This window comes from Bradyrhizobium sp. WSM2254 (assembly GCF_000472645.1).
Taxonomy (GTDB): domain Bacteria; phylum Pseudomonadota; class Alphaproteobacteria; order Rhizobiales; family Xanthobacteraceae; genus Bradyrhizobium; species Bradyrhizobium niftali.
The window spans coordinates 111,121-226,463 of record NZ_AXAB01000009.1; the positions used below are offsets into that span (position 1 = coordinate 111,121).

Genomic DNA, 115,343 nt, shown 5'->3' on the forward strand with positions numbered 1-115,343 from the left:
AGATCGCGCATCTTGCCGGATTTCACGACGTCTCCTACTTCCATCGCGCGTTTCGCCGCCGCTTCGGACGGACACCGGACGATGTCAGGAAGCTGGCCGGCGACGTCGGCTAGACGCCGCCGCGGTGCTGCCGCGACGACTGCGCGAGCCGAGCCGGGGGGTCACCACTTCGCCCGCCCTCACGTCCCGAAATTCTTCTGGATCGCCTTGTCGAGCGTCTCGCCGCCGACGAAGCGCTGGCGCAGCTCGCGCTTGAGCAGCTTGCCGCTCGGGTTCTTGGGCAGCGCGTCGACGAAGATGACCCGCTTGGGCACCTTGAAATGCGCCATCTGGCCGGCGCAGTGCTTGATCACGGACTCCTCGTCGAGCTTCTCGCCGCTCTTGACCACGACGATCGCGGTGACCGCCTCGATCCAGCGCGGATCGGGCAGCCCGACGACGGCAACCTCCGACACCGCCGGGATGCGGTAGACCATCTCCTCGACCTCGCGGCTCGCGACATTCTCGCCGCCGGTCTTGATCATGTCCTTGACGCGGTCGACCACGGTGATGTGGCCCTCTTCGTCGACGGTAGCGAGATCGCCGGAGTGGAACCAGCCGCCGGAGAACGCCGCCGCGGTCTTGACGGGATCGTTGTAATAGCCGGACAGGAGGTGCGGCGAGCGGTGCACGATCTCGCCGACCTCGCCGACCCTAACGTCCTCCATCGCGGTATTGACCACGCGCGTCTCGACGTTCAGCACCGGCTTGCCGGCCGAGCCGGCCTTGCGCAGCTGGTCCTCGGGGCGCAGCACGGTTGCGAGCGGCGCGATCTCGGTCTGGCCGTAGAAGTTCCAGAATTTTACGGCGGGCAGACGGCGCTGAAGTTCGAGCAGGACTTCCACCGGCATGATCGAGGCACCGTAATAGCCCTTCTGCAGCGTCGACAGGTCGGTCTTGTCGAAATTGGGCGAGCGCAGCATCGCGATCCAGATCGTCGGCGGCGCGAAGAAGGACGTGATCCCGTGGGCCTGGATCAGGGCCAGGATGTTGTCGGCGGTCGGCTTGCCCGTGATCACGCCGGAGGCCCCGAGATAGACTTGCGGCCCCAGGAACACGTCGAGCTGGGCGCAGTGATAGAGCGGCAGCGCATGCAGGAACTTGTCGTCCAGGCTCATGCCGCCGTCGATGATGCAGCTGACATACTGCCACATCACCGCTTCATGGGTCAGCATCGCGCCCTTGGGCAGCGACTCCGTTCCGCTGGTGTAGACGATCTGCGCGAGGTCGCGGCTGTCGACCGACGCCTCCAGGAACGCGCCGTCGGCATGAAGCAGATCGTCGAAGGTGGTGAGGCCGGTCGGCGCGGTGGCGGGATCCTCGCCCGGCAGCCAGATCATCTTCTCGACCGCACAGTCCCTGGCCGAGGCGGCACGCGCGGGCTCGACGAAATCAGGTCCGGTCGCGAGCAGCTTTGCGCCAGAGCTCTTCAGGATGAAATTGATCTCGTCCGGATTGAGCATGAAGTTGATCGGCACCAAGACCGCGCCGATTCGGGCCACCGCGAAGCGGAGGGCGGCAAAGGCGTGCGAGTTGCGCGAGAGCACGGCGAGGCGATCCCCCTTCTTGACACCGAGACCGAGCAGGCCGCGGCCGAGCCGGTTGCAGATCGCGTCCATCTCGGCGAACGTCCAGCTCACGCTGCCGCAGCTCACTGCGAGCTTGTTCGGCTCACGCCCTGCCGAACGGCGCAGGAGATCGCCAATGGAATGCTCACGCGCTTTCGAGATGGTGGCTGCGATATCGCCGGACATTTCCATTCCCCAAGATTTGCAATTTGCGCGAAGCGTAGTCGGCGCTGTCGGCGCCGTCAAATTGGCTGCGCGCCGGCGTCATGACGCAAGAACCTGGCGGCGATCGTGATGTTCATCTCCGACGTGCACAGCCTGGGGGTGAAGCTCGCACCGGACCTTAGCCGCTCGTGGCCTTGCGCTGTTTTTCGCTTAGAGCTTGTGCCCCTTCTGCCGCAGCGCCTCGATCAGGCGCTGCTTCAGCTCGTCGGCCGCCTTCTGGCTGACGTCCTGGCCGATCTGCGTGCTCGCCTGCGCCAGCGCATCCGACTTCTCCAGAAACTTCCGTCCGGCCGGCTGGGCGTAGAACGCCTCGATCTGGCGCAGCTCATCGACGGTGAAGCTGGCGGCGTAGAGAGCCGCGATCTGATCGATCATCGAGGCGACGAACGGAGCGTAGATCTCGGAGCCACGCGCCGTCAGCGCATCATAGTCGCGCTCGATCTCAGGCCTGTCCTGCGCGACCACGGGCCTGAGTTTGAGCAGGAGCTGCGGCAGCAATACGCGGTATTGATCCGCGATCTTCAACGTGACCACCAACTTGCGCGCCGCACTCATCGCCTCCGGCGACGGTGCCTGTGCGGAGGCGCCGCAGACCAGGAACAGGAGAGCGCCGGCGATCGTCAACAAACGTCTGGACATGAACCTCTCCGTTGGATCTCTCCGTGAGATGGCAGGCTGGCGGCCACGATGCTTTCAACGGCTCGCAGGCGTGGCGGCCGTGGCCGGAGCACCTTCGACTGCGGGCTCGGGATCCTCGACCTCCGTCACCTTCACGAACAGGCTGGGCACGCGTTCGGCACGATCGAGCAGCCAGGCGGCTCCGATCATGATGACGATGCCGGCGACGGAGACGGCGAGCTGCTCCCAGACGCCCTTGGTGTATTGCGTCAGGATCCAGTGCGCGGAGAACGACAGGAACACCCCCAAGCAGAAGATCGGCAGCGAATGCTGGCCGCAGAGGATGACGGGGCGCAGCCAGGGCCTGTGCAGCAACCGCCATTTGCGCGAGATGAAATGGGTGACCCAGATCGCCAGCGCCAGGAAATGCGTAAAGCGCAGCATGTCGAGATCGGTCTTGTCGATCGGGTAGATCGCCTTGATCATCCATTTCGGGATCAGGGCCTCGAGCGCGGGCACGTGCCAGGTCATCACGATCAGGAGCGCGAAGACGAGCCAGGCCGCCGCGAGCGTCATCGTCGCCTTCGACCACACCCATTTCGCGATCGTCCCGATCTGGCCGATGCCGCACCAGGCCGCGAACACGAACATCAGCTGCCAGCAGAACGGGTTGAAGTACCATTTCGTGCCGGGCGGATAGGAGGCGATGTTCCAGTCGAACCAGCGCGACAGCACATAGAGCACCACGGACGCCGCAAGCGTCAGGTTCGGCCGCCGCACCAGGCACCAGACGATGAAGGGCGCGGCGAACACCAGCGCGATGTAGAGCGGCAGCACGTCGAGATTGACCGGCTTGTATTTCAGCAGGATCGCCTGCCCGATCAGCTCGTCTGGATGCGACAGGAAATTGAACACGTTGAACTCGTGCTCGTACATCGGATTGTCGAAGCGGCGCGCGGTGCGCGCGATCTGCGCCGTGAACAGCAGGAACAGCATGATGTGGGCGACGTACATCTCGGCGGCGCGCCGCCACAGCCGCTTGAGCGCGGCCAGAAACCAGCCGCCCGCGATGATCGGCCCGTAGATCCAGCCGACAAGGTAGCCGGAGATGAAGACGAAGAACTCGGCGGCATCGCTGAAGCCGTAATTGCGCAGCGTCAGCCAGGCCACGACGTCGTGCGGGATGTGGTCGAGGAAGATCATCCACAGCCCGATGCCGCGGAAGAGATCGAGCCGCAGGTCGCGCTCGACCGGCGCCAGGAGTGCCGACTGGTCTCGTGTGATCATGGCCCCGCCTCTTCCGGTGGGCGTCGCGCCATGGCGGCGCCGGCAAAATGGAATGCTAAAAAATCTGCATCAAAAGATCACCTGGCCCTGCGGCTAGCTGACTGCCAACGGTAGCCGACCCAGATGCCCGCGCAAGAGACTTCGTCATCATGGGCGACGGTGACCGCCCCGGGCCGCGCCGAAGCGGCGGCAGGCTCACAAAAACTTCGAAAACAACCCCATGCACCGTAGAAGCGGCAGACTAAGTCTTTGTTTTATCTAATAAATAAAAACGGCATATCGGGCCCGACAATCGCCGCCGACGGTACGATCGCACGCCAGGCCGATGGAACGGCAAGATCAGGTGAGCTCGTCGCCCCGGGCGAGCATCTCGTTCAGCATCGCCTCCGCCTTCTGCTTCAGCGGCAGCGCGCCGCTGTCGGATGCGATCGCGATCGCCGCGCGGAGGGCGGCAAGGATGGCGGCCCTGTTCTCTTCGCCCGCGGGCGGCGTCACCACGGCTTCGCCGCCGCGCCCCGTCATGGGCCTGTCGCACGAAAATGATCCGTTCCTTCCAGCCGTGCGCGCGAGTCGCCTGCTTGAGGCGACCGTCGCGCCCGTTGACAGGAGCGGCCGATGCCCGTGGGACTGCTGGAGGTCGAAGGCACCATCGAGGTCAGCCACTTCTGGCCGGAGGGACGGTCTGACGCCGACACCACCAAGGTCGTGGTGGCCGTCGCGCCCGATGCGATCCGCTTTCGCAAGAACGACACCTCGCCGTTCCGGTCGACCCACGTCTTCGACAACGCCAAGGTCAAGGGCCGAACCAACACGGCGCCGATCAAGAACGGCAAGCTGACCGTTCGCCTTCAGGGCATCGACGCGCCGGAGCTGCACTACCAGCCCTCACCGCTGTCGCCGGCCGAGAAGAAGGGCCTGACGGATGCCAAGCGGCAGGCCTATCACGAGGTCACGCACCCCTACCGGCAATTCCTCGGCGCGACGTCGAGCAAGGCGCTGCATGATTTCCTCAGCCGTGCCGGCGGACCGACGCTGGCCTGCCGGGTGTTCACCCATGTCGATGCGCCGAACGAGGTGTTCGACACCTATGGCCGGCTGGTCGGCGACATCGAGTTGACGGTCGCGAACCGGACGGTCGACATCAACCACTGGCTGGTCGAACAGGGCTTTGCCTATCCGACGTTCTACTCCTCGATGAACGACGACGAGATCAAGGCCTTCCTCGCCCTCGCCAAGACCGCGCGAACCAAGAAGCTGCTGGTCTGGAAGCATCTCGCCAGGACCATTCCCGCGTTCGACTTCGACCTGCGCGAGCCCAGGAAGAACGAGACCGACGTGCTCGCGACCGACAAGGGCCCGGTGATCATGCCAAAGCTCTACCGCCGCTATACCAACTGGTCGGCGCGCAAGAAGGCGAAGGTGACCAGCCAGAATTTCCAGAAGTTCCTGGGCGAAGGCTCCGGCGGCAAACCGGACACCTGCTACGTGATCGACGACTTCCTGACCAATGGCGTGCACTCGGCCACGCCGCGGAATTTTGCGGAGTTCGTCGAGGGCGGAAAGACGATCAAGTTTCAGCCGGAGGGGCTGGTGTTCGGGGAGGCACCGTCGAGCCTGGTCGGGGCGGACGGGAAGCCGATTACAGAGTTCTGAGGCGCAGGGGTCGCGGGGCAAGAATGACCCGCGCAAGGCGGGCCATTTCCTCATCGAGAGTGCTCAGATCCGTACCCGGTTGCTGGGTTACGCAACCACCGACCATGCTGGGGCGACGGCCTTTGGCACCGTCGCCCGCGAGAGCACGCGCCTCGTCAGCGCAGGCCGCCGGTGACGTGAAGCGTCTCGCCCGTGACGTAGGACGCCTCGTCCGAAGCGAAGAAGGCCACTGCGGCAGCGATCTCCTCAGCCTTGCCGATGCGGCCAAGCGGGGTGACGGATTCGATCCAGTTGCGCATGTCACCCTCGTGCAGGCCGGCCGACACGACGCCTTCGGTGGCGATCATGCCCGGATTGACGGCGTTCACGCGGATCTTGCGCGGCGCCAGCTCCTTCGCCAGCACGGCGGAGATCGCATCCACCGATGCCTTCGTCGCGGTGTAGACGGCGGTGTTCGCCGGCGCGATGGTCGATACGCCGGAGCTGATGTTGATGATGCTCCCACCCTTGGCGTTGAAGTGCTTCGACGCTTCACCCGAGACCAGGAGAAGGCCGAGCACGTTGAGGTCGAAATGCCTGTGGAAATGCTCGGGCGTGATGGCCTCGAGCGGCGCGAATTCGTAGACGCCCGCGTTGTTGACGAGGATGTCGATCGCACCGAACGCCTTCACGGTCTCTGCGACGACGCTTTTCACGTCCTTGGCATCGGTGAGATTACCGCGGACTGCGACGGCCTTGCCACCCTTGGCGACGATGGCGGCGACCACGCGGTCGGCGGCCTCTTTGCTGGCGCTGTAGTTCACAGCAACCGCCGCACCCTCGGCCGCGAGCCGGGCGGAGATTGCGGCACCGATGCCTTTGGATGCGCCGGTCACGAGCGCAACTTTTCCTTCGAGTCTCTTGGTCATCGCATGTCTCCATTGTTCGGCAGGATGCCGATATTCAATAGTTCAATACTAATGAACTATTGGACCAGTTCAAGGGACGTGCTATATTTTGGGCATGGCGCAGTTCGTTCACCCGGCGCGGGAGGAGATTACACTGGCCGGGGTGCTCGGCGCCCTCGCGGATCCCATGCGCCTGCGTATCGTCAAGAGTCTGGCCGCGCAGAAGGATTGCATGTCGTGCACCGAGGCGGCGCCTTGCCCCGATATGGCGAAGTCGACCCTGTCGAACCATTTTCGCATTCTGCGGGAGGCCGGCCTGGTCCGGACGTCAAAGCAAGGCGTCCAGCACCGCAACGTCCTGCGCGAGGAGGACGTCAACGCGCGGTTTCCGAAACTGCTCAAGATGATCCTGAGCTTTCCGGACTGAGGGCATTCGCGCTGAAGGCACAGCTGTAGCCGCCGTCCCTGCGCTGACCTGCTACGGCTGCAAGACGTGCTGCTCCGCGCGCGTGACCGAGCCTCCCAGCAGGCAACCGACGGGCCTACTGCCCGCGAAGCCGAGGCGCACCCGGATCTCGGACAACGCTCCCATCGCGCGACCCTGCATGATGGTGATCCGCTCGCTGTTGGGTTCGACCAGTTCGTTCTTGAGCAGTCCGAACGCAAGCGCCGCGGCGGCAATGCCGGTGGCAGCATCTTCCGGGTAGCCGGACGACTTCGGAAACTGCCGCGCCTCGAAACGTCGTTCGTCCTGATGGTCGATGGCGTAGGGGTAGAGTCCGGTGGACCCGATCCGTCCACAGCACGCCTCGATCTGCGCCGGGTCCGGCACCAGTTCGTTGAGCTCGCAGACGCCCTTGATCGGGATGAGCGTCTTCACGCGTGACGTGACGGCGTTCTGCACGGGCAGGTCAAGCAGATCGCGGCGCGACAGCTCGAGCGTCGACAGAACGTCCTCCTCTTCGGCATGCGAGAGATCAACGACCTTGCCGACGGGCTGGCTGATCTCGACGGACGGATCGCCCGAGTCCGCACGGTCGACATAACCCGTCACCGATCCACTGCGCGTCTCGATGCGGACCTGTTCGCCCGGCAAGCGCCCCTTGGTCGCGAGGACCCAAAGCGCGCCGATCGTCGCGTGACCGCACATCTCCATCTCGTGCCGCGGAACCCAGAACCGGAAGACGTAGTCAGACTCGAGCCCTGGTGACGGCAGAACGAAGCCCGACTCATGCCCAAATTGCTGAGCCACCGACTGCATCCCCGCAGCGAGAAGGTTCGATGCATCGATGACAATTGGACAGGGATTGCCGCCCCGCCCCATGTGGGTGAACACATTGACAAGCTCGACCTCGGTCATCGGATAGCTCACTTCAAGGAAAGCAGGACAGCGATGGTATAGCTGTCGCAGCGACATCCGAGAAAGCCGATTTTGTCGAGCAGCTCGGCACGATTAAGGGGCCCCCGTGCAGTCACCAAAGCAAAATGGCCTGCTCAACGCGGGCTTTAAGAAGCTCAGCTCTCCAAAATCGCGACCGCTCGCGTCCAACCTGCCGAGGCTCGTTCGATCTTCACGGGGAAGCATGACACCTTGAAGCCGGTTGACGGCAGCAGTTCGAGATTGTGCAGCTTCTCGAGATGGCAATAGCCGATATGGCGGCCGGCCTTGTGACCTTCCCAGATCAGGCTTGCGTCCCTCGTCTCGGCGTATTTTTTCGCGGTATGAACGAACGGCGCGTCCCAGCTCCAGCCGTCGATGCCGGTCAGGCGCACACCGCGCTCGAGCAGGTACATGGTTGCTTCATAGCCCATGCCGCAGCCCGACGTGACGTAGTCCTGCCGGCCATATTTGGCGCCGGCGCTGGTGTTGACCACGACGATCTCGAGCGGCTTCAGCTCATGGCCGATGCGCTTGAGCTCGGCCTCGACGTCCTTGGCCGTTGCGACATAGCCGTCCGGCAAGTGCCGGAAGTCGAGCTTCACGCCGGGCTGGAAGCACCATTCCAGCGGCACCTCGTCGATGGTCCAGGAACGCTCGCCGCGATTCATGGTCGGGTGAAAATGCCAGGGTGCGTCGAGATGCGTTCCGTTGTGGGTCGAGAGACTGACCTGTTCCACCGCCCAGCCCTGCCCGTCCGGCAGATCTTCGGCCTTCAACCCCTCGAAGAACTGCAGCATGCGCGGCAGGCCCTGCTGGTGGTTGACGTACTGAATCGTCGGATGATTGCCAGGCGGGTCGGCCGGCACGTCGTTCTGGAGGGGGACGGAAATGTCGATCAGCTTGCTCGTCATGGCGCTTCCTCGTTGATTGTTCTCGTTGGCGGCCGTCAGGCGCCCCTTCAGACTTCTTGCCGCTCGACGCGGTTCTTCAAAATGCCGATCTTCTCGACCTCGAGCTCGATCGTATCGCCATGCTCGAGAAACCATCCGAGCTCGAGGCCGCAGCCATTGCCGACAGTGCCGGAGCCGATGAATTCGCCGGGCATCAGCGTCTCGTCCTGGGTGACGTGGGCGATGATCTCCTCGAAGGAGAACAGCATGCCCTCGCTGACGCCTTGCGAGCGGGTCTCGCCGTTGACGCGCGCTTCCATCTTCAAACGATAGGGATCGCCGATCTCGTCCGGCGTCACGATCCAGGGTCCCATCACGTTGCCGCCGTCGAAGCTCTTGCCCTTGGCCGGGCCGAGTCGTCCTTCCATCTCGATGCGCTGTGCGTCGCGCGCGGAGAAATCGTTGAAGATGGTGTAGCCGAAGATGTGATCCTTCGCCTTCGCGGCGGAGATGTTCGCGCCCTTGTTCTTGGTGATGATCCCGAATTCGAGCTCGTAGTCCATGACCTTGCTGTAGCGCGGCCATTTCACCGTGGTGTTGGTGCCGCGGACGCTGAAGCGATTGGTGATGTAGAAGATCGGCTGTTTGCGATAGACCTCGGGCAGCTCGCCGAGCGGCTCGGCGTCGATTCGCGCCAATTCCGCCATGTCGCCCTTGGCGCGCGCGGCGAGCTTTCGCTGCCCGCGCGGCGCTTGCAGGATGTGTAGGGCAAACGACATGCCGTCGCGCATCTGCCGCGGCTCCGGCACCGGCGCGAGGATGTCGACGGCGCTGACCGCCGCCGACAGCGTGGCGTCCTGGCCCTGCTTGTCGAGCAGGGCCCGGGCCCGATCGAGCGCGCCGGGCCCGGCATCAATCAGCGCCAGCATCGAGCCGAAGGCCGGATCGGCCTGGCCGTCCCGCGCGGCGGCGGCGGCGAGGTCGAACAGCTGGCTGTCATTGGCGTGGACGGCGCCGATCTTCTCCTGACCGGCAGATCTGAATGTTGCGAGCTTCACCTTGGGCACCCCTTGCTATCGTTTCAAATATATGATCAGATAAAATATCGATAAACAAGCCTGAAAAATACAAATTAGGGAGAGCGCGGTGAGGCGAACGCAGATAGGGGCGATGTTGGCGGGTCTCGCGCTCGGAGTTGGGGTGTCTGTTGCCTTGACGGCGCCAGTGCTGGCGCAGGCCAAGATCCAGATCGGCTGCACCGCGACCTCCGACTGCGCATCGGCCATGGTCGCGGTTGACGAAGGCATCTTCAAGAAGCACGGGCTGGACGTCGAGATGACGCCGATCGCGATCAACTCCAACATCCCGGCGGCAATCCTGTCGAACTCGATTCAGGTCGGCGGCCCCACCTCCACCGTCTTCCTCCAGGCCGTCGACGGCGGCCTCGACCTCGTCGCGATCGCCGGCGCCTCGGTCATGAACACGACCTCGAACACCGCGATCGCCGCCTTCGTCCGCAACGGCCTCACCATCAAGGAGCCGAAGGATTTCGTCGGCAAGAAGGTCGGCGCGCCGGGCCTGAACGCCTTCCTCCACGTGCTGTTCGTGAAATGGCTGGTGGAGAAAGGCGTCGATCCCAAGAGCGTCAATTTCGTCGAAGTCACGTTCCCGACCATGGCCGACATCATCAAGTCCGGCGGCGTCGATGCCGTGCTCACGGCCGAGCCGTTCGTCACACGCATGACCAATGCGGGATTAGGCTCAGTCGGCGCGCGGTACGGCGCCGAGCTCGGCCGCACCGATCCGATCATCTTCTACGCCGCGTCGCGAGATTGGGCGGAGAAGAACGCTGCGACCGTGAAGAAATTCCGCGAGGCCATCGCGGAGGCCGCCCCAATCGTCAACAGCGATCGCGAGAAGGCCTCCGCCTCGATCGCCAAGTTCACCAAGCAGCCGCTCGAGCTCGTCAAGGCGACGCCGCCGAACCAGTCCGAGCCGAACCTCAAGCCGGAAAACCTCAGCTGGTGGATCGACGTGATGTCGTCGCAAAAGATGCTGCAATCGAAGCTCGTCACCGCGAAACTGGTGCTGAACTAAAGGACATTGGCGATGCCTGCTCCCGAACGCGCTCTCGACCGTGCTCCGGCTGAAGCCGGAACGTTGAGCGAGCGCGCCGCAACCCTCATCGAGCAGGACATCCTGGCCGGACATCTCGCACCGGGATCGCGGCTCGGCATCGTCGATCTCGTGCAGCGCTACGAGATCGGGGCGACGCCCCTGCGCGAAGGCCTGTCGCGGCTGATGTCACGCGGCCTGATCGTCGGCATCGGCCAGCGCGGCTTTCGCGTCGCAGAGGTCAGCCGCGAGGATCTCGCTGACATCACTTGCATGCGGACGGCGGTCGAGATCGAGGCCGTCAGGCTCGCCATTCTCCATGGCGATGTCGCCTGGGAGGCTGGCATCGTCAGCGCGCTGCATCAAATGCGCCGGCATATCGAGCGCACCGGCAATGAATTCCGCGAAGGCGCGGCCGATTTCGACCGGCTCCACAAGGGCTTTCACACCGCGCTGCTCGCCGCCTGCGGCTCACAGCGCATGCTGGCGGCCCATTCCGACCTCTACGACCAGGCCTATCGCTACCGCCGCGTGATGATGGGTGCGATCGACAGCGGCGAAGGGTTTATCCGGAGTCACCAGATGCTCGCCGACCATGTGCTTGCGCGTGACCTGGCCGCCGCGCAAAAAATGCTGGCGGCGCATCTGCACTCGACCATCGATTTCGTCTATCCGCAGGCGAGCGGGGAGCAATCATGAGTGTCGTTGCCATGCTCGACGAAGCACGCGCCGCGCGGCGGCAAAAAACGCTGATCGCGTTCAACGCCGCGACGCTGCGGCTCGGCGGCAAGACCATCATCGAGAATCTCGATCTGGAGGTGCGGCCGGGCGAATTCGTCTGCATCGTCGGCGCCTCAGGCTGTGGCAAGACCACGGCGCTGCGGCTCGCCGCGGGCCTCTATCGCCCCACAAGCGGCGCCGTCACCTTCAACGGCGAGCCGATCACCGAGCCGCGCCGCGAGGTCGCGATCGTGTTCCAGGATTATGGCAAGGCGCTGTTGCCGTGGCGGACCGCAGCCGGAAACATCTCGCTAGCGCTGGAAGCCTCTCGTGTGCCGGCGCGCGAGCGCGGCGCGCGCATCGAGGCGCTGCTGCGCAAGGTCGGCTTGCCCGGCCATGCCGACAAATATCCGAGCGAAATGTCGGGGGGCATGCAGCAGCGCCTGCAGATCGCGCGCTGTCTTGCGCAGGAGCCGACGACGCTGCTGATGGACGAGCCGTTCGGCGCGCTCGACGCGATGACGCGCCAGGGCTTGCAGGACGAGGTCCTGTCGCTGACGCACGCGAGCCAGACGACCGTGATCTTCGTGACCCACGATCTCGACGAGGCAATCTATCTCGGCGACCGCGTCGTCGGCCTGCTGCCGCATCCGGGCCGGATCGGGATCGAGCTCGATGTCGACCTGCCGCGTCCGCGCGACCAGCTCGCCACCCGCGAGCATCCGGAATTCCTGCGGCTGCGCCGGCAATTGTTCGACTTCATCAAGGCGACCGAACATTGAGCCTCGACCGCGCCAGGCCCTTGCTGTTGCCGCTGGCGCTCACGCTGGCGTTCGAGCTGTGGGCGCGCCTCACCCATCTGCAAAGCGACAGCCTGGCCCCGCCGAGCGCGATCCTCGCGGCGCTGGCCGCTGCGCTTGCCGACCTCTCAATTCCGATCGCGACCCGCGACACGCTGTTCGCCACCTTTGCGGGCCTCGCGATCGGCAGCGCCATCGGGCTTTCACTCGGCATCGCCTTCGGCATCTCGCGTCCCCTTGACCGGCTGATGGAGGTGACGGTCGAGGCGATCCGTCCGATTCCGTCGATCGCGCTGCTGCCGATTGCGCTGATCGCGCTCGGCTTCGGCTACCGGATGGAGATCGTGATCGTGGCGTTCGCCTGCGTCTGGCCGATGCTGATCCTGACGCGCAGCGCGGTGCGCAGCATCGAGCCGCGATTGATGGAGATGTCGCGGGCCCTGCGGCTGAGTGCGCCGCAGCGGATCGCGAAGATCGTGATCCCGGCCGCACTGCCGCGGATCTTCGTCGCCTTCCGCCTGTCGGCCGGCATTGCCCTGATCGTCGCCGTCACCGTCGAGATCGCGATCAATCCGATCGGGCTCGGCGCCGGCATCATGCTGGCGCAGCAGGCGCTGCGCGCCGACCTGATGCTCGCTTATCTGCTTTGGATCGGCGTGATCGGCTACGCACTGAACATCCTGTTGATTGCGGCCCAGCGCCGCCTGTTCGGCCGCGCCGCGCTCGCCGGAGACAATCCATGAACCGCGCTGCGATCCTCTGGCGCGTCGCAAGCATCCTCGTCGCGGCCGGCTTCATCGCGGCGTGGCAGCTCGCCGCCAATCTGCGGCTGGTCTCGCCGGTGTTCCTGCCCGGTCCGGACCGCGCCTGGGCCGCCCTGGTGCGAGGCTTTTCAAGCGGCGATCTCGCGGGCAAGCTGATCGGCACGCTCGAGCACATGGCCTATGGCTGGCTCGCCGCATCGATCGCCGGCATTGCGCTCGGCGCGCTGATCGGATCGTCGAAGATGATGCGCGCCTATGTCGCGCCGTCGCTGGAATTTTTGCGGCCCCTGCCGGTCTCGGCGATCATCCCGGTTGCGATCGCCATGCTCGGGCTGACGCGAGGCATGGCGCTGTTCGTGATCGCCTTCGGCGCGATCTGGCCGATCATGCTTGCGACCATTCACGGCTTTGCTGCGGTCGAGCCGCGGCTCTATGAGGTCGCCCGCTCGCTGCAGATGTCGCGCGCCGCAATCATCGGCAAGATCGCCCTGCCCTCGGCATTGCCTGACATCCTCGCCGGCATGCGCCTCAGCCTGACGGTTGCGCTGATTCTCTCCGTGGTCTGCGAAATCCTGGCCGGACTCGACGGCCTTGGTCAGTGGGTCCTGCTCTCGGCACGCGCGTTCCGATCCGCCGACCTCTTCGCCGGCGTCATCCTGCTCGGTGCGACCGGATATTTGACGTCGATTGCGATGTCGCTCGTCGAGCAGCGACTGCTCGCCTGGCAGACTGCGGCCCGGTAGCGGTGATCACATCGCCAGATACAAAAATGGCCCGCATCATGCGGGCCATTTTCGTATCGGAACCGGTGAAGTCCGAATTTGGTTGCGGGGATAGGATTTGAACCTATGACCTTCAGGTTATGAGCCTGACGAGCTACCGGGCTGCTCCACCCCGCGTTAAACACTTGCGCGCCTTCGTCAAAATGCCGGGGACGATGAGGTAAGGCCGACGCTGTTCGCGTGGCTTTTCTCTTCCGTCCCAAAGGCTTCCTTGGAAGGCAACCCCGGGGCAAAGCCCGTTGGGTGCGGGGGGTATGTACCAACCCGGGCTGCCTTTGGAAAGGGCTGCCGGGACGTTTTTTTCGACTTTATGACAGGTAGATGGACCGGATTCCGGCCGGTCTGGCGCGCTCTTGCCAGAAGTTCCGCAAAGGGCCAGCTTGCGGCAACAAAATCGAAGGGAAACGCCATGTCAGGGGAGAACGGCTTGGACCGATTCTCGGACCGCTTCCTGGACCGGTACTTGGACCGCTCCATGGACCACTCCTTGGATCGATCCCCGGCGAGCGCCGCGCAGCTGGCTCTGGAGGGTTCCTTCCACGCCATGGTCGCGCGGTCGCGGGCGGAGCCGGCCGTTGATCTGGCCGGGCGGCTCGACCGGCTGGCGCGGCTGCGCGCCGTCGTCGCCGAGAATGAAGAGCGCTTCCGGCAGGCGATCTCGGCCGATTTCGGCCACCGCTCGGCGGTCGAGACCACCATCGCCGAGACCATGATGGTCTACAGCGAGATCCGGCATGCCACAAAGCACCTGAAGAGCTGGATGGCACCGCAGCGCGTCGCCACCGCGCTGCAATTCCTGCCCGCGCGCAACCGGCTGATCCCGCAGCCGCTCGGCGTCGCCGGCATCATCGCGCCCTGGAATTATCCGCTCCAGCTCACGCTCGCGCCGACGATCGGCGCCATCGCCGCCGGCAACCTGGTCATCATCAAGCCGAGCGAGCTGGTCCCGCACTTCTCGACGCTGCTGAAGGAGACGGTCGCCGCAAGGTTCGACGCGACCGAGCTGCTTGTCACCGGCGTCGAGGACGAGATCGCCAAGGCCTTTCCGAGCCTGCCGTTCGATCATCTGGTGTTCACCGGCTCGACCCGGGTCGGGCGGCTGGTCGCGGAGGCCGCGGGGCGGAATCTCACGCCTGTCACGCTCGAGCTCGGCGGCAAGTCGCCGGCGATCATCGATCAATCCGCCGATCTCGAGGAGGCGGCCGAGCGCATCGCCTACGGCAAGCTGCTCAATGCCGGGCAGACCTGCATCGCGCCGGATTACGTGCTGGTGCCGGAGCACTCGTTGCAGGCCTTCGCCGAAAAGGTGCGCGCGCAGATGCGGCGCATGTTCGGCACCGATCCCGCCAACAAGGACTACACCTCCGTCATCTCCGACCGGCACTACGCGCGGCTCGAAGGTCTGGTCGCGGATGCCGCCCAGCGCGGCGCAAAGATCCTGCAACCGGCAAGGGCCGACGATCCCAACTGGAAGGCGCACCGCAAATTCCCGCCGACGCTGATCCTCGGTGCCGGCGAAGACATGGCGGTGATGCAGGAGGAGATCTTTGGCCCGGTGCTGCCCGTGCTGGGCTACCGCGAGCCGGCGGATGCCATCGCCTTCGTCAACCGCCGCGACCGGCCGCTCGCCCTCTACTGGTTCGGCAAGGACCGCGACGCGCGCGACGCGGTGCTGTCACGCACCGTCTCCGGCGGCGTCACCGTCAACGACTGCCTGTTCCACTTCGCGCAAATCAACCAGCCGATGGGCGGCGTCGGCGCATCCGGCAGCGGCGCCTATCACGGCGAATGGGGTTTCAAGATGTTCAGCAAGCTGAAGCCGGTGTTCTACCGCTCGAAATTCAACCGCCTCGCCGACCTCTACCCGCCCTATGGCGGCAAGATCGCGCGGCTGGAGAAGTTGATGCGGTTCATGTCGTAGGGGAAGTCGTTCCGGGGCGCGAAGCGAACCCGGAACCTCGAGATTCTCTGGTGCGCAAGTGCGCACCATAGTTCGATGCTCCGCATCGCCCGGAATAACAATAACGGGGGAAACAACATTGACTGAGACATTCGATTTCGTCGTCGTGGGCGCGGGCTCCGGCGGCTGCACCGTTGCGGGGCGGCTGTCGGAGGATGTGGCGACATCCGTGGCGCTGCTCGATGCGGGCGGACGGAACGACAGTTGGCGGATCACCACGCCATTCGGGCTCGCTTTGCCATACCGCGCGGCCAACTGGGCGTTCGATACTGTGCCGCAGAAGGGATTGAACGGCCGCATCGGCTATCAACCGCGCGGCAAGGGCCTCGGCGGTTCTTCGGCGATCAACGCGATGGTCTACATCCGCGGCAACAAATGGGACTACGACCACTGGGCCGCGCTCGGCAATTCCGGCTGGTCGTATGCGGACGTGCTGCCCTACTTCAAGCGCTCGGAGAACAACGCCGATTTCGACGGCGAATATCACGGCAAGGGCGGCCCGCTGCATGTCAACAAGCTACGCTCGGACAATCCGATCCATGACGTCTTCCATCAGGCCGCGCGCGAAGCGCAGTTCCGCATCCGCGAGGACTTCAATGCCGAGAACCACGAAGGACTCGGCAGCTATCAGGTGACGCAGCACGGTGGCGAGCGCTGGAGCGCGGCGCGCGCCTATGTGGATCCCCACATGGGCAAGCGGGCGAATCTGCGCGTCGAGACGCAGGCGCATGCCACGCGCATCTTGTTGGAAGGCAGGCGCGCAGTGGGCGTTGAGTACCGGCAGGGCAAGGAGCTGAAGCAGCTGCGCGCCCGCCGCGAGGTGATCCTCGCCGGCGGCGCCTTCCAGTCACCGCAATTGCTGATGCTGTCGGGTATCGGCGACGGCGATGCGCTTGCCGCGCGCGGCATCGGCGTCGTGCATCACCTGCCGGGCGTCGGGCGCAATCTGCAGGACCATCCGGATTTCGTGTTCGTCTACGCCTCCGACTATCCGCACTTCGTTCACGCGTCACTCGGTCGGCTGCCATCCCTGCTGCACGCGATCCAGCGGTACCGCCGCGAGCGACGCGGCCTGATGACCACCAATTTCGCCGAGTGTGGCGGCTTCCTGAAGACGCAGGCCCACCTCGACGTGCCCGACATTCAACTGCACTTCATCATCGCGATGCTCGACGACCACGGCCGCAAGAAGCATAAGGAAGCGGGCTTCTCATGCCATGTCTGCCTGCTCAGACCGAAGAGCCGCGGCAGCGTCTGGCTGAAGAGCGCCGATCCGCTTGCTGCCCCCATGATCGATCCGAACTTCTTGGGCGAGGCGGAGGATCTCGAGACGATGGTCGCGGGCTTCAAGACCACGCGACGGCTGATGGAGACGCCTGCGATGCGCGCGTTGCAGAAAAAGGACATGTTCACGTCCGATGTGAGAACGGACGACGACATTCGCGCCATCCTGCGCAATCGCGTCGACACCGTCTACCACCCCGTCGGCACCTGCAAGATGGGCACGGACGCGATGGCGGTGGTCGATCCGCAGTTGAAGGTCCACGGCGTCGAGGCCTTGCGCGTCGTCGATGCCTCGATCATGCCGACGCTGATCGGCGGCAATACCAACGCGCCGACGATCATGATCGGGGAGAAGGCGGCGGATATGATCCGGGGGGAGATGCGGGCGAGGTAGCGACGCTGCCGCGTCATTCTCCGCCGTCGTCCCCGCCTAGTGCGCAATTGCGCACGGGGGGCGGGGACCCATAACCACAGGGAGGAGTTTGGGAGCGAGATAGTATCTCCGAGTCTTCGTCAAATTCCTCCCTGGGGTTATGGGTCCCGGGCTCGCGCTACGCGCGCCGCGGGACGACGGCGGTGATCAATTCAACAAGAACCCGCCATCCACGGTCACCACGCTCCCCGTCATGTAGCGCGAGGCCTTCGAGGCCAGCAGCAGGATTGCGCCGTCGAGATCGGACTCGGCGCCGACGCGGCGCTGGGGGATGCGTTTTGCCAAACGCTCGCCCGCCGGGGTCGACCAGAAGGCGTGGTTCATTTCCGTGTCGATATAGCCGGGCGCCAGCGCGTTGATGCGGATGTTCTGCCCCGCGAGCTCCAGCGCCATCGCTTTCGTCGCCTGGATGATGCCGGCCTTGGAGATCGCGTAGGGCGACACCGCCTTCAAGACGCCGGTGCCGAGCACGGAGGCGATGTTGACGATGTTGCCGTCCTGCTTGCGCGCGATCATGCGCCGCGCGACTTCGGTCGCGAGGAAATAGGCGCCCTTGAGATTGGCGCCGATCACGGCGTCCCAATCGGATTCGGTCTGCTCGGTCGCGAGCTTCTCGATCGCGATGCCGGCATTGTTGATCAGCACTGTGATCGGACCGAGTGCGGCTTCCGTGGCATCCACGGCCTTGGCGATCGATGACATGTCGGTGACGTCGAGCGCGACGGCGGCGGCGCGGCCGCCGTTGCCGCGGATCTCCTGTTCCAGATTCTTCAACTTGTCGGTCTGCCGTGCCGCGAGCGCGACGGCCGCGCCATGCGCCGCCAGCACCCGGGCAAACTGCCGCCCCAGCCCCTGGCTCGCGCCGGTGACGAGGATGGTTTCTTTACTGACGTCGAATAGGCCTGACATGACGGTGTCCTTGGGCGTAACCCCTGAGCTTCTGGAGCAAAAGTACAGACGATTTTAGCGATCGGAAACCGGAATGATTGGTTCGGCGTTCATTCGTTCCACCGAAGCAGGGCCTTGCTCATGAACAGTTTCGATCTCGCCGTCTATGCGGCGCTCGCCATCGCCATCGGCTTCGGATTCAGGACTGGCCTGCTGCGCAGCGCCATGACCATCCTCGCCTATCTGCTCGCCGCACCCATCGCGGTCGCACTGATGCCGCTGATCGTACCGCAGGTCGCGAGCAATCCGAACGCGCCGCTGCTGCAAAACTGGATCTGGTTCTTCGGCATCTTCGTGGTTGTCGGCATGCTGCTTGGGTATATCGGCCGCCTGGCGCTGAACGACACGATACGCGAAGCCGGGATCGGCGACCGCCTCGGCGGCGCCGCGCTCGGCGCCGTCAGGGTCGGCCTCGTCGCCACCACGCTGGTGCTGGTGTTCGACCAGATCGTGCCGGCCAACCGCCAGCCGCCCTTCCTCGCCGGCTCGCATCTGCGGCCGCTGTTCTCGGCGGTCGGGCAGATGGGCTTCAAGATACTGCCGCCGGAGGCCGCCGCTGCGATCGACCGCCTCAAGCAGGAGCGGCGGATCTAGAGCGCGATGAAATCGCGCTCCAGCTCATTTGTTTGAGCATGATCTCCGCGCAGACGCGTTCCGCGTTTGTCGCGAGGGAAACCGCTACATACTTTTCGCTAACGTGCCCTTCGGGTCCGGATCATGCCTGCGCATTTGCATCGCCGCGCCGCGCGCCATGCATTTTGGTGCGAGCCCGTCCCTTACCAGCGGCACCACGATTGGCTAGAGTGCCGCCCGTCCAAAACCTGCCTGACATTACGGGAGTGAAACTGTGGATCTTGGGATCAAAGGTCGCCGCGCCATCGTCTGCGCATCCAGCAAGGGCCTCGGCCGCGCCTGCGCCGTCTCGCTGGCGGAAGCCGGCGTTGACGTCACGCTGACCGCGCGCGGCGCCGAAGCCCTGAAGAAGACGGCCGACGACATCCGCAAAGCCTATCCGGGTGTGAAGGTCACCGAGATCGTCGGCGACATCACGACGCCGGCGGGCCGCGAGGCGGTGCTGAAGGCCTGCCCCGAGCCCGACATCCTGATCAACAATGCCGGCGGCCCGCCGCCCGGCGATTTCCGCAACTGGACCCGCGACGACTGGATCAAGGCGATCGACGCCAACATGCTGACCCCGATCGAGCTGATCAAGGCGACCGTCGACGGCATGATGGCGCGCAAGTTCGGCCGCATCGTCAACATCACCTCGGCCGCGGTGAAGGCACCGATCGACATCCTCGGCCTCTCCAACGGCGCACGCGCCGGCCTCACCGGCTTCATCGCCGGCCTGTCGCGCAAGACCGTGATCAACAACGTCACCATCAACGGCCTGCTGCCGGGCCCGTTCGAGACCGATCGCCTGACCGGCACCGCCAAGGCCGAGGCCGACAAGCGCGGCACAACGCCCGAGCAGATCCTGACCGAGCGCGCCAAGCTCAACCCCGCCGGCCGCTTCGGCCAGCCCGACGAGTTCGGCTATGCCTGCGCGTTTCTCTGCGGCGCCAAGGCCGGCTTCATCACCGGGCAGAACATCCTGCTCGACGGCGGCGCGTTCCCGGGCACGCTTTGAGGGCGGTCTGGTACGAACAGACGGGGCCGGCCGTCGAGGTCCTCACCTATGGTGAGATGCCGGCGCCGGTCGCGGGCCCGGGCGAAGTTCGCATTCGCCTGGAAGCCTCCGGCGTGAACCCGGCCGATGTCGGCCGGCGCGGCGGCGGCTATCGCGCGATGGAATACGAGCGCGTCATTCCGAACAGCGACGGCGCGGGTTTCGTCGACCAGGTCGGCGATGACGTGACGCGCTTTAAGCTCGGCGACCGCGTCTGGCTGTTCAACGGCCAGCGCAACGGCCGCGCGTTCGGCACGGCGGCGGAATATATCGTGCTGGCCGAGCAGTTGGTGACGCCGCTTCCGGATAACCTCTCTTTCGCGGAGGGCGCAACGCTCGGCATCCCCGCGATGACTGCATGGTGCGGCCTGTTTGCGGACGGGCCGATCGTCGGCAAGACCGTGCTCGTCACCGGCGGTGCCGGCGCGGTCGGCCACTATGCCGTGCAGCTCGCCAAATGGGGCGGCGCGCAGGTGATCGCGACCGTCAGCTCGGCGATGAAGGCCGAGCAGGCGCGGCGTGCGGGCGCCGATCTCGTGGTCAATTACAGGGACGAAGACGTCGTTGCCAAGGCGATGGCCTTCACCGGCGGACGTGGTGTCGATCGCGTGGTGGACGTCGATTTCGGTGGCAACATCGCCACCACCTTGAAGTTGATGGCGCTGAATTCGACCATTGCGGTCTATGCCACCAACGGCAACCGCACGCCGGTCGTGCCGATGCGCGAATTGATGGAAAAATGCATCGCGCTGCGCGCGCTGGTGCTGTTTGCGTTGCCGCCAGCGATGCTTGCGGCGGCGCAAGCGGACATCACAAAATGGCTGGCGGCGGGGCCGCGGCTCCACACTATCGCGGCGCAGTTTGCGTTATCCGACACGGCGCAGGCGCATCTCGCCGTCGAGAAGGGCGACAAGCTTGGTACCGTGATCGTCGACTGCGCACGGTGAGAGCTGAGTTGGTCCGTTGAAGCTTCCACAGCGTCATGGCCGGGCTCGTCCCGGCCATCCACGTCTTGCTCACAGCACTAAGAACGTGGATGCCCGAGACAAGCCCGGGCATGACGACCTCGTGTAGATCTTCAGCTCTAGGATACGGGCGTGGTCCGCTCGTCGGTCCAGTCGATGCCCAGCTCGTCCATGCCGTCGGCCAACAGATCGCCCAGCATCGGCTCGCCCAGTAGATATTGCACAGCTTCGCGCCGGGGCGCCTTGTATTCGGCGCGGGCCTCGGCGGCGCGGGCGCGCAGGTCGTCCCACTCGTCGACGGAGCCGTCGCCGCGGCCGAGCCACATCAGCGTCACGAGGTCGAGCTGCTCGTCCTCGTTCAGCGCCCCGATGAAGCCGATCAACTCGCTTGCGACCGGATCGGACGTCGTGTCCTCCAGCACGTCGATCTCGTCATCGTCGGAGGGGTTCGAGCCCGAGTCCGGATCGGATGCAGCTTCCTTGACGTCGAATTCGCGGGCCTTCTCGATGATGAAAGCGACTTTCTCGGCGGAAATTGCAAGCTCTGGCATCGTCTTTCCCTCCGGCTTGTCCTGTGTTCCAGCGATAACGCGGCGCGCCATCAGATGATCCATTGCGCTTCATGGCGGAAACCCGCATGTTTCCGCGCCAAAGCGTCCTCTCTCGTCATTCCGGGGCGCGACGTAGTCGCGGACCCGGAATCTCACGCAACGATCTCGAGATTCCAGGTTCGATGCTTGCGCATCGCCCCGGAATGACAGCGAGGCGCAAAGCAAGAACATGGGGACACGCCGGATGTCGTGGAAGGTGGGCAAGGTCAGGATTACGAAGCTCGTCGAGATGGAGACAGTCGGCTCGACCCGCTTCATCCTGCCGGCCGCGTCCAACGATGAAATCCGGAAGCTGCCCTGGCTGATCCCGCATTTCGCCACCGACGAGGGCCGGCTGAAAATGTCGATCCACGCGCTGGTGGTGGAGACGCCGACGCGCCGCATCGTGGTCGACACCGGTCTCGGCAACGACAAGCAGGGCCGCGGCGTCCCGGTCTGGAATAACCGCAGCACGCCGTTTCTGGAGACCATGACGGCAGCGGGATTTGCCCCTGACAGCATCGACACCGTGCTGTGCACGCATCTTCATGTCGACCATGTCGGCTGGAATACGAAACTGGTCGACGGCAAATGGGTGCCGACGTTCCCGAAGGCGCGCTATGTGTTCGGCAGGACCGAATATGAGTATTGGCGCGACCATTCGACCGAGCAGGACAAGGTCGCGGTGTTCGTCGATTCCGTGAAACCGGTCGTCGATGCGGGCCAGGCCGAGCTGATCCCGAGCGACCAACGGCTTTGCGAGGAGATCAGCGTGATCCCGACCCCCGGCCACAGCCCCGGTCACATGAGCGTCCTGATCGAGTCCGGCGGTGAACAGGGGCTGCTCACCGGCGACGTCGCCCATCATCCCTGCCAGATGGCGCATCTCGACTGGTGCTCGGTCGTCGATACCGATCCCGCCCAATCGGCGGCGACCCGGCACAAGGTGTTCTCGCGCTTTGCCGACACCCCGACGCTGGTGATCGGCGGGCATTACTCGGCCGGACACATCAGGCGGGACGGGGACGCGTTCAGGTTTGTGGCGCTGGGATGAGACGCAATCGTAGGGTGGGTTAGCCGAAGGCGTAACCCACCACGGTCTATCCCCTCGGACACAGAAGAGGTGGTTACGCCCGGACTGCGCTTCGCGCAGCCGCGTGCTAACCCACCCTACGAGCGAGGGGCTGCAATGCGCCCCGTTTTGAGCGGTTGAATTTCCCGCCGCCCTGTTCCATGAAGCTGTTTAACCGATCGGTCCATCTCCAGGGAGAAACGAGAATGAAGCTTGTTCGTTATGGCGAAAAGGGTGCGGAAAAACCCGGCCTGATCGACAAATCCGGCCAGTTGCGCGACCTGTCGGCGCATGTGAAGGACCTGACCGGCGAGGCCTATTCGCCGGAAAGCCTGAAGAAGCTCGCCGCCCTCGACCCCGCCGCGCTGCCCGCCGTCTCCGGCAAGCCGCGGTTCGGCGCGCCGGTCACCGGCATCTCGAAATTCGTCGCCATCGGCCTCAACTACAGCGACCACGCCAAGGAAACGGGAGCAGCGATTCCGACCGAGCCGATCATCTTCATGAAGGCGAACACCTCGCTGTCCGGCCCGAACGACGCGGTCGAGAAGCCGCGCGGCTCGACCAAGCTCGACTGGGAGGTCGAGATCGCCGCGATCATCGGCACCCGCGCCAAGTACGTCTCGGAAGCCGATGCGCTGAACTACGTGGCCGGCTATTGCGTCTGCAACGACGTCTCCGAGCGCAACTTCCAGACCGAGCGCCTGGGACAGTGGACCAAGGGCAAGTCGCACGACACGTTTGGCCCGGTCGGCCCGTGGCTCGCCACCAGGGACGAGATCAAGGACGTGCAGAACCTGTCGATGTGGCTCGACGTCAACGGTCAGCGTCGCCAGACCGGCTCGACCACGACCATGATATTCTCCATGGCCAAGTGCATCTCCTACGTCTCGCAGTTCATGACGCTGCTGCCCGGCGACATCATCACCACGGGCACCCCGCCCGGCGTCGGCCTCGGCATGAAGCCGCCGACCTTCCTCAATGTCGGCGACGTCGTGACGCTCGGCATCGAGGGCCTCGGCGAGCAGCGGCAGGAGATTATTGCGGCGTAAGCCTCCGCCCTCATCCTGAGGAGCGCGCAACGCGCGCGTCTCGAAGGATGCGCCACAAGCACCGTCGCCCGGCGTTCGCGCCGGGTGACGAGAGACCTTCTCTCGTTGTCCATCCTTTCGAGACGCGCGCCAGGGGGCGCGCTCCTCAGGATGAGGACCGTGTGTCTGGATAGAGGTTATTTCCGATGAAACTCTCCTTCTCCGCCGCATCGCCCTTCGCCCGCAAGGTGCGCATCGCCGCGATCGAGCTTGGGCTGATCGACAAGATCGAGCTGACGCCCGCAACCGTCGCGCCGGGCACGGCCAACGAGGACTATTCGCGCATCACGCCGCTGAAGAAGCTGCCGGTGCTGATCACCAATGACGGCGACGTGATCCTGGATTCCTACGTCATCGTCGAATATCTCAACGAATTGGCCGGTGGCAGCCTGATCCCGGATTACGGCCCGCGGCGCTGGAAGGCCAAGACCAATCACTCCCTGATCAACGGCATGCTCGATTCCATGCTGCTGTGCCGCTACGAGAGAATGGTGCGGCCGCAGGGCCTGCAATGGCAGGCGTGGTCGGACGACCACTGGAACCGGGCCTGGACCGGCATGGCGCGCTTCGAGGACATGCCCGATGTCCTGAACGGTCCGTTCGACATCTCGCAGATCGGCCTCGTCTGCGTGCTCGGCTATGCCGATTTCCGCTTTGCCGATTGCGGCTGGCGCAAGGCCTATCCGAAGCTCGACGCCTTCCATCAGAAGATGCTGGAGCGGCCGTCGGTGAAGATCTCGGTGCCGCCAGCGGCGTAGTATCGCGACTGCGGGGAGAAGGACGATGCGCGACCGCTTCCCCCACCTCGGCATTCTCGGCGCGAGCCTCGTGCTCGCGTTGACCGTCTCAGCCACTTCCGTGCAGGCCGACGGCATGGCGCCTGGACGACAAAACCTCGCCTGCGGATCGCCATCGTCGATCGACGACGGCTGGTCCACTGCGTCACCCGACAGTGTCGGCATGGACGGCACGCAGCTCTGCGGCATCGCCGCGAGGCTCGAGCAGCGGGCGACCAAGGTCCATTCGGTCGTCGTCGCACGCCACGGCAGGCTCGTCTTCGAGCAGTATTTTCCGGGCTACGATCAACCCTGGGGACAGCCGGACGGCCAGCACGAGTTCACCGCGACGACGAAGCACGACATGCGTTCGGCTTCGAAGAGCGTCGTTTCGCTGCTCGTCGGCATCGCGATCGATCGCAAGTTGATCGCAGGGGTCGACGAGCCCGTGCTCAAATTCTTCCCGGACCATCAGACGGTGAAGCAGGCGGGCTGGGACGCCATCACGCTGCGCCATCTGCTGACGATGTCCTCGGGGATGAAATGGGACGAGGCGCGGGCCTGGACCGATCCGAACAACGACGAGCCGCATCTCACCTTTGAAGCCGATCCGATCGGCTATGTGCTCGCAAAGCCGGTCGCCGCGCCGCCGGATGCGCTGTGGGCCTACAATGGCGGCGGGACTGAGCTGCTCGGCAACATCCTCGAACGCGTCTCGGGCAAGCCGCTGGAGGCATTTGCGCGCGAGGTGCTGTTCCAGCCGCTCGGGATCACCGATGTCGAGTGGAAGGCCTACAAGAACGGCAAGATCGCGGCGGCCGCGGGCCTGCGCTTGCGACCGCGCGATGCGGCGAAGATCGGCCAGCTCGTGCTCAATCGCGGCCAGTGGAACGGCCAGCAAATCGTCTCGGCCGACTGGATCGCACAATCGATCACACCGCGGTTCCAGGCGATCGGCTATTTCGGCGGCACGCTGTTCTACGGCTATCAATGGTGGATGGGCCGCTCGCTTGCCGGCGGCAAGGAAATCAAATGGGTTGCCGCCTTCGGCTGGGGCGGCCAGCGCATCTTCATCGTGCCCGAGCTTGATCTCGTCATGATGACGACCGCCGCGCAATACGGCCAGCCTAAGGAAGGCTTGGCCGCGATCGACATCCTTTCCAATATCGTCATTCCATCCGTGCGCGACGCGCACTGATCACGAGGGAAGCGAGCATGAGCCTGAAATTTTCAGTCGGCGATCTCAACATCCATCGCGTCATCGAACAGGAAACCTCGTTCGTCCCGGCGCTCGAGATGCTGCCGGGACTGACACCCGAGGTGCTGGCCGAGAACCGGGCATGGATGCGGCAGGCCAAGGCGCTGGATGAGCAGGATGTGCTGCTGCTGTGCTTCCAGTCCTACGTGGTGAAGACGCCGCACCACACCATCCTGATCGACAGCTGCATCGGCAACGACAAGCCGCGGCCGCAGCGGCCGAAATGGAACATGAAGACCGACGACACCTATCTGCGCGCGCTGGGCGCCGCCGGATTCTCGCCTAACGACATCGACTTCGTGATGTGCACGCATCTCCACGTCGATCACGTCGGCTGGAACACGCGGCTCGAGAACGGCCGCTGGGTGCCGACCTTCCCCAAGGCGCGCTACGTCTTCGCCAAGCAGGAGTTCGACCATTGGTCGGCTCAGAACGCGAAGACGGAGATCCCGCCCTTCGTGGACAGTGTGCTGCCGGTGGTCGAGGCGAACCGCCACGAGCTCGTCGGCAACGACCACCAGATCGGCGATCACGTCCGCATCCTGCCGACGCCCGGTCACACGCCGGGGCATGTTGCGTTTACGATGGGCCGCGGCAAGGACGATGCCGTATTTTCCGGCGATCTCATGCATTCGCCGCTGCAGACGCTTTATCCGGAGCTGTCGATCAAGTTCGACGTCGACCCGGCCAAGGCCGCAACGACGCGCCGCAGCTTCCTGGAGCGTTATTGCGACACCGACACGCTGTGCTGCACGGCGCATTTCCCCTCCCCGTCGGTCGGGAAGATCAGGCGCAAGGGCAACGCGTTCGTTTGCGCGGCGGTTTAACACGTCCTGTATTTTCACGTCATGCCCGGGCTTGTCCCGGGCATCCACGTTCTTACAATCAACGACAACGAAGAACGTGGATGGCCGGGCATAGGCGAGCGGAAGCGACGCCGTCCTTCGGACGGCTATGCCCGGCCATGACGAGGAAACATCATGGCCGATCTCCCCGACGTCCCCCTGCCCGCCGGCATCCGCTCGCGCTATGTCGACGGCATCAACGGCTTGCGCATGCATGTGCTGGAGGCCGGCTTCGAGACCAAGGGCCGCCCCTGCATCCTGCTGCTGCACGGCTTTCCGGAGCTTGCCTTCTCCTGGCGCAAGGTGATGCCGGCGCTGGCTGCCGCCGGCTATCACGTGATCGCGCCGGACCAGCGCGGCTATGGCCGCACCACCGGATGGACCGCGGATTACGACGGCGACCTCGCGCCATTCCGTCTGTTCAACCTGGTGCGCGACGCGCTGGGTCTGGTGTCGGCGTTCGGCTACAGGCAGGTCGATCTGGTCGGGCATGATTTCGGCAGCCCGGTCGCATCCTGGTGCGCGCTGATCCGGCCCGACATATTCCGCTCGGTCACGATGATGAGCGCGCCGTTCGGCGGACCACCGCCGCTGCCGTTTGGCACGGTCGATGCGCCGGCGCAGGTTTTGGCCGAAGATCCCGTGCATCGCGAACTCGCGGCCCTGCCGCGTCCGCGAATCCACTATCAATGGTACTATTCGACGCGCACCGCCAACGCCGACATGCATCACGCACAACAGGGCGTGCATGATTTCCTGCGCGCTTATTACCATCACAAGAGCGCGGACTGGACCGACAACAAGCCCTATCCGCTCAAATCGTGGTCGGCAGGTGAGCTGGCAAAGCTGCCAACCTATTATGTGATGGATCTGAACGAGACCATGGCCGAGACGGTCGCCAAGGAGATGCCTTCGCCGGCAGCGATCGCCGCCAATCAATGGCTGCCGGACAACGACCTCGCCTATTACAGCTCCGAATATGGCCGCACCGGTTTCCAGGGCGGGCTGCAATGGTATCGCTGCGGCACCTCGGCCGCTTTCAACAACGAGTTGCAGCTGTTTGCGGGCCGCAGCATCGACGTTCCCTCCTGCTTCATCTCGGGCAAACAGGATTGGGGCACCTATCAGCGCCCCGGCGTGTTCGAGGCGATGCAGAAGAGCGCGTGCACCAAGATGCTCGGCTGTCATCTCGTCGATGGCGCCGGCCATTGGGTGCAGCAGGAGCAGCCGACCGAGGTGAGCCGCTTGCTGCTCGACTTCCTTGCCAAGACTTACTGAATAAGGCCCGCGCCGGTTGATTTGACCCGGGAACCACGGCGGCCTATATAGTTTAGAATAATTCTAAACTAGTGGGACAGGGCCGTCGTGAAGAATTTTGCCGATCTGACCGAGCGCGAGGTGCTTGCGGTCGCGATCTCCTCCGAGGAGGAGGACAGCCGCATCTACATGACCTTCGCCGAGGATCTGAGGGAGCGTTACCCGGACTCGGCCAAGATCTTCGAGCAGATGGCCGAGGAAGAGCGCGGACATCGTCACATGCTGCTGGAAACGTACGAGCAGCGTTTCGGTCCGCACCTGCCTCCCATCCGCCGCGAGGACGTTAAAGGCTTCCTGCGCCGCCGCCCGGTCTGGCTCACCAAGAACCTGTCGCTCGACACCATCCGCAGGGAAGTCGAGACCATGGAATTGCAGGCCGAGCGCTTTTACGTGAAGGCCGCCGAACAGGCGCAGGATGTCGGCGTGCGCCGTTTGCTCGGCGATCTCGCCGAAGCCGAGAAAGGCCACGAAGAGATGGCCGCAAAGCTGGCGGACCAGATCCTCAGCCCCGATGTGCGCGCCGAGGAAGATCGCACCAACCGCCGCATGTTCGTGCTGCAATATGTGCAGCCGGGCCTGGCCGGCCTGATGGACGGATCGGTCTCGACGCTGGCGCCGCTGTTTGCCGCCGCGTTTGCCACCCACCAGAACTGGCAGACGTTTCTGGTGGGCCTCGCCGCCTCGATCGGGGCCGGCATCAGCATGGGATTTGCGGAAGCGCTGTCCGACGACGGCTCGCTCACGGGGCGCGGCTCGCCGTGGCTGCGCGGTCTCACCTGCGGCCTGATGACGACGCTCGGCGGGCTTGGCCATACCGCGCCCTATCTGGTGCCCGACAGCTGGGCCAATGCATTCTGGATCGCAACGGCGATCGCCGGAATCGTCGTGTTCTTCGAGCTATGGGCGATCGCCTTCATCCGCTCGCGCTACATGGACACGCCGTTCCTCCAGGCCGTGTTCCAGATCGTGCTCGGCGGCGCGATCGTGCTGGCGGTAGGGATATTGATCGGAGCGGCGTAACTTCGGTCTTCATCATCGCCAATCCTCCGCTGTCGTCCCGGCCTAGTGCGCAATTGCGCACGGGGGGCCGGGACCCATAACCACAGGGAGAAATTTGGCGAAGATCCTCAGTTACTTCGTGCGACTGCAACTCGCACCGCGCACTCTCGATAGATCACGCGGTATGGGTCCCGGCCTTCGCCGGGACGACGACGGAATGTGTGGCGTGGCTGTCGCGCCCATTTATCCTCCTTCTCGCTCGGACCTGCCCACATATCAATCGCGATCAAACAGCGGTTGCAGCGTTCGGCCAAACTGCGCATCATCCTCCAACAACCAGAGCGGGAGACGCGCCGTGGCCAAATCCGAATGGAGTTTCAAGAGCGCGGTCGAGCTGTCGGCGGCACTGACCGCGAAGAAGGTCTCCGCGGTCGAGCTCACGCGGGACGCGATCGACCGCATCGAACGACACGACGGCAAGATCAACGCGGTCTGCGTGCGCGATTTCGATCGCGCGCTCGGTGCGGCGCGCGAGGCGGACGCCGCATTGGCGCGCGGCGAGCGCAAGCCGCTGCTCGGCCTGCCCCTGACGATCAAGGAATCCTTCAACATCGCCGGCCTGCCGACGACCTGGGGCTTCGTTCCGCAGAAGGATTTCAAGCCTGTCGAAGACGCGCTACCGGTGGTACGCATCAAGCAGGCCGGCGGCGTGATCCTCGGCAAGACCAATGTCCCGGTAGGCCTCGGCGACTGGCAGAGCTACAACGACATCTACGGCACCACGAACAACCCCTATGATCTCGGCCGCACGCCAGGTGGATCGTCCGGAGGATCTTCGGCAGCCCTCGCCGCGGGCTATTGCGCGCTCGCCACCGGCTCCGACATCGGCGGCTCCCTGCGCGTGCCGGCATTTCATTGCGGCATCTTCGCTCACAAGCCGACCATCAATCTCTGCGCAGCGCGCGGCGAGACTCCGCCGCCGTTTCCGGCCATTCCGCGCGAAGGCGACCTAGCCGTCATCGGTCCGATGGCGCGCACGGCAGCGGATCTTTCCTTGCTGCTCGACGTCATGGCCGGACCGGATCCGCTCGATGCCGGCGTCGCCTACAAACTCGATTTGCCTGTTGCGCGGCATCAGTCGCTGCGCGATTTTCGCGTCCTGGTGATCGAGAGCCATCCGCTGCTGCCGGCTGACCGGGACGTGCGCGGCGCGACCGACAAGCTCGCCACCGACCTCACGAAGGCCGGCGTGACGGTCGCGCGCGAGAGCTCGCTGCTTCCGGACTTCGCGGAGACGTCGCGGCTTTACATGCGCATGCTGCTGAGCTTCCTCGGCGCGTTCTTCCTGCCCGACGAGCTGGCGGATGCGCAAGCTCGAGCGAGCCAACTGTCACCGGAGGACCGGAGCCTCGGCGCGGAGCGACTGCGCGGCATTACTGCAAGCCACCGCGCCTGGGTGCTCGACGCCGGCGCCCGCGCCGTCCTGCGCGCGCGATGGCGCGCGCTGTTCAAGACCTTCGACGCGGTGATCTGCCCGATCATGCCGACGCCGGCCTTTCCGCATGATCATTCGCCGGAGCAGCACCTGCGAAGAATCGACATCGACGGCACGGACCATCCTTATTCCGACCAGCTCGCATGGCCGGGCATTGCGACGCTCCCGGGCCTGCCGGCGACGGCCGTTCCGCTCGGTCTGTCGAAGGACGGCCTGCCGGTCGGCGTCCAGATCGTCGGCCCCTTCCTCGAGGATCGCACGCCCTTGAAGCTCGCCGAACTGATCGAGCGCGAATTCGGCGGCTTCACACCGCCGCCATTGTTCGATGATTAGTCCTGTCGTCAACGACCACAGCGAAGAGGACGTCATGAGCCAGGACATGGAAGAGCTCACCGCGCTCAACCGCGACTACGTCACCTCTGTTCAGAACTGCGACGTCAAGCGGTTCGACCAGATCCTGGCGCCGGAGTTCTATTGCTCCAATCCCGACAAGACATTGGTCGACCGCGCCGCTTTCCTGGAGCAGACGGCACGGCCCATCGCGATCCGGAACCTCAGGGAGCACGACGTCATCATCCGCATCATGGGCGACTTCGCCATCATCCACGCCGCGACAAGCTACACCACGGGAGACGGCCAGCAGGCGACGGGCCGCTACACCGATTGCTGGTCGAAGAAGAACGGCAGATGGCTCGCGGTGTCGGCGCACGTGTCGCGGTGAGGCGGGCACACCGCCCACACACTCACCGCTGTCATGCCCCGCGAAGGCGGGGCATCCAGTACGCCGCGGCGATAGTTGGTACACACAATCCCCGCCGCGGCGTACTGGATCGCCCGCCTTCGCGGGCGATGACACCGTCATTGTGGCTCAACTATCAAACACGATCACGCTTCGCAGCGTCTTGCCCGCCTTCATGTTGGCAAAGCCCTCGTTGATTTCCGACAGCTTCAGCTTGGCCGAGATCCAGTCCTCCAGGTGCAGCCGGCCACGCAGGTAGAAATCGACCAGGCGCGGCATGTCGACGCGGAAATGGTTCGAGCCCATGGACGATCCCTGGATCTTGCGTTCGCGCAGGAAGTCGAAGCCGTGCAGCTCGATCTTCTGGCCGAACGGGATCATGCCGACGATGGTGGCGGTGCCGCCGGAGGCGAGCATTCCAAACGCCTGCTCCGCGGTTTCCTTGCGGCCGAGCACCTCGAAGGAATGATGCACGCCGCCATTGGTGAGATCGCGGACCTGCTTGACGACGTCGCCGTCGGCGGGGTTGATGATGTCGGTCGCGCCCAGCTTGGTCGCGAGCTGGAGCTTGGCCGGGTTGGTGTCGATGGCGATGATGCGGCCGGCGCCCGCGATCTGCGCGCCGTTGATCGCGGCCATGCCGACGCCGCCGCAGCCGATCACCGCCACGGTCTCGCCGGCCGTCACCTTCGCCGTGTTCACCACCGCGCCATAGCCGGTGATGACGCCGCAGCCGATCAGCGCGGCGAGATCGAGCGGCATCTCCTTCCGGATTTTGACGATCGCGTTCTCGTGCACCAGCATCTGCTCGGCGAAGGACGAGAGATTGAGGAACTGATGCAGCTTCTCGGAGCGCGACCATTGCATGCGGTCGGAGACGCCTGGCAGCAGCTTCACCGTCGTATCGGTGCAGAGCACGGTACGGCCGGTGGTGCAATTGTCGCAGGTGCCGCAGAACACCGACAGGCAGGTGACGACGTGGTCGCCCGGCTTCACGTAGGTGACGTCGGAGCCGACCTGCTCGACCACGCCGGCGGATTCATGCCCGAGCACCGCGGGCAGCGGATGCGGATAGAGGCCTTCCATGAAGTGCAGGTCGGAATGGCAAAGGCCGGCGACCGATGTGCGGATCAAAACCTCACGCGGGCCCGGCTTCGGCAGGCTGACATCCTCGATGACCAGCGGCTTGTTGACTTCATAGAGGACGGCGGCCTTCATCGAGCACTCCCTGTCGCTTTTTTGTTTTGAACGCGGGCGCAGCCTACGCTGCCAGAACCAGTTCGCCAACCTCGCTCATCCCGGCCGCGCGATCGCCGAGCAGCAGCGCGGCGATCTTCGCTTGCGCGGCATTTTCCGTCAGCCGGAACGAATCGCACGGCGCCACGCGGTGATCGATCACCAGACGCGACAGCAGCAGCCGGCGCGCATCGCCTCGCATGGCGTGGATGCGATGCGCTTCCCACGCGAGCGCGACGGCGCTTGCGACATGATAGAGCAGGCTTGTGGCGCGGCGCGCATCAGCTTCGTTCTCTGACTTTCCCGCGACCTCGCGCGCGAAACCGACCGCGCGATCGGTGAGTGTACGCAAACGGTCGCGCCAGGCCTGCGGCACAGACGCGCTGTCATCGAGCCGGGCATGCAGGTCGGCGGCAAGCGCAGCTTCGGCGCCGTGACGGCCGACCGCACGCCTCAGCGCATCGATCGCAACGATATTGCCGGTGCCTTCCCAGACCGAGCCGAGATGGGCGTCGCGCAGCAGCCGGGCGGTGGCGAATTCCTCGATATAGCCGATGCCGCCACGCATCTCGAGCGCATCACCGCAGACTTTTCGTGCATCGCGCGTGGCACGGAATTTCAGCGTGGGCGTCAGGATACGCAGCAGCGCCGCCGCATCCTGGCTGCCGGCTTCGGCGCGGTCGAGCGCGTCGGCGGTGAGGAAGCTCATCGACAGCGCCTGCTCGACCGGCAGCATGATCTTCAGCATCTGCCGCCGGCCGAGCGGCAGGTCGATGATGCGGCTGCCGAACACCACGCGGTTCTTCGCCACCGTCATGGCGTCGTGATAGGCGCGGCGCATCAGCGCGGTGGATTTGACGCCGTTGGAGAGCCGCGACGAATTCACCATCTCGGCCATCTGCACGAAACCGCGGTCGAGCTTGCCGACGGCGTAGGCGATCGCGCCTTCGAGCTTGATCTCCCCTGACGCCATCGAGCGCGTGCCGAGCTTGTCCTTCAGACGCACGATCCGGCAGTGGTTCTGCGAGCCGTCGTCGAGGAAGCGCGGCATCAGGAACAGGCCGACGCCGCGCGTGCCGGGACCGGCGCCTTCGGGACGCGCCAGCAACATCACCACCTTCGCATCCGCGTTCGAGCAGAACCATTTTTCGCCAGTGAGGCGCCAATGGTCGCCCTCCTGCACGGCGCGCGTGGTCAGCGTGCCGACGTCGGAGCCGCCCTCCTTCTCGGTCATGAACTGGCCTCCTTGCGTCAGCTTGCTCATGTCGGTCTGGGTGAGACCATCGAGATATTTTGCCTTCAGCGCCTCGCTGCCGAAATTCGCCAGGAGTTTTGCGCAGCCGTCGGTGACATTGATCGGGCAGCCCATGCCGAATTCGGTCTGGTTGAACAGGAAGGTGAAGGCGTGCTTTGCCACGACCGGATATTTGTCCGGCCAGCCCATGATGCCCTTGCGGATCGACAGCGCGTGGATGCCGAACTCGCCGAAGGCAGCCTTCTCCAGTTCGCGGTAGGCCGGGTGGTATTCGATCCACTGCACGTCGCGGCCGAACTTGTCGCGCTGGTGCAGCACCGGCGTGTGCCGGTCGGCGAGGCGCGCACATTCGTCGAAATGGCCGCCGGCGAGCTCGCCGAGGCGATCGAGATGCGGCTCGATGTGACGGAACAGCGTCTCCGGCAGATGGATGCGCAGCAAATCCGTCAGCGCCGGATCGGCACGGTAGAAATTCATGCCTGTGGTATCGGGAGCCAGCAGGCCGGATGGTGCGGCCGCGGCATCTTTCGGCTGCGCTGTGACCGGCTTGTGCATGATTGTCCTCTTCGTTTCCGCCCGCCGGCATTTCTTAGCGCTTGCCGCTTGGGATGATGTCGATCATGCTCCAGCCAGGAAGCCGGATAAAGCCGCAAATTGTCAGGGAGGCATGATCGCGGTGAAGGAGCAATTCGCTCTGCGGAATTGTGATCGGCCGGGCCTGCACCCCGGCTGGTTGCCCGCACGACGGATGCATAGATCAGCGGCTTCCCGTCTCCGAGAGATCACGCCATGGAACACCCGAAATACAAGATCGCGCTCATCGTCGGCGCCGGCGAGGGCCTGAGCGCCTCGCTGGCGCGCCTGCTGTCCACACAAGGCATTCGCGTGGCGCTTGCCGCGCGGAAGATCGAGAAGCTGGGCGCGCTCTGCACCGAGACCGGTGCAAGAGCCTATGCCTGCAACGCGACGGAGCCGGATGAGGTCGAGCGCCTGTTCGGCCTCGTCGAGCGCGAGATCGGCACGCCCGATCTCGTCGTCTACAACGCCAGCGGCCGCACCCGGGGGCCGATCGTCGACCTCGTCCCGGTCGATGTCGCGCAGGCCATCGCGGTCAGCGCCTATGGTGGTTTCCTGGTGGCGCAGCAGGCGGCCAAGCGCATGCTGCCGAACAGGCACGGTGCGATCCTGTTCACCGGCGCCTCGGCCAGCGTCAAGGGCTATGCGCAGTCCGCTTCCTTCGCGATGGGCAAGTTCGCGCTGCGCGGCCTCGCCCAGAGCATGGCGCGCGAACTCTCGCCGCAAGGCATCCATGTCGCGCATTTCGTGATCGACGGCGGCATCAGGAGCGCGGCGCGGACGGAAGCAGCCGACAATCCGGATTCAATGCTCGATCCCGACGCGATTGCAGAAAGCTACTGGAACGTGTTGCAGCAGCCGCGCAGCGCCTGGAGCTGGGAGCTGGAGTTGCGGCCGTGGGTTGAGAAGTTTTGAAGAAGCTGCCGTAGGGTGGGCAAAGGCGCGTTGGCGCCGTGCCCACCAGCAATGACGATAAAACAAATGGTGGGCACGCTTCGCTTTGCCCACCCTACAAGGGCGGGAATCATGACCACGGACACCACCGTCGACACCGGCACCAGTGAACTCCTCTGCGTCATCCGCGACCGCGTCGCGGTCATCACGTTGAACCGGCCGGAGGCGCGCAATTCGCTGTCGGACACGCTGACGCCGGCGCTGCGCACGATGATCCGCACCTGCGCCGAAGATCCCAACGTCGGCGCGCTGCTGATCACCGGCGCGGGCGAAGCCTTTTGCGCCGGCGGCAACATCAAGGGCATGGGCGCGCATCGCGACCCGAAAAAGCTCGAGATGTCCTTTGACGACAAAGTCACCGATCTCCAGGAGCGGCAGCGCCTGCTCACCGGCGCGCTGGTGTCGGTGCGCAAGTCCACGATCGCCGCGCTGGCGGGGCCGGCGGTCGGCGCGGGGCTTGCCATCGCCATGGCCTGCGACATCCGCATCGCCGCGCAATCCGCCTTCGTCGCCACCGGCTATGCCCGCATCGCGCTGAGTGGCGATTACGGCATCGCCTGGCTGTTGACGCGGCTGGTCGGCACTGCGCGGGCGCGCGAACTGATGTTCACCGGCGACAGGGTCGACGCCGCGCGTTGTGAAGCCATCGGCCTCGTCAACCGCGTCGTGCCCGACGACCGACTGCAAGCCGAAGCCTTCGCGCTGGCCAAATCCCTCGCCGAAGGCCCGCGCCAGGCGCTGCGCTACATGAAGGACAATCTCGACGAAGCCATCCAGTTCGATTTCGAGACCGCCCGCGATCACGAGGCCGAACGGCTGATCCGCCTCACCACGACCGCCGATCACAAGGAGGCGGTGCAGGCCTTCATCGAGAAGCGCAAGGCGGTGTTCACGGGGAAGTAGGGCGTCGCGGCGGTTCCACACACTCGGTGTCGTCCTGGCGAAAGCCAGGACCCATACCGCGTGATCCCTCCATAGGCCTCAATCGCCGTACCGAATGACGTGTCTTCGTCAAACCACTCCCTGTGGCAATGGGTCCTGGCTTTCGCCAGGACGACGTCGGGGAGACACGGTGTCTACGTAGGAGCCGACCGCGCGAAATCCACGAACGCCCGCAGCGCTGCCGGCAATTGGCGGCGGCTTGGGTAGTACAGGAAGAAGCCGGGATAGGCCGGGCACCAGTCGGCGAGCACGCGGACCAGCTTGCGTTTTGCCAATAGTGCTTCTACCTGCGCCTCGAACACATAGGCGAGGCCGGCACCATCGAGCGCGGCATCGACCATCAGATCCTGGTCGTTCATCGTCAGCGGTCCGGTGACGTCGATGGTGAGCTCGATGCCGCCGCGCTCGAACTCCCAGTGGTAGAGCGCGCCTGAGGTGAAGCGGTAGCGAATGCAAGGCAGGCCTTTCAGGTCGCGCGGCGTGGCTGGCTGCTTGTGCGCCTTGAAGAAGGCGGGTGAGCCGACCACGGCAAAACGATGGCGCGGGCCGATCGGCACTGCGATCATGTCGGCGGCAATGGTCTCGCCGAAACGCACGCCGGCGTCGAAGCCGGCCGCGACCATGTCGATCAGGGCATCGTTGATGACGATCTCGACGCTGACGTCAGGGAATGATTTCAGGAAGCGCGTCACGATCGGCAGCAGCACGAGCTGTGCCGACTGGCGCGCGGCGGTGAAGCGCAGCGCGCCGGCGGGCTTGCCGCGAAAATTATTGAGATCCTCGAGCGCGTCGTCGATGTCGCGGAAGGCCGGCGTGATGCGGGCGAACAGCCGCTCGCCGGCCTCGGTGAGCGCGACGCTGCGGGTGGTGCGGTTGACAAGGCGCAAGCCCAGCCGCTCCTCGATACTGCGCAGGGCGTGGGACAGCGCCGACGGCGTAACGCCAAGCTCGGTCGCCGCCGCGCGAAAGCTGCGGTGGCGGGCGATGGCGAGGAAGGTCGCAAGGTCGGACGGGTCGATCCGCATTGATGAATTTTATTCAGTAGCTTGCAAAATTCATAGCGGATTATCTCAGCTATGGCGAGCCGCTACACCTTGCCCATCGGCTTCGGCCATCGCCGGGCCAGAATGGAAAGGGCAACATCATGCGTGTCTGGTTCATCACAGGAGCGTCCCGCGGATTTGGCGCGTTGATCGCCGAAGCAGCCTTGAAGACCGGCGATGCCGTCGTCGCGACCGCGCGCGATCCTTCCACGGTCACCGCCCGCCTCGGCAGTCACGAGCGGTTGTTGGCGACGCGGCTCGACGTCACCAGCGAGGCCGAGGCGCATGAAGCGGCAGGCCAGGCGGTGAAGCGCTTCGGCCGCATCGACATCCTCGTCAACAATGCCGGCTATGGCCTCTTGGGCGCGATCGAGGAAGCCAGCGACGCGGAAACACAAAAGCTGTTCGGCACGAATGTGTTCGGCCTGCTCAGCGTCACCCGCGCGGTGCTGCCGCATATGCGCCGCCAGCGGTCGGGCCATATCATCAACATCTCGTCGGTCGGCGGTTACACCGGCTATCCCGGCTGGGGCGTCTATGGCGCGACCAAGTTTGCGGTCGAGGGCTTGAGCGAAGCGCTGGCCGGCGAAGTCGCACCGCTCGGCATCAAGGTGACCGTGGTCGAGCCCGGCTTCTTCCGCACCGACTTCCTCGACGACAGCTCGCTGTCGCGCACCGCAAAATTGATCGACGACTATCACGAGAGCGTCGGCAAGACACGCGCGCACGCGGCCGACGTCAATGGCGGCCAGCGCGGCGACCCGCGCAAGCTGGCGCAGGCCTTCCTCAAGCTGGTGGACGCCAAGAACCCGCCGCTGCGGCTGCCGCTCGGCAGCGACACGATGGAGCGAATCGAGGCGAAGAACGCGTTCGTTGCGAGGGAGCTGGCAGCTTGGCGGTCGGTCGCGACCTCCACCGACTTCGCCAACGACGGCGCTTGAGTGAGAGCAAAAAAATGCCCGGCTCAGGTCGACCCGAGCCGGGCTTGCAGTCGTGTCAGGCCGAGGCTGAGGGGCTGTCGGCCTGACGGGAAAGGGCGGCGAGACGCCAGCTCGCGCAGGGAATGTCCTTCGGTGCGACCGCGATCTCCTTGTCGAAGCGCACCAGCTTCCAGTCATCGGGATGATTGACGAAGGCGAAGCCGGATTTGCGGGCGAGCGAGATCATGGTCTCGTTGGAACGCAGCGTGTCGCCGAACATGTGCTCGGCGCCAAGCGCGGCCGCGCGGCATTCGAGATTCTTCATCAGCGCGGTGGCGATGCCGTGGCCCTGCCAGCGGTCGTCCACCGACAGGCCGAACTCGAGCGTCGAGGTCTCGGCATGGAAAGCGTAGCGCGCTTCGGCGACGATGGTCTCGAAGCCGTCGACCATCTTGGTCGCGACCACGGTAAAGCGTTCGCGCGCGCCGACATCGAGGAATTCGTTCAGCAGGCCCTTCGGCAATTCGCTGAGCGCGCCGAAGAAGCGGTTGTAGCGGGAGCGGGTCGAGAGCGAGCGGAAATAGTGCTGAAGCTCCTCGGTGTCGCGCGGCTCGACGAAGCGAACGTTGATCGCCTCGCCCTGCCGGGTGCGTAGCGCGTCCGAATATTGCTTCAGATCTTCCAGGCGAAGAGTGCTCATGACACGAGCCCTGCGGAAAGAGGGACCGCCGGCGCCCCTGTGATCAGGCGGCGCCGGCCTGGCGGCCAATCAGGCCCGCCAGAAGGGTTTGTCGGCCTCATAGGCAATGTCGGACCAGGACAGGCCGACGTCGTGCAGGTCGCGGGCCGTCCAGTTGGTCAGCTCGCGGCGGGTCCGGTACCGCTCATGCCAGACATGGAGCGTCTCGCCGATCTGCTGGATCAGGCCTGGCGCATGATGATTTGTCATCGAATTCTGGGTTAAGGTAGACATTTTCAGCTCCTGGAGCTAAGTTGACGGCTAATATCTGCGCTCCAGTGCGTTGCGACAAACGACAATTTGTACCTCTTCGCATGAAATAACGTCATGTATCCCGCTGCCAGATGACTGCCAGATTGCCCTCCCTGAACGGATTGCGGGCCTTTGAGGCCGCCGCGCGCCATCTCAGCTTCACGCTGGCGGCGAGCGAGCTGAACGTGACGCAGACCGCGATCAGCCATCAGATCCGGCGATTGGAGGAGGAGCTCGGCATCCGCCTGTTCATCCGGCAGAACCGCGCGCTGGCGCTGACGCCGGAGGCGCGCGACTACCTGCCGGGCGTCCGCGCCGCCTTCAACGACCTCCGCCTCGCCACCGACCGCCTGCTGCGCAGGGACGACGACAAGGTGCTGACCCTCTCGACGCTGGCCTCGCTTGCCGCAAAATGGCTGCTGCCGCGGCTGACCGACTTCCAGGAGCAGCATCCCGGCATCGACGTCCGCATCACCACGTCGACCAGCCTCGTCGACTTCCAGCGCGACGATGTCGATGCCGCAATCCGCTATGGCCGCGGCCAGTGGCCGGGCCTGCGTGCCGACTGGCTGATGGCGGACGAGCTGTTTCCGGTGTGCAGCCCGTCGCTGCTGCGCGGCGACAAGCCGCTACAGCGTCCGGAGGATCTGCGAAATCGTCCGCTGCTGCACACCTCCAACGCCAACAGCGACGACTGGCGGCTGTGGCTGACGGCGGCAGGCCTGCCGGCCGATATCGCCAAGCAGCCCGGCATCACCTTCGACATGATCTTCATGACCATCCAGGCCGCGATCGACGGAATCGGCGTGGCGATGGGGCGGACGTCCTATGTGCAGGACGACATCGCCAAAGGTCGCCTCGTCGTCCCTTTCAAGATCGCGCTGCCGGCCGATGCGGGCTTCTATCTCGTCGCGCCGGAGGGTCGCCGCGAGGCGCCAAAGCTCGCCGCGTTCCGTCAGTGGATCGTTGCTGCGACGCAAAATAAAGCCTGAAAAATCATCAGCTTTCTCTCTGAAAACCGATTGACCCGCCGCGCCCTGCGCGGCAAGGGGTAGGACAGATTGTCGCAGCAACACAATCTGTCGCCTGCCGAGAAGTGAGTTCCGGTCCGGCCACATTTGAAGGGGAGCAACGTCATGGCTGGACCAGCAACCAATCCGCCCGAGATCAAGTCGCGCATCGGTGCGATCCTGCGCGCCACCTCAGGCAATTTCCTCGAACAGTTCGACTTCTTCCTGTTCGGCTTCTATGCCGCCGCCATCGGCAAAGCGTTCTTCCCCTCCACCAACGAGACGGCCTCGCTGCTCAACACGTTCGGCGTGTTCTGGCTCGGCGCCTTGATGCGGCCCGTCGGCGCGATCGTGCTAGGGGCGTACATCGACCGCATCGGCCGCCGCCAGGGCCTGATCGTCACGCTCGGCATCATGGCCATCGGCACTGTCGTGATCGCGTTCTGCCCGAGCTACGCGACCATCGGCATCGCAGCGCCCGTCATCGTGCTGATCGGCCGCCTGCTGCAAGGCTTCTCCGCCGGCGTCGAGCTCGGCGGCGTGTCGGTCTACCTCGCCGAGATCTCGACGCCCGGCAACCGCGGCTTCTACACCTCGTTCCAGTCGTCGAGCCAGCAGGTCGCGATCTTCGTGGCCTCGATCCTCGGCTATCTCCTCTCCGAGGTGATGCCGGCCGACACGGTGGCCGCCTGGGGCTGGCGCATTCCCTTCTTCGTCGGCTGCCTGATCATTCCCCTGATCTTCTTCCTGCGGCGCACGCTCGAGGAAACGCCGGCCTTCCTCGCCATGAAGAAGCATCCGACCGCGAGCGAGGTGTTCGCCTCGGCCCTCGCCAACTGGCGCATCGTCATCCTCGGCATGATGATCGCGATCCTGACCACGACGACGTTCTACTTCGTCACCGTGTACACGCCGACCTTCGGCAAGACCGTGCTGAAGCTGTCGACTCAGGACGCGCTGCTCGTGACGCTGCTGGTCGCCGTGACCAACTTCTTCTGGAATCCGGTCGGCGGCGCGCTGTCCGACCGCATTGGCCGCAAGCCGGTACTGATCACCATCGCGTGCCTCGCGCTCGTCACCGCCTACCCCGCGCTGCACTGGCTGGTGGCGGCGCCGACCTTCGGCAAGCTGCTCGCGGTCGAGATGATGTTCTCGTTCTATTTCGGCGTCTACAGCGGCACCATGCTCGGCGCCCTCGTCGAGATCGTGCCGGCGCATGTCCGCACCACCTGCTTCTCGCTCGCCTTCGCGCTGGCGGCCGCGCTGTTCGGCACCTTCACGCCGTTCGCCTCGACCTGGCTGATCGAGCGCACCGGCGACAAGGCCTCGCCCGGCTTCTGGCTGATGTTGGCCGCCCTGCTCGGCATCATCGCGGCCTCGACGGTGTATCGCAGCGGCGGCAAGGCGGTGCCGACATATGATGCGGTGGCGGAGCCGGTTGCGGGGCATTGACGGTCATTCCGGGGCGCCTCGAAGAGGCGAGCCCGGAATCCATTTCTCCCAGCATTCCAGACGCACGATGGATTCCGGGTTCAGCCCTGCGGGCTGCCCCGGAATGACAGTGGGGGGCTACAGCTCCACCACCACGTAATCGCTCTCGACCTTCACCGTGACCGTCTCGGCGACATACGGCCCCTTCACGACGCTCGCGCCCGGCTCGACATGGGCCGAATAGGCCTTCACGCGGAAGCGGCGGGGGTCGCAGTAGGACTGGCCGGTGCGGATGTCGAACTCCCAGCCGTGCCAGGGACAGCGGATGATCTCGCCAAGCTTGGTGTATTCGATCTCGCCGGGATCGCTCGATTGCGCGAGCCCGATCAGCGGGCCCTCGCACAGCGCCGCGCCCTGATGCGGGCAGCGGTTCATCAGGCCGAAATATTCGCCCTTGATGTTGAAGACCGCGATCGGCCGTCCCTCGATCTCCAGGAATTTTCGCGTGCCGGGTGGCAACTCATCGACCGGCGCGATCACGTGACGCGCCATCAATTGATTCCGTAGAGCTTCCTGGCATTGCCCAGGTAAAACGCCTCGCGGTTGGTATCGCTGACGCCCGCCGGCAAGATGCGCGACGGCTCGTCGTAGTCCCAGTGCGGATAATCGGTCGCGAACAGCAGGCGATCCCAGCCGATCCACTTGATGACGTCGAACAGATCCTCGCGCCGCTCCGGATCTTCCATCGGCTGCGTGGTCCACCACACCTGCTCGCGGATATATTCCGACGGCGGACGCTTCACATGCGGCACTTCGCTCCTGAGCCGCCGCCAGGCCTTGTCCAGTCGCCACGCAAGCGATGGCGCCCACCCGAAGCCGGCCTCGATCATCACCATCTTCAGCTTCGGGAAGCGCTCGAACACGCCTTCAAGCACGAGGCTGGCCAGCGCCGATTGCTGGCACTGCGAATGCCCGACCATTTCCTCGATGTAATAGGAAGGCCAGCCCGACGGCGTGATCGGGTTACCGCCGAAGCCGAAGGCGTGGACGCCGACGGGAAGGCCGGCCTCTTCCGCGGCCTGATAGATCGGCCAATAGCGGCGCTGGCCGAGCGGCTCGACGTTGCGGCTGAGCAGCAGCACCTGAACGAAATTCTTGTCCCCGGCGCGCTCGCGGATTTCGGCGGCGGCCGACAGCCCGTCCTCATTGGCGACGACGATGGACGCTTTCAGCCGCTTGTCCTTGCTGGTCCATTTGTCGATCTGCCAGTCGTTGATCGCCGAGCACAAAGCGGCCGAGAGCTCGTGATTGCGGATGCCCTGCCCCGTGTTGAGCGGATTGAGCACGCCCAGCTGCACGTTGTTGGGGTCGAGCAGCTGCTTCTGCATGAAGGAGAGCGAGGAGCCCTGCGGCCCGCCTTCCGGCGGATAGGCGTCGCGGCGCGAGGCGTTGGGCTGGGCCTTGGGATAGGGCGGGCCTTCCATCATGCCCTGATAGGCGTGCACACCGTAGACTTCGAGATGATGCTGCCAGCGTTTGGCGAGATAGGGATAGAGCTCGGTACGGGTCGCGCGGGCCGGATGGATGTCACAATCCGCGATCGCGGTCTTGGTCGTCAGGGGGGAAGCGGCTTCGGTGCTCTCGCGGAATTGAATATTCATCGCCTTGCCTCCTTTGGCAGCGGCTAAGTCAGGCGGGGATAGGTCGCATGCGGATTGTCGATCATGATCTTGCGCACGAGATCGGGGGTGAGGCCCTGGGGGAGCGCGTCCTGGCCGTCGAACTGCCAGTGTGGATAGTCCGTGGAGAATAGGACCAATTCGTCTGACTGCATATGATCAAACAGGCGAATTAATGTCTCGGGTTCCGGCGGCGCATCAAATGGCTGTAACGAGAAGCGGATGTTGCTGCGCACAAGTTCCAGCGGCGCGCGATCGACCCAGGGCGTCTCCATCCGCACCCCGCGCCAGAATTTGTGAAGCCGCCAGAGAAAGGGGGAGATCCAGGAAACGCCGGACTCCAGCATCACCATTTTCAGCCGCGGATATTTGGCGAACACGCCCTCGACGATCACGCTGGTGAGCTGGGTCTGGAACGCCTGGGCCTGACCGACATAATCCTCGATGTGGTAGGAACCCCAGCCCACCGCGGTCGGCGGATTGTGATAGGCGGAACCGGCATGGATGCCGACCGCGAGGTCCAGCCGTTCCGCGGCCTCGTAGATCGGCCACAGCGCGCGCTTGCCGAGCGGCGTGTCGCCCATGACCAGCATCAAGACCTGCACGAAGCGCCGGTCCTGCGCGCAGCGTTCGATCTCGGCGACGGCCTTCTCGACGCTTTGCGTGGGGATCACGATCGAGCCGCGCAGGCGCTTGTCACGATCGAGCCATTCCTTCACCAGCCAGTCGTTCAGCGCGCGGCAGAACGCAGCCTGCATGTCCTCGGAAAACACCATCTGCACGCCGTACAGCGGATTGCAGATGGCATGCTTGAGCTGAAAGGGATCGAGCACGTGGCACTGCATGTCTTCCAGGCTCGCGCCCGGCTTGCCGCGCTCGGGACGCCAATCGGGACGTGCCACGATCGGCGAGTTCTGCGGGTAGGATTGCGAAACGAGATCGACCATGCCGCGCGTCGTCACCTGATCGCGCCAATAATCGTTCAGGTACGGCAGCAGGCTGGTCAGATGCGGCACGGCCGGATGCACGTCGCAATCCACCCCGCCGGCGATCAGGGACGCCATCACGTCTCCTTCACGTTTCCTCGTCACGTCTTCTCGCGAGCGGCCAGGCCGCTCCGCCTTGTGTGCGCCATTCAAGCAGGCCTGACCGTCGCCCGCAACTCGGCCAGGGCAGCCAGCTTATGCTAGGAAGGCTGAGCTCGGTTGCGAGGGAATGAGAGGTTAAAGGGATGAAAGAGCTCGTCGGCATTGCGGAACAGGTCGCGGCCCAATTGATCGCGCGCAAACAGACCATCGCGGTGGCGGAATCCTCGACCGGCGGCCTGATCGCGGCCAGCCTGCTCGCGGTGCCCGGTGCGTCCGCCTATTTCCTCGGTGGCGCCGTGGTCTACACCCGCGATGCCAGGCGCGTGCTGATGGATATTTCGGACGAAGGAATGAAGGGTTTTCGCTCCTCGTCGGAGCCCTACGCGAAGCTCCTCGCCGAACAGATGCGCAGCCGCTTCAATTGCGACTGGGGCCTGTCCGAAACCGGCGCCGCCGGCCCCACCGGCAACCGCTACGGCGACGCCGCCGGCCATAGCTGCATGGCGGTCGCAGGCCCCGCGGCAGAGGTGATGACGCTGGAGACGGGCAGCAGCGACCGGTTTGCGAACATGCAGGTATTTGCGGCGACGGCGCTGAGATTGCTGCTGAGGAAGCTATCGGAATAGCCGCATCGTCGTTTGCGGACGACAGAGCGGCGGCGCCTCACATTCGATGTCGTCCTGGCGAAAGCCAGGACCCATAACCCCGAATGGCAATGTTGCGGTCGGCGGGGCCACAGCTTCTTCCAACAACATTCGATGGTGGTAATGGGTCCTGGCTTTCGCCAGGACGACGTTGGGCACGGTGCCTACCTGCCCAAATGCCGCATGAAGATCCGCACCACATATCCCTGAAACCGCGGGGCTTCGTCGTAGAGGTCTGACGCGATCCGCTCGATGGTCTCGCGCAGCGACAGGAACTGCGCCTGCCGCGCGCTGCTTTCGGTGCCCTGCATGCCCGCGAGCTCGTCCATGGCGGCGTCGCTGATCTGACACTGCACGACCTCGCCGTCGTTCAGCATGGTGAAGCGAAAGGCCAGCCGTTCGAGATCATGACCAATGATTTTGTCGCGCGTCAGCGGCATCCAATTGTCCCGTTCGCGCCCCCGAACGGGACAATGCTGAAAATCTGGCGCGTTGTCACCATCCGCGCCAGGGGACATGGCAGTCATACGGAGCCTATCAACCAGCGCGGCACTATGAGACGGCGACTCGCCACCTTCAGTAGGCGAACGCCGTGCCGGTCGGCTTATCGAGTGCCGCGGCCAGCGATCGGTACTCCTCGCAATCGGTCCCGCAGATGGATGCGATCCGGCCGAGGTGATAGAGCGCTTGCTCGCGGTTGCCCCGCTCGAGCTGCCACAGTCCATAATACTGCCACGTCAGCACGTGGTTCGGATCGGCCTTCAATGCGCGCTCGTACCAGACCTGCGACTGCTCGTAGTCACCGAGCTTGCGGTAGGAGTAGCCGATGAGGTTGGCGACGTTCGGATGGTCGTCATGTCCAAGCGATTTCAGTTGCGCGATCGCGGCCGCATAGTCGTTGCGCTCGTAGATCGTGTCATAGGCCACGCGGTAGCCGGCCGCGAATGCGGGATCGCCGATGCTCGACTGGTTGTTTGGCTTTTTGTTCTTCTGCGTGGCCTTCGTTCCCGAGCGCTTCGGATAGGTCGGTTGGGCCGTGCTCGGCGCTGAATAGGTGCTCGCAAAAGGATCCATGCCGCCACCTCCGCCACCTCCGCCACCGCCACCGCCACCGCCGCCTCCTGCAGCATATGCCGGGGACGCCAGCACTGCCGCAAACGTTCCCAGTGCAACGAACCTGATCATCGTTTCGATCATTTCTGTCTCCTGTCTCCATCCAAGCGGCCCCGGACGAATTGATAACCCTGCGTTGGCTTCGATATTCCGTGACGCAGTGCTCACGGAGACGTCAGCGTTCGTACGACAGTTCTGTTGTCCTTTACTGGAATGCCACCTCGGCAAAACTGCGAAGCTTTCGCGAGTGCAGGCGCTCCGATTCCTGCTGCTTGAGCCGCTCCAGCGCCTTCAGGCCGATCTCGAGATGCTGGCCGACGCGGCGGCGGTAAAATTCGCTGGCCATGCCCGCGAGCTTGATCTCGCCGTGCAGCGGCTTGTCGGAGACGCAGAGCAGCGTGCCGTAGGGGACACGGAAGCGGTAACCATTGGCGGCGATCGCGGCCGATTCCATGTCGAGTGCGACTGCGCGCGATTGCGACAGGCGGCGGATCACCTCAGGCCCGGAGATCTCCCAGTTGCGGTTGTCGACGCTCGCGACCGTCCCGGTGCGCATCAGGCGCTTCAGCTCGAAGCCTTCGAGGCCCGTGACGTCCTCGACCGCCTCCTCGAGCGCGACCTGCATCTCGGCGAGCGCCGGGATCGGCACCCAGAGCGGCAGCTCGCGGTCGAGCACATGGTCCTCGCGCACGTAACCATGGGCGAGCACGTAGTCGCCCAGCCGCTGCGTGTTGCGCAGGCCTGCGCAATGGCCGAGCATCAGCCAGGCGTGCGGGCGCAGCACCGCGACGTGGTCCGTGACGTTGCGCGCATTGGACGGGCCCGTGCCGATGTTGATTAGGGTGATGCCGCGATAGCCGGGCTCGACCAGATGGAAGGCCGGCATCTGCGGCGTGCGTGTCGGCGCGTCCCCGCTCGTCGCGCCGCCGCTCCGCGTGATCACATTGCCGGGCGCGACGAAGGCTTCAAGGCCGGCCTCGCCGGACTGAAGCCGCTGCTGGCAGAGCTGCGCGAAGGCATCGACGTAGAACTGGTAGTTGGTGAAGATCACGAAGTTCTGGAAGTGCTCGGGATCGGTGCCGGTGTAGTGATAGAGCCGCCGCAGCGAGTAATCGACGCGGGCAGCCCGAAACAGGGACAGCGGCTCGGGCACCCCTGGCTGAAGCTCGAATGTGCCGTCGGCGATCGAATCGTCCATGGTGGCGAGATCGGGCACATCGAACGCGTCCCGCAGCGATCGCGCCACAAGGGAATTCTCGCCGGTGGTGATGGCGGCCTCGATGTTGATGTCGCGGCGATAGGCGAAGTGAATCGGGATCGGCTCCGCCGACTCGCCGATCTCCACGGGCACGCCGTGGTTCTGGATCAACAGCCCGATCTGTTCGGTCAGATAGGCCCGGAAGAGATCCGGCCGCGTTACGCTGGTCTCGTGCACGCCGGGGCCGGCGACGAAGCCGTAGGAGAGACGCGAATCCAACCGCGCATGCGTCGCTGTGGTGAGGCGGACAAAGGGATAGTAGGCCCGCGCCCGCGTCGTGATCGCTTCGCCGTTGACATAGGCCTCGAACCGGTCGCGCAGGAACTTCGTGTTGAGTTCGTAGATCTCTTCGAGCCGGGCGACGGCCGCGGACGCGTCGGAGAAGGATTCGGTGGCGATGGAGGGCGGAGTCTGCATTGTTCGAAGGCCGGGTTCGTGGGGCTTGAGTCGAACTATAGCAAGAACGAGGATGCGTAGGGTGGGCAAAGCGAAGCGTGCCCACCATCCTGGCCACCGTACAAAAAATGGTGGGCACGGCTTTGCGCCTTTGCCCACCCTACGGGATCGAGTCGATGGCCCGAGATCCCGGATGCGCGCTGAGCGCGCTCCGGGATGACGCGCTTTCGCGCGTCACTTCTCCCGGAACGCCCGCATGAACTGGTCGTGCAGCGGCTTCATCAAATAGGACAGCATGGTGCGGTCGCCGGTCTGGACGAAGGCTTCCACGGGCATGCCGGGGATGATCCTGGAGTCGCCGAGGCGGGCGATCTCTTCCGCCGGCAGCGAGACGCGGATGGTGTAGTAGCTCTGGCCGGTGCGCTGGTCGGTGGTGACGTCGGGCGAGACGCGGCTGACGACGCCGTTGAGCTCGGGCGTGGTGCGCTGGTTGAAGGCCGACAGGCGCAGCAGCGTCTTCTGGCCGATCTGGAGCTTGTCGATATCGACCGGATTGACCTTGGCCTCGACCTGGAGATCGTCGGCCTGCGGCACGATCAGCATCAGCGCGTCGCCGGCGGTGACGACGCCGCCGACGGTATGCACGGTCGATTGCAGCACCATGCCATCCTGCGGCGCGCGGATATCGACGCGGCGCAGCTGGTCTTCGGCTGCGACCTTGCGCTCGATCATCTCGCCGATCTTGTCGTTGGTCTCGCGCAGATCCTTGGAGACCTCGCTCACCATGTCCTTGTCGACCTGGATGATCTGGAGCTCGGTCTCGGTGATCTTGCCCTTGGCCTGCGCCCGCGAGGCGATGTACTGCGCGCGCTCGCCGTTGAGCCGGGCACTGTCGCGCTCGAGCGTGGTCAGGCGCGAGATCTGCACCAGGTGCTTCTCATAGAGATCGCGGACACCGGTGAGTTCCTGCTGCACCAGCGAGATTTCCTTGTCCTTGGCCCGCTCCTGCGCCGAGAGACCCTCGATCTCCTCGTTGAGCTGCTGGATGCGCTCGCGAAGCTGCGCCTTCTGGCCGGCACGGCCGTTGACGCGGACGTCGAACAGCTTGGTTTCGGCAGAGAGCAGCGTCTTGACGTCGGGGTCGTTGCCGCGATCGAGCAATGATTGCGGGAATTCAATCCTGTCGACACCGCGCTGCTCGGCCTGGAGCCGTGCCGCGCGCGCCAGCGCGGCGTCGAGATTCTTGGTGACGATGGCGAGGTTCGCCTTGGTGACGGTGTCGTCGAGCCGCACCACGATGTCGCCGGCCTTGACCACGTCGCCGTCGCGGGCGCGCAGCTCGCCGACCACGCCGCCGGTCGGATGCTGCACCTTCTTGACGTTGGATTCGACCACGATCTGGCCCGGCGCGATCAGCGCGCCCGAGATCTGCACCGTGGACGCCCAGCCGCCGAGGCCGACGGCCAGGACCAGCACGATCCCGAGCCCGAGCATCAAGTGAAACCTGATGGAGTCCCGCACGGTCCTCTTGGCCGTGGGCTTGCCGCCACCGATCGCCATCGTGCTCATGACTTTGTGCTCATGACTTGGCCACTCCGCCCTCACTGACGACCTTGATCGGTGCCGGCGGCGTCACGCGCGGCTGGAGCACCTGGGCGAGCACCTGCTCCTTCGGACCGAAGGCCTGCATGCGGCCGTCGCGCAGCACCAGGATCTGGTCGACCGCCTCGACGCCGATCGGCCGATGCGCCACCACGACGACGATGGCGCCACGCTCGCGGGCGGCGCGAATGGCGCGGGTCAGCGCCTCGTCGCCTTCGGTGTCGAGATTTGAGTTGGGCTCGTCGAGCACGATCAGGAACGGATTGCCGTAGAGCGCGCGCGCCAGCGCCACGCGCTGCGCCTGGCCTGCGGAGAGCGCGGCGCCCTGCTCGCCGACCTGCGTGTTGTAGCCCTCGCGCATCTTGATGATCATCTCGTGCACGCCGGCCTCCTTGGCCGCGGCGATGATGCCGTCGGAGGCGGCCTCGGGGTCGAAGCGGCTGATGTTCTGCGCGATGGTGCCGCCGAACAGTTCGACGTCCTGCGGCAGATAGCCGATGTGGCGGCCGAGCATGTCGGAGGACCATTGGTCGAGCGCGGCGCCGTCGAGCCGCACCTTGCCGCGCACCGGCTGCCAGACGCCGACCAGCGCACGGATCAGCGAGGATTTGCCGGAGCCGCTCGGCCCGATCACGCCGAGACCGTTGCCGGCGGCGAGCGCGAAGGTGATGTCCTGCACGATGAGGCGCTGGTCGCCCGGCGGCACCATGGCGACGCCCTCGACCGAGAGCCGGCTGGTGGGCGCCTGCAACTGGGTCGGCATCGTCTGCGCCGGCATCTGCTCCAGCAGGCGGGTCAAGCGCTGCCAGCTCTGGCGCGCCGCGACGAAGGATTTCCAATGCGCGATGGCGAGATCGACCGGCGCCAGCGCGCGGGCCGACAGGATCGAGCCGGCGATGATGATGCCGGCAGTCGCCTCCTGGTGGATGACGAGATAGGCGCCGACCGCGAGCACGGCGGATTGCAGCATCATGCGCAGCACCTTGGCGATCGCGCCGAGGCCACCGGCCACGTCGCTCGCACGCTGATTGCCGGCGAGATATTTTTCGTTGGCCTCGCTCCAGCGCTGGTTCATCCGGCTGGTCATGCCCATCGACACCATCACTTCGGCATTGCGACGGCTGGAGGCGGCGAGATCGTTGCGCTGGGCCGCAAGCCCCATCGCCTCCTTCGCCGGCTGGCGGGACATGAACTCGGTGACCACCGTCAGCCCGACCAGGATGATGGCGCCGACCAGGGCGGTCACGCCGATCATGACGTGGAAGGCGAAGCAGATGGCGAGATAGAGCGGCAGCCAGGGCAGGTCGAAGAACGCGCTCGGTCCCATGCCGCCGAGGAAGGAGCGGACATTGTCGAGGTCGCGCAGCGGCTGGAGGCCCTCGTTGCGGTTGCCGACCAGCAGCGGCAGGCGCACGACGGTGTCGAACACGCGCTTGTTCAGGGCTTCGTCGAGCGAGGTGCCGATCCGCCCCAGGATCCGGTTGCGGATCATGTCGAGCACGCCCTGCGCCATGTAGAGGAAGCTGGCGATGACGATCAGGCCGACCAGCGTCGGAATGCTGCGGCTCGGCAGCACCCGGTCGTAGACCTCCAGCATGAAGATCGACCCGGTCAGATAGAGCAGGTTGATCATGCAGCTCATCAGGCCGACGCCGACGAACGCCGTGCGACAAGCGCGCAGCGCGTCAGCGAGCTCCGAACGGCGAACGCCAGGGACGGCTGCCATCAGTCTGATCTCTTTCGGGTAAGGGGCAAGGCCCCTGATTTCAAAGGCAATTTCAGGAGTAATTGACCCGGATTAACATCGCGTTTTCGTCCCTTGTCCAACGCGGCTGAATCAACCCGATCCCCTGTGGGGGCACATCACCCCCTGATGGCCCGGCGCGCAAGTCCGGAATTTCACAGGCTTGCGGCTTTTTCTTGCAGACATGTCACCTCTCCCCGGGCGGGGAGAGGTCGAAAGTTGGGTCAACTGAACTCGGGGCGCCGCTAGAACCGGCCGCCGCCGCGCACCAGCCGCACCACGAGCAGCAGAATGATCGCGCCGATGGCGGAATAGACGATCTCCGAAACGAGCCCGGTGCCGATGCGAATGCCGAGCTTCGGGAACAGGAAGCTGGCCACAAACGCGCCGGCGATGCCGATCACGATGTCGCCGATGATGCCGAAACCGGCGCCTCGCACCACCTTGCCGGCCAGCCAGCCGGCGACCAGGCCGACGAACAGGATGACGAGCAGGCCTTCGTTAGAAATGTACATAAGTGAGGTCCCTCTCCGTGAACGGGGCCATGGAACCGGAACCGGGATGAATGGGGTCTGAATGGTGGTCGCCCGCCCACGCGCAGGCAAAAGTCGAAAGCAACCCTACTTCAGATCGACGGTGAGCGGCTCCGCCAGCACGCACCTTGCCGCCCGGCCCGGTCCCACCTCCACATTCGCAGGCAGCTGCTCCAGGCAGCGCGGCTGGGCGGCCACGCAACGGGGGGCGAAGGAGCAATTGTGGGGCTTCTCGGCCAGCGACGGCGGGGTGCCGGGGATGGTTTCGAGGCGGGCGCCGCGCTTGGCGCCGTGGATGGTGGAGGCAAGCAGGCCCTTGGCGTAGGGGTGCACCGGGGTGCGGACGATGTCGCGGAGCGTCCCCTGCTCCACGATCTGGCCGGCATACATCACCGCGACGCGGTCGCAGATCTCGATGGCGACGCCGATGTCGTGGGTGACGAAAATGACGGACATGCCGAACTCGCGCTGCAGCTCGCGCAGCAACAGCAGGATCTGGATCTGCACGGTGGCATCGAGCGCGGTGGTCGGCTCGTCCGCGAGCAATATCTTGGGACGACAGGCGAGGGCCAGCGCGATCATCGCGCGCTGGCGCATGCCGCCGGACATCTCGTGCGGATAGGCGTCCAGCCGGCGCCTGGCCGAGGGAATGCGCACGACCTCGAGCATTTCGAGCGCGCGTGCCCTGCCCTCCGCATGAGACTTGCCTTCGTGACGCACGACGCTTTCGGCGATCTGCGCGCCGATGGTGTAGACCGGATCGAGCGCGAGCGCGGGCTCCTGAAAGATCATCGACACGGTCTGGCCGCGGAACGACGAAAGCTCCTCGTCGTTCATGGCGAGAACGTCGCGCCCCAGAACATTGACGCGGCCGGAGATCTGCGTGCGCTTCTTCGGCAACAGCCGCATCAGCGCGCGCAAGGTCACGCTCTTGCCCGAGCCGGACTCGCCGAGCAGGCCCAGCACCTCGCCGTCTCCCAGCGAGAGGCTGAGATCGTTCACGGCATAGACCGTGCGCTCACCGGTGAAGCGGATGTTGAGGCCTGAGATCTCGACGAGCTTTGTCATGACGGCAGTTTCGGCAATCGATCGTGATAGTCGGTGACGCGCTGGAACGCCGCGCCGATGGTGAGCAGGGTCGCTTCATCGAAGGAACGGCCGATCAGCTGCATGCCAACAGGCAGGCCGCTCTTGGTGAAGCCGGACGGCACGGTCAGCGACGGCAGGCCGAGGAAATTCACCGGACGGGTGAACAGCGTCAGCCGCTGCAACAGCGCCGGCGCGTTCGGCCCGCCGCCGACGTCGCTCTCCTCGATCGTCGGCGCCGGCACGGGCGAGGCGGGCGCGATCACCGCATCGACGCCGGCGGTTGCGGCATTGTGCGCGGCGAGCGCCGGGCCACGCCAGCGCATCGCCTCGAGATAGGTGATGGCGGGCACGGCAAGCCCGTTCTGAAGCCGCATCAGCACCTGAGGGCCATAATCCTGCGGGCGCTCGATCATCCAGCGCTTGTGGAAGGCGGCGGCTTCCGCCGCGAGCACGAGCTGGCTTGCCGCTTGCAATTGCCGCTGATCGGGCAGCTCGACCTTGACGATGTCGGCGCCCTCGCGCTTGAGCACCGCGATGGTCTCATCCAGCACCCGCGCGACCTCGCTGTCGAGATCGTCGACGTAGAAGGACGCGGGGACGCCGATCTTGAGGCCCTTCAGCGAGCCTTTGGTCGCGGCGACATAGTCAGACAGCGGCTCGTGGCTCGCGGTCGAATCCTCGGGATCGGGACCGGCCATCAGCGCCAGCAGCAGCGCACAGTCCTCGGCGGTGCGGGCGAGCGGGCCGACCGTGTCGAGCGATTGCGACAGCGGCATCGCGCCGGCGCGGCTGACGCGGCTCCAGGTGGTCTTCAACCCCGTGACGCCGCAGAAATGCGCGGGCATGCGGATCGAGCCACCGGTGTCGGAGCCCAGCGCCGCATAGGTCAGGCGCGCGGCGACCGCCGAACCGGAGCCCGAGGACGAGCCGCCGGTGATATGCGCGACATTCCAGGGATTGCGCACCGGACCGTAATGGGCATTGTGGCCGGTCGGTCCATAGGCGAATTCGGCGAGGTGCAGCGTGCCGAGGCGGACCTGGCCGGCATCCTTCAGCCGCTGCAGGGCGGTGGAGGTCGTCGTCGCGACGAAATCGCGGCGGATCAGCGAGCCGCAAGTCGAGACCTTGCCGGCGTCGTAATACATGTCCTTGTGCGCGAGCGGCACGCCATGCAGCGGACCGCGCACTTCGCCCTTGGCCAACTCGGCATCGGCCGCCTCGGCCGCTTTCAGCGCCGCCTCCGATTCGATCGACATGAAGGCGTTGAGATGCGGCTGCCACTGCGCGATGCGGTGCAGCAGCGCGCGCGTCACCTCATGGGAGGACACCTGCTTCATCGCGATCGCACGCGCGACCTCGGTGAGCGTCATCAATGCAGGTTCGGTGCTCATTTCGACACCTTCTGCGACTGCGCCAGCACGTAAGAAGCCGGCTCGAGGTCGAACGGCAGCGTGCCGGCGATGGCGGCGAAGCCTTCGAAGGCGGGTCCGATGGAGTTGGAGATGCGCGTTGCGATCTCGTCATCCACGGCAACGCCGGCGATCTGCGCCATGGGCCTGATCTCTTTTGGTGTCGGTCTTGTCATGCGATTTCCTCTGCGGACGCGCGGCTATGGCCTGAACCCGGAATGGCCATGTAGCACGCAGCCTCGTGGCCCATTGTATCGACCGCCGTGAGCTTTGGTGCGGCATTTGCGCAGAGCGGCTCCGCAAACGCGCAGCGCGTGTGGAAGCGGCAGCCCGAGGGCGGATCGATCGGATTGGGCGGATCGCCGGTGATCGGCGGTTTTTCCGTACGCCTGTCAGGATCTGAGGACGGCATCGCCGCAAGAAGCGCGCGCGTATAGGGATGCGCAGGGCTATCCCAGACCTGGTCGACCGGGCCGAGCTCGACGACCTCGCCGAGATACATCACCAGCACGCGATCGCTGATATAGCGGACGACGTTGAGATCGTGGCTGATGAAGAGATAGGTCAGGCCGAACTCGCGCTTGAGATCAGCAAGGAGGTTGAGCACCTGCGCCTCGACGGATTTGTCGAGCGCGGAGACCGCTTCGTCCAAAATCACCAGCCGCGGCGACAGCGCCAGCGCCCGCGCGATGTTGACGCGCTGGCGCTGGCCGCCGGAAATCTCGTGCGGGTAGCGGTTGGCGAAGTTTTCCGGGCGCAGGCCGACCTTGCCGAGCAGCTCGCGCGCCAGCGCCCTCGCCGTGCCATCGGCCATGCCGTGGACCTTCGGGCCGAAGGCGATGGATTCCTCGATCGTCAGGCGCGGATTGAGCGAGGCATAGGAATCCTGGAACACCATCTGCATGCCGCGGCGCAGCTCGCGCAGCGACAACGCCCGGCCGACGGTCATGCCGTCATAGACGATGTCGCCGTCATCGCGCGGCATCAGATGCATCAGGAGGCGCGCGGTGGTCGACTTGCCGCAGCCGGACTCGCCGACGATGCCGACGGTCTCGCCCTTGGCGACGGAGAAGGAGACGTTGTCCACCGCACGCACGGTGCGTTTCGCAGCGAACAATCCGCCGCGGACGGGGAAGTGCTTGGTCAGGCCGTTGACCTGGAGCAGCGGCTGCGCGACGCCGCCGCGGTCCTCGACCGGATCCAGCATTTGAACGGATGTGTTGCTCTCGCTCATGGCCTAATTCCTGATGTCCATGGCGCTGCGCAGGCCGTCCGAGAGCAGGTTGAAGCAGATCGAGACCGCGAAGATCATTGCGCCGGGAAGCGCGGCGACCCAGGGATTGACGTAGATCGCGGTACGCAAGGTGTTCAGCATCAGGCCCCATTCCGGCTCCGGCGGCTTGGTGCCGAGGCCGAGGAAGGAGAGACCGGCGGCCAAAATCATCGAGACCGAGATCAGGCTGGTGGCATAGACGAAGATGGCGCCCAGCACGTTGCCGAGGATATGCACGCGCATGATGGTGAAGGCTCCGGCACCCGAGGCGCGCGCGGCCTCGACGAAATCCATGTTGCGGACGCCGGTGGTGACGCTCTCGGCGACGCGGGTGATCTGCGGCACGAACACGATGGTCAGCGCCACGATGGAGTTGAGGATGCCGGCGCCGAGCGCGCCGGAGATGGCGATGGCGAGCAGCACCGACGGAAAGGCGTAGAACACGTCCACGGTGCGCATGATGGCGGTGTTGAGCTTGCCGCCGACATAGCCGGCGACGAGGCCAAGCGAGGTGCCGATGCAGAAGGCAAGGATGACGGGCAGGATGCCGATGACCAGCGACAGCCGCCCGCCATAGATGAGCCGCGCCAGCATGTCGCGGCCGAGCTCGTCGGTGCCGAGCGGGTAGCCTGTTGTGCCGATGTGGCGCAGGCGCCGGATCATCGAGCCCTTGTAAGGGTCTTCCAGACCCAGCCACGGCGCGAGGATCGCTGACAGGAAGATCAGCAGCAGCACCAGCGCGCAGGCCATGCTGACCTTGTCGCGCATGATGCGGCGGCCGACGGTCGCCCAATAGCCGCGCGCCTTGGTCGCGGGCGCGGCCTGGAGCGCAGCATCGGCGGTCGCAGACAACGGAAGCTCGCTCATCGGCTAGCCCCGCTTGATGCGCGGGTCGATCGCGGCTTGCGCGATGTCGACCAGCAGATTGAGGAAGACGAAGAACAGCGCCAGGATCAGGATCGTGCCCTGGAGCAGCGGCAGGTCGCGCTGGAAGATCGCCGAATTGAGCAGGAAGCCCGAGCCCGGCCAGGAGAACACGGTCTCGATCAGGATCGAGCCGCCGAGCATGTAGCCGAGCTGAAGCCCCATCACCGCGAGCGCGGTGGGCGCGGCATTCTTGATGACGTGGCGAAACACGCCGGTCTCGTGCAGGCCTTTTGCGCGCAACGCCTCGACAAAGTCCTGGCTGAGGATGTCGCCGGTGAGCGCGCGCACGGTGCGGGTGACGATGCCCATCGGGATCACCGAGGTCGTGATCGCCGGCAGCACCAGGTATTTCAGATGCGCCCAGTCCCAGGCCCAGGAGTTGGAGCCGTTCGGCCCGGCGCCGACCGCGGGCAGCCAGTTCAGCTGCACCGAGAAGATGATGACCAGCACCATGCCGAGCCAGTAATGCGGCACCGAGACGCCGGCGATGGCGAAGGAGGTCGCAACCTTGTCGATCCAGGTCTCGCGGAAATAGCCGGCGATCAGACCGAGCAGGATGCCCATCGTAAAGCCGATGATGGCGGCCGCAATCGCGAGCGTGACGGTGTTGCTGACCGCGCGCATGACCTCGGCGAGCACCGGACGCCCCGTCGCGATGGAATTGCCGAGATCGCCATGAAGGGCACGAAGCAGCCAAAGCCCGAACTGCACCGGCAGCGGCCGGTCGAAGCCGTAGGCGGCGCGGAGCTGCGCCGCGAGCTCCTGCGAGGCGTCGGCCGGCAGCACGGCAACCAGCGGATCGCCCGGCGTGATGTGCACGAGCAGAAAGCACACCAGCGCCACGCTGATGACGATCGGGATGACATAGACGATGCGTCTGGCGATATAGGCGAGCACGTTTGGTTCTTTCTTCCTTCTCCCCTTGTGGGAGAAGGTGGCGCGAAGCGCCGGATGAGGGGTATCTATCCGCGGTTACAGCATTATCGAATGAGAGAGAGGGTCACTCGCGGAGAGAGACCCCTCACCCGGCTTCGCTTCGCGAAGCCACCCTCTCCCACAAGGGGAGAGGGTGCAGCGTGCGTGTGGCGCGAACTATTGCATCGACACCAACGAGAAGTCGATGAACCAGCTCTTCGGCTGCACGACGCCGGTCACCTTCGGGCTCATGGCGCGCGGGCCGACGTCGTGGGCGACGTAGAGGAAGGCCGCGTCGTCGACGGAGGCTGCGTGCAGCTCGGCGAGCGCGGCATCACGCGCGGAGGGGTCGAAGGTCTGGCGCGCCTTCTTCACCAGCTCGTCGAACTTTGGATTGTTGATGAAACCCCAATTGTTCGAGACCGGCGGCGCCATACCCGATTGCAGGAAGCGCACCAGCGCGAAGAACGGGTCCATCGCCGCATAGGTGACGTTGGTCGCGTTCGAGCCGTTCGCGCTCGGATCCTTCACGCCGCGGCGCCAGTTGGTGAACAGCGTGTTCCACTCGATGACGTCGAGCTTCACGTCGAAATAGCATTCGGCAAGCGCCTGCTGGAGATACTCGTTCATCGGCAGCGGCTGCATCTGGCCCGAGCCCGACGCCGAGGTCTGGATCTTCACCTCGAGCTTCTTGTTCGGGCCGAAGCCGGCCTCCTGCATCAGCTTTTGCGCTGCCGGCTTGTCATACTTGATCTGGAAGGTCGGACTGCCGCGCCAGGGATGGCCGGGCTCGAACGTGCCGCTCGCCGGCACCATGAGCCCTGCGAGCAGGCCGTCCTTGAGGCCTTCACGGTCGACGCAGAGGTTTGCCGCCTTGCGCACGCGGATGTCGTTCCAGGGCGAGCCCTCGACGCGCGAGAACTGCCAGGGCCAGACGTGCGGCTGCTCGTTGGCGTAGAGCTTGAAGCCGCGCTGCTTGAGCTCGGGCAACGCGTCCGGCGCCGGCGCCTCGACCCAATCGACCTGCCCCGAGAGTAGCGCCGCGGTGCGTGCATTCGCCTCCGGCATCGGCAAAAGCACCATCTTGTCGACCTTGGGCACGCGATCCTTGTTCCAGTAGCTCGCGTTCTTCACCAGCTCGAGCCGCTCGCGCGGGGTGAAGCTCGCCATCTTCCACGGGCCGGTGCCCGCGGCGTCCTTGGCGAACGCGGTCCAGGCGGCCTGCGACTTCGCCTTGGCGTCGGCGCCTTCGGCCTTGTCATAGAAATGCTGCCACTTCGCCGGGCTGGCCATGAACAGGTTGGTGAGGTTGATCGGCAGGAAGCTGTCGGGCTCCTTGGTGGTGAGCTCGACCGTCATGTCGTCGATCTTCTTGGCGGAGGCCAGCGTCGGCATGCGCGAGGCCGTGACGCCGACCTGGCTGGCGTCGAACTGCGGCGCATCCTGCTTCAGCACCTTCTCGACGTTCCACACCACGGCATCGGCGTTGAACGGCGAGCCGTCATGGAAGGTCACGCCGGGACGCAGCTTGAAGGTCCACTTGGTCTTGTCGGCATCGTCGACCTTCCACTCGGTCGCAAGGCCCGGGATTACCACGCTCGCCTTGTCAGCCGAGGACAGGTCCCAGCCGGTCAGCGCGTCGTACATAGTGAGGCCGGTGAAGCGATTGCCTTCAAAACCCTGATCGGGCTGGCCCAATGTGCGCGGAATATCGGCAGCGGTCATGCCGATGCGCAGCACGGTGTCGGCACTGGCCGCGCGCGGCCAAGCGGCCGCACTCGTCAGGGCCAGCGCCGCGATCAGCGCCGCGCGGGTCTTGTTTTTCTTGATCAGCATCGTCTCAGTCCTCTTCCGGCTTTCAATGACTAATTTTGATGCAAACGTATGCAATGGCTATGCCAATGGGGAAACTTTTTCTGCAAATTGCCCCTGCGACGACAAGTCTTTGTGATCACGTGTCGGCAAAGGCACCGTCCTGCCTATTCTGGCATCAAGATTGCAAGTTTGGCCTTGAAATCTCCTGGGAGCTTTGGGCCATGCGTATCCGACTATCGACCTGCCTCGCCGTGCTTGCGCTGGCGGCTTCCGCAATCTCCGCACGCGCCGAAACGGTGGTGCGCTACGGCATCTCGATGGCGGATATTCCGCTGACGACGGGCCAGCCCGATCGCGGCGCCGGCGCCTATCAGTTTACGGCCTACACGATCTACGATCCGCTCGTCGCCTGGGAGATGGACGTCGCCGATCGTCCCGGCAAGCTGGTGCCGGGGCTCGCGACCGAATGGAAGGTGGACGATGCCGACAAGACCAAATGGCGCTTCACGCTTCGCAAGGGCGTGAAGTTTCACGACGGCAGCGAGTTCAACGCCGATGCCGTGATCTGGAATCTCGACAAGGTGCTCAACGACAAGGCGCCGCAATTCGACAAGCGGCAGAGCGCGCAGGTAAAGACGCGGCTTCCTTCGGTCGCAAGCTACGCCAAGATCGACGATTCCACGGTGGAGATCACGACCAAGACGATCGATTCCTTCTTTCCCTATCAGATGCTGTGGTTCCTGGTCTCGAGCCCGGCGCAATATGAAAAGCTGGGCAAGGACTGGGACAAGTTCGCCAGCCAGCCTTCCGGCACCGGCCCGTTCAAGCTGACCAAGCTGGTGCCGCGCGAGCTTGCGGAGCTCACGAAGAACCCGGACTACTGGAACACGAAGCGGATTCCCAAGGTCGACAAGCTAGTGCTGGTGCCGATGCCGGAAGCGCTGACGCGCACCAACGCGCTGCTCGCCGGACAAGTTGACCTGATCGAGACGCCGGCGCCGGACGCCGTGCCGCAGCTCAAGGCGGCCGGCATGAAGCTCGTCGACAACGTCACGCCGCATGTCTGGAATTATCATCTGAGCGTGCTGCCGGGCTCGCCCTGGACCGACATCCGCCTGCGCAAGGCGCTGAACCTTGCGATCGATCGCGAGGCGGTGGTCGGCCTGATGAACGGCCTGGCCAAACCCGCCAAGGGCCAGGTCGATCCGTCGAGCCCGTGGTTCGGCAAGCCGAGCTTCGAGCTGAAATACGATCCTGCGGCGGCGAAGAAGCTGGTCGAGGAAGCCGGCTACTCCAAGGCCAAGCCGCTCAAGGCCACCTTCATCATCGCGCAGGGCGGCACCGGCCAGATGCTGTCGCTGCCGATGAACGAATTTTTGCAGCAGAGCTTCAAGGAAATCGGCATCGACATCGACTTCAAGGTGGTCGAGCTGGAGACACTATATACGCATTGGCGCAAGGGCGCGGCCGACGAGATGAACGCCGGCATCACCGCCAACAACATCGCCTATGTCACGTCAGACCCGCTCTACGCCATCGTCCGCTTCTTCCATTCCGGCCAGATCGCGCCGGTCGGCGTCAACTGGGGCGGCTACAAGAACCCGAAGGTCGACGCCTTGATCGACGAGGCCAAGCAGACCTTCGACAGCGCCAGGCAGGACGAACTCTTGGCCCAGGCACACGCGCTGATCGTCGACGACGCCACGCTGGTGTGGGTGGTCCATGACACCAACCCGCATGCGCTGTCGCCGAAGGTGAAGCAGTTCGTCCAGGCGCAGCACTGGTTCCAGGACCTGACGACGATTGGGGTGGAGTGAGGGCTACGTAGGCCGCTCCAGCTAACATTGTCGTCCCGGCCCAGGCCGGGACCCATTACCGCAGGATTGAATTTAGCGAAGATTGCCAACTCCGATCTCGCGCAATCGCTTCCGCCTCGAAGTATGGGTCCCGGCCTACGCCGGGACGACACCTTTGGTGAGGCGCCGCACTCGCGCAAAACCCTCCGCCGTCGACCTGGCGAAAGCCAGGACCCATAACCGCAGGACTAGGTTCGGCGACGACAGCCAACTCCGATCTCGCGCAATCACTTCCGCCTCGGAGTGTGGGTCCCGGCCTGCGCCGGGACGACACCTTTGGTGAGGCGCCGCACTCGCAAGCCCCTCCACCGTCGTCCTGGCGAAAGCCAGGACCCATAACCACCGAATTTCGTTTGGCGAAAGCTTGTGGTTGGCAATTCGCCGCCGCAACTCCTCCCTGGGGTTATGGATCCCGGATCGGCGCGCGCTTGAGGCGCGCTTGTCCGGGACGACAGCGTGCCCGCTACTTCGTCAGCAGCGCATATGCCCCGTTCCAGCCTTCCGCCGGCGGATTGACCTGGAATTCCTTGATCCGCGCCTCGTACAGTTTGAACAGCTTCTCCAGCGTGTCGGCGTCCTCGCTGCGACGGCCGCGCTCGATGGCGTCCAGCGCCCCCTGCCAGTCGCGGTTGCGGTAGCAGCCGAGCATCTCGATGGTAACGTTGCGCAGGCGCTGGAAGGGGCCCGAATGCATCACGTCCTCGCGGCCGGCGATGGCGTAGATCACCTCCGGCTCGGTCTTGCCCTTGACCATGATGAAGTCGAGCTCGAGGATCGCGAACTTGTCCTTGGCGGCGAGCGCGGTCCTGGAGCCGACGATGATGGGAAAGCCGTACTCCTTCGACTGTCCTTCGAGCCGCGAGGCCAGGTTCACGCTGTCGCCGAGCACCGAATAGTTCTTCTTCAGGTCGGAGCCCATGTTGCCGACCACGCCGATGCCGGTGTTGAGGCCGATGCCAACATTGAGCGGGATATAGACGTGGCCGCCGTCAGCGGCCTCCTGCTCGCGGTCCTTGTTGACCGCGTCGATCCGCTCGAGCATCTGGATCGCCGCTTCGCAGGCGTTGACCTCGTGCTCGGCATCGTCGAGCGGCGCGTTCCAGAACGCCATGATGGCGTCGCCCATGTACTTGTCGATATAGCCTTTCTGATCGATGATCACGTCGGTCAGCGGCGTCAGGAAGCGGTTCATCAGCGTGATCAGGCCTTGCGGATCTTGCTTGTAGCTCTCCGAGATCGTGGTGAAGCCGCGCACGTCGGAGAACATGATCGTCATCTCGCGCTCCTCGCCGCCGAGCACGAGCTTTTCCGGCGACTGCGCCAGCTGCTCGACCAGAACCGGCGACATGTACTGCGCGAACATGCCGCGGATCTGCACGCGCTGGCGCTGCTCGTGCACGAAGCTGGCGAAGATCAGCGTCAGATAGATCGCGGTGGTCGACAGCAGCGGGTAGGTGAAGTCGATGAGGTAGCGGTACTGCGCGTAGAAGAACCAGGACACACCGACGAGGATGGCAGCAAACATCGCGCCCGCGAGCACCAGGCGCACGGGGCCGAGATTCGGCGTGAAGGTAATGACGAGAAGGCCGATGACGAGCGCGGCGAGCAGCTCGACGCCGAGCGCGTAGTTCGGCTGGGAGATCACCGCGCCGCCGAGCACGCTCTCCAGCACCTGGGCATGGATCTCGACACCCGGCATGGTCGAGGATACCGGCGTGGTCTTGATGTCGTTCAGACCGACCGCGGAGGTGCCGACCAGCACCAGCTTGCCGGCAATCTTGCTGGGCGGCACGGTGTTGTCGAGCACGTCGGCGGCTGAGACGTAGATCGAGGAATCCTGGCGCGCATAATGCACCCAGAGCTGGCCGTTCTTGTCGGTCGGAATCTCGACACCCTTGAGGCGAACCGCCCGCACACCGGATTTGTCAGTCCGGACCAGCAGCGTCGGCGTGTTCGTCACCACTCGCAAAATCTCGAGGCTGAGCGAGGGCATGACCATGCCCTGCGCACGCATGATCAACGGCACGCGGCGGATCAGGCCGTCGCGCTCGGTCTTGATCGAGAACAGGCCGCGGCCGGCGGCGACCTTCTCGATGACGGGCACGTTGCGCAGCAGGCCCGGAAACTCAAACAGGAAGCGTTCGGCGCCCTCTTCGCCGACTGTCGCGATGCCGGTGAAGGGCAGCGACTTGTCGATCTCGGACGAGATCGCGCGCTGCCCGGTCTCGCCCAGCACCACCCGCGAGCGCTTGATCGCTTCGGAGAGGACCTGGTCGTTGGTCGGCAGCTCGCGCAACTTGGCACGGGTGGCATCGTCCAGATAGCGCATCTGGCTCGCGACCAGATCGGGGTTGAGCCGGTCGGCTTCGGAGAACACCATGTCGAAGCCGATCGTCACCGCGCCGTTGCTGGTGAGGTTCTGGATCAGGTCCGCGATCCGCGTGCGCGGCCACGGCCACTGGCCGAGCTTGGCGAGGCTCTTGTCGTCGATGTCGACGATGGTGACCGGTCGCGAGGTCTTGTGGCGCGGATCGATCAGCTGGAACATGTCGAAGGTGCGCAGCCGCAATTCCTGGATCGGCGGCGGGTCCCAGAGCCGAGCACCGGCGAAGACGACCAGCAGCGCCAGACACATCAGCCGCGCAAAGCCGAACTTCCGCGCAAACCACCGCCGGAGGATTTTGAGACGCTTCATATCGCCTGAATTTCCCGCAGCTCACCTTCGTCCGATATTCGGGCGACAATACGCAATCAGCTACGTCTTTGATACCGGAATCGGCCGCGAACGAGGCGCCGTGGCCGAACCGGGGGAACGACCGTCAGGCATGGTTCGCGACGATGAAATCGCTGGCGTGCAGGCTGCCTGCCACGAGATTCTTCAGGCGGATCGACTGGTGATCGTCGAGCGTGACCAGCGTGTCGGCGCCCTGTTGCGTGATGCCGAGGTCGCCGAAGGACTGGATGTTGGCAAACTTCTGCAGGTCGATCTTGTCCTGGCCCAGCTCGAAATCGATGATGGTGCTCTGAACCGGGAGCGTCGAATTCGTGAAGGCGAACTGGTCCTGCCCGTCGGTCCCGACGAGGGTGGGTCCCGTGGGCGGATCGACGATCAGCGTGCCGCCGTGGCCGTCGCTGGCGAATTGGAAGCTGTCGATGCTGTAGCTCCCGGCAAACTTGATGGTTGCGGTGTCGGTCCCGTCGGACAGCGTCAGCGTTCCGCCCAGATGGTCGGCGTTTTCGGTGTAGGTCACCCCGGTCAGGCTCGAGAAGCCGATATCCTTGAGATCGATGAGATCCGAATTGGCGGTGGTGCCGTCACCCGCAAAGCCGTTGATGACGCCGGTGAAATCGGCGGCGTGTTCGATCGCGAAGGTGCCGGTGGTTCCGGTCCCGTTGGCGAAGGTCACGCTCTGTGCGGAAGCCTCGCTGAGGTTCAGCACCGCGCCGGTCTCGATCGTCATGGGCGCGTCGGCGAGCGGATCATAAACGGTGGTGCCGCCATGACCGTCGCTCTGAAGGTGCCAATTCAGGTCCCTGCCGAGGAACGACAGGGTGACGGTGGTCGCGCCGTTGTAGAAATCGACGGTCGTGACGTTGGTGTCCGAATTGTACTGGGCCTGCGCCGACATCGAGGACGTCCAGGCGAGGTCCTTCATGTCGATCTCGTTGCCGGACGACAGCGGAGCCCCGGCCGGAGAGCCCGAGATAAGCCCGTGGAAATCCTTGGCATGGTCGAGGACCAGGGTGCCCAGGCCGTTGTCGTAGTAGACGACGATCCCCGACACGGAGCCCTCGATCTCAACGACGGCCTTGTTGGAAATCTCGATCGCTCCGGTGCCGCTGACATTGCCCTTGATGTCGATCGTCGAAATGCCGTTTTCGGAGAACGGGCCGGCCTCGATCAGACCATCGTCAACGAGGTTGCCCGTCACCGTGAACACGGTGCCGGGCTCGGTCAGCAGCGTCACGTCGGAGGCGACGGTGAGGTCGTGGATCGTGACGTTGGCCGTGCTGTCGACGGTGCAGGGTTCGGCTCCGGCGAGCAGCTTCACGTCGTAGCTGGCCGCCGGTACGCCCAGGCTCCAGTTCGACGCCGTGTTCCAGTCGCCGCCGGCAGGATTGGTCCATTCATCGACCGGGGCGATCTCGACGATGGTGCCGCCGGCGTCGTCGCTGCTGGTGATGAAATGCGCGTCGCTGTAGTTGCCGATCAGCTTGAGCGAGATGCTGTGGCCGTGGGTGTCGCTCACGACGAGATTGCCGGTCGCGGAGCTGTAGACGGCCGTGGTCCCGCTGTCCCAGGTGATTGTCGAGAGGTCGATCTTCTCGTTGGCAGCAAAGCCGGCGATCGAACCGCCGAAGGTCGCCGTGTCGATCTCGAGCTCGGCACCGGCCCCCGCGAAGGTGACGGTCTGCGACACCACGTTCTTGATCTCGAGCGTCGCATTGGCGTCGATCGTGACCGAGCCTGCGCCGGACAGCGAGCCGAATAGCGTCAGCGTTCCGGTGTGGACCTCGATGAGGTGGCCGTTGACGATGGTGCCCGTGATCGACGCCGCGCCCCAGCTGTCGATGTCGCCGGAATTGCTGATGCCCGTTCCGTTCACCGAAATCGAGGCGCCATTGAGCAGATCGATTTCGCCGGCGTTGACGATCGAGGACACGTTGCCGAAGACGCTGCTGCCGGCGACAGTCCAGATGCCGCCCGCATTGTTGTTGAAGGTCCCGCTCGCCACCGAGATATTGCCGTTGATGTGGCCGGTATTGTTGATGGTGATGGCGCCGCCGGTCTCGAAGATGGCATAGGTCGACGAGGTCACGCTGGAGGCGACCGCAGGCCCGATGGTGCCGGAATTGTCGATCGTCGCCGAGCCGGTCGTGTTTTCCTGGACGTAGATCGCCGCAAAGCCGGTCGCGCCCACGACCGAGCCGGTGTTGGTGATGTGCGTCGAACCGGTCGCGGCCGGATCGCCCGGCGCGACGCCGTTCTGATTGACGCTGATGCCGACGCTGCTGGTGCCCGTGATATGGCCGTTATTGACAATGGTGATGGAACCTGCGCCCGCGGCAAAGGCGGACAGGCCGACGGCGCCGGTGGCGGAGCCATTGTTGGTGACAGTGACGTCGCCGCCGCCGTGATCGAAAGTGCCGATCGCGGTGCCCGCCGCGGTGATCGATGAGCCCGCGCCGGTCGTGACAGTGACCTTGCCGACGCCCCAGGTGAACGCCTCGATGCCGTAGCCGGCATCCGCGGTGATGATCGCATCGCTCGTGACAGTGACGTCGCCCGTGACGGCGCTCGAGAAGAAGCCGTTGCCGCCCGGCTTGTAGCCGGCGATGATCGCGCCCGGCGTAGTGGTATCGCCATTCAGCGCGGAGCCGGAATGGATGACGCCGTGCGCCACGACGGAGATCGTGCTGTGCGCGCCGCTCGCGATCGCCGCTGCGTAGTTGACCGCCACGATACCGGAGCCGCCCGAGATGACGCTATCGCCGCTCGCGAGGGTGACGCTGATGTCGCCCTTGTCGATGCTGTAGGCGAGAATGCCGTAGCTGGTCGTGCTCTTCACCGAGGCATTGGCACCGAGCGTGACGGTGACGTTGCCGGTACCGCCGTTCAGCGCCTGGGCGCGGATACCGATCTCGGCGCCGTTGACGGCGGTGCCGGCGCCGTCGTTCACCGTGACGTCGCCATTGCCGTAATTGTAGGCGTGGATGCCGTAGCCGCCCGCAGCCGTGACATTGCCGTAGTTGTTGACGACGACGTTGCCATAGACGTTGGCGTTGGCTGCAGAGCCGATCCCCGCGCCGAGGTAGCCGGCCTCGAGGCCCGCCGGAGCGTTGTCGGCCTGATTGAGGCTCGCACCAGAATTGACCGTGCCGTAATTGGCGACGGTGATCGAGCTGTGTTCCGAGGCCAGGATCGCGTCGGCGCGATTGATTGCGACGATGCCGGAGCTTCCCGACGTGACGACGCTGCCGGCCTCCGTCGTGACTGTCGTGCTGCCCGAGCCGTAGCTGCGCGAGCGGATGCCATAGATCGAGCTGCCCGTGACATTGCCGCCGGCATCGATCGTGACGTCGCCATCGCCCTTGGTCTGGACATCGATCCCATATGCGCCGCCCGCCGCGCCACCGAGCTGCTTGATGCTGATGTTGCCGTCGTTGCCGGCGTTGAGATTTTCGACAAGCAGGCCGACCGACCCCGCACCGGTCCCGGTCGCCTTGCCGGTGAGGTTGTTCACCGTGATGTCGCCGTCGCCGGTTGGGCCGTCGCGCAGCGTGATGCCGTTGCCGGCAAGGCCGGTAATGTTGCCGGTCGCCGTCAGCGAGATATCGCCTGCGCCATTCTGCGTGACGACAATGCCCTTGGCGGCACCGGTCAATGCACCGGTGGGCGTGAGAATGATGTCGGCGGGCGCGGCGAGCGTGCCGCCCGACGCGGTGAAGTCGAGCGCATCGCCGCTCGATGTCGTGATGTCAGCTGCGCCTGTGACCGTGAATGTGCCAGCCTTCGTCGACTGGCCGGCGATGGTGCCGGTAAAGCTCTGCCCGACGACCTTGTCGAGCAGGAGCATATCGATGCCGCCAGCGAACGTGATGGTTTGCGCCGTCGCCCCCGCGAGCTCGAGCGTCGCGCCGTTGTCGATGATCAACGAGCCGGTGCCGCTGAGGCCGCCGGAGAGGTTCAACGTTCCGGCCTGGACCTCGATGGCGCCGGTGTTGGTGACCGCGGCCGAGATCGTGTTGAGGCCGGAGACCCCGTAGAGATTGCCAGAATTGCTCAGGCTGCCGCCATTGATCGAAACGTCGGACAGATAGAGTTTTGACGCACCGTCGATCGAAATCGTTCCGTCGGCGTTGGCCACCGTGGCGGTGATCAGCTTCAGCGCGCCGCCGTTCACCACCTCGATCAGATTGTGATTGGTGATCGCGTGAAGGACGCTGGGATCGATCGTCAGCGTGCCGCCGGTGACTGTGATCGTGCCGGTATTGGTGATATCGGCGTTGTTGATCGCGCTCGTGCCGGTCGATTCCAGCGTGCCCGCGATCGTCAACGTGCCGCCGTCGATGACTGCACCGACGAGATCCAGCGTCGAGCCGGACGCTACCGAAACCGCGCCGGTGTCGTTGGTCACCGTCATCGAGATCAGCTTCAGCGTGCCGCCATTGATCGCGGCCAGCGTGCCGGTGTTGGTGACGGCCTCATGGTCGATGTCGAGTTCGGCGCCATTGGCCTGAAGCGTGCCGGCGTTGGCGATGGTGGCCGTGGTGATAGTGGTAAGCGTCAGCAGGCCGCCAACCGCTTCGATCAGGCTGTTGTTGGTGATGGCAGCATCGGTGATCGTGGTCGCCCCGGACGAATCCAGCGTGCCGGAAACGGAGAGTGCGCCGCCGGTCAGGGTCGCCCCCGCCAATGTCAGCTTCTTGCTGGCATCGACCTTGACGGTGCCGCCATTGCCGATCGTGGCTGCCGCAATGGTGGCATCGTCGAGCGTCAGCGTGATGCCGTTTTCGACCGTGACCGTGCCCTTGTTCAGGGTTGCGTTGCCGTCGATCCTGCTGTTGCCGGTGACGTCGATCGTGCCGCCCTGCGCACCACTGAAATTGTTGATGGTGCCGCCCGATATCTCGGTGCCGGACAGTGTCAGCGTCTGGCCATCGTCGATCTTGATGACGTGGCTGGTGTTGGTGAGGACGTCGTTGAGCAGCGTCGCAGCGCCGGCGATCTCGAGCGTCCCGTTGTTGGTGATCGCACCCTTGGACGCCGCGGACGTGCCCTGGATCCTGGCGCCGTCCTTGAGCTTGACGGTGTTGTCGAGCTCGATGCTGGAATTGTCGGTGATATCAGTCCCGGACACAGTGACGCCATCCAGCGTCAGCGCGGCATCCGCGGTGACCGCAGTGACGCTGAGCGTGGCGCCGCCGTCGATCCTGCTGGCGCCGGTGACGTCGATGGTGCCGCCGCCCTTGATGGCGCCGCCGCTGAGCGTGACGTCGTCCAGGGTCAACGCGGCATTGGCATCGACGATAACGTTGCCGCTCGAATTATCGACCGTCGAGCCCTGGTCGATGGCCAGCGCCCCGTTCGCCAGCACCTCGATGGTGCCGGCATTGGTGACGCTCTCGTTGCTCAGCGCATTGCCGCTGCCGCTGATCTTGAAGGCCGCGTTGTTGTTCAGGATGCCGTCGCTCAGGACGGCGTTGCCGGTCAGGTCGATTTCACCGTTGCCGGTGATCACGCCTGTGCCGCGGATGCCGGCATTGAGGACGGGGCCACCCTCATCGTCACCGCCGTCGTTGCCGATAACCGGCCCAGCTCCGCTGATCGTCGCGCCGTTGACGGTCAGCTTGCCGCTGGCATCGACGGTGATGTGGCCGGCGTTGGTGACGCTGGAGCCCTGGTCGACGGTCAGCCAGCCATTCGCCAGCACCTTGATCGTGCCGGTGGAGGTGTTGGAGACGCTCTCGTGGGCGAACTCGGCCGTGCCCTTGACGTTGACCGTGCCGGAATTGTTCAGCGCGCCGTTTTCGATCAGGCTGGTGCCGTCGAGCTCCAGCGTGCCCAGAATCGTGACAGTGCCGCCGTCGACCGTTGCGGTATCGACGACCAGCGTCGTGCCGGCATCGGCCTTCAGCGTGCCGCCGGCATTGTGGATCGTGGCGAGCGACTTCAGCGTGCCGCCGGACAGCTCGATCGTGCCGGAATTGGTGATCTTGGTGCCGCTGGCGAAATCGCCGCCGCCCGCGAGCGTCAGATAGCCGGCATTGGTGAGCACGCTCGTGCCCAAAATCTCGGCCTTGCCGCCGACCGACATCGTTCCGGTCGCGGCGGTCGTGAGGATCGAATCGGCGCCCATGTTGAGCGCGCCTGCGATCGTCAGCGAGCTCTGGACGATCACCTTCGGCGGCGGCCCGCCGAAATCGTTCATCGTCACCGACTTGGCGTAGGCCGCGCTGTCGATCGTCACCGGATAGGACGGCGTCAGGCCGTGCAGCTGATCGGTGATGACGATGACGTCGTCATTGATGGTCGGGACGGTGCCGGTTTCCCAGTTCGCCGCGTCCTTCCAGAAGCCGCCGGAGGGCGCACCGGCGTGGTCGGTCGCGATCCACACCACCGCGGGCGCGTCGGTGCCCGTGATCGTGACGGTGATGGTCTTCTGCGAGGTGGCGCCTTGCGAATCCGTGAGCGTCACGGTGTAGGTCAGCGTCAGCACCTCGCCGTCCGGGATGAAGTCGGCGAGGTAGACGGGAAGGTCGGCCAGCGACCAGTTGATGGTGCCGGTGCCGTCCCCGGTGCTGTCGGCGCCGGCGGCGATCGCGACCGACATCGCGCTCTGGAACGCCGCGAGCGGACCCGGCGGAACGGTGCTGCCATCCGGCAGGGTCGCGCTGGTCAACGCCACCGACACCGTATGCTTGTCGGTGAGATCGACGTCGGTGAAGTCCAGCGTGCCCGACGTCGGCACATCGCTGCTGAGCGGACCACCCGGCACGCTGGTGCCGCCTTCGAAGGTGATGACCGGAACGCTGGTCGAGATCACCGGCTTGTCGTTGGTGCCCGTGATCGTGATGGTGATCGGGATGAACGCGGACTCGGGGTTCACCGCGAAATTGGTGTCGACGCGGACCATGTAGGTCAGCGTCAGCGTTTCTCCGGCCGCGAGGAAGTCGAAGACGTGGTCGGGGATCGTGTAGGTCCAGACCGCCGAGCCGTTGTTGTTGTTGCCGCCGTCGGCGGCGACGTTGATCTGGATCAGCGTCGCGGCGATGTCCTGCTTCTGAAGCGCGGTGAGCGAACCGGTGACGTCCTGCTGGCCGGCGCTCTTGTAGACATAGTTCGGCGCATCGGCGAGGCTCACCTGCACCGTCGGCCGGTCGCCGAGGTTCTGGTCGACGAAAGTGATTCGGCCGGAGATCGTATCGGGCGCTGTGCCGCCGGTGGTGTCCGCGCGCTCGGTCAGCGCGAACGCCATCTTCACGTTGCCGCCGGAATCGAGGCTTCGCGCCAGCGGCTGGCCGGGAATACGGGTGGCGGACGGCGGGGTATTACCGGGTGCCTCAGGTCCCTGCGGATTGAGATTCGTGAAGGTCGCGATCACGACGGGACCCGATCCCGACTTGAACACCAGATCCTGGGTGGTTTGCGTGATCGTGTCGGTGAAGTTCGAGGTCAGCTTGGTGTTGGTGTTGGTGTCGGTGAACTTCAGCGTGAACACGTCCGTGATCAGCTTCTGCACGTCCGGCGACATCAGCGCATTGGTGATCGAGACGTTGCCGCCGCTGATCTGAATCATCTGGCCGGCCTGGTTGACTGTCGCGATCGGCAGCAGCGTGACCTTGTCGAACAGGATGTAGGAACCCGTCGTGCCGTTCGGCTCCACCAGCACCTGGAAGCTCGCCTGCGGCTGCGGATCGCCGCCGCCGGCGGGAACGACGAAGTTGATCTGGGTCAGCACCGCCGTGCCGCGGATGCCCATGGTGGCGACCGGCGTGTCGATCTTCATGTCGCCGTGCTTGGCGGTCTCGCCGGCGACGAAGGTGATGGTGCCGGCGACCAGGCTGAGCAGCGAGGAGTTGTTCGACCCGTTGGGGTCGTAGACCATCTCGTTCAGCACCATCCGCGCATTGGAGGACAGGCCGAACACGGTGCCGTCGATGAAGGTGATACCGAGCGTCGAATCGGCGCCGGTCGAGACGACGTCGCCCTTCTCGACATTGTCGCCGTTGTTCAGGATGACCGAGACGCCGTTGCGGACCGCGGTCGCGCTGCCGGAGAGTTTGGTGACGTGGCCGATGACCTGGGCCGCGGCCGCGCCGGGTGCGGCCTGCGCATATTGCACATGGCCCGTGAGCGCGTTGACGATGTCGCCGGTGAGGTGGGCGCCATCGGGCGAGGCAATCGCGGCGCGCTTGTCGCCCCTGAAATAATCGTGAACGACGAACTCGTGTCCCTCATGGGACAGCACGAGGTCGAGACCGGCGCGCTTGAACTCGCCGTTGAAGATCAGGTTCGGGTCGGGAACCACGAACGCGCCGTCGGGCACGTGACCGTGCGCCTTCGCGATGAAGGGCTTGGCGGTAAAGGAATCGCCATGGACATCGCCGGGCAAGTGGGAACCCAGGCCGTCCAAGATGATCGCGGCGTCAAATTTGCCAGCGTAATTCAACCGGGCACCGTAAAAGAGTTAAAATTTAAGTAAGTATCATCCGCCTAAGCTTGCATAGCATTACTAAATCATTAGCGAAACCATCTATTGCTTGTGTGATTTCGCGTCACTTGCCGATCGGAGCCACCGAAGAGCAGTGTCTCCAGAGAGAGGTCGAAGTATTCATTGCAGTATACTGAAGTTGAATTCGGCCGATTTTCTGGCATTTCCAGTCATCCAAAGTAAACCGCCGTATAGATCAAGCGGCAGATACTCATGTCATCTTTTCTTCGTGAGACCCCGCGGCATCCTGCGGGAAATACGGAACTAAATCTGTGACCCAACTAACAGAACCCGTGAAATAGCGGGCCGTTAGCCATAGGCGACAGAATCAGCATGCCCACAACTTCTGCCTGCAAATGGTGCGGTTTCGCGGCAAACGGACTTCCTCTTATCCCCCGATTCGTAAAATTTTACGCAATTTGGGCAGACCCGTTTCAGCCTGTCCCATGGTTTTGGGGCCCCTGCCGGCCGCGTTAAGCAGAACAGAACCGCCCGTCTCGCACTATCTCCGTGAAAGCAACAAAGCCCGGCACGACTAGGTCGAGGGGGACCTGTCGAAGCCGGAAGGGGATGTCAGATGGAGACCGCTGCTCGCTCGCGCGCCTGGCGCGCAATCCTTGTCATGTGCGGATTGGTCCTGTTCGGATCGGTCGCAGAGCTTCGCGCCGGCACGCTGCTGTCGCCGGGTGCCGGCGTCCTCGTGCGCAAATCCGCCGAACCGTTCGGCGTATTCGCCTTCGCCATCTCGTCCGGCAGCCTCCAGCAGAAATGGTCCGCGCTGAAGTCCAGGCTCGACGACGACATGGTGCAGCTCGCGCTGTGCGACGGCGACCGGGACAATTGCGCATCGCCTGCGGCTCTCAAGCTGCTCGCCATCGTCGACCAGGCTCGCGCCCGCGACGGCCGCGCCCGGCTGGGCGAGACCAATCGCGCCATCAACCTCTCGATCCGGGCCGCCAATGACGGCGTCGACGACGTCTGGAGCTCGCCGCTTGCGACCTTCCAGCGCGGCGCCGGCGACTGCGAAGACTACGCCATCGCCAAGCTGGCCGCGCTGCGGCTCGCCGGCGTTGCCACCGAGGACCTCCGCATCGTCGTGGTGCGCGACACCCGCGCCGGCGAGGAGCATGCGGTTGCCGCGGCAAAGCTCGACGGCCGCTGGCTGATGCTCGACAACCGCCGCATGGCGATGGTCGAGGACGACGACGCGCGCACCTACCAGCCGCTGTTCGTGCTCTACCAGTCGGCCGTGATGAAATATGTCGACGAGCCGGTGCGGCTGTCGATGGCTCCTGCCGAGGCGCATTGATTTTCTTGCAGCCCGATAGACCTCTCCCACAAACCCATTCCACCGCGCGATCCGTGACGCTAGCATGCCTCCGGCAATGCGGGGGACGACCGGAATGCGGTTCATCGGACTGATTGTGCTTGCGCTGCTGACGCTCGCGGCACCCGCGTTCGCGCAATCCGGCCCATCCGACCGCTCCATCGCCGACAGACTGCCGCTGTTCGCCAAGAACAACTGCCAGCAGATTCGCGATCCCGGCAATCAATTGTTCTGCGGTGACGCCGGGCTGGCCGCCGCCGCCGAGAAGCTCGGCGCGGCGATCGAGGCGCGGCTCGCCCGCCTGCCCGATCGCCTGCCGGCGATCGAGGAAAACGCCATCTGGATCCGTCAGCGCAATCTCGGCTGCGGCATCGTCGGCGAGATCCGGGTCCGCGCTGACGATGTCGACCGGGTCATCGCGTGCCTTCTCAAGGTGACCGAGGAGCGGGCCGCGATCCTGCGCGATCCGGATTTCGACTGTCTCGCGGCCAACACAGCGGCGGGCGCGCTGATCTGCGCCGACCCGTCGCTGGCGCTGGCTGAGACCGAGTTGAACAGCCAGGTGCTCGGCCTGATCGGCAAACTGGACCCGACCGCGGCCCGCTTTGCCTTCGCCGAATACGGCCGATGGACGCGAGAGCGCGACCGCAGATGCAATCTCGTCGGCAAGGAGAACGTGCCGCTGCAAGAGCTCGAATCCGAGGAAAGCTGTCTTGCCGACTACCTGACGCACAAGACCGACGACATCCGCGCCGCCAAGGGTGATCCGAAGAAGGTGTTCGGCCGGCAGGTCGCGGCCCGGTCGCCCGACACCGACGCCGTCGACTTCTGCGCCGCGCGGATTCACGCGGCCAATTCGTGCGGCAATTTCCTGCGCATCAACCGCGTCTACGCCGTCGACAGCCAGGTGACCGACCAGGAGGCGCAGGTCACGGGCGAGATCGAAATGGTCGTGCTGGCGCCCTTCACCACATGCAGCAAGGTCGCCTCCGCCTGCACCGGCACCTGCTGGGACGCCAGGACGGGTCGTCCGCAGCCGGGAGCCGCCGGCAACAAGGAACGCTCCGCGGACGCCTTCAACGTCACGCGCCGCCTGAGGATCCAGCGCACCTTCGCCTTCGTGAAAGCCGCCGACGGCTGGCGCTGCCGAGAAGACGAACTGGCACCGGTGAATTCGGGCACCGCGGGCGGGGGATCGTAGCTATTCTTCCCTTCTCCCCCTGCGGGAGAAGGTGGCGCGAAGCGCCGGATGAGGGGTTCTCACCACGCGTCAGACTGTTCGTGAGGATAGAGACCCCTCACCCGGCTTCGCTCACGCGAAGCCACCCTCTCCCGCAAGGGGAGAGGGTGCACCGTCATCACCGCGGGATATCAAAACATCAGATTGTCCTTCACCAGCACCCAGCGGCCGTTCTTCACCTGCTGCACCTGGGTGACGGTGGTGGCGAGATGGTTGGTCTTCGAGAACACGGTCGGCGGCGAATTGAAGATATCCTGAAACTTGTCACCGGACTCCAGCGCGTCGAGCATCTTCTGGCCAGTGAGATCCTTGCCAGCCTTGTTGGCATAATGCGCGAACGTCATCACCGCATTGTAGCCGATGATCGCCTGGGTGTTGGCGTCGGCGTTGAACATCTTCTTGTAATTGACGAGCCAGTCCTTCACCTTTCCCTTCGCGGTGTCTTCGTAGGGAATTTCGAAGTTCGAAGCGGCATACAAGCCTTCCACCACTTCCTTGCCGAGCGCCGGCACTTCGAGCACGTTAACGGGCGTGGCACCGAGGAAGGTGACCTCCCAGCCGAGCTTCTTGGCCTCGGTCATGGTGCCGATGGGCTCACGGAGGACCGCACCGAGCACGACGAGGTCGCAGCCGTCGGACTTCATCTTGGCGACTTGCGCCGAGAAGTCGGAGGCGCCGCGCTTGTAGCTCGTGATCGAGGCCGGCTGCACCTTCATGACGGCGAGCTGCTGGTTAAAACCATCGAGCACGTTTTTTCCGTACTCGTCGTCCTGATGCATGATGCACGGCTTCTTGAAATTCTTTGCCTCAATCATGTATTTGAGCGCTGCGCGTGTGCTCTCGACATAGGGCAGGAGGTTGTTGAACTTCAGCCGCTCCTGCGGCTTGGCCGGATCGAACTTGAAGGTGAACTCGGCCGCGGTCAGCGGGAAGAGCTGAAGCACGCCGGCGTCGAGCAGGATATCCTGCGCAGCGAGCACGGTCGGCGATCCCATTGGTCCCACCATCGCGAAAATCTTGTCGCGCTCGATCAGCTTTTGCGAAGCCAGCACAGCTTTCTTCGGATCGTAGCCGCTATCCTCGACGACCAGCTTGATCTTGCGGCCCTGGACACCGCCCGCCGCGTTGATCTCCTCGGTCGCCATCTTCATGCCGTTGGAGACCGGTACGCCCCAGCCCTTGATCGGGCCCGACAGGTCCTGATGCGTGCCGATGACGATCTCGGATGCCGAGATGCCTTCATTGGTGACCTTCGTTTGAGCGGCGGCCGGCAGACAGGTCAGCGCAAGGGCGCTCACCGCCAGGCCCAGCGCCTTCAGCGATTTCGACATTGCAGTCTCCTCCTTCAGTGGCCCGTGTTGAGCGAAGGATCGGGCCTCTCAAGCCTTCGCCGTTTTCTCCAATCCATCTCTCTTGAGCATGATCCTCCGGATCATGCTCAAGCCACCGCACGCTCGCGATACATCGCCTCGATCTCGGCGGCGTAGCGCTTGTTCACGAAGCCGCGCTTCAGCTTCATGGTCGGCGTCAGCTCCTCGTCCTCGGGCGTCAGCTGGCGCTCGATCAAATAGAACCTCTTGATGCTCTCGACGCGGGCGAAATTGCCGTTGACCTGCTCGATCTCGCGCCAGATCAGGTCCTGGATCTCCGTCGCCCGGCACAGGCTCGCATAATTGGTGAAGGGGATGTCGTGGTCCTGGGCGAACTTCTCGACATTCTCCTGGTCGATCATCACGAGGCAGGTCAGATACGGCCGCTTGTCGCCGATCACCACGGCGTCCGAGATGTAGGGCGAGAATTTGAGCTGGTTCTCGATCTCGGACGGCGTGATGTTCTTGCCGCCGGACGTGATGATGATGTCCTTCATCCGGTCGGTGATGCGGACGAAGCCTTCATTGTCGATGGTGCCGACGTCGCCGGTGTGCAACCAGCCGCGTTGATCGATGGTCTCGGCGGTCTTCTCCGGCTGGTTCAGGTAGCCTATGAACAGAAAGTCGCCCCTGATCAGGATCTCGCCGTCGGGTGACAACGCGACCTCACCCCAGGGCACGGCCGTGCCGACCGAGCCGAGCTTGATCCGTTCCGCCGGCATCATGGTGGCGACCCCGCAATTCTCGGTCTGGCCGTAGAGCTCGTGCATGTCGATGCCGAGCGCGAGATACCAGCGGATCAGTTCCGGCGCGATCGGCGCCGCGCCGGTGAAGGCGATGCGGCAGCGGTCGAGCCCGATCATGCGGCGGATGTTGCGGAATGCGATGCGATAGGCGAGATGATTTGCAATGCGCAGCGACAGCGGCGGCGTCCTGCCCTCGATCCGGCAATCGACCATGCGGTAGCCGACCCCGATCGCACGGCGATAGACCCATTGCTGGAGCGGCGTCGCATCCTTCAGCGCGATGGTGACGGCGGAATAGAATTTTTCCCAGATGCGCGGCACCGCGAGGAAGATGGTCGGCTGCACCTCGCGCAGATTGTCCGGCACCGTCTCCGGGCTTTCGGCAAAGTTCATCACCGAGCCGAGCGCGACCGAGATGTAATAGCCGCCGATGCGCTCGGCGACATGGCAGAGCGGCAGGAAGATCAACCGGTCTTCGTTCTCCCGCGCCGGGATGAAGTCGTTGGCATGCCGCATCTGGTGCGTGACGCTGCGGTTGGCGTGCATCGCGCCCTTGGGGGGACCGGTCGTGCCGGACGTATAGACAAGGACCGCGAGATCGCTCGGGCTGCGGCTGTCGATCATTTCCTGCCACAGTGCTTCGCGCCCGACCATATGGTTGCGCCCGAGCGCGCGAAACTCGTCGAGCGACATCACCATGTCGTCGGAGAAGCCGCTGAGGCCCTCCATGTCGAACACGACGATCCTCTGCAGGGACGGGCAGCGTGTGCGGCAGGTGAGGATCTTGTCGAGCTGCTCCTCGTCCTCGGCGAAGATCACCTTCGTGCCGGAATCGTTGACGAGATACTGGACCTGGGACGATGCATCGGTCGGATAGATTCCGGAGGAGACGCCGCCGGCGCACAAGATGCCCATGTCGGCATGGACCCATTCCGGCACGGCATTGGCGATGATGGAGGCGACGTCGCCGGGCATGAAACCGATCGCGCGAAGCGCGTAGGCGATCTCCTTCGAGATCTCCAGCCACTCGCGCCAGCTCGTCGGCTGCCAGATGCCGAACTTCTTCTCGCGGATCGCCGGCCTGTCGCCCCGCGTCTCCGCGGCGCGCAGGAAGCTTTTCGCGATCGTATCAGCGACCGTCAGCACCGCCGGTCGGGCCATCCGCCTCTCCTCCTTGTCGCTTCCCCTCCGCTGCCTACCTTGCGGGCGGTCTATATCTTGCGGACGGGCAACCCATCTAACGCCAAGTCTTGCCTTAGCGCCACGTCTTCTTCTTTTTCCAGCGCCGCTCGCCTCGCGCGCCCGCTTCCTTGGCGCCAAGGTAGAATTCCTGGATGTCCTGGGAATGCATCAAGCGGTCGCAGCTGTCGTTCATGACGATCCGGCCGATCTCCAGCACGTAGCCGTAATGCGCCGTCTCCAGCGCCACCTTGGCATTCTGCTCGACCAGCAGGATCGACATGCCCTGCTCCTCGTTGACCCGGCGGATGATCGTGAAAATCTCCTTCACCAGGATCGGCGACAGGCCGAGCGAGGGCTCGTCGAGCAGCAGCAGGGTCGGCCGGTTCATCAGCGCGCGGCCGATCGCGAGCATCTGCTGCTCGCCGCCGGAGAGCTGGCCGGCCGGCTGGTCGATGCGCTCCCTCAGCCGCGGGAAGTAGCCGTAGACGCGCTCCAGGTCCTCCGCGACGCCGCCACGGTCCTTGCGCGGATAGGCGCCCATCATCAGGTTCTCGCGCACGGACAGGAACGGGAACACCTCGCGCCCCTCCGGCACGTGGCTGAGGCCCAGCCGCACGATCCGGTCGGCCTCCATGCGCTGGATCGGCTTACCCATGAACTCGATCGTGCCCTTCTGCGGATCGAGAATGCCGGAGATCGTCTTCAGCACCGTGGTCTTGCCGGCGCCGTTGGCTCCGAGCAGCGTCACGATGCGGCCGCGCGGCACCTCCAGCGAAATGCCGCGGATCGCCATGATCGGTCCGTAATAGCTCTCGACGTTGGAGAGCTTCAGGATGATGTCCGGAGTCACCGCGGCATCCATCGCATCAGGCTCCCAGATACGCGGCGACGACGTCAGGGTGCTGCTGCACCTCGGCCGGCGAGCCCATCGCCAGCACCCGGCCATAGTTCAGCGCGATGACACGATCGGAGACGCGATTGACCAGCGACATGTCGTGCTCGACCATCAGCACGGTGACGCCGAGCTCGTTCTTCATGTCGCGGATCCAGAACGACATGTCGTCGGTCTCCTCGACATTGAGGCCCGAGGACGGTTCGTCGAGCAGGATCAGCTTCGGCTCCGAGCACAGCGCCCGCGCGAGTTCGATCACCTTGCGCACGCCGTAAGGAAGGCCCGAGATCAGTTTGTCGCGATAGGGTTCGAGGTCGAGGAACTCGATCACCTGCTCGACCCGGCGGCGATGCACCTTCTCGTTGGCGCGTACGCTGGGCAGGAACAGCAGCTCCTGCCAGAGCTGCGTGGTGGAATGGCGGTGGCGTCCGACCAGGAGGTTGGACAGCACGGTCGCATTCTCGAACAGCTCGATGTTCTGGAAGGTGCGGGCGATGCCGAGTCTTGCGATATCGTAAGGCGGCTGCTCGGTGATGTCCTGGTCCTCGAAGAAGATGCGGCCCGAGGTCGGCCGGTAGATCCGCGAGATCAGGTTGAAGATCGAGCTCTTGCCGGCGCCGTTCGGCCCGATGATCGAGAGGATCTCGCCCTTCTCCACCGCGAACGACACCGCATCGACGGCCTTGAGGCCTCCGAAATGCAGCGACAGGTTCTCGGCGCGAAAATAGCTCATCGGTTGCGCTCCGACTTCACGTAGATCTTCTGCCGCTTGAAGGTGGCGCGCTTGTAGAGCGGGAAGAGCTGGAAGAAGAGCTTGATCTTGAGCCAGCGGCCGTAGAGCCCGAGCGGCTCGAACAGCACGAACAGAACGATGATGATGCCGTAGATCGCGCCCTTCAGCCCGTTGAGCGAGGCGAAGGCCGCGACCTTCGACTGGATGTTACTCGCAGTCGCGGTGCCGGCGCCGAACGTCGCGGCAATGCCGGCGATGATGCCGGGCATGTCGTCCTTCAAATAGGTCAGGAACGGGTCGATCATCACGATGAAGATCGCGCCCAGCACGGCGCCGTGCAGGCTGAAGCTGCCGCCGATCAGGATCACGATGATGAACTCGATCGAGAGCTGGAGCGTGAACATCTCCGGCGAGATGAAGGAGAGCTTGTGCGCGAACAAGACGCCGGCAAAGCCGGTGATCGCCGCCGAGATCGCAAAGGACTTCACCTTGTAGAGCGCGACGTTGACGCCCATGCTGCGCGCCGCGGTCTCGCTGTCGCGGATCGCGACGAAGGCGCGGCCCGTCGGCGAGCGCAAGAGATTGAGCGTGCCGACGATGGTCAGCACCAGCACGGCGAGACACAGGAAATAGAAGGTAGGGCTGTCACGCGGCACCGCGACGCCGAGCAGCGACAGCGTCTTGACCCGCATGCCCTCGTTGCCGTTGGTGACGCTCTCCCAGCGCGCCAGGACCTCCTCGACGATCAGGGCAAAGGAGATGGTGGCGATGACGAGATAGATGCCCTGGAGCCGCAGCGCGGGAAAGCCGACCATCGCGCCGATGCAACCGGTCAGAAGACCTGCGGCGAGGAAGTAGACCGGGAACGGCACATTGTATTTCTGCAGATAGGCCGCCGTGTAGGCGCCGATCGCGAGGAACGCCGCGTGCCCGAGCGAGGCCTGGCCGGTGAACCCGGTCAGGATCAGCAGCGCCACGCCGACGGTTGCATAGATGCAGACGAAGACGAGCTGGCTCATCAGATAGCTGGAGAGCACGTAAGGCGCGATCAGCAGCAGCGCGAGCAGGATGCCGTAGGAGACGAAATAGCCCGAATGCGGGAACAGCTTGATGTCGTCTTCGTAGTCGGTCTTGAACAAGAAGCGCATGGCGTTCAGACCTTCTTGCGGACGTGAAGGCCGAACAGGCCTTCGGGCTTGAGTAAGAGCACGGCGAGCAACACGATGTAGGGCGCGGCGTCCTTCCAGCCCTCGGCCAGATAGAAGCCGGCCATGCTCTCGATCACGCCGATCAGGACACCGCCGACCACCGCTCCGGGGATCGAGCCGAAGCCGCCGAGGACAGCGGCGGGGAATGCCTTGAGGCCGAGCACGAGGCCGACATTGGAGTGGATGAAGGTGATCGGCGCCAGCAGCACGCCGGCGCAGGTCGCGACCGCCGCGCTGATCGCCCAGACGATCGACACCACGCGCTTGACCGGAATGCCCATGTAATAGGCCGCCAGCATGTTCTCGGAACTGGCGCGCATCGCGGTGCCGAGCGTGGTCTTGTTGAAGAACAGCCAGAGCAGCGTGCACAGGATCATCGTCGCCGCGATCACCGAGAGCTTGTCATAGGCAAGCACCAGCGAGCCGATCCGGAGCACGCCCTGGCTGAACGGCGTCTCGATCTTCAGATCGTCGGTGCCCCAGATCATGCCGGCGATCGAGCGCAGGAAGTAGCCGAGCCCGATGGTCGCCATGATGATGGAGAATTGCGGATAGCCGAGGATCGGTCGCACCACCACGCGTTCGGCCAGCATGCCGAACAGCGCCATCGCGGCCACCGCACCGGCGAAGCCGATCCAGTAGTTCAGGCCCATCATGCCGATGAAGGTGAAGGCGAAGAAGCCGCCCAGCATCATCAGATCGCCCTGGGCGAAATTGACGACCTCGGTCGCCTTGTAGACCAGCACGAAGCCGAGCGCGATCAGGCCGTAGACGCAGCCGAGCGCAACACCGCTGACCAGCTGCTGAACGAAATCCAGCATCGCCGCGCTTCCTTCTAACGCAACCGGCGGTTCTTCGATCGCCTCGTCGCATCTTGTGTCCAGTCGCTACGCAGTCGTTTCGCTGCGTTAGCGCCATTTGTCCCGGCGCCAATTCAGCCTGAACCGCCAAGCGCTGTCAACAAACGGTGACTTGCCTTTAGTCCAAGACGGATGACGGAATTTGCGGCAATGCGATTCACCGTGCCGAAACATCTTCAGGTCATGGTCGCGGGCGATGCAAAACCGGATGGTATGGCCGTCATGAAGCCGGACAGCTCGGCGCTCGAAGTCCGAGGGTTAACGAAGCGTTTTGACCGTCTGGCGGTCGATGGCCTCGACCTCACAATTCACGCCGGTGAATTCTACGCCCTGGTCGGCCCCAACGGCGCCGGCAAGACCACCACGTTGCGCATGGTTGCGGGCCTCTTGCGGCCCGACGCCGGCGCGGTCTCGATCTTCGGCATCGATGCGCTCCAAAATCCGGTCGCCGCCAAGCAGGTGATGGCGTGGGTCTCCGACGAGCCCATGATCTACGACAAGCTGACGCCGCTGGAGTACCTCGAATTCGTCGCCGGGCTCTGGGGCATCGCGCCATCCGTCTCGGAACCGGTCGCCGAGGGGCTGCTCAGCTCGCTCGGGCTCGAGGCACACCGGCACGAACGCTGCGAGGGCTTTTCCAAGGGCATGCGCCAGAAGGTGGCGCTGGCCGGCGCGCTGGTGCACGATCCCCGCCTCATCATCCTCGACGAGCCGCTGACGGGGCTGGATGCCGTCTCCGCCCGCCACGTGAAGGGCCTCCTGAGCGAGCGCGTCCGCGCCGGCTGCACCGTGATCATGACCACGCATATTCTCGAGGTTGCCGAGCGCATGGCCGACCGCATCGGCGTGATCGCCTCGGGCCGCCTGGTCGCCGAAGGCACGCTCACCGAGCTGCGCCAGCAGAACGGCCATGCCGACACCAGCCTGGAAGATCTCTTCATCGCACTGGTGACGCTCCAGGAAGCCGCATGAGCTCGGCGACTGCGCTGTCCTGGTTTGCCCGCCACGAGCTCCGACTCGCCTGGCGCGAATGGCTCGCCGTGATGACCGGCGGCCGGCGCAAGCGGACGCGCGCCGCCGTCATCGGCCTGGTTCTGTTCGCAGCGCTCCTGCACGTGCCGGCCTGGGCCGTGATCGGCCACCTCGCCGACCTGCAACTGCCGCTCGACAAATCCTCGCTGATCGTGATCACGGCGACGATCTTTCTGGCCTGGACCTTGATGCTGTCGCAGGCGATCGAATCGGTGACGCGGGTGTTTTATGCCCGCGCCGATCTCGATCTGATCATGTCCTCGCCGGCGACGCTGGCCAACCTGTTCTCGGTGCGCATCGCCGCAATCGCGCTCGCCGTCACGGTGCTGGCGCTGTTGTTCTCGACACCCTTCATCGACGTGCTGGTGATCGGCGGCGGACTGCGCTGGCTTGCGGCGTTCGGCGTCGTCGTCGCGATGGGCCTGTCGGCCGCGGCGATCGCGATTGCCGTCACCATCCTGCTGTTCCGCCTGATCGGCCCGGCGCGGACGCGCTTCGTGGCGCAGATCCTCGCCGCCATCATCGGCGCCGGCTTCGTGATCGCGCTCCAGGTCGCAGCGATCATGTCCTATGGCACGCTGTCGCGCATCACCATCCTGACCTCCGGCAGCTTCGCCGAGCACGCCCCCGACCTCGACAGTATCTGGTGGTGGCCGGCGCGGGCAGTGATGGGTGACAGCGAGGCACTGCTGCTGCTTCTCGCGCTTGGGCTGGTGCTGCTGGGCAGCGTCATGGCGATCTTCTCGGGCCGCTTTGCCGACACCGCGATCGACGCCGCGGCTTACGGCACATCCGGCCGTCGACGCGCGAAACAGCGGCCGTTCCGCGGCGGCTCGCGGCGGCAGGCGCTGCGCCGCAAGGAATTTTCGCTGCTCTGGCGCGATCCCTGGCTGATCTCGCAGACCCTGATGCAGCTGCTCTATCTGGTGCCGCCGGCGCTGCTGCTTTGGCGCAGCTTCGCCGACAGCTCTGCCGCACTGACGCTGATCACGCCCGTGATCGTGATGGCGGCGGGACAACTCGCCGGCGGGCTGGCCTGGCTGACGATCTCGGGCGAGGACGCCCCCGACCTGGTCGCGACCGCGCCGCTGACGCCGTCCAGCGTCATCCGCGCCAAGATCGAGGTGGTGCTGATCGCGATCGCGGTCATCTTCTGCCCGCTGGTCGCGGCGCTGGCATTTGCCTCGCCGATCCAGGCTGCGGTCAGTGCCGTTGCGATCATCATCGGCGCGGCCTCCGCGACCGCGATCCAGCTCTGGTTCCGGGTGCAGGCCCGGCGCAGCCAATTCCGCCGCCGCCAGACCTCCTCGCGGCTTGCGACCTTCGCCGAAGCCTTCTCCTCGATCGGCTGGGCCGCGACCGCCGCGCTGCTGCTCGCCATGCCCCTTGCCGGCCTCGTCAGCGGCCTGATCACCGCGAGCCTCGTCGCCATCACCTGGAAATTCAGCCCGCGGCGGGAGTGAGGGTGCGACACTGACGCGCTGTTGATCGCAGCCCATTGGCCCCGCGCTGCATTGCACGCTAGACTTTCCCCTGAAGTCATCGGGGACGGATATGTGGCGACTTGTTTCGGCGGCTCTGGCGCTGTTCGGCGCGTTCCTCTCGCCTGCCCTCGCCCAGCAGCAGCCCCAGCGTAGCGAGTGCCTGGCGATGGCCAACACCGCGCCGCGGGTCATGCCGGTCGCCTTCCGGCAGGCGACCGCCGCCGCGGAGGTCGAGATCACCTATGCCGGCCATTCCACCTACACCATCGACACGCCCGGCGGCTTGCGCATCGCGACCGACTATAGCGGCGCCTATCAGGTCGGCCGGCTGCCCGATGTGGCCACCATGAACCGGGCCCACAGCACCCATTACACGCTCTTCCCCGACAAGCGCATTCCCCATGTGCTGCATGGCTGGAGCGAGGACGGCAAGCCGGCCATCGTCTCTGAGCGCATCGGCGACGCCTTCATCCGCAACGTCACCACCGACATCCGCCGCTATTTCGGCGACGATGCCGGCACCGACATGATCCGCGACGGCAATTCGATCTTCATCTTCGAGGTCGCCGGCCTCTGCATCGGCCATCTCGGTCACCTCCACCACAAGCTCGACGACAGCCATTTCGCCCAGATCGGGCGGCTCGACATCGTGATGGTGCCGATCGACGGCACCTACACCATGTCGCTGGACGGCATCTCCGAGATCACCAAACGGCTGCGCTCCTCCGTGGTGCTGCCGATGCACCGTTTCGCGACCCCGCTCGACGATTTCATGCGCCGGATTGGCCAGCAGTTCGAGATCGACCGGCGCCTCGAGCGCTCCTTCCGGATGTCGCGCGATGCGCTGCCGTCGAAGCCGACGGTGATCATCCTCGACGGCGTCTGAGGCGCAATTTTCTCCAAGCCGGCTGTCGCCCATTGGTGCTGATCTCCCCGTAACAGGAGATCGACATGACCGACTTTGCGCGATTGTTGCACGCGGATGGACCAAACCCCGAGCACGCCGCAGCGCTCCAGCTTTACGGCCGCTTCGTCGGGGACTGGGATGCCGAGATTACCGCCCGCGGCCCCGATGGAACGAAACACGTCGCCCCCGGCGAAATCCATTTCGGCTGGGTGCTCGAAGGACGGGCCGTCCAGGACGTCTGGATCATTCCCCGTCGCACCGGCAGCCCGGCCTTTCCGATCGCCGGCAACTGGTACGGCACGACGCTGCGGGTCTATGACCCCTCGATATCCGCGTGGCGGATCTCCTGGTTCGATCCCGGCCGCAGCGTGTTCCGCCAGCAGATCGGCCGCCCGCGTGGCGATGACATCGTGCAGGAAGGCACGACCGAGTCCGGCGACCTGACGCGCTGGAGTTTTACGAAGATCGCCGGGGATTCCTTCCACTGGCTCGGCGAGGTCAAGCCGACTGCGGCGTCTGACTGGCGGCTGGTGGTCGATGTGAGGGCGAAGCGGCGCAAGGGCTGACGACCGCGCCGTTGTGCTCGCGGTGAAGGGCGAGGTTGCGCGGCGCGCGCTGCTGGACGCAAGGACGAGATGCTAGGCTCCCGGCATAAAAACAAAACGGGAGCGAACGCCGATGGCTGCAAGTGGTCTACCCGCCAACACGAGCGGGCTATTCGTCGAGCCGCGCGAGGACTGGCTCGCGCTGCATCAGGAGGAGATCATCGATCCCTCGCGGCCGATCGTCGATCCCCATCACCACCTCTGGAATCGCGGGCACCGCTACCTGATCGAGGAGATGGCGGCCGACATCGCCTCCGGCCACAACATCATCGCCACCATCTATGTCGACTGCCGCTCGATGTATCGCGCGCACGGGCCCGAGGCGTTCCGGCCCGTCGGCGAAGTCGAGTTCGCCAACGGCGTCGCCGCGATGAGCGCAAGCGGTGCTTACGGCACGGCCGCGATCTGCGCCGGCATCGTCAGCCATGCGAACCTGCTGCTGGGCGACGCCGCCAGGCCGGTGCTGGAAGCCGAGATCGCGGCGGGCAACGGCCGTTTCCGCGGCATCCGGCATTCCTCCGCCTGGGACCAGGATCCTGTCGTCGCCGGCATGTATGCGAACCGGCCGAAGGGACTGCTGCAGGATCCGACCTTCCGCAAGGGCTTTGCCTGCCTGGCGCCGCTGAACCTCAGCTTCGATGCCTGGCTGTTCCATCCGCAGATCGGCGAGCTGACCGAGCTCGCGCGCGCCTTCCCCGACACCAGGATCGTGCTCGACCATTGCGGCGGCCCGGCCGGCGTCGGCCGCTTTGCCGGGCGGCGCGAGGAGGTGTTTGCGCAATGGCGCGCCTCGATCCGCGAGATCGCCAAATGCGAGAACGTGGTGGTGAAGCTCGGCGGCCTCGCGATGTGCCTGCTGGGCTACGATTTCCATCTGCGCGAGAGGCCGCCGTCATCCCAGGAGCTTGCCGCGGCCTGGCGGCCCTATATCGAGACCTGCATCGAGGCGTTCGGCGCAAGACGCGCGATGTTCGAGAGCAATTTCCCGCCGGACAAGGGCCAGTGCAGCTACCAGGTGATCTTCAACGCCTTCAAGCGCATCGCGTCGCCGCTGAGCGAGGCCGAGAAGACGGCGCTGTTCTCGCAGAGCGCGACCGATGTCTACCGGCTCGACTTGCCGTCATGACAAGATTTGCCGTCATGACGAGAAGAGGGGCCGGGATGTTGATCCCGCCCCCTCTTCGTCGTGGCCGCTGGGAAGCGTCCTTGAAACGTTGTTGTCCGGGCAGGCGCTAGCCGGCACCCATCAGCGAGGCGGGACGGCGCTCGCCGCTGGAGGCGAACATCTTCTTGAGCTTGTTGACCACGCGGATCAGGAAACCGATCATCACGGGACTGGTCTTGCGGCAGAACGCGATCTTCTTGACGTGGCCTTCGACATGCCATTTGGCATGCGCGCCGTCGCGGAAGAAGATGACGTCGCCGGGGCCGTAGCGCTTCGGCGGCATGCCGTCGCTTTCGAGCACGATCGATCCTTCCATGATCATGATCGTCTCGTCGATGTCGTAGTACCAGTTGAAGCGCCCTTCGGTGCAGGACCAAATGATGGTCGAGGCGGTACCGTCTGCGCTGGTGGACAGGATGTGCGAGCGCGACACCGGATTGCCCTCGATGATCCAGGACGGCTCGATCGGCCGCAGCTCGAGATCCACATTGCAACTGCCGATTTCAATCATTGCGCGCGTCATCTGTTTCCTCAGGGAATGAAATAGGTTTGGCCCCAAGTCGGGGCCCGGATTGTTTCCAATGATGTTCGCAACGCTAGTGATCGGCTTTTAATTCTTTCTTACGCAGGCCTCGACAATCAGCCGCAAGTTGCATGTGCGACGCCGCTAACGCCGCGATTCCCCTGCAAATTCGTGCACATGAACCCATCTTTTCCGGGGTGCGACAAAATGCGCGAAGTGACTGAAAGGAACCGTGCCGATGCCCCTCACGCCCGAGGTTCTGACAGCCAACAGCCAGGTCGTGGCCCGGCTCGGGGACCTTGATATCTCCTTCACGCCGGACGAGGAGCCCTGGTTTACCATCGACGGTATCGAAAGCCCCCGCCAGATCGGCAGTGACGGCTCCGGCGGCGCGTTCGTGCTGCTGCCGTCGCAGAATGTGCTCTACGCGTCATCGGAGGGCCGCGCAGGAATTATCGCTGCTACGTTCGAGGCCTTCATCCGGCTGGTCGTCGCCCGCCCCTACTGGCTCGACATCCTCAAATTCTCCGCGGGCGGCGACCTCGCGGAGATGCGGCGCGCGGCGGACGCGCTGGAGGCGACCCTCGACGACGAGGACGAGGTCAACAAGGCCCGCGAGCAAATCCGCAAGGCCCTCGTTCTGTCCGAGCCGGACGATCCGGTCGGTGCGCTCTACGAGGCGGTGGCTGCTTCCGATGCCATCGTGCGGGCCACCGACGGCAGCCCGTTCACGACGCTGTTCAACCGCTTCAGCATCGACAACAACCCGATGCTGCGCAACGCGGCGGCGTGAAAAGGCTTTGAGGGTACGTGCCCGGCCTTCATGGTTCTCGCGGCGATGCGAAGCATCGTCCGCTAGCGCGCCGTAAGGCGGCGCTCCTCACCATGAGGGTCTAGAACCTCGCCGCGAAACGAGACCTCATCCTGAGGAGCCCGCCGGCGGCGGGCGTCTCGAAGGATGGACCGCAAGACGCCTTACTTCGCCCACTCGCCCTTGCGGAACACCGGCACCTTGCTGCCGTCGGCGAGAATGCCGTCGATGTCGGTCTCGGCCGAGCCGATCATCCAGTCGATATGAATCAGGCTCTGGTTGCCGCCTTGCGCGGCGATCTGCTGCGGTGTGAGCTGGGCGCCGTTGACGAAGCATTTCGAGTAGCACTGGCCGAGCGCGATGTGCGAGGCCGCGTTCTCGTCGAACAGCGTGTTGTAGAACAACAGCCCGCTCTGCGAGATTGGCGAGGAATGCGGCACCAGCGCCACTTCGCCGAGACGGCGCGCGCCCTCGTCGGTGTCGAGCACCTTGTTCAGCACTTCCGCGCCACGCGAGGCTTTTGCGTCGACGATGCGGCCGTCCTCGAACCGCACGGCGATGTTGTCGATCAGCGTGCCCTGGTAGGATAGCGGCTTCGAGCTCACGACATGACCATAGACGCGGCGGCAATGCGGCGTGGTGAAGACCTCTTCGGTCGGGATGTTGGCGTTGCAGCTGATGCCGTTCTTGGACAGGGAGGCGCCGCCTTCCCATTCATGTCCATCGGCAAGCCCGATGGTGAGGTCGGTGCCCGGGCCTGAGTATTGTAGGGCGCGGAAACGCTGCCCGTTGAGCCAGTTGGTGCGCTCGCGCAGCACCGCATTGTGGCTCGCCCAATTGGCCATCGCGTCCTCGCGATCGACGCGGGAGGCAGCAAAGATCGCATCCGCGAGCTTGCCGATCGCGACGTCCTCGGGATCGCCAGGGAACACCTGCCTGGCCCAGGACGGGCTCGGATAGGCGATGATGTTCCAGTTGGTGTCGAAATTGACGATCTTTTCCAGTGCCGGCTGATAGGCCATCGAGTTGGCCTTGCTGGCGCGCGCCACCCTGGACGGATCTTCGCCCGACAGCAGCATCGGATTGTCGCCGACGATGGCGAGCCGCGCGGTGTTGTCTGAGAATGCCTTGGCCATGCCTTCATAGAGCCAGCCGGCGGCGCGATCGAAACTGTTATCGTGACCGTGGCGGTAACGCGCCAGCGTCATCTCCTCGTCCGACAGGATGGGCGTCACGATACCGGCGCCGGCCTTGTAGGCATGCACGGCGATCCGCCGCACCAGCGGCAGCGCAATCGCGGGCGCCGTCAGGAGCAGATCCTGTCCCGGCCGCAAGCCCAGGCCCACCTTCACCGCCACCTCGGCCAGCCGGTCGAGTTTCGCAGGATCGATGGGAGTGGAGGTGATGCGTTGATCGGTCATGCCGGGTCCTCTGCCGAAAGTCTCTCGCTCAATCTAAGTCTAGCATCGCTAGACACAAGTATACGAGCGTATTGGCGGCGACGAAAGATACGCAGTTTCACGCATCTTGGTTTTCAACGCGTTGCCGATTTCAGCACCCGGTCGACCATGGCGGGAGCAAGGCCGAGGTAATTTTTCGGTGAAGTGAGCGCATCGATCGTGGCGCGGTCGATCCTGGCAGAGACGCGCGAGTCGGACGAGAGCGCGTCCGCCAGCGTCAAACCTTTCTCGTTGGCGAGCCGGCAGGCGTCATAGACCACGTCATGCGCCTCCTGCCGCCCGATCTGCGGCGCGAGCCCCATCATGACCGCTTCGGCCACAATCAGGCCCCGGCTGATGGCGAGATTGTCGTTCATCTTCGCCTCGTCGACGATGAGACCCGCGAGCGCGAACTTCGCCTGGTGCAGCGCCCCGGCGGTCAGCACGAAACCTTCGGGGATCGCCATCCATTCGGCGTGCCAGGGGCCGGTGGCGCGCTCGAAATCCTGCACCATCGCATCCAGCATCAGGCCCGCATGCTGGCGTACCGCCTTGGACGCCGCCAGCATCAGTTCCGAGGAGATCGGGTTGCGCTTCTGCGGCATGGTCGAGGAGGCGCCGCGGCCCTTGACGAAGGGCTCGTAGACCTCGGCGAACTCGGTCGAGGCCATGATCATGATGTCGAGCGCGATCTTGCCGAGCGAGCCGGTGACGAGCGCGAGGAAGTTGACGGCCTCGGCAAAGCCGTCGCGCGCGACGTGCCAGGTCGAGGCGGGAACGCCGAGCTTCAGCTCGGTGCAGAGCGCCTCCTGCACCTCAAAGCCCTTGTCGCCGAGCGAGGCCAGCGTGCCGGCGGCGCCGGCGAACTGGCCGACCAGCACGCGCGGCTTCAATTGCGCCAGACGCTCGGCGTGACGGTCGAACATCGCGAGCCAGATCGCGGTCTTGTAGCCGAAGGTCACCGGCAGCGCCTGCTGGAGGTGAGTGCGCCCCGCCATCGGCGTGTCGCGATGGCGCTTCGAGAGACCGGCGAGGATCTTTCGCAGCTCCGCGATGTCGCGCTCGACGATCTCGAGGGCAGCACGTAATTGCAGCACCACGGCGGTGTCCATGATGTCCTGCGTGGTCGCGCCCCAATGCACGTAGCGGCCGGCATCGCCGCATTGCTTCACCATCTGGTGCACCAAGGGGAGGATCGGATAGCCGACGACGTCGGTCTCCTGCCGCAACAGGTCGAAATCGAGCGCGGCGACGTCGGTCCGCGCCGCGATCTGGTCGGCGGCGTCCTGCGGGATCACGCCGCATTTGGCCTCCGCCTTCGCCAGCGCCACCTCGACCTCGGCATAGCGCGCAACCAGCGCGACATCGGAAAACACCTCGCGCATCTCAGGCGTGCCGAAGGCGTCACGGAACAGCATGGAGTCGAGCACGGTGGTCGAGGCGTGAAAAGCGGGCATCGGCGTTTCTTCGTGGCTGTCGTTCTGTATGCGGGTAGCTTACGCACGTCGCCGTGTTCGGCAATGGACATTCGCAGTTCGTCACATGCTCAATGCCGTTACGGTGATCGCGCCGCCGCGCGTGCTCCGTCATCCCCGCGCAGCCGCGAAGCGGTTGCGCGAGGATGACGGAGGTCAATTGCGCCGATGGAGAAGCAGGGGTCCAGCCCGCGACAATCTGACCAGAGGCGCCACATTCTCTTTCAGGCTGTATTCCCATCCGAAAACCGCATGGCTGCCATCACGCGATTGTGGTGAACCGGGTTGACCGCTCGGCGGACTCACAGACTTCGAGTCGAAATGCATTTGATTTCATCATTGCCCGATGTTGTGAGGTCTGAGTTTTCGACGTGCAGTTTCTGTTCCGGGATCACCTTCTCGACACTGACCGGCGCGAGCTGAGCCGCGAGCAGGTTCCAATTTCCGTGGAACCGCAGGTTTTCGACCTCGTCGTCCATCTCATGGAAAACCGCGACCGGGTGGTCAGCAAGGACGAGCTGATCGACAAGATCTGGCACGGGCGCAGCGTCTCCGAATCCACCCTGACCAGCCGGATCAATGCGGCACGCAGGGCGGTCGGCGACAGCGGCGCGAGCCAGGCGCTGATCCGCACCATCGCGCGCAAGGGATTTCGCTTCGTCGGCGATGTCGAGACCAAGCTCGCAGCGACCACGCCGGAGCCCGGCCGGTGGATACAGGCGCCGCAGGCAGCACTCGCGCTGCCCGAGCGGCCCGCCATCGCCGTGCTGCCCTTCACCAACATGAGTGGTGACCGCGAGCAGGACTATTTCTCCGACGGCATCAGCGAGGACATCATCACCGCGCTGTCGAAGCTGCGCTGGTTCTTCGTCGTCGCGCGCAATTCCTCCTTCGTCTACAAGGGCCGCGCCGTGCACATCCACGAGGTCGCGCGCGAGCTCGGCGTGCGCTACGTGGTCGAAGGCAGCGTGCGGCGGAGCGGCGAGCGCGTGCGCATCTCGGCCCAGCTCAACGACGTCTCGACCGGCAGCCACCTCTGGGCCGAACGCTACGATCGCGAGCTTGCCGACATCTTCGCCGTGCAGGACGACATCACCGAGGCGATCGTCGCCGCGATCGAGCCGCAGCTCTATACGGCCGAGAGCTTTCGCGCCGGGCAGAAGCCGCCGGGCAGCCTGGATGCCTGGGACCTCGTGATGCGCGCATTATCGCACCACTGGCGCATCACCCGCGAGGACAATGCGGCCGCGCAAGGGCTGCTCGAGAAGGCCGTCGCGATCGATCCCGCTTATGGCAAGGCGCTGGGCCTGCTCGCGACAAGCCATATCTTCGGCGCGCATATGGGCTGGGCCGACATGGCCGCGACCGTACCGGTCGCCGAACGTGCGGCGCTTGCGGCGGTGGAGGCCGATCGCGAGGACGCCTGGGCTCATCACGGCCTCGCCTATACCTACCTGTTCCGCCGCCGCTTCGACGACGCGCTGGCGGAGTTCGAGCTGGCCCTGAGGCTCAATCCGAATTTCGCGATGGCGCACGCCTTCTATGGCGTCACGCTGTGCTACGCGGGACGATGGCAGGACGGCGATGCCGCCGCGCGCCGCGCGCTGCGGCTGAGCCCGCGCGATCCGCTTGCGGCAATCTATTGTGGGGTCGCCGCCTATGCCCAGTTCATCGGCCGCAATTACGAGGCAAGCTTGCAGATGGCGCGCGAATCGATGCGGCAGCGCGCCGATTTCGTCGGCGCACATCGCGTGCTGACGGCGGCCGCCGGCATGTTAGGTGATCCGGCCCTTGCCGCGTCCGCGCTGGAAGGCTTGCGCCGCGCCCAGCCCGGCATCTCGCTCGCCTGGATCACAAGCGAGCTGCCGATGCTGCTGGAGCAGGACCGCGAGCATTATCTCGAAGGGTTGCGGCGCGCGGGGATGGAGTAGACGTCTCGCGCAGATGGTCGCCCCCTCCTCCCATAAGGCCCGAAGGGAGAGAACAACCTAAGCCACCGCGCGCCTTCCGATGATGGCGAAACGGAGCTTGCCCGAGATGAAATCGATCGCGGCGACCGCGACCAGGATCATCAGGACCAGGAACGATACCCTCTGCCATTCCAGCACGCGGATCTGCTCGGCGAGCTGGAGGCCGATGCCGCCGGCGCCGACGATGCCGATGATGGTGGCCGAGCGGGTATTGGACTCGATGAAATAGAGCACCTGGCCGGCAATCACGGGCAGGACCTGCGGCAACAGGCCGAAGCGGATCTCGTGCAGCGCACTGCCGCCGGAGGCGCGGATGCCTTCGACCTGCTTCTGGTCGGCGCCCTCGATCGCCTCCGAGAACAGTTTTCCGAAGGCGCCGAAATCCGACACCGCGATGGCGAGCACGCCGGCGAAGGGGCCGAGCCCGACCACGTTGATCCACACCAGCGCCCAGATCAGCGTGTCGACGCCGCGGATCGAATCCAGGAAACGGCGGATCGGAAAGCGCGGGATGTTCGACGGCACGACGTTGCGGGCGGCGAGCAGGCTGACCGGCAGCGCGAACATAGCCGCGAGCGTCGTGCCGAGCAGGGCGATCGACAGCGTCTCGCCGAGCGCCTTCAGATAGATCGGCAGCGAGGTGCCGGGATCGGGCGGGATCATCATCAGACTGATCCAGCCGAGCTGGCTGAGGCCGGCGAGGAAGCGCGACGGCGAGAAGTCGAGATCGACGAGGCCATAGATCAGGATCGCGAACGCCGCGACGATCATCGCCGGCATTGCGAGCCGCGCCGAAGCGGGCCGATCGAACACGTCGGGATAGCGCGCGCGAAGCTGCGCGGTGTCGACCTCTTGCCGCCGCGTCACGTCCGCGCCTCCTTGCCGAACAGGCGGCCGCGCAGCCAGCCGGTGGTGATGTCGATGACGAAGACGGTGACGATGATGGTAAGCAGGATGGCGCTGACGTCCGAATAATAGAATTTGCGGATGGCGACGACGAGCTCCTGGCCGATGCCGCCGGCGCCGACAAAGCCCATCACGGAGGCTTCGCGGACATTGATCTCGAAGCGCAGCAGCGCGTAGCTGGCGTAGCCCGCGGTCACCTGCGGCACGACGGCAAAGCGCATGCAGGAGAGCCAGCTCGCGCCGGTGGAGCGGATGCCCTCGACCGGCTTCATGTCGGCGTTCTCGACGATCTCGGAGAACAGCTTTCCAAGCGCGCCGGTGGAATGGATCGCGATCGCAAGCACGCCGGCCATCGGCCCGAGCCCGAAGGCGATCACGAAGATCAGCGCGAAGACGATGCCCGGGACGGTGCGGGCAAATTCGAGCAGGCGCCGCACCGTGAAGCGCAGCCAGGGCGCGGGCGAGGTGTTTTCCGCCGCGAAGAAGTTCAGGACGAAGGCGAAGGTCGCGCCGATCAGCGTGCCGACATAGCTGATCAGCAGCGTCTCACCCAGCATCTTCAGCCATTTGCGCCAGCCCCACAGCCACTCGCCGACATCGGTCCAGACCCGCTGGCCGTTGTCGAGCGTGAGGATGCGATCGAAATAGCTGACGAAGTTGCCGAAATAGGTGAAGAGGGTGCGCAGGTTAACTTCGGCGCCGATCGCGGCGAGAAGCAGCGCGGCAGCGAACACCACAACGCCGAGCAAGAGACGGAGCCGCCTGCGCGCGACCGCCTGATGATAAGCGGCGTTCAGCGCAGCCAGTTGCTGCTCAGGCAGGATCGAAACCGCGACGGTCATCTGTTCAGGAAAAGTGGCCGATCAAAGAGAAAGAGCCGGGTCCATCGACCCGGCTCAAGTAGCTCGTCCCGAAACTCAGGACGCCTTCTTCTTACGCAGTGCATCGACGAACTTGATCAGCTCGATCGTGCCATCCCAATCCTTGGTGGTGGCGGGATGAAAACCCTTCTTCTGGCCGTCCTGGAGGCGGTCGAAGGCCGCCTTGTCCTTGGCCGGCGCGTCGAAGAACGCCTTTGCGATCGCCGCCTTCGCCTCTTCCGGCAGGTCGGAGTTGTAGGCGTAGGGGCCGTTGATGATCGGAGCCGACTTGTGGATGATGCGGAAATCGTCCTTCTTCATCGGCGAGCCGTCGGCATTCTTCAGCATGCCCTTGGTCAGCATCTGCGCCAGCGTCGAATCATCATCGCTGGTCCACTGGTTGGCCGCAACGTCGACCGTGCCCTGCGCCAGCGCCAGGATCGCGTTTTCGTGGCTGCCGGTGAAGACGACCTTGCTGAAATAGGTGTCGGCGTCAGCGATGCCCATCTTGTCGAGCTCGAAGCGCGGCACATTGTTGCCGGACGTCGAATTGGGGTCGACGAGGCCGAGGTTCTTGCCCTTGAGCTGATCGACGCTCTTGTAGGGGCTGTTCGCCTTGACGAAGAACACCGAATAGTAGCCGGTCGAGCCGTCGGCGTTGATGTCGTTGGCAAAGGCGTCGGTCTTGACGCCGGTCAGGCGGGCGCGGGCGAACGAGGCCGAGCCGTAGCTGGCGATATGGATGTTGCCGGCGCGCTGGCCTTCGATCACGGCAGCATAGTCGTTGGCGATGCGCAGCGTGACCTTCACGCCCAATTCCTTGGAGAGATAGCTCATGAACGGCGCCCAGCGCTCGGTAACGCCCGAGGCGTTTTCCGCCGGAATGACCGCGAAGGTCAGCTCGGGATATTTGGCTTTCCAGTCGTCGGCGAAGGCTGAAGTCGTGAACGCGAGCGCTGCGGCGCCGGCGAGAATTAATCTGCGAGTGATCATGATACCCTCTTCATCGGTTGGGGTCGGTTGACGCAAAAACTGGCAACTACAGAAGCCATGCGGCTCAGGCGGCGGCCGCCGTTCCGAGCGCCGGAATGCCCTCGGGCGCCGGCACCGGCGTGCCGCCCATGACGTCGGTGGCTTCGAGGTCGTAAAGTTCGCGCGCGACGTGATCGGTCAGCGCAGACGGCGCGCCGTCGAACACCACACGGCCCTGCGCCATGCCGATCAGGCGGTCGCAATAGCTGCGCGCCAGGTCGAGCGAATGCAGGTTGCAGAGCACGGTGATGCCGAAATGCTTGTTGATGCGCAGCAGTGCATCCATCACGATCTTGGTGTTGCGCGGGTCGAGCGAAGCGATCGGCTCGTCGGCGAGAATGATGTCGGGCTGCTGCACCAGCGCGCGGGCGATCGCGACGCGCTGCTGCTGGCCGCCGGAGAGCTGGTCGGCGCGCTGGGCGGCGAGTGCGGCGATGTCGAACTGCTCGAGCGCCGACATCGCCAGCGCCTTGTCGTGCTCCGGCCAGGTCTGCGACAGCGAGCGCCAGGCCGGCATCGTCGCGAGGCGCCCCATCAGGACGTTGGTGAGAACATCGAGCCGGCCGACGAGGTTGAACTGCTGGAAGATCATCGCCGAGCGCGCCCGCCACTGCCGCAGCTCCTTGCCGCGCAGCGCGGTGACGTCGATGCCGTCGAACAGGATGCGACCCTGCGTCGGCGTCACCAGGCGGTTGATGGTCCGGAGCAAGGTCGACTTGCCGGCGCCGGATCGTCCGATCACGCCGACGAATCCGCCGGGGGAAATTTGAAACGAAGCGTCGTCCACCGCGGCTTTTGCGCCAAAGCGGCACGTCAGACCTTCAACCACCAGCATGCAGGGCTCCAGAGTAGCTGGGACCCACCGCTAACGCCGACGCTTGACACTTGTGTGACATGCACGTTGCGGTGCGGCGATCCAACACACGTCATCCCCTGTCATCGCCGCGTCATGACATTGTCATCGAGCCGCTCGAAGAGGAACGCCCGCCCACACGCTTCGGATACGACATGGCCGGCAAAGCCCTTTCAGTCCAACCGACCATCGATCCCTCGGCCAAGCTGCACGAGACCAGGCTCGGTGCCTATACCGAGGTCGGGGCGCGCACGATCCTGCATGAAGTGAGCATGGGCGATTACTCCTATGTCGTGAACGATTCGCAGATCACCTACACCACCATCGGGAAATTCTGCTCGATCGCGGCGATGACACGCATCAATCCCGGCAACCATCCGATGCATCGCGCGACGCAGGCGCACTTCACCTATCGTTCCAGCGCCTATTTCGAGGGCGAGAGCGACGACACGGATTTCTTCGACTGGCGGCGCCAGCATCACGTCCATATCGGCGATGACGTCTGGATCGGTCATGGCGCGATCGTGCTGCCGGGCCGCAACATCGGCACCGGCGCGGTGATCGCGGCCGGCGCCATCGTCACCAAGGACGTGCCCGCCTACACCATCGTCGCCGGCAATCCCGCGCGGATCGTCCGGCGCCGCTTCTCGGAAGAGATCGCCGGACGGCTCGCCAGGCTGGCCTGGTGGGACTGGGATCACGACAAATTGCGTGAAGCGCTGCCCGATTTCCGTAAGCTCGGGATTGAAGATTTTCTCTCCACGTATGAAGCACGGGCACACTCCCCTGCCAACAAACGAAGCGCGGTCGCGTGACAGACATTTTCCTCGAGGGCGGCCGGGCCCTGATCGGCACCGAGTTGGTCGAGGCTTCACTCAGCGTGTCCGGAACGGACATCGCACAGGTCGATGCCGCCCGCGGCCGGGCTCGGCTCGCGATCGATGCGCGCAATCTGCTGGTGCTGCCGGGAATCGTCGATCTGCATGGCGATGCCTTCGAGCGGCAGATGATGCCGCGCGCCGGCGTAGACTTCCCGATCGACGTCGCGCTCGCCGACAGTGACCGCCAGGCGATCAGCAACGGCATCACCACCGTGTTTCACGCCACGACCTGCTCGTGGGAGCCGGGCCTGCGCAGCGCCGACAACGCGCGCGGCCTGATGGAGGCGATCGAGCGGCAGCGTCCGCAATTTGCTGCCGACACCCGCTTCCATCTGCGGCACGAGACCTACAATATCGATGCCGAGGCTGAGATCAGCCAGTGGCTCAGCGAGGGCCGCGTCGACCTGTTTGCCTTCAACGACCACATGGACGGGGTCGTTGCCGACATCTCCAATCCGCGCAAGCGCAACCGCATGATGGAGCGCACCGGACTGTCGAGCGAGAACTTCGACAAACTGGTCGCAGGCGTGGTCGCGCGCGCCGCCGAGGTGCCGGCCTCCGTGTCGCGGCTCGCTGCCACGGCCCGCGCGGCCGAGGTGCGGATGCTCTCGCACGACGACGCGACACCCGCGATGCGCCAGGAGTTTCGCGAGCTGGGCGCGATGATCGCCGAATTTCCGATCAACGAAGAGACGGCGCGGGCGGCGGCAAGCCACGGCGATGCCATCGTCTACGGCGCACCGAACGTCGTGCGCGGCGGCAGCCACACCGGCTGGACCAGGGCATCCGACATGATCGCAAAGGGGCTCTGCTCGGTGCTGGCGTCGGACTATTACTATCCCGCGCAGCTGCTCGCCGCGTTCCGCCTCGCCGCCGATGGCGTGTTGCCGCTGACGGAGGCCTGGAGCCTGGTCTCCGCCGGGCCGGCGCGCGCCACCGGCCTTGCCGACCGCGGCACCCTCGCCGTAGGACGCCGCGCCGACATCCTGCTGGTCGACGACACCGTGCCGCTGCGGCCGCGGCTGGTCGCGGTGATATCGGGCGGAAAGCTCGTGCATCTCACCGATGCGACACGACTGCTCAGCGCGGCGGCGGCGCCGCGCGAGGCTGTTGTCGCGGCATAAACCGGTTATGCTCGGGCAATGATTCCCCGTTACGCGATCTATTTTGCCGCCGGCGCCGACAGTGCGCTGACCCGCTTCGGCGCCGCACTGCTCGGCTATGACGCCTACACCGGCAACGAGGTGCCGTTCCCGCGCGAGGCGCTGCACGTCGCGCCGGACTGGCGCGATATCAGCGCCGATCCCCGCAAATACGGCTTTCATGCCACGCTGAAGGCGCCGATGGCGCTCGCACCCGGCAGCACCGAGGCGGAGCTGATGGCAGCCTGCGCGACATTCGCCGAAAAGGCACGGCCGATCCCGGCGATCCGCCCGATCGTCGACACCATCAGTGGCTTCATCGCCGTCATCCCGGCCGAGCCGGTCGATGCGCTCCAGCAGCTCGCCGCCGATTGCGCGCGCGAGTTCGATTCCTTCCGCGCGGCCCTCACTGCGGAAGATCGCGCGCGGCGGAAGCCCGACAAACTCACCGAGCGGCAGCGCGACTATCTCGACCGCTGGGGTTACCCCTACGTGATGGAGGAATTCCGCTTCCACATGACCCTGACCGGCCGGCTGGATGCAGAGCGCCGCGGCCCGATCCTGGAGATGTTGCGGACGCGGTTCGCGTCGCTTCGTCTCGACACGCTGGCGGTCGACCGCCTCGCCCTGTTCAAGCAGGACGAGACCAAGGCGCGCTTCCGCATCATCGGCGAGTGGGCTTTGCCGCGATAGACCTCAGCGCCAGCTCGCAAGATTGAAGCCGAGCGCGACCGCGCCAACCAGAACGAGACTGGTCGCCCAGACTGCGTCCAGATTGAACCAGCTACGCGAGACGAACCTCAATCCCAGATAGCGGTAGACCAGCCACGCCAGGCATCCGCCGGCGCCGACCATGGCGGCAACGTGCACCAGGGACACCAGCACCGCCATCCCGAGACTCGCCTTCATCAGCGCGCCCGCCGCCGCATGGCCGGCATCGAGCCCGAAGGCCTGGCAGAGCCCGAGATAGATTGGCACGAGCATCAAGGCGGCGCCGTGAGCAATGGCCACGGCAAATGACCAGAGCGCCAATCGCGTTGGCGCAATTCGTGCCAGCGCGCGGGGATGGCGTCGCACGATCAACCGATAGACACCGAAACCGATGACGAGAAGGCTCGCGCCGATCTGGATGGGACGTTGCCACTCGGCCAGCACGAGCAGGAACGCGAATGGCAGCAGCACGAGAAGTGTTGCCAGGAGATGCCCGGCCGACAGGGCCCACAACGCGCGGAAGAGCGCGCGTGGGTTCTTGTCCATGAGCCCGGCCGAAACGGCGAGCGGCCATCCCATTCCCGGATTGACCCCGTGGTAGAGACCGCTCGCGACAAGAGCGAGCCAGAGCCAGCCAAGCGCCGGGCTCGCGTGCCCCCCATCTAGACCGACGGGTAGCAAAAGGAGTCCGTCGAACAATCGCCGCCCTCGAGCCTGATCTGGTGCGCGCGATATCCGTCGGGGAAGCTCACGAAATAGTCCTTGTCGAGCTCGAGGCCGCCGTTGCGACCGACATTGGCCATGACCTCCACGCCCGGAACCCCATCGGGATAGAACTGGTCGTCCCAGGTGGAATAGAGCGAATTGGTCCAGTACACGCGCCTGCCGTCGCGGCTGATCTCGACCATCTGCGGACCTGCCGCAAATGCCTTGCCGTTCGGATGGGGGGTACGGCGCGCGATGCCGCCGATGTGAACGGAGCCCGCAAGCTTCGGCTTTCGCGGATCACTCACATCGTACTGGCGCATTTCACCCGTGCCCCAGCACGAGACGTAGAGAAACCGGTCATCCATCGACAGGTCGATGTCGGTCACCAGCGGCGGCACGGCGCCAAATCCCTGCAGCAGCGGCGGGAGCTGCTCCTTTGGCGCGGGTTCGGGCGGGATCGTCGCCGTCTTCTCGGCATGGAATTTTCCGCCTTCGCGCCACCAGGTCCAGATCGATGCTTCGAGATTGGTGGTGTCAACCACAACGCCAACGAAGCCGTATTCGCGAACCGGATCGTGCGCGGGCCGCACCTCCAGCGCCATCTGATGATTGGCGCCGAGGTCGATGGTCTGCACGTTGCGGCGGGCGCGGAGATCCCAGAAGTGGAGACAATGGCCATATTTGTTCGACAGCAGATCTTCCGGAACGATCCCGTTCTCGAACTGCGGCGGCAGCGCCCATTCGCTCGTCACCATGTAGTCGCGCGGCAAGTTCCACCAGAAATCATAGTGCCGCGTCTGCGGGCCACGGTCGATCTCCCATCGTCCAAGCACCTCGAACGTCTCGCAATCCATGATGAAAACGCCTGGAGGTCCGTTGGTGCCGTCCTTGCCGCCGCCGCCCAGCGTGCTCACGTAAATGCCGTCCGGCCCGCAATGGATGGTGTGCGGCCGCGAGTAGCCGGTCTTCTTGAAGACTTCCTCCGGTTCGATGATCTTGTGGATCTTGGCTTTGGTCGGATCGGGCTTGGTATCGATGATGTAGATCCGCGACGAGCGCAGCCCGGGGATGATGAGATAGCGCCGCTCGATGAAGGCGTGTCCGGCGAGCGGCGACAAGGCGGAGGAGCAGGCGTTCCAGCCGAAGTGATGAAACTCGTCGCCCTTGTTGGGCATCGTCACGGTGTGGACGATTTGGCTATAGGTCGGCGATCCCGGCTTGACGTCGATGACCGCGAGAGCATCCGGCTTTGAGAAATCCGGACTGAGCAGCAACGTATAGGCAAAGTTCTCCGCAGGTGCTTCCATCGCAAGCTTTGGCGATGCGTGAAAGGTGGGATCCGGCCTCATCGTCATGGCACTGCCTCCCTGTTCTGTCGGTTCGCGCCAACTGGCTCGGGATAGCGGCATAATGAAGAGCTGTTATGCGATGTCCTGAGATGCTCCGCGGGCTTGGTTGGCGAGCATACAATACGTCATCGCCGGGCCGCGGGAAACGGCCAGAGCCGCGCTAATTCGACGCCTTCGGGCAGAGGGAAGCCGGCGGGATCAGGCCAGGGCCGCGGCCCTGGCCTCAGTGTCGTCCTGGCGGAAGCCAGGACCCATAACCCCGGGGAGCGGTTGTGGCGCGAGATGGTAACCTCGAGTCTTCGTCAAACCGCATCCTGTGGTTATGGATCCCGGATCGGCGCGCGCTTGGGGCGCGCTTGTCCGGGACGACGTTGCGGAAGGAGATTGCTCAAGCAAACTCCGTCATTGCGAGCGGAGCGAAGCAATCCAGACTGTCACCGCGGACACATTCTGGATTGCTTCGTCGCTTCGCGCCTCGCAATGACGACGGTGGAGCAAGTGGCCGCGCTACTTCCCCCACCGCAGCGCCAGCGCATCGCGCTCCTTTGCCAGCTCCAAGAGCCCCGCGCGCGTCGCGGGATGCAGCGGCTGGAGCGGATGGCGCACGGCGTCCGATTTGATCACGCCGCCGGCCTGCATCATTGCCTTGCAGGCGATCAGGCCGCACTGGCGGTTCTCGTAGTTGATCAGCGGCAGCCAGCGCTCATAGGCGGCTTTCGCTTCCTCGCGCTTGCCAGCGAAATAGGGATCGATGATCTGACGGATGCCGTCGGGATAGCCGCCGCCGGTCATGGCGCCGGTGGCGCCGGCGTCGAGATCGGCCAGCAGCGTGATCGCCTCCTCGCCGTCCCACGGGCCTTCGATATCCTTGCCGCCCGCCTCGATCAGGCTGCGGAGCTTTGCAGCGGCGCCCGGCACCTCGATCTTGAAATAGCGGATGTTGGAGAAGTCGCGCGCCAGCCGGGCGAGCAGCTCGACCGAAAGCGGCGTGCCGGCGACCGGCGCGTCCTGGATCATGATGGGAATGTTGATCGCACCCGAGAGCACCCTGAAGAACTCGACGATACCTTTCTCAGGAACCCGGAAGGTCGCGCCGTGATAGGGCGGCATGACCATCACCATGGCGGCACCGGCGGCTTCGGCCTGCTTGCTGCGCGCGGCACAGACGGCCGAGCTGAAATGGGTCGTGGTGACAATCACGGGGACCCGCCCGGCGACCTGCTCCATCACCGCGTGCATCACGGTTTCCCGTTCGGCATCGGTGAGCACGAACTGCTCGGAGAAATTGGCGAGGATGCAGATGCCGTGCGAGCCGGCGTCGATCATGAAATCGATGCAGCGGCGCTGGCCCTCGAGGTCGAGCTCGCCGCGCTCGTCGAAGATGGTGGGCGCGACCGGGAACACCCCGCGATAGGGGCGCTGGGCCTTGTGGTGTGGCGTAACCGGCATCGAACTCTCCATCCCTGATATTCTCGCACATCTACCGCCGCACTCGCGCGGCACGACAGATGTACCCGGGGCGCGGATCGGCGGCAATGCCGATCCGCGTTCCCCTGGAACAGAGATGTGAAAGTTATGCGGTCTTCACCGCGCCGAGGAAACCTTCGACCGCGACGCGGAGACGGTCGGCGTCTGCCGACATCTTCTTCACGGAGTCCGACAGCACCGTGCCGGCGTTGCCGGTTTCCTGATTGAGCTTGGCAACGCTGCCGATGGTGTCGGTGACCTCGCGGGTGCCTTGCGCCGCCTGCTGGAAGTTGCGCGAGATCTCGGTGGTGGCCGCCCGCTGCTGTTCGACGGCGGCCGCGATCGCGGTCATCTTCTCGTCGATGCCGCTGATGGCGCCGCCGATGGAGCGGATGGCGGTCACGGCCTGCCCCGTCGCGCCCTGGATCTCCTCGACCTGGCGGGAAATCTCCTCGGTGGCCGTCGCGGTCTGCGCGGCGAGACTCTTGACCTCGCCGGCGACCACGGCAAAGCCGCGGCCGGCCTCGCCCGCGCGCGCAGCCTCGATGGTGGCATTCAGCGCCAGCAAATTGGTCTGGCCGGCGATGGCGTTGATCATCTTCACGACCTCGCCGATGCGGCTTGCGGTCTGGTCGAGGATCTCGACCGTGGCGTTGGTCCGCTCGGCCTGCGACACGGCCTCGCGGGCCTCGCGCGCACTCGACTGCACCTGCGCCGAAATCTCGCCGACGGACGCGGAGAGCTCCTCGGTCGCGGCCGCGATGGTCTCGAGATTGTTGGTGGCCTGCTCGGCGGAGGAGGCGACCGCCGCGGTCTGGCTGCTGGATTCCGAGACCAGCGTACGCACATCGGTCGCCGTCGCGTCAAGCTCCCGCGCCGACGCGGCAACGCTGTGGATGACGGCTTGCACGGTGTCGTCAAAGCTGCGGCAGGCGGCATCGACGGAGCCGGAGCGGGCAAGCTGGAGCGCCTGCTGCGATTCACGTTCCTGACCGAGACGCTCGGCGGTCGCGGCGCTCTCGCGCAGGCTTTCGAGCGCGGCCGCCATGGTGCCGAACTCGTCGGGATACCGGGATTGCGGAACCGGTGTCGCGTAGTCACGCGCGCCGATGCGGGCGATGGCATCCAGAATGGCGCGCACCGGACGCATGAGGCGAGTACGCACCACATAGACGCCGGCCAAGGTCACCGCGAGCGCCACAAGGAAGGCGAGCGACTGCACGACGAGATTGGTGAGGGCCTTGCCCTGAACGGCCTCCGCGCGCGCGATCGACTGGTCCAGCGCTTTGTTCGCGACCGCGACGATGGGCGCGAACGGCGACTGGCACAGCGCATTCCATTCCGAGGCGGGCATCGCGGGCTTGCCGCTGCCGTCAAAATTCCTGGTGAGCTCTCCGATCTGCTTCAGGACGCCATCGGTCTTGGCCTTCGCGTCCGACGCTGCCGTAACCAGCTCGGCCGTCACCCCGGGCGCAGCCAGCAACTCGGCCATCCCCGCCCAGCCAGAGGCGATCGTGCCATCCCATTGCGCCACCGACCGCTTCTGAACGTCGTCGAGCGGCTTGCTGCTGTTGACGTTCGGGCGAAGCGACGAACAATGGACCCCATAACGGTCGCGCACCTGCCAGGCGAAGCGGCGGACCTGAATCATGCGGGCGATATAGGGATCGTTCATCCAGGCGCGGTTTGACACCGCGGTGGAGGCGAGGTTCGCGGTGTCGATGACCTTGGTGACGGCATCGTACCAGACATTGGTACGCTCCATCTTGCGCTCGGCCCGCGGACGCTTGGCTTCGTCGTAGAACAACTCGAACTGCGGCGCGGCTTCGTTCCAGCGCTGCTTCAGGGTATTCGCGAGTTCGTCGCGCCGGTCGAATTCGATCGTGGAGAGCGCCGAAGCGATGGATTCATAGCCGGCCTGCTCGGCCTTCTCGGCGGCCGCCAACTTGGCCCGCGGCTCGTCCTCGCCGAGCAGCGCGCTCTGGGCGTCGCCGCGATTGTTGCGCAGCGACAGCACGCCGTGGAAGATGGTCTTGTCGGCGGCGGCAAGGCGCGCGGTTTCGAGACTGTCGCTGTAGCGGCCAAAGGCCCCGACCATCTGGATCGCCGTGCTGGCCAGCGCGCCGGCCGCAAGCAGGGCCATCAAGGTCAGAAGAAGCGAGCTTACCGATTTCTTAAACATTGCCATGGGGTCAAGGGGCCTACTCTTCACGAGTGGCCACCTTGCATCGCAACCTGCCAATGTTTCGTTAAGGTTTTAGTCGATCCGCACCCCATTCGGGCGGCCCGCTTTTTACGCGACTTTCGTGAAATCGGGCGCTCGGCGCTCGGCAAACGCCGTGAACGCTTCGCGCGCCTCCGCGGTGCGCAGGCGCTGCGCGAAGTGCTCGCCTTCCGCCTGCATCTGCGCGACCAGCGCCTCGCCGTTGCGCATCAGCTTCTTGGTGGCGGTGAGCGCGCCGGCCGGCTGGCGGGCGAGACGCTGCGCCAGCGCGAGGGCCTCCGCGTCGAGCTTGTCGAGCGGGACAACGCGGTTGGCGAGCCCCCATTCCAGCGCAGCCTTCGCCGGCACCGTCTCGCCGAGCGCGAACATCTCGTAGGCGCGGGCATAGCCGATGCGTGCCGGCATCAGCAGGCTGGAGGCGGCTTCCGGCACCAGCGCGAGGCTGACGAAGGGCGTCGAGAGCTGCGCATTGTCGGCGAGCACGACGAGGTCGCAGTGCAGCAGCATCGTGGTGCCGACGCCGACGGCGCGGCCCTGCACGGCTGCAACCAGCGGCCGCGTGCAGCGCGCCAGCGACTGGATGAAGCGTATGACGTTACGGCTTCCTTCCGACCTTCCGCTCGCAACGGCCGCGAACTCGCCGACGTCGTTGCCGGCGGTGAACATGTCGCCCTCGCCGCGGATCAGGATCACGCGGGCGGACGGATCGGACTCGGCAGATTCGATGGAATCGGCGAGCTTGCCGTACATCGCATCGGTCAGCGCGTTCTTCTTGTCGGGGCGCGCCAGCGTAAGCGTCAGAATTCCACCGTTGTTCTCGATCCGGACATGCTCGGTCATTGGGCTCTCCTCTTATTCCTCTGGATCTCTTGCAGGGTCTCTTGGAAACTTGTCCTGAATGCTTGTCAGCCAGCGCGCGACGATGTCGATCTCCGCGCTGGAGAATCCCTCTGTCAGCGCCGCGTTGATCTCCGCGGCCGAGGTTTTCGCCTGGGCCAGCGCGGTACGTCCCTTCGGCGTCAGCCACACGCGCCAGGCGCGTCCGTCCTCGCGATCGGCCCGCCGCTCGATCAGCCTTGCGGCTGCGGTGCGATCGACGAGCCCGGAAATGCCGGCCGGCCCCATATCCAGCGCCGCGCCGGCCTCTCCCATCAGAACGCCGTCCTGTCTGCCGAGGATGAACAACAGCCCCGCCTGCGCCGGCGTCACCTCGTTCTCGGGCTGCGCGGCCATCCAGCGCTGCAGCCGGCGTTGTGCGACGTTGAGCAGGTAGATCAGCCGATGATGCCTCGCTGCGGCGTCATTATTTCGCATGCGAAATAAATAACCGAAGCCGACCGGATTGTCAAAGGGCGGCTGCCGGGCCTAGGCAGCGCGACAACCGTCCAGAAACAGCGTCGCACAGGTCTTGACGCGACGCTCGATGTCCTTGCGTGACGGCAACGCCACCCCGCCATAGATCGCCGCACGCTGCGGCGCCGATGCGACCATGCCGATCAGCATGCCGGCGGCCTCCTCGACGTCATCGAGCGCGATGCGCTTCTTCTTCACCTGGGCGCGCAGCCAGCCGGCCAGCGCCGTGACGGTGCGGGCGATGCCGTTCTTGTAGAAGTTGGCGGCGAGTTCCGGGAATGCGGCCGACTCCTGCAGCACCATGCGCTGCAACGCCACGACTTCGGGATCGAGCGCGAGGTCCGCGCAGGCCAGCAGCGCGGAGCGCAGGCTCGTTTCGATGTCGACCTCGTCGCTGGCCTGGAGATCGACCGCGGACAGCAGCCGCTCGAGCCTGTCGGCGCACATCGCCTCGAACAGCGCGGCCTTGCCGGGGAACAGACGATAGAGCGTCTTGGTCGAGATGCCGGCGCGGCGCGCCAGTTCCTCGGTGCTGGTCGCCGCATAGCCGTCACCGGCAAAGGCCTGCCGCGCAACGTCGAGGACGATTCCCTTCGTCTCCTCGTCGCTGCGCAGTTGCGGCCGTCCACGCGGGCGGCACTCCCCCGAAAATTTTGCGTCTGACGATTTTGCTCGAGCCATGCCTTTACATGATGCCTGTCATTCCATTGACAATTCCGAAGCTAGTCTCATTTTGGAAATTATCAAGTTTCCTAAATCAGGGGACCCGGCCATGACCGTCCACACCACCCCGACTGCTGTTGCCCAGACCGCCCTTCCAGCGACCGCCTTGGAGGGCGTCCTGCCTGCCGCACCGACCCAAATCCGCCGTCAAAAGCTCAATCTTCGCAAAGCGTTGCTGATGGGCGCCGCGATCGTCGCGCTGGCCGGGGCGAGTTGGTACGGCTACGACTACTGGGCCGTCGGCCAGTACCTCGTCTCCACCGATGACGCCTATGTGAAGGCCGACAACACCACCATCGCGCCGAAAGTCAGCGGCTATCTCAACCGCGTTCTGGTCGCCGATAACGAGCATGTGAAGGCCGGCCAGGTGCTGGCCCGGATCGACGACCGCGACTTCCGCGTCGCGCTCGACCAGGCCAGGGCCGATGTCGCCGCCGCAAGTGCCACGGTGACGAGCAAGGAAGCGCAGCTCGAGGTTCAGCAGGCGGTGATCGCCGCCGCCAAGGCGACCATCGATGTCGACACGGCCGCGAAGACATTCGCAAGCCAGGAGAACACGCGCTACACCAACCTTGCCGCAACCGGCTATGGCAGCGTGCAGAATGCGCAGCAGGCGCAAGCACGCGACGCCGGCGCGGACGCCGCGATCGCTCGCGACAACGCCAACCTCATCTCCGCACAGAAGCAGGTCGATCTGCTCAAGGCCGAGATCGTGCAAGCCACGGCCGCCGCCGCGCGCGCAGCCGCGATCCAGCAGCAGGCCGAGCTCAATCTCGGCTACACCACGATCGTCTCGCCGATCGACGGCGTGATCGGCAACCGTTCCTTGCGCGTCGGCCAGTTCGTGCAGGCCGGCACGCAGCTGATGTCGATCGTGCCGACGGATGGCGCCTATGTCGTCGCCAATTTCAAGGAGACGCAGCTCACCCACGTGCAAGCGGGACAGGCCGTCGACATCGAGGTGGACATGTTCCCCGGCCAGATCGTGCACGGCCACGTCGATTCCATCGCGCCGGCCAGCGGCCAGGAATTCGCGCTGCTGCCGCCCGACAACGCCACCGGCAATTTCACCAAGGTGGTGCAGCGTATCCCGGTCAAGATCGCGCTCGATGCCGCGCATGGCCCCGCGATTGCGCTCCGGCCCGGCATGTCCGTGATCCCGACCATTGCAACACGTTCGACCGCGCCGACCGCGAATGCGGTCGCGGCGCCCAAAGCGAAGCTCGTCTCCGGAGGGTCGTGCCATGTCAAACAGCCTCTCAATTTCGACGCAAGCAACACCGGCCGCGACGCCTGAACGCATAGTCGCCGATCCGAATCGCGCGAGCGCCGCGACCTGGATCGCCGTGCTCGCCGCCATGATCGGCTCGTTCATGGCGATCCTGAACATCCAGATCACCAACGCCTCGCTGCTCAACATCGAGGGCGGCATCGGCACCGGCGCGGACAACGGCTCCTGGATCTCGACGTCGTATCTGATCGGCGAGATCATCGTGATCCCGCTGACCGACTATTTGAGCCGCGTGTTCTCGTTCCGCCGCTACATGCTCGCGAGCGCGTCGCTGTTCGCCGCGTTCTCGGTCGCCTGCGCCTTCACCAATGACCTGCCGTCGATGATCGCGATGCGCGGCCTGCAAGGCTTTGCCGGCGGCGTGCTGATCCCGATGGCATTCACGCTGGTTCTGACCAAGCTGCCGAAGCCGCGGCAGCCGGTGGGGCTCGCGATCTTTGCGCTGTCCGTCACCTTCGCCCCGGCGATCGGTCCGACCATCGGCGGCTACCTCACCGAGACCTATGGCTGGCGCACCATCTTCTTCGTCAACGTGATCCCGACCGCGGTGATGGTGGCGGCGCTCTATCTGACGCTGGAGAAGCAGAAGATGCAGCTCGGCCTCCTGAAGGAAGGCGACTGGGCCGGCATCGTCACCATGGCGATCGGGCTGTCGGCGCTGCAGGCGGTGCTGGAGGAAGGCAACAAGGACGACTGGTTCTCCTCGCCCTTCATCGTCAAGCTCGCGGTGATCGCGGCTGTCAGCCTCACGTTGTTCGTCACGATCGAGCTCACGATCGAGAAGCCGCTGATCCGGCTGCGCCTGCTCGCTCAACGCAATTTTGGCTTCGGCACGCTCGCGATGACCATGGTCGGCTTCGCGCTGTTCGGCTCGGTCTACATCCTGCCGGCCTATCTCGGCCAGGCGCAGGGCTACAATGCCGAGCAGATCGGCAATGTGCTGGCCTGGACCGGCCTGCCGCAACTCGTGCTGATCCCGCTGATCCCGAAGCTGATGCAGCGCTTCGACACGCGCTACATCGCGATCACCGGCCTTCTGATCTTCGCCTATAGCTGCTTCATGAACACGGCGATGTCACCTGACTATGCCGGCGACCAGCTCTGGATCCCGAACATCGTGCGCGCCGTGGGACAGGCCATGGTGCTGACGCCGCTGACCTCGGTGCTGACGGGCGGCATCGCGCCGCAGGACGCAGCCGCAGCCTCCGGCATCAGCAACATGTTCCGCAATCTCGGCGGCGCGATCGGCACGGCGACGCTCGCCACCATCATCACCAAGCGCGAACAATTCCACTCCAACATCATCGGCCAGTCGGTCACGCTCGGCCGCGAGGAGGTCCGCACCCGCATCGCGCAGATGACGGACTACTTCATCGCGCACGGCGTACCCGACCCCCATGCCGCGCGCGAACAGGCCATCATCGCGCTCGGCAAGACGGTGAAGCGCCAGGCATTGGTGATGGGCTATTCCGACACCTTTGCAGTGATCGGCGTCGTGCTGGTGCTCGCCGCGATCGCGGTGGTGTTGACCCGGCGCGTGAAGGCCGCGGGTGGGCCGGCGCATTGAGTCATCTCCCTCTCCCCGCAAGCGGGGCGAGGTGAAGGCCAGATCTCACTGCGCGCAGAAATAGCTCGACGCCTCCGTCACCGACCCCGCCTTGTAGTGCGGCCAGGCCGGCCAGCGGCACAGCGGCAGCGCGCGGACGACAGGGAACGCGGGCGCTTCGACCTTCTGCTCGGCCACTTCGAGGTCGCCCGGCGCCTGGTCCTTTTCGACCCAGTCGACCAGCACGCTCAGCATGTCGACATTGGCCGGCGCGCCGGAACCGACATGGTCGACGCCGGGCGCCGTGTAGAGCCTTGCGAACAACTCCGTCGTCGCCGAGCCCATCAGGCGCTCAACGCTCTCGAAATAACGGATGCCGGCATAGGGACTCTGGGCATAGTCGGCCATGTGCTCAAGGATGATCAGCTTGCCCTTGCGCTCGCGAAAGCGACTGAGGTCGGGATTGGTCGAGTCCATGAGGTTCGAGACCTCGAGTATCCGCGCCTTGTGCTCCTCCACCTTGTAGGTGGGGACGTCGAGCTTGGGATCGCGCGCGAACACGTATTGAATGCCGCCAGCGCCGTAGATCCAGGCGATGCCGTTGTTGGGCGCAGGCGGCTGTGCCGGCGGCGCGGTGCCGAGCCACCACGCGACCCAGCCGCCGGTCGGACCGATCGCGGGCGTGTCTTCGCCCGAGACGCCCCAGCCCGGATAGTCGTCGAGGCCGTTGGCGAGCGCGAACGGGAATTTGTAGGTCGCATGCAGCGTGTCGATCGCCTTGATCTGCGCATCGGTCAAGCACTGATCGCCCGTCTTCCCGCTGGCGCAGCGCAGCGTCCCGACCTTGAACGCCGCCTTGCAGGTGACGGGATCCTGCACCAGTGCATCGTTGGAGCCGTCGGCCTTGTCGCAAGCCGCCCGCACGGCATCGCCGACCAGCTTCACCTGCGCCGGATTGATCCAGCCGTCGCCCATGGTCACGAGGCCCGAACGCGTGCCAGCATGCTGCAAGCCGACCCAGTTGATGACGGGCACGCGGGCAAAGATCCCGTCGAAATCATCAGGGTAGCGCTGCGCCATGGTCAGGCCTTCGCGGCCGCCCTCGGACGAGCCCATGAAGTACATCTTCTCGGGCTTCTTGCCGTAGGCGCGCTGCATCAGCGCGACGGCAACGTCGCGAACCTTCTTGTAGGCGCGATGGGCGAAGTTCTCGAACGCTTCGTCATTGAGCGCGAACAATTGCGGCGGCTCGCCCGGCTTGGATTCGTGGCCGGAATCGGTGCCGTAGGTGACGAAGCCGCGCGCGAGCGGCGACGGCTTGTCGAACGGATAGGCCGGCGGCAGCGCAAGACCGGTGATCAGCACGCCGTTGAAGCCGCCGCCGCCATATTGCACCGACCGCCCGTTCCATTCGACGGGAAGGTTGACCTGGAATTTGATCGGCGGCGCCTTGGGATCGACGGGATCGATGTGGCCGAGCACCTTGCAGAAGCCGGGATTAGCCGGCGTGATGCGCCCCGACGGTGTCGGGCCGCGCTCGGCAACGGCGAGTTGCGATGGCGCCTGCAACGTCGCGGAATCGATCTTCACGGCGTCAGCGCCGCCGACGAGCCCCTTGCAGATCGTGTCGGCATCCTCCGCCAGCATCACCGCCGACGCGCTGCTCGCGCTCATTGCGGCCGCCGCGCCCACGAGCCATGCACAGAGCTTCGCTCTCTTTCGCGTCATCGTTTCCACCCGGCGTTCGCTGTTTGTTGGATTTTGGTCAGTTGGCCGCATTGAATGCAACCTTCAACGTTCCGTCAATCGCTCACGTTCGCATTTTGATCAGAACGATCCCAACACACTGCCCAGCACGATCACGACCACCAGCGCCAGCAGCGACGTCACGATGCCGACCATCACAATGTCGAAATAGCTGTCACGGTGCGTCAGGCCGCAGATCGCGAGCAGGCTGACCACCGCGCCATTGTGCGGCAGGATGTCAAGCGTCCCCGAGCCGATCACCGCGACGCGATGCATCAGCGAGAGGTCGATCCCGGTGCGTGCGGCGAGCTCGACATAGGTCGGGCCGAGCGCTTCGAGCGCTATGGTCAGCCCGCCTGATGCCGAACCGGTCAGCGCCGCCAGGACGTTGGTCGCGACGGCGAGCGAGACCAGCGGTCCGCCCTCGATCGCCAGCACCCAGTCGCGCACGATCGTGAACGCCGGCAGCGAGGCGACGACTGCGCCGAATCCGACGAGGCTGGCGACGCTGAACGCAGGCAGCACCGACGCATTGGCCCCGGCGTCCATGGTCCGGCGAAGCGCCGGCAGGCGGGCCCGGTTCAGCGCGATGGTCGTGACGATGGCCGCCGCCAGCGCCACCGCGACCGACCACACGCCCGCGACGGCCGCGAGCGACGTTTCGCCAAAACGCTGCTCGGCGAGATAGCTGACATCGAGCCGCGGCAGCACCACGAGCGACATCACCAGATTCACGGTGACGACGACGGCCAGCGGCGCGATGGCGTTCGGCACGGGCGAAGGCCGGTCGCTGCGATGACCGTGTTGCAGTTCAGCCGGATCGAACTCGCGCGCGGTCGTTGCGCGCTCGCGCACGAGTTCGTCGGCGGCAGCCTGCTCGATCAAGCCGTCGGCATCGTCGCCATAGCCTTCTCCGGCGCGGCGGGCTGCTGCCTCGGCGCGATGCAGCCACCACAATCCTGTCACGAGCATGATGAGGGAGGCAATGATGCCGAGGCCCGGCGCGGCGAACGGCGTCGTCCCGAAGAACGGCATCGGGATCGCATTCTGGATCGACGGCGTGCCTGGCAGGGCCGACATCGTGAAGGTCGACGTTCCCAGCACGATCGCGGCCGGGATCAAACGACGCGGAATCGAAGCCGCGCGAAACAGCGAACGGGCCATGGGAACGATGACGAAGAACGCGACGAACAGGCTGACGCCGCCATAGGTGACCAGCGCGCCGGCGAGAACGACCGCCAGGATCACGCGCCGCTCGCCAAGGCGCTCCGCCATAAAGCCGGCGACCGACGTCACCGCGCCGCTGTCATCCATCAACTTGCCGAAGACAGCGCCAAGCAGAAAGATCGGGAAGAACTGCGCCAGAAATCCCGCCGCATTCACCATGAACACCTGGGTCAGGTTCGCAAGCAACGGTTCGCCGCCGAACAGAGCAGCAACGAGCGCCGCGAACGGCGCGAGCAGAAGCACGCTCCAGCCGCGAAAGGCAAACAGGACAAGCAGGCCGAGCCCGACGAGAAGGCCGAGAAGACCCATGTCTCAGCACTCCGTCAGCAGGACATCGAGATCAGCGGTCGATTGCCGGCCGATGTCGGCACCATGCTCGGCGAGAAACGCGTCCGCGGCCATGCGCCCCTCGGCGCGCAGCATCGAGACGAATTCCCATTCCGCGTTGAGTTTCGAGGACGCGCCGAACTTCGTCAGCATGTCGCTCTTGATCCGGTGCGTCCGCATCTTCGCCCAGCGCGCGCCCTCGCCGCTGCCGGGGTCGGCCGCCTGGCGCAGCAGCGCGATCATGCGCAGTTCCTTCATCAGCGGCGAGTTGAACGAGATCTCGTTCAGCCTGTTGAGGATTTCAGCCGCTGTCCGCGGTACCTCCGGCCGCTCGGTCGGATTGATCTGGACGAGGATGGTATCGTGCGCGTCGCTCTCGCGAACCAGCGGCGTGATTGTCGGGTTGCCGGCGAAGCCGCCGTCCCAATAGGGCTCGCCGTCGATCTCGATGGCACGGAACATGGTCGGCAGGCAGGCCGATGCCAGCAGCACATCCGCCGTGATCTCCGCGTTGCGGAAGATACGGCCGCGTCCGGTGCGCACCCGCGTCGCGGTGATGAACAGTTGGATCGGCGAGCGCACGAGGCGTTCGAAATCAATGCTCTCGGCCAGCACTGCGCGCAGCGGGTTGTAGCCGGTTGGATTGAGGTCGTAGGGCGACAACACGCGCGACATCAGATCGGTGAGGATGTAGAAGGGCGACGTATCGAGGGTCCAGCGCCCCATCAGCCGGTCGAGCGGCGAGCGTTGGAGCGGACTGAAGGCCGCGGCCCTGGAGACGCGGCGCCAGTATTGTTCGAGCGCATCACGTGCGCCCTCGGCGCCGCCGGCCGCCCAGCCGTCCGCCAGGACCGCCGCATTCATCGCGCCTGCGGAGGTTCCGGAGATCGCGGCGATCGTGAGCCATCTCTCTTCCAGAAGACGGTCGAGCACGCCCCAGGAGAAGGCGCCGTGCGAACCGCCACCCTGCAGCGCGAGGTCAATCAGTACGACGTCCCGTTCCATGGCGGCACCGACGCAACTGAAGCTCAAATTCGACGCGATTTGTAACGCGCCGAAGATGGCGGCAGTTTAGAGAGCCATGGCCGTAGAATGCAACCGGAACGTGGGCGATCTAGTGCTCGAATACCAGCCTTGCGCCGACCGTGCCGTCGAGGGCGCGGATCTGCTGGAGCAGCGTGGCCGAATCCTGACCGGCGAGATCGGCGTCGAGCACGACGTAGCCGAGGTCGCCGGCGGTCTCCAGATATTGCGCGGCGATGTTGATGTCGCGCTGGAGGAAAACCTCGTTCAGCCGCCGCAGCATGCCCGGCACGTTGCGATGGACATGGCTGAAGCGCGCGCCCGAGGGACGCAGATGCAGCTGCACCTCCGGGAAGTTCACCGCGCCCATCGTCGAGCCGGTGATGAAATAGTCGACCAGCTTGCGCGCGACCTCGCCGCCGATGCGCTCCTGCGCCTCTTCGGTCGAGCCGCCGATATGTGGGGTGAGGATGACGTTGTCGAGGCCCTGCACCGGGCTCTTGAAACGATCGGAGTTCGAGGACGGCTCGACCGGAAACACGTCGATGGCGGCCCCTGCGATGTGACCGTCGCGTAAGGCGCCTGCGAGCGCATCGAGATCGACCACGGTGCCGCGGCTGTTGTTGATCAGGAACGAGCCCGGCTTCATCGCCCGCAGTTCCTTCTCCCCGATCATGCCTGATGTCTCCGGCGTCTCCGGCACGTGCAGACTGACGATGTCGCTCTGCGCCAGCAGCTCTTCGAGCTTCTCGACCGGCTCGGTGTTGCCGTGGCGGAGCTTGTCGGTGCGGTCGTAATAGATCACGCGCATGCCCATGGCCTCGGCCAAGGTCGAGAGTTGCGAGCCGATATTGCCGTAGCCGATGATGCCGAGGGTGCGGCCGCGCACCTCGCGGCTGCCGGCCGCGGACTTGTCCCAGCCG

Annotated in this window: 100 protein-coding genes and 1 tRNA gene (2 of these 101 only partly in view); 43 read left to right on the plus strand and 58 right to left on the minus strand. The window is 64.9% G+C overall.

Annotated features, from left to right (window positions below; translation table 11 throughout):
* Positions 1-113, plus strand: partial view of an AraC family transcriptional regulator gene (locus tag A3M7_RS0107485; protein WP_027543369.1) — the 3' portion only. It extends 838 nt beyond the left edge of the window; 113 of the gene's 951 nt are visible here — the last part of the coding sequence; the start codon falls outside the window, past its left edge; the stop codon is at positions 111-113.
* Between the two features lie 66 nt (positions 114-179).
* Here the strand turns inward: A3M7_RS0107485 and A3M7_RS0107490 are convergent, their stop codons facing one another.
* From A3M7_RS0107490 to A3M7_RS0107505, 4 genes are all read right to left on the minus strand, one after another.
* Positions 180-1,793, minus strand: coding sequence for an acyl-CoA synthetase (locus tag A3M7_RS0107490; protein ID WP_027543370.1), 1,614 nt, complete (start codon positions 1,791-1,793; stop codon positions 180-182).
* 189 nt (positions 1,794-1,982) lie between these two features.
* A complete protein-coding gene (locus A3M7_RS0107495; protein ID WP_027543371.1) occupies positions 1,983-2,471 on the minus strand; it encodes a DUF2059 domain-containing protein in 489 nt (162 codons plus the stop codon).
* A gap of 54 nt (positions 2,472-2,525) precedes the next feature.
* A complete protein-coding gene (locus A3M7_RS0107500) occupies positions 2,526-3,737 on the minus strand; it encodes an OpgC domain-containing protein (RefSeq protein ID WP_027543372.1) in 1,212 nt (403 codons plus the stop codon).
* Positions 3,738-4,076: 339 nt separating this feature from the next.
* On the minus strand, positions 4,077-4,259 hold the full coding sequence (locus A3M7_RS0107505; RefSeq protein WP_027543373.1) for a hypothetical protein: 183 nt from the start codon (positions 4,257-4,259) through the stop codon (positions 4,077-4,079).
* Between the two features lie 93 nt (positions 4,260-4,352).
* Here A3M7_RS0107505 and A3M7_RS0107510 point away from each other — a divergent pair, with 93 nt between their 5' ends.
* Complete coding sequence (locus A3M7_RS0107510; protein ID WP_027543374.1) at positions 4,353-5,390, plus strand: thermonuclease family protein; 1,038 nt, start codon at positions 4,353-4,355, stop codon at positions 5,388-5,390.
* Positions 5,391-5,545: 155 nt separating this feature from the next.
* Here the strand turns inward: A3M7_RS0107510 and A3M7_RS0107515 are convergent, their stop codons facing one another.
* Positions 5,546-6,298 carry an SDR family NAD(P)-dependent oxidoreductase gene (locus A3M7_RS0107515; RefSeq protein ID WP_027543375.1) on the minus strand — a complete coding sequence of 251 codons (753 nt, stop codon included), beginning with the start codon at positions 6,296-6,298 and terminating at the stop codon, positions 5,546-5,548.
* A 94-nt stretch (positions 6,299-6,392) separates the two neighbouring features.
* Between A3M7_RS0107515 and A3M7_RS0107520 the strand changes: the two genes are divergently transcribed.
* Positions 6,393-6,704, plus strand: a complete 312-nt coding sequence (locus A3M7_RS0107520; protein WP_027543376.1) for a helix-turn-helix transcriptional regulator — start codon at positions 6,393-6,395, stop codon at positions 6,702-6,704.
* Positions 6,705-6,755: 51 nt separating this feature from the next.
* On the opposite strand, the gene A3M7_RS0107525 is transcribed toward A3M7_RS0107520, so the two are convergent.
* The 3 genes from A3M7_RS0107525 to A3M7_RS0107535 form a co-directional block, all read right to left on the minus strand.
* Complete coding sequence (locus tag A3M7_RS0107525) at positions 6,756-7,637, minus strand: PhzF family phenazine biosynthesis protein (protein ID WP_027543377.1); 882 nt, start codon at positions 7,635-7,637, stop codon at positions 6,756-6,758.
* 155 nt (positions 7,638-7,792) lie between these two features.
* Positions 7,793-8,569 carry a cyclase family protein gene (locus tag A3M7_RS0107530; protein WP_027543378.1) on the minus strand — a complete coding sequence of 259 codons (777 nt, stop codon included), beginning with the start codon at positions 8,567-8,569 and terminating at the stop codon, positions 7,793-7,795.
* A 47-nt stretch (positions 8,570-8,616) separates the two neighbouring features.
* Entirely contained in the window at positions 8,617-9,606 is a 990-nt protein-coding gene (locus A3M7_RS0107535; RefSeq protein ID WP_027543379.1) for a fumarylacetoacetate hydrolase family protein, read from the minus strand.
* A 112-nt stretch (positions 9,607-9,718) separates the two neighbouring features.
* Between A3M7_RS0107535 and A3M7_RS0107540 the strand changes: the two genes are divergently transcribed.
* From A3M7_RS0107540 to A3M7_RS0107560, 5 genes are read left to right on the plus strand one after another with little or no spacing between them, the layout of a single operon-like run.
* The gene (locus A3M7_RS0107540) at positions 9,719-10,645 is read left to right on the plus strand and encodes an ABC transporter substrate-binding protein (RefSeq protein WP_063629425.1); all 927 of its coding nucleotides are present in this window, start codon (positions 9,719-9,721) and stop codon (positions 10,643-10,645) included.
* A gap of 12 nt (positions 10,646-10,657) precedes the next feature.
* The gene (locus A3M7_RS0107545; protein WP_027543381.1) at positions 10,658-11,362 is read left to right on the plus strand and encodes a GntR family transcriptional regulator; all 705 of its coding nucleotides are present in this window, start codon (positions 10,658-10,660) and stop codon (positions 11,360-11,362) included.
* Positions 11,359-12,165 carry an ABC transporter ATP-binding protein gene (locus tag A3M7_RS0107550; RefSeq protein WP_027543382.1) on the plus strand — a complete coding sequence of 269 codons (807 nt, stop codon included), beginning with the start codon at positions 11,359-11,361 and terminating at the stop codon, positions 12,163-12,165. Before A3M7_RS0107545 ends, A3M7_RS0107550 begins: the two co-directional genes overlap by 4 nt.
* Entirely contained in the window at positions 12,162-12,926 is a 765-nt protein-coding gene (locus A3M7_RS0107555; RefSeq protein WP_027543383.1) for an ABC transporter permease, read from the plus strand. Before A3M7_RS0107550 ends, A3M7_RS0107555 begins: the two co-directional genes overlap by 4 nt.
* Entirely contained in the window at positions 12,923-13,690 is a 768-nt protein-coding gene (locus A3M7_RS0107560; protein WP_027543384.1) for an ABC transporter permease, read from the plus strand. The genes A3M7_RS0107555 and A3M7_RS0107560 overlap by 4 nt, the downstream gene beginning before the upstream one ends.
* Before the next feature lie 79 nt (positions 13,691-13,769).
* On the opposite strand, the gene A3M7_RS0107565 is transcribed toward A3M7_RS0107560, so the two are convergent.
* Positions 13,770-13,846 (minus strand) — tRNA-Met (locus A3M7_RS0107565).
* 358 nt (positions 13,847-14,204) lie between these two features.
* On the opposite strand from A3M7_RS0107565, the gene A3M7_RS0107570 reads away from it, so the two are divergent.
* Together A3M7_RS0107570 and A3M7_RS0107575 are read left to right on the plus strand one after the other, a co-directional pair.
* Complete coding sequence (locus A3M7_RS0107570; protein WP_027543385.1) at positions 14,205-15,650, plus strand: coniferyl aldehyde dehydrogenase; 1,446 nt, start codon at positions 14,205-14,207, stop codon at positions 15,648-15,650.
* Positions 15,651-15,768: 118 nt separating this feature from the next.
* A complete protein-coding gene (locus A3M7_RS0107575) occupies positions 15,769-17,367 on the plus strand; it encodes a GMC family oxidoreductase (protein ID WP_027543386.1) in 1,599 nt (532 codons plus the stop codon).
* A 186-nt stretch (positions 17,368-17,553) separates the two neighbouring features.
* Here A3M7_RS0107575 and A3M7_RS0107580 read toward each other — a convergent pair whose 3' ends face one another.
* Positions 17,554-18,315, minus strand: a complete 762-nt coding sequence (locus A3M7_RS0107580) for an SDR family oxidoreductase (RefSeq protein ID WP_027543387.1) — start codon at positions 18,313-18,315, stop codon at positions 17,554-17,556.
* 120 nt (positions 18,316-18,435) lie between these two features.
* On the opposite strand from A3M7_RS0107580, the gene A3M7_RS0107585 reads away from it, so the two are divergent.
* The 3 genes from A3M7_RS0107585 to A3M7_RS0107595 all read left to right on the plus strand — a co-directional run bounded on the left by A3M7_RS0107585 (position 18,436) and on the right by A3M7_RS0107595 (position 20,970).
* Positions 18,436-18,948, plus strand: coding sequence for a CvpA family protein (locus tag A3M7_RS0107585; protein ID WP_027543388.1), 513 nt, complete (start codon positions 18,436-18,438; stop codon positions 18,946-18,948).
* Between the two features lie 253 nt (positions 18,949-19,201).
* Positions 19,202-19,984 carry an SDR family oxidoreductase gene (locus A3M7_RS0107590; protein WP_027543389.1) on the plus strand — a complete coding sequence of 261 codons (783 nt, stop codon included), beginning with the start codon at positions 19,202-19,204 and terminating at the stop codon, positions 19,982-19,984.
* On the plus strand, positions 19,981-20,970 hold the full coding sequence (locus A3M7_RS0107595; protein WP_027543390.1) for an NADPH:quinone reductase: 990 nt from the start codon (positions 19,981-19,983) through the stop codon (positions 20,968-20,970). The genes A3M7_RS0107590 and A3M7_RS0107595 overlap by 4 nt, the downstream gene beginning before the upstream one ends.
* A gap of 137 nt (positions 20,971-21,107) precedes the next feature.
* Here A3M7_RS0107595 and A3M7_RS0107600 read toward each other — a convergent pair whose 3' ends face one another.
* Positions 21,108-21,539 (minus strand): DUF3775 domain-containing protein, encoded by a 432-nt coding sequence (locus A3M7_RS0107600; RefSeq protein WP_027543391.1) that lies wholly within the window; start codon positions 21,537-21,539, stop codon positions 21,108-21,110.
* Between the two features lie 244 nt (positions 21,540-21,783).
* On the opposite strand from A3M7_RS0107600, the gene A3M7_RS0107605 reads away from it, so the two are divergent.
* The 9 genes from A3M7_RS0107605 (at position 21,784) to A3M7_RS0107645 (ending at position 31,149) form a co-directional block, all read left to right on the plus strand.
* A complete protein-coding gene (locus A3M7_RS0107605; protein WP_027543392.1) occupies positions 21,784-22,632 on the plus strand; it encodes an MBL fold metallo-hydrolase in 849 nt (282 codons plus the stop codon).
* Positions 22,633-22,856: 224 nt separating this feature from the next.
* A complete protein-coding gene (locus A3M7_RS0107610; protein ID WP_027543393.1) occupies positions 22,857-23,699 on the plus strand; it encodes a fumarylacetoacetate hydrolase family protein in 843 nt (280 codons plus the stop codon).
* Positions 23,700-23,884: 185 nt separating this feature from the next.
* Positions 23,885-24,496 carry a glutathione S-transferase family protein gene (locus A3M7_RS0107615; RefSeq protein ID WP_027543394.1) on the plus strand — a complete coding sequence of 204 codons (612 nt, stop codon included), beginning with the start codon at positions 23,885-23,887 and terminating at the stop codon, positions 24,494-24,496.
* Between the two features lie 25 nt (positions 24,497-24,521).
* Positions 24,522-25,712 carry a serine hydrolase gene (locus A3M7_RS0107620; protein WP_027543395.1) on the plus strand — a complete coding sequence of 397 codons (1,191 nt, stop codon included), beginning with the start codon at positions 24,522-24,524 and terminating at the stop codon, positions 25,710-25,712.
* A gap of 17 nt (positions 25,713-25,729) precedes the next feature.
* The gene (locus A3M7_RS0107625) at positions 25,730-26,599 is read left to right on the plus strand and encodes an MBL fold metallo-hydrolase (RefSeq protein WP_027543396.1); all 870 of its coding nucleotides are present in this window, start codon (positions 25,730-25,732) and stop codon (positions 26,597-26,599) included.
* 153 nt (positions 26,600-26,752) lie between these two features.
* A complete protein-coding gene (locus tag A3M7_RS0107630) occupies positions 26,753-27,895 on the plus strand; it encodes an alpha/beta hydrolase (protein WP_027543397.1) in 1,143 nt (380 codons plus the stop codon).
* 87 nt (positions 27,896-27,982) lie between these two features.
* The gene (mbfA, locus tag A3M7_RS0107635) at positions 27,983-28,954 is read left to right on the plus strand and encodes an iron exporter MbfA (RefSeq protein WP_027543398.1); all 972 of its coding nucleotides are present in this window, start codon (positions 27,983-27,985) and stop codon (positions 28,952-28,954) included.
* A gap of 334 nt (positions 28,955-29,288) precedes the next feature.
* Positions 29,289-30,761 (plus strand): amidase, encoded by a 1,473-nt coding sequence (locus A3M7_RS0107640; RefSeq protein ID WP_027543399.1) that lies wholly within the window; start codon positions 29,289-29,291, stop codon positions 30,759-30,761.
* Positions 30,762-30,795: 34 nt separating this feature from the next.
* Positions 30,796-31,149, plus strand: a complete 354-nt coding sequence (locus A3M7_RS0107645; protein ID WP_027543400.1) for a nuclear transport factor 2 family protein — start codon at positions 30,796-30,798, stop codon at positions 31,147-31,149.
* Positions 31,150-31,296: 147 nt separating this feature from the next.
* Here A3M7_RS0107645 and A3M7_RS0107650 read toward each other — a convergent pair whose 3' ends face one another.
* Entirely contained in the window at positions 31,297-32,385 is a 1,089-nt protein-coding gene (locus A3M7_RS0107650; protein WP_027543401.1) for a Zn-dependent alcohol dehydrogenase, read from the minus strand.
* A gap of 43 nt (positions 32,386-32,428) precedes the next feature.
* Positions 32,429-34,213 carry an acyl-CoA dehydrogenase family protein gene (locus A3M7_RS0107655; RefSeq protein ID WP_027543402.1) on the minus strand — a complete coding sequence of 595 codons (1,785 nt, stop codon included), beginning with the start codon at positions 34,211-34,213 and terminating at the stop codon, positions 32,429-32,431.
* A 234-nt stretch (positions 34,214-34,447) separates the two neighbouring features.
* Between A3M7_RS0107655 and A3M7_RS0107660 the strand changes: the two genes are divergently transcribed.
* Complete coding sequence (locus A3M7_RS0107660; protein ID WP_027543403.1) at positions 34,448-35,149, plus strand: SDR family NAD(P)-dependent oxidoreductase; 702 nt, start codon at positions 34,448-34,450, stop codon at positions 35,147-35,149.
* Between the two features lie 111 nt (positions 35,150-35,260).
* Positions 35,261-36,091 (plus strand): enoyl-CoA hydratase, encoded by an 831-nt coding sequence (locus A3M7_RS0107665; protein WP_027543404.1) that lies wholly within the window; start codon positions 35,261-35,263, stop codon positions 36,089-36,091.
* A gap of 173 nt (positions 36,092-36,264) precedes the next feature.
* Here the strand turns inward: A3M7_RS0107665 and A3M7_RS0107670 are convergent, their stop codons facing one another.
* Positions 36,265-37,155, minus strand: coding sequence for a LysR family transcriptional regulator (locus A3M7_RS0107670; protein ID WP_027543405.1), 891 nt, complete (start codon positions 37,153-37,155; stop codon positions 36,265-36,267).
* Between the two features lie 119 nt (positions 37,156-37,274).
* Here A3M7_RS0107670 and A3M7_RS0107675 point away from each other — a divergent pair, with 119 nt between their 5' ends.
* Complete coding sequence (locus A3M7_RS0107675) at positions 37,275-38,114, plus strand: oxidoreductase (RefSeq protein ID WP_027543406.1); 840 nt, start codon at positions 37,275-37,277, stop codon at positions 38,112-38,114.
* A 55-nt stretch (positions 38,115-38,169) separates the two neighbouring features.
* Here A3M7_RS0107675 and A3M7_RS0107680 read toward each other — a convergent pair whose 3' ends face one another.
* On the minus strand, positions 38,170-38,793 hold the full coding sequence (locus tag A3M7_RS0107680; RefSeq protein ID WP_027543407.1) for a GNAT family N-acetyltransferase: 624 nt from the start codon (positions 38,791-38,793) through the stop codon (positions 38,170-38,172).
* A 69-nt stretch (positions 38,794-38,862) separates the two neighbouring features.
* Entirely contained in the window at positions 38,863-39,066 is a 204-nt protein-coding gene (locus A3M7_RS0107685; RefSeq protein ID WP_027543408.1) for a DUF1127 domain-containing protein, read from the minus strand.
* Positions 39,067-39,176: 110 nt separating this feature from the next.
* Here A3M7_RS0107685 and A3M7_RS0107690 point away from each other — a divergent pair, with 110 nt between their 5' ends.
* Positions 39,177-40,076 carry a transcriptional regulator GcvA gene (locus tag A3M7_RS0107690; RefSeq protein WP_027543409.1) on the plus strand — a complete coding sequence of 300 codons (900 nt, stop codon included), beginning with the start codon at positions 39,177-39,179 and terminating at the stop codon, positions 40,074-40,076.
* A gap of 144 nt (positions 40,077-40,220) precedes the next feature.
* Entirely contained in the window at positions 40,221-41,546 is a 1,326-nt protein-coding gene (locus A3M7_RS0107695) for an MFS transporter (RefSeq protein WP_027543410.1), read from the plus strand.
* A gap of 117 nt (positions 41,547-41,663) precedes the next feature.
* Here the strand turns inward: A3M7_RS0107695 and A3M7_RS0107700 are convergent, their stop codons facing one another.
* Genes A3M7_RS0107700 through A3M7_RS0107710 form a run of 3 tightly spaced genes read right to left on the minus strand, consistent with a single transcriptional unit; the run spans position 41,664 to position 44,268 of the window.
* Entirely contained in the window at positions 41,664-42,077 is a 414-nt protein-coding gene (locus A3M7_RS0107700; protein ID WP_027543411.1) for a Rieske (2Fe-2S) protein, read from the minus strand.
* A complete protein-coding gene (locus A3M7_RS0107705; RefSeq protein ID WP_027543412.1) occupies positions 42,077-43,186 on the minus strand; it encodes an amidohydrolase family protein in 1,110 nt (369 codons plus the stop codon). The genes A3M7_RS0107700 and A3M7_RS0107705 overlap by 1 nt, the downstream gene beginning before the upstream one ends.
* A gap of 23 nt (positions 43,187-43,209) precedes the next feature.
* Positions 43,210-44,268 carry an amidohydrolase family protein gene (locus A3M7_RS0107710; protein ID WP_027543413.1) on the minus strand — a complete coding sequence of 353 codons (1,059 nt, stop codon included), beginning with the start codon at positions 44,266-44,268 and terminating at the stop codon, positions 43,210-43,212.
* 167 nt (positions 44,269-44,435) lie between these two features.
* On the opposite strand from A3M7_RS0107710, the gene A3M7_RS0107715 reads away from it, so the two are divergent.
* Positions 44,436-44,918: a CinA family protein gene (locus tag A3M7_RS0107715; protein ID WP_027543414.1), complete on the plus strand. Its 483-nt coding sequence runs from the start codon at positions 44,436-44,438 to the stop codon at positions 44,916-44,918.
* Between the two features lie 182 nt (positions 44,919-45,100).
* Here the strand turns inward: A3M7_RS0107715 and A3M7_RS0107720 are convergent, their stop codons facing one another.
* The 13 genes from A3M7_RS0107720 to A3M7_RS0107780 all read right to left on the minus strand — a co-directional run bounded on the left by A3M7_RS0107720 (position 45,101) and on the right by A3M7_RS0107780 (position 59,031).
* Complete coding sequence (locus A3M7_RS0107720; protein ID WP_027543415.1) at positions 45,101-45,376, minus strand: DUF1488 family protein; 276 nt, start codon at positions 45,374-45,376, stop codon at positions 45,101-45,103.
* Positions 45,377-45,512: 136 nt separating this feature from the next.
* Positions 45,513-46,133, minus strand: a complete 621-nt coding sequence (locus tag A3M7_RS0107725) for a lipopolysaccharide assembly protein LapB (RefSeq protein WP_027543416.1) — start codon at positions 46,131-46,133, stop codon at positions 45,513-45,515.
* A gap of 121 nt (positions 46,134-46,254) precedes the next feature.
* On the minus strand, positions 46,255-47,724 hold the full coding sequence (locus tag A3M7_RS0107730) for an AMP nucleosidase (protein WP_027543417.1): 1,470 nt from the start codon (positions 47,722-47,724) through the stop codon (positions 46,255-46,257).
* 213 nt (positions 47,725-47,937) lie between these two features.
* Positions 47,938-49,272: an HlyD family type I secretion periplasmic adaptor subunit gene (locus A3M7_RS0107735; RefSeq protein WP_027543418.1), complete on the minus strand. Its 1,335-nt coding sequence runs from the start codon at positions 49,270-49,272 to the stop codon at positions 47,938-47,940.
* A 10-nt stretch (positions 49,273-49,282) separates the two neighbouring features.
* Complete coding sequence (locus A3M7_RS0107740) at positions 49,283-51,031, minus strand: type I secretion system permease/ATPase (protein ID WP_027543419.1); 1,749 nt, start codon at positions 51,029-51,031, stop codon at positions 49,283-49,285.
* A 263-nt stretch (positions 51,032-51,294) separates the two neighbouring features.
* A complete protein-coding gene (locus A3M7_RS0107745) occupies positions 51,295-51,564 on the minus strand; it encodes a GlsB/YeaQ/YmgE family stress response membrane protein (RefSeq protein ID WP_027543420.1) in 270 nt (89 codons plus the stop codon).
* 105 nt (positions 51,565-51,669) lie between these two features.
* Complete coding sequence (locus A3M7_RS0107750) at positions 51,670-52,650, minus strand: ABC transporter ATP-binding protein (RefSeq protein ID WP_027543421.1); 981 nt, start codon at positions 52,648-52,650, stop codon at positions 51,670-51,672.
* Positions 52,647-54,062, minus strand: a complete 1,416-nt coding sequence (locus A3M7_RS0107755) for an Asp-tRNA(Asn)/Glu-tRNA(Gln) amidotransferase GatCAB subunit A (protein WP_027543422.1) — start codon at positions 54,060-54,062, stop codon at positions 52,647-52,649. The genes A3M7_RS0107750 and A3M7_RS0107755 overlap by 4 nt, the downstream gene beginning before the upstream one ends.
* Positions 54,059-54,256, minus strand: coding sequence for a hypothetical protein (locus tag A3M7_RS0107760; protein WP_027543423.1), 198 nt, complete (start codon positions 54,254-54,256; stop codon positions 54,059-54,061). The genes A3M7_RS0107755 and A3M7_RS0107760 overlap by 4 nt, the downstream gene beginning before the upstream one ends.
* The gene (locus A3M7_RS0107765; RefSeq protein WP_027543424.1) at positions 54,253-55,314 is read right to left on the minus strand and encodes an ABC transporter ATP-binding protein; all 1,062 of its coding nucleotides are present in this window, start codon (positions 55,312-55,314) and stop codon (positions 54,253-54,255) included. The genes A3M7_RS0107760 and A3M7_RS0107765 overlap by 4 nt, the downstream gene beginning before the upstream one ends.
* Positions 55,315-55,317: 3 nt before the next feature.
* Complete coding sequence (locus tag A3M7_RS0107770; protein WP_027543425.1) at positions 55,318-56,220, minus strand: ABC transporter permease; 903 nt, start codon at positions 56,218-56,220, stop codon at positions 55,318-55,320.
* Positions 56,221-56,223: 3 nt separating this feature from the next.
* Positions 56,224-57,177, minus strand: a complete 954-nt coding sequence (locus A3M7_RS0107775) for an ABC transporter permease (protein WP_014498430.1) — start codon at positions 57,175-57,177, stop codon at positions 56,224-56,226.
* A 195-nt stretch (positions 57,178-57,372) separates the two neighbouring features.
* Positions 57,373-59,031 (minus strand): ABC transporter substrate-binding protein, encoded by a 1,659-nt coding sequence (locus tag A3M7_RS0107780; protein WP_027543426.1) that lies wholly within the window; start codon positions 59,029-59,031, stop codon positions 57,373-57,375.
* 200 nt (positions 59,032-59,231) lie between these two features.
* Here A3M7_RS0107780 and A3M7_RS0107785 point away from each other — a divergent pair, with 200 nt between their 5' ends.
* The gene (locus tag A3M7_RS0107785) at positions 59,232-60,827 is read left to right on the plus strand and encodes an ABC transporter substrate-binding protein (RefSeq protein WP_027543427.1); all 1,596 of its coding nucleotides are present in this window, start codon (positions 59,232-59,234) and stop codon (positions 60,825-60,827) included.
* A 502-nt stretch (positions 60,828-61,329) separates the two neighbouring features.
* Here the strand turns inward: A3M7_RS0107785 and A3M7_RS0107790 are convergent.
* Entirely contained in the window at positions 61,330-63,561 is a 2,232-nt protein-coding gene (locus A3M7_RS0107790; protein WP_027543428.1) for a CHASE2 domain-containing protein, read from the minus strand.
* A gap of 124 nt (positions 63,562-63,685) precedes the next feature.
* Positions 63,686-72,040, minus strand: coding sequence for a FecR domain-containing protein (locus tag A3M7_RS0107795; protein WP_027543429.1), 8,355 nt, complete (start codon positions 72,038-72,040; stop codon positions 63,686-63,688).
* Positions 72,041-72,659: 619 nt separating this feature from the next.
* Here A3M7_RS0107795 and A3M7_RS0107800 point away from each other — a divergent pair.
* Positions 72,660-73,391 (plus strand): transglutaminase-like cysteine peptidase, encoded by a 732-nt coding sequence (locus tag A3M7_RS0107800; protein ID WP_027543430.1) that lies wholly within the window; start codon positions 72,660-72,662, stop codon positions 73,389-73,391.
* A gap of 94 nt (positions 73,392-73,485) precedes the next feature.
* Entirely contained in the window at positions 73,486-74,610 is a 1,125-nt protein-coding gene (locus tag A3M7_RS0107805) for a lysozyme inhibitor LprI family protein (protein ID WP_027543431.1), read from the plus strand.
* Between the two features lie 170 nt (positions 74,611-74,780).
* Here A3M7_RS0107805 and A3M7_RS0107810 read toward each other — a convergent pair whose 3' ends face one another.
* From A3M7_RS0107810 to A3M7_RS0107835, 6 genes are all read right to left on the minus strand, one after another.
* Entirely contained in the window at positions 74,781-75,980 is a 1,200-nt protein-coding gene (locus A3M7_RS0107810) for an ABC transporter substrate-binding protein (protein ID WP_027543432.1), read from the minus strand.
* A gap of 107 nt (positions 75,981-76,087) precedes the next feature.
* A complete protein-coding gene (locus A3M7_RS0107815; RefSeq protein WP_027543433.1) occupies positions 76,088-77,926 on the minus strand; it encodes a long-chain fatty acid--CoA ligase in 1,839 nt (612 codons plus the stop codon).
* A gap of 94 nt (positions 77,927-78,020) precedes the next feature.
* On the minus strand, positions 78,021-78,809 hold the full coding sequence (locus A3M7_RS0107820) for an ABC transporter ATP-binding protein (protein WP_027543434.1): 789 nt from the start codon (positions 78,807-78,809) through the stop codon (positions 78,021-78,023).
* A gap of 4 nt (positions 78,810-78,813) precedes the next feature.
* A complete protein-coding gene (locus tag A3M7_RS0107825) occupies positions 78,814-79,572 on the minus strand; it encodes an ABC transporter ATP-binding protein (RefSeq protein WP_025575147.1) in 759 nt (252 codons plus the stop codon).
* Entirely contained in the window at positions 79,569-80,720 is a 1,152-nt protein-coding gene (locus A3M7_RS0107830) for a branched-chain amino acid ABC transporter permease (RefSeq protein ID WP_027543435.1), read from the minus strand. Before A3M7_RS0107830 ends, A3M7_RS0107825 begins: the two co-directional genes overlap by 4 nt.
* Before the next feature lie 5 nt (positions 80,721-80,725).
* Positions 80,726-81,601, minus strand: coding sequence for a branched-chain amino acid ABC transporter permease (locus A3M7_RS0107835; RefSeq protein WP_025575149.1), 876 nt, complete (start codon positions 81,599-81,601; stop codon positions 80,726-80,728).
* A 261-nt stretch (positions 81,602-81,862) separates the two neighbouring features.
* Between A3M7_RS0107835 and A3M7_RS0107840 the strand changes: the two genes are divergently transcribed.
* The 5 genes from A3M7_RS0107840 (at position 81,863) to A3M7_RS0107860 (ending at position 86,794) form a co-directional block, all read left to right on the plus strand.
* Positions 81,863-82,612 (plus strand): ABC transporter ATP-binding protein, encoded by a 750-nt coding sequence (locus A3M7_RS0107840; RefSeq protein ID WP_027543436.1) that lies wholly within the window; start codon positions 81,863-81,865, stop codon positions 82,610-82,612.
* A complete protein-coding gene (locus A3M7_RS0107845; protein ID WP_027543437.1) occupies positions 82,609-84,135 on the plus strand; it encodes a hypothetical protein in 1,527 nt (508 codons plus the stop codon). Before A3M7_RS0107840 ends, A3M7_RS0107845 begins: the two co-directional genes overlap by 4 nt.
* Positions 84,136-84,226: 91 nt before the next feature.
* Positions 84,227-85,042, plus strand: coding sequence for an MBL fold metallo-hydrolase (locus A3M7_RS0107850; protein WP_027543438.1), 816 nt, complete (start codon positions 84,227-84,229; stop codon positions 85,040-85,042).
* A gap of 65 nt (positions 85,043-85,107) precedes the next feature.
* Positions 85,108-85,629: a hypothetical protein gene (locus A3M7_RS0107855; protein WP_027543439.1), complete on the plus strand. Its 522-nt coding sequence runs from the start codon at positions 85,108-85,110 to the stop codon at positions 85,627-85,629.
* 112 nt (positions 85,630-85,741) lie between these two features.
* Complete coding sequence (locus A3M7_RS0107860) at positions 85,742-86,794, plus strand: amidohydrolase (protein ID WP_027543440.1); 1,053 nt, start codon at positions 85,742-85,744, stop codon at positions 86,792-86,794.
* Between the two features lie 106 nt (positions 86,795-86,900).
* Here A3M7_RS0107860 and A3M7_RS0107865 read toward each other — a convergent pair whose 3' ends face one another.
* Positions 86,901-87,356: a cupin domain-containing protein gene (locus A3M7_RS0107865; protein WP_027543441.1), complete on the minus strand. Its 456-nt coding sequence runs from the start codon at positions 87,354-87,356 to the stop codon at positions 86,901-86,903.
* 238 nt (positions 87,357-87,594) lie between these two features.
* Here A3M7_RS0107865 and A3M7_RS0107870 point away from each other — a divergent pair, with 238 nt between their 5' ends.
* Positions 87,595-88,149 (plus strand): hypothetical protein, encoded by a 555-nt coding sequence (locus tag A3M7_RS0107870; protein WP_027543442.1) that lies wholly within the window; start codon positions 87,595-87,597, stop codon positions 88,147-88,149.
* A 182-nt stretch (positions 88,150-88,331) separates the two neighbouring features.
* Here A3M7_RS0107870 and A3M7_RS0107875 read toward each other — a convergent pair whose 3' ends face one another.
* Complete coding sequence (locus A3M7_RS0107875; RefSeq protein ID WP_027543443.1) at positions 88,332-89,588, minus strand: aminopeptidase; 1,257 nt, start codon at positions 89,586-89,588, stop codon at positions 88,332-88,334.
* Positions 89,589-89,701: 113 nt separating this feature from the next.
* Positions 89,702-91,063 (minus strand): 3-carboxy-cis,cis-muconate cycloisomerase, encoded by a 1,362-nt coding sequence (pcaB, locus tag A3M7_RS0107880; protein ID WP_027543444.1) that lies wholly within the window; start codon positions 91,061-91,063, stop codon positions 89,702-89,704.
* Between the two features lie 389 nt (positions 91,064-91,452).
* Here pcaB and A3M7_RS0107885 point away from each other — a divergent pair, with 389 nt between their 5' ends.
* Entirely contained in the window at positions 91,453-93,012 is a 1,560-nt protein-coding gene (locus A3M7_RS0107885) for a winged helix-turn-helix domain-containing protein (protein WP_027543445.1), read from the plus strand.
* Positions 93,013-93,069: 57 nt separating this feature from the next.
* Here A3M7_RS0107885 and phnE (A3M7_RS0107890) read toward each other — a convergent pair whose 3' ends face one another.
* The 4 genes from phnE (A3M7_RS0107890) to phnC form a co-directional block, all read right to left on the minus strand.
* Positions 93,070-93,918, minus strand: a complete 849-nt coding sequence (phnE, locus tag A3M7_RS0107890) for a phosphonate ABC transporter, permease protein PhnE (RefSeq protein WP_027543446.1) — start codon at positions 93,916-93,918, stop codon at positions 93,070-93,072.
* Positions 93,915-94,799, minus strand: coding sequence for a phosphonate ABC transporter, permease protein PhnE (gene phnE / locus A3M7_RS0107895; protein WP_027543447.1), 885 nt, complete (start codon positions 94,797-94,799; stop codon positions 93,915-93,917). Before phnE (A3M7_RS0107895) ends, phnE (A3M7_RS0107890) begins: the two co-directional genes overlap by 4 nt.
* A 75-nt stretch (positions 94,800-94,874) precedes the next feature.
* Positions 94,875-95,810, minus strand: a complete 936-nt coding sequence (phnD, locus tag A3M7_RS0107900) for a phosphonate ABC transporter substrate-binding protein (RefSeq protein WP_027543448.1) — start codon at positions 95,808-95,810, stop codon at positions 94,875-94,877.
* 64 nt (positions 95,811-95,874) lie between these two features.
* Positions 95,875-96,684, minus strand: coding sequence for a phosphonate ABC transporter ATP-binding protein (gene phnC / locus A3M7_RS0107905; RefSeq protein WP_027543449.1), 810 nt, complete (start codon positions 96,682-96,684; stop codon positions 95,875-95,877).
* 173 nt (positions 96,685-96,857) lie between these two features.
* Here phnC and A3M7_RS0107910 point away from each other — a divergent pair, with 173 nt between their 5' ends.
* From A3M7_RS0107910 to A3M7_RS0107920, 3 genes are read left to right on the plus strand one after another with little or no spacing between them, the layout of a single operon-like run.
* A complete protein-coding gene (locus A3M7_RS0107910; protein ID WP_027543450.1) occupies positions 96,858-97,517 on the plus strand; it encodes a DapH/DapD/GlmU-related protein in 660 nt (219 codons plus the stop codon).
* Entirely contained in the window at positions 97,514-98,707 is a 1,194-nt protein-coding gene (locus A3M7_RS0107915; RefSeq protein WP_027543451.1) for an alpha-D-ribose 1-methylphosphonate 5-triphosphate diphosphatase, read from the plus strand. The genes A3M7_RS0107910 and A3M7_RS0107915 overlap by 4 nt, the downstream gene beginning before the upstream one ends.
* Before the next feature lie 18 nt (positions 98,708-98,725).
* Complete coding sequence (locus A3M7_RS0107920; protein ID WP_027543452.1) at positions 98,726-99,418, plus strand: DUF1045 domain-containing protein; 693 nt, start codon at positions 98,726-98,728, stop codon at positions 99,416-99,418.
* A 3-nt stretch (positions 99,419-99,421) separates the two neighbouring features.
* On the opposite strand, the gene A3M7_RS0107925 is transcribed toward A3M7_RS0107920, so the two are convergent.
* The 7 genes from A3M7_RS0107925 to A3M7_RS0107955 form a co-directional block, all read right to left on the minus strand.
* On the minus strand, positions 99,422-100,015 hold the full coding sequence (locus tag A3M7_RS0107925; RefSeq protein ID WP_084301820.1) for a hypothetical protein: 594 nt from the start codon (positions 100,013-100,015) through the stop codon (positions 99,422-99,424).
* An 83-nt stretch (positions 100,016-100,098) separates the two neighbouring features.
* Complete coding sequence (locus A3M7_RS0107930; protein WP_027543454.1) at positions 100,099-101,499, minus strand: selenium-binding protein SBP56-related protein; 1,401 nt, start codon at positions 101,497-101,499, stop codon at positions 100,099-100,101.
* Positions 101,500-102,000: 501 nt separating this feature from the next.
* Positions 102,001-102,942 carry a dihydrodipicolinate synthase family protein gene (locus A3M7_RS0107935; protein ID WP_027543455.1) on the minus strand — a complete coding sequence of 314 codons (942 nt, stop codon included), beginning with the start codon at positions 102,940-102,942 and terminating at the stop codon, positions 102,001-102,003.
* 124 nt (positions 102,943-103,066) lie between these two features.
* On the minus strand, positions 103,067-105,148 hold the full coding sequence (locus tag A3M7_RS0107940) for a methyl-accepting chemotaxis protein (protein WP_027543456.1): 2,082 nt from the start codon (positions 105,146-105,148) through the stop codon (positions 103,067-103,069).
* Positions 105,149-105,253: 105 nt separating this feature from the next.
* Entirely contained in the window at positions 105,254-106,024 is a 771-nt protein-coding gene (locus A3M7_RS0107945) for an enoyl-CoA hydratase (protein WP_027543457.1), read from the minus strand.
* A gap of 12 nt (positions 106,025-106,036) precedes the next feature.
* Positions 106,037-106,498 carry a MarR family winged helix-turn-helix transcriptional regulator gene (locus A3M7_RS0107950; protein WP_027543458.1) on the minus strand — a complete coding sequence of 154 codons (462 nt, stop codon included), beginning with the start codon at positions 106,496-106,498 and terminating at the stop codon, positions 106,037-106,039.
* A gap of 51 nt (positions 106,499-106,549) precedes the next feature.
* The gene (locus tag A3M7_RS0107955; RefSeq protein WP_027543459.1) at positions 106,550-107,218 is read right to left on the minus strand and encodes a TetR/AcrR family transcriptional regulator; all 669 of its coding nucleotides are present in this window, start codon (positions 107,216-107,218) and stop codon (positions 106,550-106,552) included.
* A 91-nt stretch (positions 107,219-107,309) separates the two neighbouring features.
* On the opposite strand from A3M7_RS0107955, the gene A3M7_RS0107960 reads away from it, so the two are divergent.
* Together A3M7_RS0107960 and A3M7_RS0107965 are read left to right on the plus strand one after the other, a co-directional pair.
* Complete coding sequence (locus A3M7_RS0107960; protein ID WP_049823251.1) at positions 107,310-108,557, plus strand: HlyD family secretion protein; 1,248 nt, start codon at positions 107,310-107,312, stop codon at positions 108,555-108,557.
* Entirely contained in the window at positions 108,505-110,118 is a 1,614-nt protein-coding gene (locus A3M7_RS0107965) for a DHA2 family efflux MFS transporter permease subunit (RefSeq protein WP_027543461.1), read from the plus strand. The genes A3M7_RS0107960 and A3M7_RS0107965 overlap by 53 nt, the downstream gene beginning before the upstream one ends.
* 45 nt (positions 110,119-110,163) lie before the next feature.
* On the opposite strand, the gene A3M7_RS0107970 is transcribed toward A3M7_RS0107965, so the two are convergent.
* The 4 genes from A3M7_RS0107970 to serA all read right to left on the minus strand — a co-directional run.
* The gene (locus A3M7_RS0107970; protein WP_027543462.1) at positions 110,164-111,825 is read right to left on the minus strand and encodes a tannase/feruloyl esterase family alpha/beta hydrolase; all 1,662 of its coding nucleotides are present in this window, start codon (positions 111,823-111,825) and stop codon (positions 110,164-110,166) included.
* 99 nt (positions 111,826-111,924) lie between these two features.
* Positions 111,925-113,379: a GntP family permease gene (locus A3M7_RS0107975; protein ID WP_027543463.1), complete on the minus strand. Its 1,455-nt coding sequence runs from the start codon at positions 113,377-113,379 to the stop codon at positions 111,925-111,927.
* Between the two features lie 3 nt (positions 113,380-113,382).
* The gene (locus A3M7_RS0107980; RefSeq protein WP_027543464.1) at positions 113,383-114,402 is read right to left on the minus strand and encodes a patatin-like phospholipase family protein; all 1,020 of its coding nucleotides are present in this window, start codon (positions 114,400-114,402) and stop codon (positions 113,383-113,385) included.
* A gap of 109 nt (positions 114,403-114,511) precedes the next feature.
* Positions 114,512-115,343, minus strand: the 3' portion of a protein-coding gene (serA, locus tag A3M7_RS0107985) for a phosphoglycerate dehydrogenase (RefSeq protein WP_027543465.1). The gene runs 413 nt beyond the window's last position; only the last 832 of its 1,245 coding nucleotides appear in the window; its start codon lies off the right edge, out of view; the stop codon is at positions 114,512-114,514.

Bases quoted from the DNA above. Each gene is read 5' to 3' on its own strand.
- A3M7_RS0107670 (WP_027543405.1), bottom strand. From the start codon at position 37,155: ATGCGGATCGACCCGTCCGACCTTGCGACCTTCCTCGCCATCGCCCGC.
- A3M7_RS0107740 (WP_027543419.1), bottom strand. From the start codon at position 51,031: ATGGCAGCCGTCCCTGGCGTTCGCCGTTCGGAGCTCGCTGACGCGCTG.
- A3M7_RS0107970 (WP_027543462.1), bottom strand. From the start codon at position 111,825: ATGACGCGAAAGAGAGCGAAGCTCTGTGCATGGCTCGTGGGCGCGGCG.
- A3M7_RS0107750 (WP_027543421.1), bottom strand. From the start codon at position 52,650: ATGACAAAGCTCGTCGAGATCTCAGGCCTCAACATCCGCTTCACCGGT.
- A3M7_RS0107690 (WP_027543409.1), top strand. From the start codon at position 39,177: ATGACTGCCAGATTGCCCTCCCTGAACGGATTGCGGGCCTTTGAGGCC.
- A3M7_RS0107505 (WP_027543373.1), bottom strand. From the start codon at position 4,259: ATGACGGGGCGCGGCGGCGAAGCCGTGGTGACGCCGCCCGCGGGCGAA.
- A3M7_RS0107705 (WP_027543412.1), bottom strand. From the start codon at position 43,186: ATGAATATTCAATTCCGCGAGAGCACCGAAGCCGCTTCCCCCCTGACG.
- A3M7_RS0107980 (WP_027543464.1), bottom strand. From the start codon at position 114,402: ATGGAACGGGACGTCGTACTGATTGACCTCGCGCTGCAGGGTGGCGGT.
- A3M7_RS0107730 (WP_027543417.1), bottom strand. From the start codon at position 47,724: ATGCAGACTCCGCCCTCCATCGCCACCGAATCCTTCTCCGACGCGTCC.
- A3M7_RS0107615 (WP_027543394.1), top strand. From the start codon at position 23,885: ATGAAACTCTCCTTCTCCGCCGCATCGCCCTTCGCCCGCAAGGTGCGC.
- A3M7_RS0107715 (WP_027543414.1), top strand. From the start codon at position 44,436: ATGAAAGAGCTCGTCGGCATTGCGGAACAGGTCGCGGCCCAATTGATC.
- A3M7_RS0107735 (WP_027543418.1), bottom strand. From the start codon at position 49,272: ATGAGCACGATGGCGATCGGTGGCGGCAAGCCCACGGCCAAGAGGACC.
- A3M7_RS0107685 (WP_027543408.1), bottom strand. From the start codon at position 39,066: ATGTCTACCTTAACCCAGAATTCGATGACAAATCATCATGCGCCAGGC.
- A3M7_RS0107850 (WP_027543438.1), top strand. From the start codon at position 84,227: ATGTGGCGACTTGTTTCGGCGGCTCTGGCGCTGTTCGGCGCGTTCCTC.
- A3M7_RS0107665 (WP_027543404.1), top strand. From the start codon at position 35,261: ATGACCACGGACACCACCGTCGACACCGGCACCAGTGAACTCCTCTGC.
- A3M7_RS0107770 (WP_027543425.1), bottom strand. From the start codon at position 56,220: ATGAGCGAGCTTCCGTTGTCTGCGACCGCCGATGCTGCGCTCCAGGCC.
- A3M7_RS0107855 (WP_027543439.1), top strand. From the start codon at position 85,108: ATGACCGACTTTGCGCGATTGTTGCACGCGGATGGACCAAACCCCGAG.
- A3M7_RS0107845 (WP_027543437.1), top strand. From the start codon at position 82,609: ATGAGCTCGGCGACTGCGCTGTCCTGGTTTGCCCGCCACGAGCTCCGA.
- A3M7_RS0107600 (WP_027543391.1), bottom strand. From the start codon at position 21,539: ATGCCAGAGCTTGCAATTTCCGCCGAGAAAGTCGCTTTCATCATCGAG.
- A3M7_RS0107920 (WP_027543452.1), top strand. From the start codon at position 98,726: ATGATTCCCCGTTACGCGATCTATTTTGCCGCCGGCGCCGACAGTGCG.
- A3M7_RS0107510 (WP_027543374.1), top strand. From the start codon at position 4,353: ATGCCCGTGGGACTGCTGGAGGTCGAAGGCACCATCGAGGTCAGCCAC.
- A3M7_RS0107695 (WP_027543410.1), top strand. From the start codon at position 40,221: ATGGCTGGACCAGCAACCAATCCGCCCGAGATCAAGTCGCGCATCGGT.
- A3M7_RS0107500 (WP_027543372.1), bottom strand. From the start codon at position 3,737: ATGATCACACGAGACCAGTCGGCACTCCTGGCGCCGGTCGAGCGCGAC.
- A3M7_RS0107935 (WP_027543455.1), bottom strand. From the start codon at position 102,942: ATGCCGGTTACGCCACACCACAAGGCCCAGCGCCCCTATCGCGGGGTG.
- A3M7_RS0107490 (WP_027543370.1), bottom strand. From the start codon at position 1,793: ATGTCCGGCGATATCGCAGCCACCATCTCGAAAGCGCGTGAGCATTCC.
- A3M7_RS0107675 (WP_027543406.1), top strand. From the start codon at position 37,275: ATGCGTGTCTGGTTCATCACAGGAGCGTCCCGCGGATTTGGCGCGTTG.
- A3M7_RS0107755 (WP_027543422.1), bottom strand. From the start codon at position 54,062: ATGAGCACCGAACCTGCATTGATGACGCTCACCGAGGTCGCGCGTGCG.
- A3M7_RS0107875 (WP_027543443.1), bottom strand. From the start codon at position 89,588: ATGACCGATCAACGCATCACCTCCACTCCCATCGATCCTGCGAAACTC.
- A3M7_RS0107815 (WP_027543433.1), bottom strand. From the start codon at position 77,926: ATGGCCCGACCGGCGGTGCTGACGGTCGCTGATACGATCGCGAAAAGC.
- A3M7_RS0107650 (WP_027543401.1), bottom strand. From the start codon at position 32,385: ATGAAGGCCGCCGTCCTCTATGAAGTCAACAAGCCGCTGGTCATCGAG.
- pcaB (WP_027543444.1), bottom strand. From the start codon at position 91,063: ATGCCCGCTTTTCACGCCTCGACCACCGTGCTCGACTCCATGCTGTTC.
- A3M7_RS0107550 (WP_027543382.1), top strand. From the start codon at position 11,359: ATGAGTGTCGTTGCCATGCTCGACGAAGCACGCGCCGCGCGGCGGCAA.
- A3M7_RS0107955 (WP_027543459.1), bottom strand. From the start codon at position 107,218: ATGGCTCGAGCAAAATCGTCAGACGCAAAATTTTCGGGGGAGTGCCGC.
- phnD (WP_027543448.1), bottom strand. From the start codon at position 95,810: ATGATCACTCGCAGATTAATTCTCGCCGGCGCCGCAGCGCTCGCGTTC.
- A3M7_RS0107700 (WP_027543411.1), bottom strand. From the start codon at position 42,077: ATGGCGCGTCACGTGATCGCGCCGGTCGATGAGTTGCCACCCGGCACG.
- A3M7_RS0107540 (WP_063629425.1), top strand. From the start codon at position 9,719: ATGTTGGCGGGTCTCGCGCTCGGAGTTGGGGTGTCTGTTGCCTTGACG.
- A3M7_RS0107940 (WP_027543456.1), bottom strand. From the start codon at position 105,148: ATGGCAATGTTTAAGAAATCGGTAAGCTCGCTTCTTCTGACCTTGATG.
- A3M7_RS0107745 (WP_027543420.1), bottom strand. From the start codon at position 51,564: ATGTACATTTCTAACGAAGGCCTGCTCGTCATCCTGTTCGTCGGCCTG.
- A3M7_RS0107925 (WP_084301820.1), bottom strand. From the start codon at position 100,015: ATGGGATGGCCGCTCGCCGTTTCGGCCGGGCTCATGGACAAGAACCCA.
- A3M7_RS0107515 (WP_027543375.1), bottom strand. From the start codon at position 6,298: ATGACCAAGAGACTCGAAGGAAAAGTTGCGCTCGTGACCGGCGCATCC.
- A3M7_RS0107765 (WP_027543424.1), bottom strand. From the start codon at position 55,314: ATGAGCGAGAGCAACACATCCGTTCAAATGCTGGATCCGGTCGAGGAC.
- A3M7_RS0107840 (WP_027543436.1), top strand. From the start codon at position 81,863: ATGAAGCCGGACAGCTCGGCGCTCGAAGTCCGAGGGTTAACGAAGCGT.
- A3M7_RS0107820 (WP_027543434.1), bottom strand. From the start codon at position 78,809: ATGGATGCCGCGGTGACTCCGGACATCATCCTGAAGCTCTCCAACGTC.
- A3M7_RS0107530 (WP_027543378.1), bottom strand. From the start codon at position 8,569: ATGACGAGCAAGCTGATCGACATTTCCGTCCCCCTCCAGAACGACGTG.
- A3M7_RS0107870 (WP_027543442.1), top strand. From the start codon at position 87,595: ATGCCCCTCACGCCCGAGGTTCTGACAGCCAACAGCCAGGTCGTGGCC.
- A3M7_RS0107760 (WP_027543423.1), bottom strand. From the start codon at position 54,256: ATGACAAGACCGACACCAAAAGAGATCAGGCCCATGGCGCAGATCGCC.
- A3M7_RS0107625 (WP_027543396.1), top strand. From the start codon at position 25,730: ATGAGCCTGAAATTTTCAGTCGGCGATCTCAACATCCATCGCGTCATC.
- A3M7_RS0107865 (WP_027543441.1), bottom strand. From the start codon at position 87,356: ATGACGCGCGCAATGATTGAAATCGGCAGTTGCAATGTGGATCTCGAG.
- A3M7_RS0107975 (WP_027543463.1), bottom strand. From the start codon at position 113,379: ATGGGTCTTCTCGGCCTTCTCGTCGGGCTCGGCCTGCTTGTCCTGTTT.
- A3M7_RS0107545 (WP_027543381.1), top strand. From the start codon at position 10,658: ATGCCTGCTCCCGAACGCGCTCTCGACCGTGCTCCGGCTGAAGCCGGA.
- A3M7_RS0107805 (WP_027543431.1), top strand. From the start codon at position 73,486: ATGCGGTTCATCGGACTGATTGTGCTTGCGCTGCTGACGCTCGCGGCA.
- A3M7_RS0107800 (WP_027543430.1), top strand. From the start codon at position 72,660: ATGGAGACCGCTGCTCGCTCGCGCGCCTGGCGCGCAATCCTTGTCATG.
- A3M7_RS0107910 (WP_027543450.1), top strand. From the start codon at position 96,858: ATGGCCGGCAAAGCCCTTTCAGTCCAACCGACCATCGATCCCTCGGCC.
- A3M7_RS0107660 (WP_027543403.1), top strand. From the start codon at position 34,448: ATGGAACACCCGAAATACAAGATCGCGCTCATCGTCGGCGCCGGCGAG.
- A3M7_RS0107790 (WP_027543428.1), bottom strand. From the start codon at position 63,561: ATGAAGCGTCTCAAAATCCTCCGGCGGTGGTTTGCGCGGAAGTTCGGC.
- A3M7_RS0107620 (WP_027543395.1), top strand. From the start codon at position 24,522: ATGCGCGACCGCTTCCCCCACCTCGGCATTCTCGGCGCGAGCCTCGTG.
- A3M7_RS0107830 (WP_027543435.1), bottom strand. From the start codon at position 80,720: ATGCGCTTCTTGTTCAAGACCGACTACGAAGACGACATCAAGCTGTTC.
- A3M7_RS0107720 (WP_027543415.1), bottom strand. From the start codon at position 45,376: ATGCCGCTGACGCGCGACAAAATCATTGGTCATGATCTCGAACGGCTG.
- A3M7_RS0107780 (WP_027543426.1), bottom strand. From the start codon at position 59,031: ATGCTGATCAAGAAAAACAAGACCCGCGCGGCGCTGATCGCGGCGCTG.
- A3M7_RS0107950 (WP_027543458.1), bottom strand. From the start codon at position 106,498: ATGCGAAATAATGACGCCGCAGCGAGGCATCATCGGCTGATCTACCTG.
- A3M7_RS0107810 (WP_027543432.1), bottom strand. From the start codon at position 75,980: ATGTCGAAATCGCTGAAGGCGCTGGGCCTGGCGGTGAGCGCCCTTGCG.
- A3M7_RS0107965 (WP_027543461.1), top strand. From the start codon at position 108,505: ATGTCAAACAGCCTCTCAATTTCGACGCAAGCAACACCGGCCGCGACG.
- A3M7_RS0107710 (WP_027543413.1), bottom strand. From the start codon at position 44,268: ATGGCGTCCCTGATCGCCGGCGGGGTGGATTGCGACGTGCATCCGGCC.
- phnC (WP_027543449.1), bottom strand. From the start codon at position 96,684: ATGCTGGTGGTTGAAGGTCTGACGTGCCGCTTTGGCGCAAAAGCCGCG.
- A3M7_RS0107630 (WP_027543397.1), top strand. From the start codon at position 26,753: ATGGCCGATCTCCCCGACGTCCCCCTGCCCGCCGGCATCCGCTCGCGC.
- A3M7_RS0107520 (WP_027543376.1), top strand. From the start codon at position 6,393: ATGGCGCAGTTCGTTCACCCGGCGCGGGAGGAGATTACACTGGCCGGG.
- A3M7_RS0107560 (WP_027543384.1), top strand. From the start codon at position 12,923: ATGAACCGCGCTGCGATCCTCTGGCGCGTCGCAAGCATCCTCGTCGCG.
- A3M7_RS0107585 (WP_027543388.1), top strand. From the start codon at position 18,436: ATGAACAGTTTCGATCTCGCCGTCTATGCGGCGCTCGCCATCGCCATC.
- phnE (WP_027543447.1), bottom strand. From the start codon at position 94,799: ATGACCGTCGCGGTTTCGATCCTGCCTGAGCAGCAACTGGCTGCGCTG.
- A3M7_RS0107605 (WP_027543392.1), top strand. From the start codon at position 21,784: ATGTCGTGGAAGGTGGGCAAGGTCAGGATTACGAAGCTCGTCGAGATG.
- A3M7_RS0107610 (WP_027543393.1), top strand. From the start codon at position 22,857: ATGAAGCTTGTTCGTTATGGCGAAAAGGGTGCGGAAAAACCCGGCCTG.
- A3M7_RS0107945 (WP_027543457.1), bottom strand. From the start codon at position 106,024: ATGACCGAGCATGTCCGGATCGAGAACAACGGTGGAATTCTGACGCTT.
- A3M7_RS0107645 (WP_027543400.1), top strand. From the start codon at position 30,796: ATGAGCCAGGACATGGAAGAGCTCACCGCGCTCAACCGCGACTACGTC.
- A3M7_RS0107930 (WP_027543454.1), bottom strand. From the start codon at position 101,499: ATGACGATGAGGCCGGATCCCACCTTTCACGCATCGCCAAAGCTTGCG.
- A3M7_RS0107825 (WP_025575147.1), bottom strand. From the start codon at position 79,572: ATGAGCTATTTTCGCGCCGAGAACCTGTCGCTGCATTTCGGAGGCCTC.
- A3M7_RS0107580 (WP_027543387.1), bottom strand. From the start codon at position 18,315: ATGTCAGGCCTATTCGACGTCAGTAAAGAAACCATCCTCGTCACCGGC.
- A3M7_RS0107725 (WP_027543416.1), bottom strand. From the start codon at position 46,133: ATGATCGAAACGATGATCAGGTTCGTTGCACTGGGAACGTTTGCGGCA.
- A3M7_RS0107495 (WP_027543371.1), bottom strand. From the start codon at position 2,471: ATGTCCAGACGTTTGTTGACGATCGCCGGCGCTCTCCTGTTCCTGGTC.
- A3M7_RS0107835 (WP_025575149.1), bottom strand. From the start codon at position 81,601: ATGCTGGATTTCGTTCAGCAGCTGGTCAGCGGTGTTGCGCTCGGCTGC.
- A3M7_RS0107960 (WP_049823251.1), top strand. From the start codon at position 107,310: ATGACCGTCCACACCACCCCGACTGCTGTTGCCCAGACCGCCCTTCCA.
- A3M7_RS0107570 (WP_027543385.1), top strand. From the start codon at position 14,205: ATGGACCACTCCTTGGATCGATCCCCGGCGAGCGCCGCGCAGCTGGCT.
- A3M7_RS0107525 (WP_027543377.1), bottom strand. From the start codon at position 7,637: ATGACCGAGGTCGAGCTTGTCAATGTGTTCACCCACATGGGGCGGGGC.
- A3M7_RS0107785 (WP_027543427.1), top strand. From the start codon at position 59,232: ATGCGTATCCGACTATCGACCTGCCTCGCCGTGCTTGCGCTGGCGGCT.
- A3M7_RS0107655 (WP_027543402.1), bottom strand. From the start codon at position 34,213: ATGCACAAGCCGGTCACAGCGCAGCCGAAAGATGCCGCGGCCGCACCA.
- A3M7_RS0107680 (WP_027543407.1), bottom strand. From the start codon at position 38,793: ATGAGCACTCTTCGCCTGGAAGATCTGAAGCAATATTCGGACGCGCTA.
- A3M7_RS0107860 (WP_027543440.1), top strand. From the start codon at position 85,742: ATGGCTGCAAGTGGTCTACCCGCCAACACGAGCGGGCTATTCGTCGAG.